This window comes from Variovorax sp. Root411 (assembly GCF_001425205.1).
GTDB lineage: Bacteria > Pseudomonadota > Gammaproteobacteria > Burkholderiales > Burkholderiaceae_C > Variovorax.
Window position 1 is genome coordinate 94,822 of sequence record NZ_LMDW01000020.1, and the last position, 105,806, is coordinate 200,627.

At 67.8% G+C, this 105,806-nt stretch carries 109 protein-coding genes (1 of these 109 running past the window's edge); 47 read left to right on the forward strand and 62 right to left on the reverse strand.

Features of this window, described 5'->3' with window-relative positions; all coding sequences use genetic code 11:
* Together ASC92_RS24935 and ASC92_RS24940 are read right to left on the reverse strand one after the other, a co-directional pair.
* Positions 1-838, reverse strand: the 5' portion of a protein-coding gene (locus ASC92_RS24935; protein WP_056521146.1) for an FAD binding domain-containing protein. Its footprint begins 146 nt before the window's first position; 838 of the gene's 984 nt are visible here — the first part of the coding sequence; it begins with the start codon at positions 836-838; its stop codon lies beyond the left edge, outside the window.
* Positions 835-1,521, reverse strand: a complete 687-nt coding sequence (locus ASC92_RS24940; RefSeq protein WP_082519710.1) for a 2Fe-2S iron-sulfur cluster-binding protein — start codon at positions 1,519-1,521, stop codon at positions 835-837. The genes ASC92_RS24935 and ASC92_RS24940 overlap by 4 nt, the downstream gene beginning before the upstream one ends.
* Before the next feature lie 256 nt (positions 1,522-1,777).
* On the opposite strand from ASC92_RS24940, the gene ASC92_RS24945 reads away from it, so the two are divergent.
* Positions 1,778-2,068 (forward strand): hypothetical protein, encoded by a 291-nt coding sequence (locus ASC92_RS24945; RefSeq protein WP_056521149.1) that lies wholly within the window; start codon positions 1,778-1,780, stop codon positions 2,066-2,068.
* Positions 2,069-2,108: 40 nt separating this feature from the next.
* Here ASC92_RS24945 and ASC92_RS24950 read toward each other — a convergent pair whose 3' ends face one another.
* Positions 2,109-4,544 carry a catalase gene (locus ASC92_RS24950; RefSeq protein ID WP_056521151.1) on the reverse strand — a complete coding sequence of 812 codons (2,436 nt, stop codon included), beginning with the start codon at positions 4,542-4,544 and terminating at the stop codon, positions 2,109-2,111.
* A gap of 164 nt (positions 4,545-4,708) precedes the next feature.
* Positions 4,709-4,861, reverse strand: a complete 153-nt coding sequence (locus ASC92_RS29140; RefSeq protein WP_157609128.1) for a hypothetical protein — start codon at positions 4,859-4,861, stop codon at positions 4,709-4,711.
* A 255-nt stretch (positions 4,862-5,116) separates the two neighbouring features.
* Here ASC92_RS29140 and ASC92_RS24955 point away from each other — a divergent pair, with 255 nt between their 5' ends.
* Positions 5,117-5,779 carry a phosphoribosyltransferase gene (locus tag ASC92_RS24955; protein ID WP_056522116.1) on the forward strand — a complete coding sequence of 221 codons (663 nt, stop codon included), beginning with the start codon at positions 5,117-5,119 and terminating at the stop codon, positions 5,777-5,779.
* Positions 5,780-5,824: 45 nt separating this feature from the next.
* Here ASC92_RS24955 and ASC92_RS24960 read toward each other — a convergent pair whose 3' ends face one another.
* Positions 5,825-6,517, reverse strand: coding sequence for a L,D-transpeptidase (locus ASC92_RS24960; protein ID WP_235506001.1), 693 nt, complete (start codon positions 6,515-6,517; stop codon positions 5,825-5,827).
* Between the two features lie 7 nt (positions 6,518-6,524).
* Here ASC92_RS24960 and ASC92_RS28760 point away from each other — a divergent pair, with 7 nt between their 5' ends.
* From ASC92_RS28760 to ASC92_RS24980, 5 genes are all read left to right on the forward strand, one after another.
* On the forward strand, positions 6,525-6,689 hold the full coding sequence (locus ASC92_RS28760; RefSeq protein WP_162245743.1) for a hypothetical protein: 165 nt from the start codon (positions 6,525-6,527) through the stop codon (positions 6,687-6,689).
* Positions 6,690-7,079: 390 nt separating this feature from the next.
* On the forward strand, positions 7,080-7,415 hold the full coding sequence (locus ASC92_RS24965; RefSeq protein WP_056521153.1) for a hypothetical protein: 336 nt from the start codon (positions 7,080-7,082) through the stop codon (positions 7,413-7,415).
* Between the two features lie 71 nt (positions 7,416-7,486).
* Positions 7,487-7,924, forward strand: coding sequence for an Hsp20/alpha crystallin family protein (locus ASC92_RS24970; RefSeq protein ID WP_056521156.1), 438 nt, complete (start codon positions 7,487-7,489; stop codon positions 7,922-7,924).
* 50 nt (positions 7,925-7,974) lie between these two features.
* Positions 7,975-8,382: an Hsp20/alpha crystallin family protein gene (locus ASC92_RS24975; protein ID WP_056522122.1), complete on the forward strand. Its 408-nt coding sequence runs from the start codon at positions 7,975-7,977 to the stop codon at positions 8,380-8,382.
* 139 nt (positions 8,383-8,521) lie between these two features.
* Positions 8,522-12,661: a CheR family methyltransferase gene (locus tag ASC92_RS24980; protein WP_056521159.1), complete on the forward strand. Its 4,140-nt coding sequence runs from the start codon at positions 8,522-8,524 to the stop codon at positions 12,659-12,661.
* Positions 12,662-12,686: 25 nt separating this feature from the next.
* On the opposite strand, the gene ASC92_RS24985 is transcribed toward ASC92_RS24980, so the two are convergent.
* The gene (locus tag ASC92_RS24985; protein ID WP_056521162.1) at positions 12,687-13,136 is read right to left on the reverse strand and encodes a low affinity iron permease family protein; all 450 of its coding nucleotides are present in this window, start codon (positions 13,134-13,136) and stop codon (positions 12,687-12,689) included.
* A 247-nt stretch (positions 13,137-13,383) separates the two neighbouring features.
* Here ASC92_RS24985 and ASC92_RS24990 point away from each other — a divergent pair, with 247 nt between their 5' ends.
* The 3 genes from ASC92_RS24990 to ASC92_RS25000 all read left to right on the forward strand — a co-directional run bounded on the left by ASC92_RS24990 (position 13,384) and on the right by ASC92_RS25000 (position 15,347).
* Positions 13,384-13,776, forward strand: a complete 393-nt coding sequence (locus ASC92_RS24990) for a hypothetical protein (RefSeq protein ID WP_056521166.1) — start codon at positions 13,384-13,386, stop codon at positions 13,774-13,776.
* 93 nt (positions 13,777-13,869) lie between these two features.
* Positions 13,870-15,000 (forward strand): glycosyltransferase family protein, encoded by a 1,131-nt coding sequence (locus ASC92_RS24995; protein ID WP_056521169.1) that lies wholly within the window; start codon positions 13,870-13,872, stop codon positions 14,998-15,000.
* Between the two features lie 89 nt (positions 15,001-15,089).
* Positions 15,090-15,347: a hypothetical protein gene (locus tag ASC92_RS25000; RefSeq protein ID WP_056521170.1), complete on the forward strand. Its 258-nt coding sequence runs from the start codon at positions 15,090-15,092 to the stop codon at positions 15,345-15,347.
* Between the two features lie 27 nt (positions 15,348-15,374).
* Here the strand turns inward: ASC92_RS25000 and ASC92_RS25005 are convergent, their stop codons facing one another.
* Together ASC92_RS25005 and rpoN are read right to left on the reverse strand one after the other, a co-directional pair.
* Positions 15,375-15,614, reverse strand: coding sequence for a hypothetical protein (locus tag ASC92_RS25005; protein WP_056521174.1), 240 nt, complete (start codon positions 15,612-15,614; stop codon positions 15,375-15,377).
* A gap of 30 nt (positions 15,615-15,644) precedes the next feature.
* Complete coding sequence (gene rpoN, locus ASC92_RS25010) at positions 15,645-17,024, reverse strand: RNA polymerase factor sigma-54 (protein WP_056521177.1); 1,380 nt, start codon at positions 17,022-17,024, stop codon at positions 15,645-15,647.
* A 225-nt stretch (positions 17,025-17,249) separates the two neighbouring features.
* On the opposite strand from rpoN, the gene ASC92_RS25015 reads away from it, so the two are divergent.
* The gene (locus ASC92_RS25015) at positions 17,250-17,612 is read left to right on the forward strand and encodes a histidine kinase dimerization/phospho-acceptor domain-containing protein (RefSeq protein ID WP_056521180.1); all 363 of its coding nucleotides are present in this window, start codon (positions 17,250-17,252) and stop codon (positions 17,610-17,612) included.
* Positions 17,613-17,723: 111 nt separating this feature from the next.
* Entirely contained in the window at positions 17,724-19,148 is a 1,425-nt protein-coding gene (locus ASC92_RS25020) for a sigma-54-dependent transcriptional regulator (RefSeq protein ID WP_056521184.1), read from the forward strand.
* On the opposite strand, the gene ASC92_RS28765 is transcribed toward ASC92_RS25020, so the two are convergent.
* Positions 19,102-19,317 carry a hypothetical protein gene (locus tag ASC92_RS28765; protein WP_157609130.1) on the reverse strand — a complete coding sequence of 72 codons (216 nt, stop codon included), beginning with the start codon at positions 19,315-19,317 and terminating at the stop codon, positions 19,102-19,104. The two genes, ASC92_RS25020 and ASC92_RS28765, sit on opposite strands and share 47 nt — an antisense overlap.
* 85 nt (positions 19,318-19,402) lie before the next feature.
* Here ASC92_RS28765 and ASC92_RS25025 point away from each other — a divergent pair, with 85 nt between their 5' ends.
* From ASC92_RS25025 to ASC92_RS25035, 3 genes are read left to right on the forward strand one after another with little or no spacing between them, the layout of a single operon-like run.
* Entirely contained in the window at positions 19,403-23,665 is a 4,263-nt protein-coding gene (locus ASC92_RS25025) for a CheR family methyltransferase (protein ID WP_056521187.1), read from the forward strand.
* Between the two features lie 49 nt (positions 23,666-23,714).
* Entirely contained in the window at positions 23,715-24,731 is a 1,017-nt protein-coding gene (locus tag ASC92_RS25030; RefSeq protein WP_056521190.1) for a chemotaxis protein CheB, read from the forward strand.
* A 1-nt stretch (position 24,732) separates the two neighbouring features.
* Positions 24,733-25,248 carry a CinA family protein gene (locus ASC92_RS25035; RefSeq protein WP_056521192.1) on the forward strand — a complete coding sequence of 172 codons (516 nt, stop codon included), beginning with the start codon at positions 24,733-24,735 and terminating at the stop codon, positions 25,246-25,248.
* Positions 25,249-25,275: 27 nt separating this feature from the next.
* Here ASC92_RS25035 and ASC92_RS25040 read toward each other — a convergent pair whose 3' ends face one another.
* Complete coding sequence (locus tag ASC92_RS25040) at positions 25,276-25,851, reverse strand: response regulator transcription factor (RefSeq protein WP_056521195.1); 576 nt, start codon at positions 25,849-25,851, stop codon at positions 25,276-25,278.
* Between ASC92_RS25040 and ASC92_RS28770 the strand changes: the two genes are divergently transcribed.
* Both ASC92_RS28770 and ASC92_RS25045 read left to right on the forward strand, forming a co-directional pair.
* Positions 25,850-26,110 (forward strand): hypothetical protein, encoded by a 261-nt coding sequence (locus ASC92_RS28770; protein ID WP_157609131.1) that lies wholly within the window; start codon positions 25,850-25,852, stop codon positions 26,108-26,110. The genes ASC92_RS25040 and ASC92_RS28770 overlap by 2 nt on opposite strands.
* A complete protein-coding gene (locus ASC92_RS25045; protein ID WP_056521198.1) occupies positions 26,107-26,619 on the forward strand; it encodes a ferritin-like domain-containing protein in 513 nt (170 codons plus the stop codon). Before ASC92_RS28770 ends, ASC92_RS25045 begins: the two co-directional genes overlap by 4 nt.
* A 19-nt stretch (positions 26,620-26,638) precedes the next feature.
* On the opposite strand, the gene ASC92_RS25050 is transcribed toward ASC92_RS25045, so the two are convergent.
* Complete coding sequence (locus ASC92_RS25050) at positions 26,639-27,511, reverse strand: glucose 1-dehydrogenase (RefSeq protein ID WP_056521201.1); 873 nt, start codon at positions 27,509-27,511, stop codon at positions 26,639-26,641.
* Between the two features lie 335 nt (positions 27,512-27,846).
* On the opposite strand from ASC92_RS25050, the gene ASC92_RS25055 reads away from it, so the two are divergent.
* From ASC92_RS25055 to ASC92_RS25065, 3 genes are all read left to right on the forward strand, one after another.
* Positions 27,847-28,185, forward strand: coding sequence for a four-helix bundle copper-binding protein (locus tag ASC92_RS25055; protein ID WP_056521204.1), 339 nt, complete (start codon positions 27,847-27,849; stop codon positions 28,183-28,185).
* 43 nt (positions 28,186-28,228) lie between these two features.
* On the forward strand, positions 28,229-29,113 hold the full coding sequence (locus ASC92_RS25060; RefSeq protein ID WP_056521206.1) for a DUF72 domain-containing protein: 885 nt from the start codon (positions 28,229-28,231) through the stop codon (positions 29,111-29,113).
* 95 nt (positions 29,114-29,208) lie between these two features.
* Positions 29,209-29,598, forward strand: coding sequence for a DUF6766 family protein (locus tag ASC92_RS25065; protein ID WP_056521208.1), 390 nt, complete (start codon positions 29,209-29,211; stop codon positions 29,596-29,598).
* Positions 29,599-29,641: 43 nt separating this feature from the next.
* Here ASC92_RS25065 and ASC92_RS25070 read toward each other — a convergent pair whose 3' ends face one another.
* The 8 genes from ASC92_RS25070 to ASC92_RS28310 form a co-directional block, all read right to left on the reverse strand.
* Positions 29,642-32,083, reverse strand: a complete 2,442-nt coding sequence (locus ASC92_RS25070; protein ID WP_082519712.1) for a membrane-bound PQQ-dependent dehydrogenase, glucose/quinate/shikimate family — start codon at positions 32,081-32,083, stop codon at positions 29,642-29,644.
* A 121-nt stretch (positions 32,084-32,204) separates the two neighbouring features.
* Positions 32,205-32,438: a hypothetical protein gene (locus tag ASC92_RS25075; RefSeq protein WP_056521211.1), complete on the reverse strand. Its 234-nt coding sequence runs from the start codon at positions 32,436-32,438 to the stop codon at positions 32,205-32,207.
* A 69-nt stretch (positions 32,439-32,507) separates the two neighbouring features.
* A complete protein-coding gene (locus tag ASC92_RS25080; protein ID WP_162245744.1) occupies positions 32,508-33,038 on the reverse strand; it encodes a DUF4142 domain-containing protein in 531 nt (176 codons plus the stop codon).
* A 170-nt stretch (positions 33,039-33,208) separates the two neighbouring features.
* Positions 33,209-33,502 (reverse strand): hypothetical protein, encoded by a 294-nt coding sequence (locus tag ASC92_RS25085; RefSeq protein WP_056521220.1) that lies wholly within the window; start codon positions 33,500-33,502, stop codon positions 33,209-33,211.
* Between the two features lie 108 nt (positions 33,503-33,610).
* Positions 33,611-34,249: a UdgX family uracil-DNA binding protein gene (locus tag ASC92_RS25090; RefSeq protein WP_235506002.1), complete on the reverse strand. Its 639-nt coding sequence runs from the start codon at positions 34,247-34,249 to the stop codon at positions 33,611-33,613.
* Between the two features lie 13 nt (positions 34,250-34,262).
* A complete protein-coding gene (locus ASC92_RS25095; RefSeq protein WP_056522131.1) occupies positions 34,263-34,613 on the reverse strand; it encodes a PRC-barrel domain-containing protein in 351 nt (116 codons plus the stop codon).
* 155 nt (positions 34,614-34,768) lie between these two features.
* Positions 34,769-34,993: a hypothetical protein gene (locus ASC92_RS25100; protein ID WP_056522134.1), complete on the reverse strand. Its 225-nt coding sequence runs from the start codon at positions 34,991-34,993 to the stop codon at positions 34,769-34,771.
* Positions 34,994-35,220: 227 nt separating this feature from the next.
* The gene (locus tag ASC92_RS28310; protein WP_414820430.1) at positions 35,221-35,541 is read right to left on the reverse strand and encodes a hypothetical protein; all 321 of its coding nucleotides are present in this window, start codon (positions 35,539-35,541) and stop codon (positions 35,221-35,223) included.
* A 410-nt stretch (positions 35,542-35,951) separates the two neighbouring features.
* Between ASC92_RS28310 and ASC92_RS25105 the strand changes: the two genes are divergently transcribed.
* Entirely contained in the window at positions 35,952-36,197 is a 246-nt protein-coding gene (locus tag ASC92_RS25105) for a hypothetical protein (RefSeq protein WP_056522137.1), read from the forward strand.
* A 21-nt stretch (positions 36,198-36,218) separates the two neighbouring features.
* Here the strand turns inward: ASC92_RS25105 and ASC92_RS25110 are convergent, their stop codons facing one another.
* Positions 36,219-37,952 (reverse strand): cytochrome c biogenesis protein DipZ, encoded by a 1,734-nt coding sequence (locus ASC92_RS25110; protein ID WP_056521222.1) that lies wholly within the window; start codon positions 37,950-37,952, stop codon positions 36,219-36,221.
* A gap of 150 nt (positions 37,953-38,102) precedes the next feature.
* Positions 38,103-39,476, reverse strand: a complete 1,374-nt coding sequence (locus ASC92_RS25115) for an ATP-binding protein (protein ID WP_056521225.1) — start codon at positions 39,474-39,476, stop codon at positions 38,103-38,105.
* A 175-nt stretch (positions 39,477-39,651) separates the two neighbouring features.
* On the opposite strand from ASC92_RS25115, the gene ASC92_RS25120 reads away from it, so the two are divergent.
* Positions 39,652-40,392 carry a response regulator gene (locus ASC92_RS25120; RefSeq protein WP_056521228.1) on the forward strand — a complete coding sequence of 247 codons (741 nt, stop codon included), beginning with the start codon at positions 39,652-39,654 and terminating at the stop codon, positions 40,390-40,392.
* 427 nt (positions 40,393-40,819) lie between these two features.
* Here the strand turns inward: ASC92_RS25120 and ASC92_RS25125 are convergent, their stop codons facing one another.
* The 6 genes from ASC92_RS25125 to ASC92_RS25150 all read right to left on the reverse strand — a co-directional run bounded on the left by ASC92_RS25125 (position 40,820) and on the right by ASC92_RS25150 (position 46,500).
* Positions 40,820-41,383: a thioredoxin family protein gene (locus ASC92_RS25125; protein ID WP_056521230.1), complete on the reverse strand. Its 564-nt coding sequence runs from the start codon at positions 41,381-41,383 to the stop codon at positions 40,820-40,822.
* Between the two features lie 152 nt (positions 41,384-41,535).
* Positions 41,536-42,498 carry a tripartite tricarboxylate transporter substrate binding protein gene (locus ASC92_RS25130; protein ID WP_056521232.1) on the reverse strand — a complete coding sequence of 321 codons (963 nt, stop codon included), beginning with the start codon at positions 42,496-42,498 and terminating at the stop codon, positions 41,536-41,538.
* 23 nt (positions 42,499-42,521) lie between these two features.
* A complete protein-coding gene (locus tag ASC92_RS25135; RefSeq protein ID WP_056521237.1) occupies positions 42,522-43,397 on the reverse strand; it encodes an amidohydrolase family protein in 876 nt (291 codons plus the stop codon).
* A gap of 4 nt (positions 43,398-43,401) precedes the next feature.
* Positions 43,402-44,595 carry a CoA transferase gene (locus tag ASC92_RS25140; RefSeq protein WP_056521240.1) on the reverse strand — a complete coding sequence of 398 codons (1,194 nt, stop codon included), beginning with the start codon at positions 44,593-44,595 and terminating at the stop codon, positions 43,402-43,404.
* Between the two features lie 26 nt (positions 44,596-44,621).
* Positions 44,622-45,596 carry a tripartite tricarboxylate transporter substrate binding protein gene (locus tag ASC92_RS25145; protein ID WP_056521241.1) on the reverse strand — a complete coding sequence of 325 codons (975 nt, stop codon included), beginning with the start codon at positions 45,594-45,596 and terminating at the stop codon, positions 44,622-44,624.
* Between the two features lie 34 nt (positions 45,597-45,630).
* On the reverse strand, positions 45,631-46,500 hold the full coding sequence (locus ASC92_RS25150) for an HpcH/HpaI aldolase/citrate lyase family protein (RefSeq protein ID WP_056521245.1): 870 nt from the start codon (positions 46,498-46,500) through the stop codon (positions 45,631-45,633).
* A gap of 75 nt (positions 46,501-46,575) precedes the next feature.
* On the opposite strand from ASC92_RS25150, the gene ASC92_RS25155 reads away from it, so the two are divergent.
* Positions 46,576-47,487 carry a LysR substrate-binding domain-containing protein gene (locus ASC92_RS25155; protein WP_056521248.1) on the forward strand — a complete coding sequence of 304 codons (912 nt, stop codon included), beginning with the start codon at positions 46,576-46,578 and terminating at the stop codon, positions 47,485-47,487.
* Here ASC92_RS25155 and ASC92_RS25160 read toward each other — a convergent pair.
* The 9 genes from ASC92_RS25160 to ASC92_RS25200 form a co-directional block, all read right to left on the reverse strand.
* On the reverse strand, positions 47,484-48,173 hold the full coding sequence (locus tag ASC92_RS25160; RefSeq protein WP_200936032.1) for a substrate-binding domain-containing protein: 690 nt from the start codon (positions 48,171-48,173) through the stop codon (positions 47,484-47,486). The genes ASC92_RS25155 and ASC92_RS25160 overlap by 4 nt on opposite strands.
* 2 nt (positions 48,174-48,175) lie before the next feature.
* A complete protein-coding gene (locus ASC92_RS25165) occupies positions 48,176-49,066 on the reverse strand; it encodes a DUF1932 domain-containing protein (protein ID WP_056521251.1) in 891 nt (296 codons plus the stop codon).
* A 16-nt stretch (positions 49,067-49,082) separates the two neighbouring features.
* Positions 49,083-49,910 (reverse strand): metal-dependent hydrolase, encoded by an 828-nt coding sequence (locus ASC92_RS25170; protein ID WP_056521254.1) that lies wholly within the window; start codon positions 49,908-49,910, stop codon positions 49,083-49,085.
* 19 nt (positions 49,911-49,929) lie between these two features.
* Positions 49,930-50,925 (reverse strand): Bug family tripartite tricarboxylate transporter substrate binding protein, encoded by a 996-nt coding sequence (locus tag ASC92_RS25175; protein WP_056521257.1) that lies wholly within the window; start codon positions 50,923-50,925, stop codon positions 49,930-49,932.
* Positions 50,926-50,930: 5 nt separating this feature from the next.
* Positions 50,931-51,914: a Bug family tripartite tricarboxylate transporter substrate binding protein gene (locus ASC92_RS25180; RefSeq protein WP_056522142.1), complete on the reverse strand. Its 984-nt coding sequence runs from the start codon at positions 51,912-51,914 to the stop codon at positions 50,931-50,933.
* A 32-nt stretch (positions 51,915-51,946) separates the two neighbouring features.
* Positions 51,947-53,251 carry a gallate dioxygenase gene (locus tag ASC92_RS25185; protein WP_056521260.1) on the reverse strand — a complete coding sequence of 435 codons (1,305 nt, stop codon included), beginning with the start codon at positions 53,249-53,251 and terminating at the stop codon, positions 51,947-51,949.
* Positions 53,252-53,316: 65 nt separating this feature from the next.
* On the reverse strand, positions 53,317-54,672 hold the full coding sequence (locus ASC92_RS25190; RefSeq protein WP_056521262.1) for an MFS transporter: 1,356 nt from the start codon (positions 54,670-54,672) through the stop codon (positions 53,317-53,319).
* A 35-nt stretch (positions 54,673-54,707) separates the two neighbouring features.
* Positions 54,708-55,409, reverse strand: a complete 702-nt coding sequence (gene ligK, locus ASC92_RS25195) for a 4-carboxy-4-hydroxy-2-oxoadipate aldolase/oxaloacetate decarboxylase (RefSeq protein WP_056521265.1) — start codon at positions 55,407-55,409, stop codon at positions 54,708-54,710.
* Between the two features lie 2 nt (positions 55,410-55,411).
* Entirely contained in the window at positions 55,412-56,440 is a 1,029-nt protein-coding gene (locus tag ASC92_RS25200) for an amidohydrolase family protein (RefSeq protein ID WP_056521269.1), read from the reverse strand.
* A 167-nt stretch (positions 56,441-56,607) separates the two neighbouring features.
* Here ASC92_RS25200 and ASC92_RS25205 point away from each other — a divergent pair, with 167 nt between their 5' ends.
* Complete coding sequence (locus tag ASC92_RS25205; RefSeq protein WP_235506003.1) at positions 56,608-57,900, forward strand: LysR family transcriptional regulator; 1,293 nt, start codon at positions 56,608-56,610, stop codon at positions 57,898-57,900.
* On the opposite strand, the gene ASC92_RS28315 is transcribed toward ASC92_RS25205, so the two are convergent.
* From ASC92_RS28315 to ASC92_RS25220, 4 genes are read right to left on the reverse strand one after another with little or no spacing between them, the layout of a single operon-like run.
* Complete coding sequence (locus ASC92_RS28315; protein ID WP_082519716.1) at positions 57,833-58,444, reverse strand: hypothetical protein; 612 nt, start codon at positions 58,442-58,444, stop codon at positions 57,833-57,835. The genes ASC92_RS25205 and ASC92_RS28315 overlap by 68 nt on opposite strands.
* Before the next feature lie 34 nt (positions 58,445-58,478).
* On the reverse strand, positions 58,479-59,255 hold the full coding sequence (locus ASC92_RS25210; RefSeq protein WP_056521274.1) for a DUF899 domain-containing protein: 777 nt from the start codon (positions 59,253-59,255) through the stop codon (positions 58,479-58,481).
* Between the two features lies 1 nt (position 59,256).
* Entirely contained in the window at positions 59,257-59,937 is a 681-nt protein-coding gene (locus ASC92_RS25215; protein WP_056521277.1) for a DUF6923 family protein, read from the reverse strand.
* Positions 59,938-59,980: 43 nt separating this feature from the next.
* A complete protein-coding gene (locus tag ASC92_RS25220) occupies positions 59,981-61,201 on the reverse strand; it encodes a hypothetical protein (protein WP_056521279.1) in 1,221 nt (406 codons plus the stop codon).
* 121 nt (positions 61,202-61,322) lie between these two features.
* Here ASC92_RS25220 and ASC92_RS25225 point away from each other — a divergent pair, with 121 nt between their 5' ends.
* On the forward strand, positions 61,323-62,135 hold the full coding sequence (locus ASC92_RS25225) for a class I SAM-dependent methyltransferase (protein WP_056521282.1): 813 nt from the start codon (positions 61,323-61,325) through the stop codon (positions 62,133-62,135).
* 38 nt (positions 62,136-62,173) lie between these two features.
* Here the strand turns inward: ASC92_RS25225 and ASC92_RS25230 are convergent, their stop codons facing one another.
* Positions 62,174-62,959 carry an SDR family NAD(P)-dependent oxidoreductase gene (locus tag ASC92_RS25230; RefSeq protein ID WP_056521286.1) on the reverse strand — a complete coding sequence of 262 codons (786 nt, stop codon included), beginning with the start codon at positions 62,957-62,959 and terminating at the stop codon, positions 62,174-62,176.
* A 134-nt stretch (positions 62,960-63,093) separates the two neighbouring features.
* Here ASC92_RS25230 and ASC92_RS25235 point away from each other — a divergent pair, with 134 nt between their 5' ends.
* From ASC92_RS25235 to ASC92_RS25255, 5 genes are all read left to right on the forward strand, one after another.
* Positions 63,094-63,762 carry a TetR/AcrR family transcriptional regulator gene (locus ASC92_RS25235; protein WP_056521289.1) on the forward strand — a complete coding sequence of 223 codons (669 nt, stop codon included), beginning with the start codon at positions 63,094-63,096 and terminating at the stop codon, positions 63,760-63,762.
* A gap of 116 nt (positions 63,763-63,878) precedes the next feature.
* Complete coding sequence (locus ASC92_RS25240) at positions 63,879-65,678, forward strand: FAD-dependent oxidoreductase (RefSeq protein ID WP_056521292.1); 1,800 nt, start codon at positions 63,879-63,881, stop codon at positions 65,676-65,678.
* A complete protein-coding gene (locus ASC92_RS25245; protein WP_056521295.1) occupies positions 65,675-67,516 on the forward strand; it encodes a 2-oxoacid:acceptor oxidoreductase subunit alpha in 1,842 nt (613 codons plus the stop codon). The genes ASC92_RS25240 and ASC92_RS25245 overlap by 4 nt, the downstream gene beginning before the upstream one ends.
* Entirely contained in the window at positions 67,513-68,568 is a 1,056-nt protein-coding gene (locus ASC92_RS25250; RefSeq protein ID WP_056521298.1) for a 2-oxoacid:ferredoxin oxidoreductase subunit beta, read from the forward strand. Before ASC92_RS25245 ends, ASC92_RS25250 begins: the two co-directional genes overlap by 4 nt.
* 45 nt (positions 68,569-68,613) lie before the next feature.
* Positions 68,614-69,051, forward strand: coding sequence for a CBS domain-containing protein (locus tag ASC92_RS25255; protein WP_056521300.1), 438 nt, complete (start codon positions 68,614-68,616; stop codon positions 69,049-69,051).
* Here the strand turns inward: ASC92_RS25255 and fusA are convergent.
* From fusA to ASC92_RS25280, 5 genes are all read right to left on the reverse strand, one after another.
* Positions 69,048-71,108: an elongation factor G gene (fusA, locus tag ASC92_RS25260; RefSeq protein ID WP_056521303.1), complete on the reverse strand. Its 2,061-nt coding sequence runs from the start codon at positions 71,106-71,108 to the stop codon at positions 69,048-69,050. The genes ASC92_RS25255 and fusA overlap by 4 nt on opposite strands.
* Positions 71,109-71,231: 123 nt before the next feature.
* Positions 71,232-72,065, reverse strand: coding sequence for an alpha/beta hydrolase (locus tag ASC92_RS25265; protein WP_056521305.1), 834 nt, complete (start codon positions 72,063-72,065; stop codon positions 71,232-71,234).
* A 10-nt stretch (positions 72,066-72,075) separates the two neighbouring features.
* Positions 72,076-72,921: a 3-deoxy-8-phosphooctulonate synthase gene (kdsA, locus tag ASC92_RS25270; protein ID WP_056521308.1), complete on the reverse strand. Its 846-nt coding sequence runs from the start codon at positions 72,919-72,921 to the stop codon at positions 72,076-72,078.
* Positions 72,922-72,986: 65 nt separating this feature from the next.
* Positions 72,987-73,943, reverse strand: coding sequence for a S1C family serine protease (locus ASC92_RS25275; protein WP_056521311.1), 957 nt, complete (start codon positions 73,941-73,943; stop codon positions 72,987-72,989).
* Between the two features lie 66 nt (positions 73,944-74,009).
* The gene (locus ASC92_RS25280) at positions 74,010-75,686 is read right to left on the reverse strand and encodes an alpha/beta hydrolase family protein (protein ID WP_235506004.1); all 1,677 of its coding nucleotides are present in this window, start codon (positions 75,684-75,686) and stop codon (positions 74,010-74,012) included.
* Positions 75,687-75,891: 205 nt separating this feature from the next.
* Here ASC92_RS25280 and ASC92_RS25285 point away from each other — a divergent pair, with 205 nt between their 5' ends.
* Positions 75,892-76,158 carry a hypothetical protein gene (locus ASC92_RS25285; RefSeq protein ID WP_056521314.1) on the forward strand — a complete coding sequence of 89 codons (267 nt, stop codon included), beginning with the start codon at positions 75,892-75,894 and terminating at the stop codon, positions 76,156-76,158.
* 29 nt (positions 76,159-76,187) lie between these two features.
* Here ASC92_RS25285 and ASC92_RS25290 read toward each other — a convergent pair whose 3' ends face one another.
* From ASC92_RS25290 to ASC92_RS25315, 6 genes are all read right to left on the reverse strand, one after another.
* A complete protein-coding gene (locus ASC92_RS25290; RefSeq protein WP_200936033.1) occupies positions 76,188-76,394 on the reverse strand; it encodes a hypothetical protein in 207 nt (68 codons plus the stop codon).
* 79 nt (positions 76,395-76,473) lie between these two features.
* A complete protein-coding gene (locus ASC92_RS25295) occupies positions 76,474-77,808 on the reverse strand; it encodes a four-carbon acid sugar kinase family protein (RefSeq protein ID WP_056521321.1) in 1,335 nt (444 codons plus the stop codon).
* Positions 77,805-79,073 carry a ribulose-bisphosphate carboxylase large subunit family protein gene (locus tag ASC92_RS25300; protein ID WP_056522148.1) on the reverse strand — a complete coding sequence of 423 codons (1,269 nt, stop codon included), beginning with the start codon at positions 79,071-79,073 and terminating at the stop codon, positions 77,805-77,807. The genes ASC92_RS25295 and ASC92_RS25300 overlap by 4 nt, the downstream gene beginning before the upstream one ends.
* Positions 79,074-79,078: 5 nt before the next feature.
* Positions 79,079-79,618, reverse strand: a complete 540-nt coding sequence (locus tag ASC92_RS25305) for a VOC family protein (RefSeq protein ID WP_056521324.1) — start codon at positions 79,616-79,618, stop codon at positions 79,079-79,081.
* A gap of 40 nt (positions 79,619-79,658) precedes the next feature.
* Complete coding sequence (locus tag ASC92_RS25310; RefSeq protein ID WP_056521327.1) at positions 79,659-81,554, reverse strand: TRAP transporter large permease subunit; 1,896 nt, start codon at positions 81,552-81,554, stop codon at positions 79,659-79,661.
* A gap of 6 nt (positions 81,555-81,560) precedes the next feature.
* On the reverse strand, positions 81,561-82,580 hold the full coding sequence (locus tag ASC92_RS25315) for a TRAP transporter substrate-binding protein (RefSeq protein WP_056521330.1): 1,020 nt from the start codon (positions 82,578-82,580) through the stop codon (positions 81,561-81,563).
* 125 nt (positions 82,581-82,705) lie between these two features.
* Between ASC92_RS25315 and ASC92_RS25320 the strand changes: the two genes are divergently transcribed.
* Positions 82,706-83,761, forward strand: a complete 1,056-nt coding sequence (locus tag ASC92_RS25320) for a LacI family DNA-binding transcriptional regulator (protein ID WP_056521333.1) — start codon at positions 82,706-82,708, stop codon at positions 83,759-83,761.
* On the opposite strand, the gene ASC92_RS29570 is transcribed toward ASC92_RS25320, so the two are convergent.
* Together ASC92_RS29570 and alkB are read right to left on the reverse strand one after the other, a co-directional pair.
* Positions 83,742-83,864: a hypothetical protein gene (locus tag ASC92_RS29570; protein WP_268810482.1), complete on the reverse strand. Its 123-nt coding sequence runs from the start codon at positions 83,862-83,864 to the stop codon at positions 83,742-83,744. The two genes, ASC92_RS25320 and ASC92_RS29570, sit on opposite strands and share 20 nt — an antisense overlap.
* A gap of 5 nt (positions 83,865-83,869) precedes the next feature.
* Entirely contained in the window at positions 83,870-84,553 is a 684-nt protein-coding gene (alkB, locus tag ASC92_RS25325; RefSeq protein ID WP_056521336.1) for a DNA oxidative demethylase AlkB, read from the reverse strand.
* 222 nt (positions 84,554-84,775) lie between these two features.
* Between alkB and ASC92_RS25330 the strand changes: the two genes are divergently transcribed.
* Both ASC92_RS25330 and ASC92_RS25335 read left to right on the forward strand, forming a co-directional pair.
* Positions 84,776-84,946 (forward strand): hypothetical protein, encoded by a 171-nt coding sequence (locus ASC92_RS25330; RefSeq protein ID WP_007833077.1) that lies wholly within the window; start codon positions 84,776-84,778, stop codon positions 84,944-84,946.
* Positions 84,947-85,038: 92 nt separating this feature from the next.
* Complete coding sequence (locus ASC92_RS25335) at positions 85,039-86,667, forward strand: phospholipase D family protein (protein ID WP_056521339.1); 1,629 nt, start codon at positions 85,039-85,041, stop codon at positions 86,665-86,667.
* 96 nt (positions 86,668-86,763) lie between these two features.
* On the opposite strand, the gene ASC92_RS25340 is transcribed toward ASC92_RS25335, so the two are convergent.
* The 4 genes from ASC92_RS25340 to ASC92_RS25355 all read right to left on the reverse strand — a co-directional run bounded on the left by ASC92_RS25340 (position 86,764) and on the right by ASC92_RS25355 (position 89,193).
* Positions 86,764-87,270 carry a murein hydrolase activator EnvC family protein gene (locus tag ASC92_RS25340; RefSeq protein ID WP_056521342.1) on the reverse strand — a complete coding sequence of 169 codons (507 nt, stop codon included), beginning with the start codon at positions 87,268-87,270 and terminating at the stop codon, positions 86,764-86,766.
* A 155-nt stretch (positions 87,271-87,425) separates the two neighbouring features.
* Entirely contained in the window at positions 87,426-87,908 is a 483-nt protein-coding gene (locus ASC92_RS25345) for a CreA family protein (protein WP_056522150.1), read from the reverse strand.
* A gap of 14 nt (positions 87,909-87,922) precedes the next feature.
* The gene (locus ASC92_RS25350) at positions 87,923-88,474 is read right to left on the reverse strand and encodes an NUDIX hydrolase (protein ID WP_056521345.1); all 552 of its coding nucleotides are present in this window, start codon (positions 88,472-88,474) and stop codon (positions 87,923-87,925) included.
* Positions 88,475-88,491: 17 nt separating this feature from the next.
* Positions 88,492-89,193: a fumarylacetoacetate hydrolase family protein gene (locus tag ASC92_RS25355; RefSeq protein WP_056521348.1), complete on the reverse strand. Its 702-nt coding sequence runs from the start codon at positions 89,191-89,193 to the stop codon at positions 88,492-88,494.
* A gap of 140 nt (positions 89,194-89,333) precedes the next feature.
* Here ASC92_RS25355 and maiA point away from each other — a divergent pair, with 140 nt between their 5' ends.
* Together maiA and pgeF are read left to right on the forward strand one after the other, a co-directional pair.
* Positions 89,334-89,972 (forward strand): maleylacetoacetate isomerase, encoded by a 639-nt coding sequence (gene maiA / locus ASC92_RS25360; protein ID WP_056521352.1) that lies wholly within the window; start codon positions 89,334-89,336, stop codon positions 89,970-89,972.
* Between the two features lie 5 nt (positions 89,973-89,977).
* Positions 89,978-90,739 carry a peptidoglycan editing factor PgeF gene (gene pgeF / locus ASC92_RS25365; protein WP_056521355.1) on the forward strand — a complete coding sequence of 254 codons (762 nt, stop codon included), beginning with the start codon at positions 89,978-89,980 and terminating at the stop codon, positions 90,737-90,739.
* On the opposite strand, the gene ASC92_RS28320 is transcribed toward pgeF, so the two are convergent.
* Positions 90,671-90,994 (reverse strand): hypothetical protein, encoded by a 324-nt coding sequence (locus ASC92_RS28320; RefSeq protein WP_082519717.1) that lies wholly within the window; start codon positions 90,992-90,994, stop codon positions 90,671-90,673. The two genes, pgeF and ASC92_RS28320, sit on opposite strands and share 69 nt — an antisense overlap.
* Positions 90,995-91,107: 113 nt before the next feature.
* Between ASC92_RS28320 and phaC the strand changes: the two genes are divergently transcribed.
* Positions 91,108-92,859 (forward strand): class I poly(R)-hydroxyalkanoic acid synthase, encoded by a 1,752-nt coding sequence (gene phaC, locus ASC92_RS25370; protein ID WP_056522153.1) that lies wholly within the window; start codon positions 91,108-91,110, stop codon positions 92,857-92,859.
* A gap of 43 nt (positions 92,860-92,902) precedes the next feature.
* On the forward strand, positions 92,903-94,081 hold the full coding sequence (locus ASC92_RS25375) for an acetyl-CoA C-acetyltransferase (RefSeq protein ID WP_056521358.1): 1,179 nt from the start codon (positions 92,903-92,905) through the stop codon (positions 94,079-94,081).
* Between the two features lie 31 nt (positions 94,082-94,112).
* Here ASC92_RS25375 and ASC92_RS25380 read toward each other — a convergent pair whose 3' ends face one another.
* Positions 94,113-94,745, reverse strand: a complete 633-nt coding sequence (locus ASC92_RS25380) for a glutathione S-transferase family protein (RefSeq protein ID WP_056521360.1) — start codon at positions 94,743-94,745, stop codon at positions 94,113-94,115.
* 31 nt (positions 94,746-94,776) lie between these two features.
* On the opposite strand from ASC92_RS25380, the gene yghU reads away from it, so the two are divergent.
* On the forward strand, positions 94,777-95,658 hold the full coding sequence (gene yghU, locus ASC92_RS25385; RefSeq protein WP_056521362.1) for a glutathione-dependent disulfide-bond oxidoreductase: 882 nt from the start codon (positions 94,777-94,779) through the stop codon (positions 95,656-95,658).
* The gene (locus ASC92_RS25390; RefSeq protein WP_056521365.1) at positions 95,655-96,245 is read left to right on the forward strand and encodes an NADPH-dependent FMN reductase; all 591 of its coding nucleotides are present in this window, start codon (positions 95,655-95,657) and stop codon (positions 96,243-96,245) included. Before yghU ends, ASC92_RS25390 begins: the two co-directional genes overlap by 4 nt.
* A gap of 439 nt (positions 96,246-96,684) precedes the next feature.
* Here ASC92_RS25390 and ASC92_RS25395 read toward each other — a convergent pair whose 3' ends face one another.
* On the reverse strand, positions 96,685-97,596 hold the full coding sequence (locus ASC92_RS25395) for a LysR substrate-binding domain-containing protein (RefSeq protein ID WP_056521367.1): 912 nt from the start codon (positions 97,594-97,596) through the stop codon (positions 96,685-96,687).
* A 111-nt stretch (positions 97,597-97,707) separates the two neighbouring features.
* On the opposite strand from ASC92_RS25395, the gene ASC92_RS25400 reads away from it, so the two are divergent.
* From ASC92_RS25400 to ASC92_RS25420, 5 genes are read left to right on the forward strand one after another with little or no spacing between them, the layout of a single operon-like run.
* On the forward strand, positions 97,708-98,688 hold the full coding sequence (locus ASC92_RS25400; protein WP_056521370.1) for a tripartite tricarboxylate transporter substrate binding protein: 981 nt from the start codon (positions 97,708-97,710) through the stop codon (positions 98,686-98,688).
* 10 nt (positions 98,689-98,698) lie between these two features.
* Positions 98,699-99,595, forward strand: a complete 897-nt coding sequence (locus ASC92_RS25405; protein WP_056521373.1) for an FAS1-like dehydratase domain-containing protein — start codon at positions 98,699-98,701, stop codon at positions 99,593-99,595.
* Between the two features lie 15 nt (positions 99,596-99,610).
* Positions 99,611-100,792, forward strand: a complete 1,182-nt coding sequence (locus tag ASC92_RS25410) for a CaiB/BaiF CoA transferase family protein (protein ID WP_056521376.1) — start codon at positions 99,611-99,613, stop codon at positions 100,790-100,792.
* The gene (locus ASC92_RS25415) at positions 100,789-101,637 is read left to right on the forward strand and encodes an HpcH/HpaI aldolase/citrate lyase family protein (RefSeq protein ID WP_056521380.1); all 849 of its coding nucleotides are present in this window, start codon (positions 100,789-100,791) and stop codon (positions 101,635-101,637) included. Before ASC92_RS25410 ends, ASC92_RS25415 begins: the two co-directional genes overlap by 4 nt.
* 29 nt (positions 101,638-101,666) lie before the next feature.
* Entirely contained in the window at positions 101,667-102,671 is a 1,005-nt protein-coding gene (locus tag ASC92_RS25420; RefSeq protein ID WP_056521382.1) for a tripartite tricarboxylate transporter substrate-binding protein, read from the forward strand.
* Positions 102,672-102,683: 12 nt separating this feature from the next.
* Here the strand turns inward: ASC92_RS25420 and ASC92_RS25425 are convergent, their stop codons facing one another.
* On the reverse strand, positions 102,684-103,205 hold the full coding sequence (locus ASC92_RS25425) for a CinA family protein (RefSeq protein WP_056521386.1): 522 nt from the start codon (positions 103,203-103,205) through the stop codon (positions 102,684-102,686).
* Between the two features lie 275 nt (positions 103,206-103,480).
* On the opposite strand from ASC92_RS25425, the gene phbB reads away from it, so the two are divergent.
* The gene (phbB, locus tag ASC92_RS25430; RefSeq protein WP_056521388.1) at positions 103,481-104,218 is read left to right on the forward strand and encodes an acetoacetyl-CoA reductase; all 738 of its coding nucleotides are present in this window, start codon (positions 103,481-103,483) and stop codon (positions 104,216-104,218) included.
* Between the two features lie 128 nt (positions 104,219-104,346).
* Positions 104,347-105,684 (forward strand): dicarboxylate/amino acid:cation symporter, encoded by a 1,338-nt coding sequence (locus tag ASC92_RS25435; RefSeq protein WP_056521390.1) that lies wholly within the window; start codon positions 104,347-104,349, stop codon positions 105,682-105,684.
* Positions 105,685-105,806 lie beyond the last annotated feature (122 nt).

A 105,806-nucleotide genomic window follows, 5' to 3' on the forward strand; every position in this document is an offset into this window, starting at 1 on the left:
TCGCCAGCCGCGCCTCGGCCGCCTCCACGCGCCACGGCTTGTGCGCCAGCCCGCCGAAAGCCATGCGCGCCGAGCGGATGCGCCCACCGCCGGCATCGACGATGGCCGCCACCGACACCAGCGCAAAAGCGTACGAAGCCCGGTCGCGCACCTTGCGGTACACCTGCTGGCCGGGCACCGGCGGCGGCAGCGTGACGCCGGTGATCATTTCGCCGGGCTGAAGGTCGGTTTCGAGCTGGGGCGTGCTGCCGGGCAGGCGATGGAAGTCGGCGATGGGAATCACGCGGCGCGTGCCGCCCGGCATCACCGTTTCCACCGCCGCGTCGAGCACCCGCATGGCCACCGCCATGTCCGACGGGTGCGTGGCAATGCACTGGTCGCTCGCCCCGATCACCGCATGCATGCGGTTGTAGCCCTGCAGCGCGGAGCAGCCCGAGCCGGGCTGGCGCTTGTTGCAGGGGCGGGCGGTGTCGTAGAAGTAATAGCAGCGCGTGCGCTGCAGCAGGTTGCCGCCGGTGGTGGCCTTGTTGCGCAACTGGCCCGAAGCCCCGGCCAGCAGCGCGCGGCTGAGCACCGCATAGTTCTTGCGCACGCGCGCGTCGGCGGCCAGGTCGGCATTGCGCACCATCGCGCCGATGCGCAGGCCGCCGTCGGTGGTGGGCTCGATGGCGTCCAGCCCCAGGCGGTTGATGTCGACGAGGTGCACCGGCGTCTCCACCTGCAGCTTCATCAGGTCGAGCAGGTTGGTGCCGCCCGCGATCATGCGCGCCCCGGGGCGTGCGGCGGCCGAGGCCGCTGCTTCAGGTGACGCAGCCCGCTCATAGGTGAAGGCTTTCATGGGCGCGACTCCGGCCCCGACACGTCCTTGATGGCCGCCACGATGTTGGGGTATGCGCTGCAGCGGCAGAGGTTGCCGCTCATGCGCTCGCGGATCTCCGCGTCGGTGAGCGCCACGCGCGCACCCAGGTCGCGCGTGACGTGGCTCGGCATGCCGGCCTTCGCCTCGGCCAGCATGCCAGCGGCCGAGCAGATCTGTCCGGGCGTGCAGTACCCGCACTGGAAGCCGTCGCGGTCGAGAAAGGCCTGCTGCAGCGGATGCAGCGTCTCGCCCTGCGCCAGGCCTTCGATGGTCGTGACCGACTGGCCGTCGTGCATCACGGCCAGCGTGAGGCATGCGTTGGTGCGCCGGCCTTCGACGAGCACCGTGCAGGCGCCGCACTGGCCGTGGTCGCAGCCTTTCTTGGAACCCGTCATGCGCAGGTTTTCGCGCAGCGCGTCGAGCAGGGTGGTGCGCGTGTCGACTTCCAGCCGATGCAGTTGCCCGTTGATCTGGAACTGCATCTGCATGCGCTGGGGTGGCAGGTCGGACGGGGCGGCGGTCGATGCGGAGCCGGTTTGCGCATCGGCCGTCGCGAGGCAGCCACCGGCGCCGAGGAGGGCCGCGCCCGATTGGAAAGCGGCGCGGCGGGTCAGGCGTCCGACGCCGTCTCCCACGTCGTCCGTGCGATGTTCGAATTTCATGTGGGGGTCTCCGACCGGATGAGGATCGGGACGAATCCTAGGAAGGGCGCCTGGTTGCGCGGTGGCGCCTGCGCGCTGTCGTCGTGTAGGCACTGGCCGACGAAAGGACGATGCCGACCGCCGCGCCGTCGTACGAAAGTGCACTCGGTTTCTTACAGCGGACTGCGATGCCTCCTACGGCCGCGCGATGGGAGCGCACTAGATTGGTTTCGCATGCGGGTTCGGATGAACAGCGAGAAAATCACCAGGAGACGACATGAAGACACTTCGGATTTCGACGCAGCGGCGCGCGCAGCTCTCGAGCGAGAACCTGCTCGCCGTCAATTCACGGGACCAGGAGATTCTTCACGGCCTGAGCTTCGACGAGTCGCAGTTCCTGATCGACTGCGGCGAGGAACCCATCGCCGATGCGGCGGACCGCGAACGGTGCGGCGATCTCATCCACCGGCACGAACGCGCGCGCCTGCGGATCGCCACCGCCGACGATGAAAGCAGCGCGAGCGAGGCAGGCCCCGCCGCGCGCACCCGGGATTCATTCATGCTGTGAGCTGCGGGCCCGCCACGGCGCCCGTCCTGCCGGTCCTTCCTCAAACCCGCGGCGGATCGCTGTCGCGCACCGGGTGGCGGTGCTTGCCGACCGCGGCGATGAAATCGACCGCCACGGCCTTCGCATGGGCGGCGTCCGCCAGCAGCAGGCCGGGGTCTTCGGAGCCATCGGGCAGCGTCAGCGGAATGCCCGCCTCGCTCAGCAGGGCCTGCGACGCGCCGAGCGCAAGAATGGTCTTGCAGTGCCGGTACTGGTCCTTGATGAATTCCATCGTGTGGCCGTCCGCGGCCAGCGCCTGCGCGGCCGCCTCGCCGTCGGGCAGCACCAGCGCGTCGAACAGGAAGCCGGGCGAGTTCTCCATGGAGGCGTCGGGCTCCAGCATGGCCGCACCGCCGGCCTTGACGCTTCCGAGCCGCGGCGCCACCAGCCGCGGCACGGCGCCGGCCTGGAGAAGGGCCGCCTGCAGCGCGACTACGGAGCCCGCCTCCACGCCATCGGCCACGAGGATCGCGATCTTGCGCGAGCGAATGCCGCCGTCGCCGGGCCGCGCCATCAGCGACAAGGCGGGCGACGCCTCGACTTCGGGCGCCGCCGGTGTCTGCAGCGCGAGCGGCAGCGGCGCCGGCATCTTCATGCCCAGGCCCTTCGCGACCTTGCTCGCGAGGTCGGCCGATGCGTTCACCAGGCCCGCGACCACGCGTTCGCGAACCGCGGGCACCGTCACCTTGGAGAGCTCGAAGCGGAATGCCGCGGCGATGTGGGCCTGCTCCACCGGCGTCTGGCTCTCGTAGAAGAGCCTCGCCTGCGTGTAGTGGTCCGCGAACTTCTCGGGCTTGCCGCGCACCTTGTCGCTCGACGCCTGCACATCGATGCGGCGCGCGACGCTCTGGAACCCTTGCGCGGCGCCGGCCTGGAACGGGCAGCCGCCGCCGAGCGAGTTGGGCTCGTAGGCCGTGCGGCCGCGGTGGATCGCCTGCCGGTGCATGCCGTCGCGCTGGTTGTTGTGGACCTGCGCGATCGGTGCGTTGATGGGCAGCTCGTGGAAGTTCGGCCCGCCCAGGCGCGAGATCTGCGTGTCCACGTACGAGTGGATGCGCCCGGCCAGCAGCGGGTCGTTGGTGAAGTCGATACCCGGCACGATGTGCGCGGCGCAGAAGGCGGCCTGCTCGGTTTCCGCAAAGAAGTTGTCGGGGTTGCGGTTCAGCACCATCCGCCCCACGACCTGCACCGGAACCAACTCCTCCGGCACGATCTTCGTGGCGTCGAGCACGTCGAAGCTGAAGCCCGCGGCCTGCTCCTCGGTGAAGATCTGCAGGCCCAGTTCCCACTCGGGGTACTCGCCCGCATCGATCGCCTCCCACAGGTCGCGGCGGTGAAAGTCGGGGTCCGCGCCAGAGATCTTCACCGCCTCGTCCCACACGAGCGAGTGCGTGCCCAGCTTCGGCTGCCAGTGGAACTTCACGAAGACCGACTCGCCCGCGTCGTTGACCAGGCGGAAGGTGTGCACGCCGAAGCCCTGCATCATGCGATAGCTGCGCGGAATGGCGCGGTCGCTCATCTGCCACATGAGCATGTGCGTCGATTCGGGCATCAGGCCCACGAAGTCCCAGAAGGTGTCGTGCGCCGACGCGGCTTGCGGCATCTGGTGATGGGGCTCTGGCTTGACCGCGTGAACGAGGTCCGGAAACTTGATGGCGTCCTGTATGAAGAACACGGGCATGTTGTTGCCCACGAGGTCCCAGTTGCCCTCGTCGGTATAGAACTTGACGGCGAAGCCGCGCACGTCGCGCGCCGTGTCCTTGGAGCCGCGCTCGCCGGCCACGGTCGAGAAGCGCACGAACACCGGCGTGATCTTTCCGGCCTCCTTGAAGGGGGCCGCCTTGGTGTACTTGGCGAGGGGCTCGTAGCACTCGAAGAAGCCATGCGCGCCGGAGCCGCGCGCATGCACGATGCGCTCCGGAATGCGCTCGTGGTCGAAGTGCGTGATCTTCTCGCGCAGGATGAAGTCTTCGAGTAGCGCCGGGCCGCGCAGGCCGGCCTTCAGGGAGTTCTGGTTGTCGGCGATCGACACGCCCTGGTTGGTCGTCAGCACCTGTCCGGCCGAGTCGATGCGCACACGGTCCAGCGAACCGATGGTCGCGTTCGTTCCTTCGGGCGCCACGCCGCCGACCTTGGCCGACGTGCTGCTCTCGCTGGGCGTGCTGGCCAACGGCAGGCGCGACGCGGGCTTGGCCTGCGCGCCGCGAGGCGGCGACATTGCGCCGTCCATGCCGTGCTCGCGCGGCTTGTTCTCGTTGAAGGGCATGGCGGCGGCCAGCGCCTGGGCCTGGGCCGCTCGCTGCGAGGGAATGTCGTCCGCCGCGGCCGGTCCCGGGTGGGCGGGGCCGCTGTCGGTGTTGCGGGATGCGGCCTTGGTGCCGTTGAGCTGGGCGTCGCTGGCCTTGGGCGTTCTGGAAGGCGTGTTTCGGTTCGGCATCGGGGCTCCATGAGGTGGTTGCGGGCGAGGGGAAGGGCAACTTAAGGAGCGCAGCGGGCCGCGGCTGTAGGAGGTCGCCGCGCAACGGGCAAGCCTGAGCCGTCATTGCGGGAGCCTGGCTCAACAGGGCCCGCGCTCGTGCTCCCGCCGCGGCATCTGGTTCTTCAGTGCTGGCGCTTGAAGTACTGCACTTCGCGCTCGTGCTGCCGGGCCTGCCCCTGCGAAGCGAAGGTGCCCAGGTTGCGACGCTTGCCGGTCTTGGGATCGATCTTGCGGGAATACAGGCGGTATTCGCCCGAAGCGAGTTTGCGGATCATGGCGGGGTTCCTTTTCACTTGGGAGGACTTCAATCAATCTGCGCTGCCGGTGCCGTTCGTCTGTCGGACGGTTTCATGTCGATCTGAGGGGCCGCGGCGTCGCACGACGAGGGTTGCAGTTCCTACATTCGCTGCCTGAACGCTCCCACAGCCGAGACTCGCCGGAAGGTCGAAACCTGAACTCGCCGAGGTCTGTCTCCATTGCGGAAAGGAACGAACCATGAAAACGACGTGGAAGCCCGCGGCGTGAACGCCATGTTCCAGAACCGCGTCGACGCAGGCCGCCAGCTCGCGGAGTTGCTCGGCCAGTACCGCGATGCGCCCGATGCCCTCGTTCTTGCGCTGCCGCGCGGCGGCGTGCCGGTCGGGGCAGAGGTTGCGCGCGCCCTGCATCTCCCGCTCGACGTCATGGTGGTGCGCAAACTGGGCTTTCCCGGCCATGAGGAATATGCGGCCGGGGCGATTGCCGCGAACGGCGTTCGCGTGACCGGTGAACCCGGGGTGGATCTCTCTTTTGTCCTTGAACGCGAGCAGCAGGAACTGGCGCGCCGCGAACACGCCTACCGGGGCGGCAGAGCAGCTCGCGACCTGAACGGGATGACCGTCATCCTCGTAGACGACGGCCTCGCAACCGGCCTGTCGATGCGCGCCGCCATCATCGCCGCGCGTTCACTCGGTGCGGCCCGGGTCGTTGCGGCGGTGCCCGTTGGCGAAGCCACGGCATGCCAGGCGCTGGCGCGCCCCGCGAAGGCGAGCGAGTTTGCCAGCCGCAGCCGCCGCGAGCGCACGGGCTCGCGCGCGGACGAAGTGGTCTGCATGCGCATGCCCGACCCCTTCCATGCCGTGGGTGCGTGGTATGGCGTATTCGATCCGCCCAGCGACGACGAGGTGTGCAAGACCCTGGCTTCATGGAGTTGAGCGGAGACCTTCAACCCAACGGGTTCAATCCCGCGCGGTCGGCGCTCACGGTTTTCCGTTCGGGTCCATGAACGGGAAGCGCCGTTCGGTGGATGCCGTTTCCGGAAGCACGTACACGAGCCCCGCCCGATTGCCGAGCACCGGCTTCACCTGCTCGTTGTAGAAGCGTGCCGGCACATTGATGCACCCGTAGGAGATCCGGTTGTCCTCGATGCTTGGCGAGGCGAGGCGTTCCAGTCGCCGCTCCGACTTGTTGGACGTGCGCACGCGATGCATCGAGACGGCAGCGTCGTAGTCGATCCAGACCACGTCTTCCCCCGATGCGTTCACGCCGGGTTCGGTGACGAAGCGGCCCGCCGGCGTGGTTCGCTCCTCGGGCCGTATGTCCTTGATCGGGCGGGTGCCGATGCCCGGGACCGAATCGTCGCCCTTCGCGGAGCCCAGGAGCACGGGCGACGACGCGCGCAGGCGGCCGTCGCTGTCGAACATGAACAACCGCGCGCTCCTCTTGTCGACGACGCCGAAGGGGGCTGCGCGGTTGTCGCCGGAGGCCACTGCTGCAAGTGCCACCTGCTGCGCGGCGGCCTCCGGCTTTCCTGCCGCGGAGGCAGGCAGCGCCATTGCCGCGCACGCGGCGGCCAGCAACAGGAAGAAGGCCCGCGATGCGGCGGCCGGGCGCGGCGGCGGTCTGTCTTGCGCCAGGCTGCCGGTCAGGCGTCGAGCGCCGGGGCGTCCCACTGCCTAGTTGCGGTCGGCGCGCGCCGACCGCATGGGCGGGTTGCTGTTCGATGCAGCCATGCTGCTGGTGTCGGTGCTGCTGCTCGGAGGCGGGGAAGAGGTGGTTGCACCGGTGCTGGGCTGGGGCGTGGTGCCCGTCGTGCCCATGGCGCCGCCCGCAGGGCTTTGCTGACCGGCGGCGGTCGCCGGGTTTGCGGGTGCTGTGGTGGGCGGAGTGCCCTGTGCAAAGGCCGAGCCGGCCAACGCAAGGGTTGCTGTAGCCAGAAGCGAAGAGAGGCGTGTCATGGAGGATCTCCTGAAGTTGAAGGTTGTCGCGAAGGTGCTTGGTGCCAGGTGTCGGTTGCAACGCCGGAATCCCCCGGCCGCTGTGCTGACGCGACGAAAGCTAGGCCAAGCCGGGCCGCAACGGGTCAGCGCGCTGCGACGCACCATGTAGGAATCGGCGAAAACGCCGGCGCGCGAATCCGGAGATTGCCTGGTCGATTTCCCCTCTTGAAATCCTCGCGCGCCAACCTATGTTGATTTCCGTTGGAACCTGGTCAAACCGAAAAGGAGGCTTGAAATGACCATGAACCTGCTGAGGCAAATTGCCGCTTCCCGCCTGCCCGTGTCCTTCTACCGGGCCGAGGACATCGACGGGGTCAGGCTGCTGCGGGCCGCGGGCCTTGTCGTGGCCCTGGTACCGTCGCCCTCCGACCCCGTCGCGCTGTCGGGCACGCCGTCCGCCGCCCAGGTGCTTGCCGTCACCCGGAAGGGGCGGGAAGAACTGGCGAGGTTCGACTATCCCGAGGCCCGCCCGCCCCGCTGGCGTTTCCGGATGCCGCGAATCAGGACGCTGGCGCGCGCCAGTCCGGCGGCATCGCCCCCGGCGCACCGCGAATCCGGCAGGCCCCACTAGCCCCGAAGCCGGGCGCATGCCGCGGCCCGGCACCTCTTTCTTGTCGTTCAACTTCTTACGGAGGTTTCGCCATGTATCGATCCCTGTTTCCCCGCGACATCTTTGCGGAGATGGACCGCCTGCAACGCGATGTGCAGCAGGCTTTCGACCTGTCTCCCTCCATCCGCGGCGTCGCCCACAACGGTTTCCCGGCCTTGAACGTGGGCAGCACCCCGCAGGCGCTGGAGATCTACGCGTTTGCGCCCGGCGTGGACCCTTCCACGATCGAGGTCAACCTGGAGCGCGGCCTGCTGACCATCTCCGGCGAGCGCAAGAGCGCGCTGCCCGAGGCCGGCGGCAAGATCGCGGTGCACATCAACGAGCGGTTCGAGGGCGCGTTCCGCCGCGTCATGACGCTGCCCGAGGACGCCGACCCCGAGGCCGTGAATGCCCGGCTGCGCGACGGCGTGCTGCACATCACCGTGCAGCGGCGCGCATCCGCGCAGCCGCGCCGCATCGCGATCCAGTAGCAGCGACGCGCATGAAAACCCAGATGAACCCGAACGAAAGGAGCCACACCATGAACAGCAATCTCCAGGCCTCGTCCGGCACCGAAGCGGGCGAACTCGCGCAGAAGGATTCCTCGCGCTATGCCGAAGCCGCGCTGACGCCGCCCGTCGACGTGATCGAGGACACCGGCGGCATCACGCTCTACGCCGACCTGCCCGGCGTGAGCCGCGACAAGCTGAACCTCCACGTGGAGGCCGCAACGCTGACCATCGAGGCCGAGTCCAGCCTGGCCACGCCCGAGGGCCTCAAGTCCAGCCATACGGAGGTGGGCCTCGCGAGGTTCCGGCGGGTGTTCACCCTGAGCAAGGAACTGGACACCCAGAACGTCACCGCCGAGCTGGCGCAGGGCGTGCTGCGGCTGCGGATTCCCAAGGCAGCGCACGCGCAAGCCAGGCGCATCGAGGTGCAGGTGGCCTGAAGGGGCCGGGCGCGCAAAGGCGTGGCGGCCGCCCCGCCTTTGCGCGCCGTCCATCCGAAGGGATTGTTCGCAGGGCAGTTATCGGACTTGGGGGCAAAATCGATCACCTCCGAATGCCGCATATGTCCAGCGAGCCCGAATGTCCGAATCCCAAGCGCCCGACGCCCCCCCGTCTCCCACCGAGCCCGCGCCACTGACGCCCAGTTCGCTGAGCTTCCCGGTCATTGGCCTCGCCGGATCGGCCGGCGGACTCGAAGCGCTGATGCGCTTCTTCGAGCACATGCCCGAGCGGCCCGGCATGGCCTTCGTGGTGATCCTGCATCTGTCGCCCGACCACGAGAGCAGCGCCGCCGAGATCCTGCAGCGGACCACGGACATGCCTGTGAACCAGGCGGCTGGCACCATGCCGATCGAGGTCGATCACATCTACGTGATTCCGCCCGGTGTCGCGCTGACGATGAACGACGGCACGCTGCAGGTGACCCCGGGCGAGCGGCCCACCGGGCGGGCGATGGCGGCGGACGTCTTCTTCCGCACGCTGGCGCAGGTCCATCTCGAGCGCGCGGTCAGCATCGTCCTGTCGGGCACCGGCAGCGACGGCGCGATCGGACTCACGCGAATCAAGGAGCACGGGGGCCTGACCATGGCCCAGTCGCCGGAGGACGCGACGCACGAGGGAATGCCGCTGGCCGCCATTGCCACCGGCATGGTCGACTTCGTGCTTCCGGTGGCCGACATGGGCGAGCGGCTGGTCGACGTGTGGCGCAACGCGCGCCGCATCCACCTGCCCGAGGTGTCCGAAGCGGGCGCCTTCGTGCCGGAGCCGGAAAACTCCGCCTCGTCGCTGCTCGCCGAGAAGGCGCTGCAGGAGGTCATGGCGCTGTTGAGGACCTACACGCGCCACGATTTCCGCCACTACAAGCGCGCCACGGTGCTGCGCCGCATCGAGCGCCGGCTGCAGGTGAACCGGCTGGCCGACCTGCCGGCCTACCGCGACTTTCTGCGGGAGCACCAGGAGGAGGCCACGCCGCTGCTGCAGGACATGCTGATCAGCGTGACCAACTTCTTCCGGGACCGCGACTCCTTCGATGCCTTGTCCCAGGCGGTCATCGGGCCGCTGGTGGAGCGCAAGCAGCCGGGCGAGCAGGTGCGGGCATGGGTGGCGGGCTGCGCGACAGGCGAGGAGGCGTATTCGCTCAGCATCCTGCTACGCGAGCAGGCCGACCGGCTGTCCAGGCCGCTGGACCTCCAGGTCTTCGCGACCGACATCGACGAGCGCGCCATTGCCACCGCCCGCAAGGGTGTCTATGCGCAAGGCATTGCGGAAGACATCGCGCCGGGGCGGCTGCGGCAATACTTCGTGAAGGACCACGACCAGTACCGCGTGTCGACGTCGGTGCGCGAGCCGGTGCTCTTCGCGCTGCACAACCTGCTGCGCGATCCGCCGTTCTCGAGGCTCGACGTGATCTGCTGCCGCAACCTGCTGATCTATCTCGACCGCGCCGCGCAGGCGCACGTGCTCGAGATGTTCCGCATCGCGCTCAAGCCGGGCGGCTTCCTGTTTCTCGGCACCTCGGAGTCGACCGACGCGGTCGGGAACCTGTTCACCGCCGTCGACAAGCGGCACCGCATCTACCAGGTCAACCCCGAGCTTCCGCCCGGACGGCACATGCCACTGATCAGCGAGGCGCCGCCCCCGTTCATGGTGGGCTCGATCTCGCAGGGGATGCGTGCGCCCAAGCGCAACGGCGGCGAACGCCCCGGCCTCGCGGAACTGCACCAGCGCGCGCTGGAGCAGTTCTCGCCACCCAGCGTGCTGATCGACGGCGAACACAACGTGCTTCACCTGTCCAACGGCGTCGGGCGCTTCCTCGAGCGGGCGAGCGGCGAACCCTCGGACAACCTGCTGAACAACGTGCGCCCGGACATCCGCCTCGAACTGCGCACCGCGCTGTTCAAGTCCGCGCAGTCGGCGCGCAGCGTCGAGGCGCGCCTCGTCCTGCAGCAGGAAGACGGACGGCATGTGTTCCTGAACATCACCGTGCGGCCGGTGCTGCAGGAGCAGGGCACGCAGCTCACGCTGGTGGTCTTCGACGAGATCGAGGAAAGCACGCAGCCGGACGATGGCGAGCCTCCCGACACCGGACGCGAACTACTGATCGGCCAGCTCGAGGAAGAAATCAGGCAGCTCAAGCTCCACCTGCAGGACACCATCGAGAGCTCCGAGACCTCGAACGAAGAGCTGAAGGCCTCGAACGAGGAGCTGCAGGCCATCAACGAGGAATTGCGCTCCGCCAGCGAGGAACTGGAGACGAGCAAGGAAGAGCTCCAGTCGATGAACGAGGAGCTGGTGACCGTCAACTTCGAGCTCAAGGTCAAGGTCGAGGAGAGGGAGCACATCAACGACGACCTGCAGAACCTGGTTGCCTCGTCCGAGATCGCCACCGTGTTCGTGGACCGGAGCATGCACATCAAGCGCTACACGCCGCATGCGAGCAATCTCTTCAACCTGATTCCCTCGGACATCGGGCGCTCGCTGTTCGACATCACGACGCGGCTCGACTACCTGGAGCTGGCAGAAGACACGGCATCGGCCTTCAGGGAGCTGCGCACCAGCGAACGCCATGTGACGAGCGTCGACGGGCGGCATTTCCTCGCGCGCATCCTTCCCTACCGGACGGCAGAGGACAAGATCGAGGGCGCGATCCTCAACTTCTTCGACATCACCGAATTGCGGGCAGCGGAAGAGCGTGCACGCGCAGGCGAGGAGCGGCTGCGACGGGCGGCCGCGACGACGCGCGATTTTGCGATCATCACCGCCGACGCGCGAGGCCTCGTGACCAGCTGGAACCTCGGTGCCGAGCGCATCTTCGGCTACAGCGAAGCGGAAATGATCGGCAGTCCGATCGCGACCATCTTCACGCCCGAAGACCGGGCGCATGGCATCCCCGAGACGGAAATGAGCCGTGCGGCGGAATCGGGGCGCGCCGAGGACGAGCGCTGGCACCAGCGCAAGGACGGCACGCGCTTCTTCTGCAGCGGCGTGATGACGCCCATGGATGCCAGCGCGGGAGGCGGCTTCGCCAAGATCGCGCGGGACATGACCGGCACCAAGCAGAACGAGCTTGCGCAGGACCATCTCCTCGTCAAGGAAAAGAAGGCCAACCTGAGCGCCCAGCTGGCCAACGAACTGAAGGACAAGTTCCTCGCGGTGATGTCGCACGAGCTGAAGCAGCCGCTGAACCTGATCCAAATGAACGCCGAACTGCTGCTGCACCTGCCGGTCGCCGCGAAAGACGCCAAGGTGCGGCGCGTGAGCGAAACCATCAAGCGCGCCGTCGGCAGCCAGGCCCGCATCATCAACGACCTGCTGGACCTCTCGCGCATTCGCACCGGCAAGCTGCGGCTGAACCGGGTGCGGGTCGACCTCGGCGAACTCGTGCAGATCGCGGCGAATGCCGCCGTCAGGGATGGGGCCGAGAAAAAGCTCACGCTGGAAACGCATTGCGACACGGGCATTCAGTGCCACGGCGACAGGGTGCGCGTGGAGCAGATCGTGTGGAACCTGCTGAGCAATGCCGTCAAGTTCACGCCTGCGGAGGGGCGCATCTCCGTTCGCGTGGAAGCCGACGGCCAGTTCGCCAGGCTCACCGTGGCGGATACCGGCTGCGGCATCTCTGACGAGTTCCTGCCGCATGTGTTCGGCATGTTCAACCAGGCCGGCGGCGATATGGCACCGCCCAATGGCGGGCTCGGCATTGGCCTGGCCCTGGTGCAGGAACTCGCGCATGCCCACAAGGGGCGGGTCAAGGCTTTCTCCGCCGGCATCGGGCAGGGGAGTGAGTTCACCGTGTGGCTTCCGCTCGAAGGCAACGGCGCCGAGCAGGCTCCCGCGCAGGCAGCGGCCGAGTTCAATCTCAAGGGGTGGCGCGTGCTGGCGGTCGACGACTACGCCGACGCGCTGATTCCGTTCGCGGAGATCCTGCGGCTCGAGGGCGCGACCGTCGACATCGCGGAGAGTGCGAGGGAAGCGCTGGAACTGCTCGACAAGAAGACCTACGACCTGCTCGTGTCCGACCTCGGGATGCCGGGGATGGACGGCTTCCAGCTCATCGCGGAAGTGCGCCGTCGGCCTGCGACGCGCGAGCTGCGCTCGATTGCGATGTCCGGGCTCGGGCGGCGCGCGGAGGTGCGCCGTGCGCTCGAGGCGGGCTTCAATGCCCACCTGCCGAAGCCCGCTTCGATCGACGAGCTGAAGGCGGTGGTCGGCAAGCTGTAGCTGCCGGCCGCGGCGCTGCGCACTTTCAGGATCCGCCCGAACCAAGCTTGGGGTCTTGCATTCCGGGCGCTTCCTTGTGGCCGCGCCGGCGGCGTTCGGCGAGCATCCGCTCGAGCGTGGCCTGGCTCTCCTTCGCGGCCGCCTCGCACCGCCCGTGCAGTTCGGCCAGTTCCTTGTCCGTGAGTTTTTCGATGCCCATGAACTCATCCTGGGCATCGGACGAGCGGATGAGTTCGTCGAGCTTGGTCTGCAGCGCAGCGCCGTCGCGGTTCTGGGTGTTCTGGATCAGGAACACCATCAGGAAGGTGACGATCGTCGTGCCGGTATTGATGACCAGCTGCCAAGTCTCCGAGAAGTCGAACAGGGGCCCCGTGGCGGCCCAGACGAGCACCGCGGCAACGCAGACCAGGAAGGTCGCCGGGCTTCCCGCGATGCGGGCGATGTGGTTGGAGAACGAAGCGAACAGTCGGTCCATGGGGCATTCCTCCTGCGCCCCGATGCTGATTGCGCCGGCGCGCCTGAGCGTCGTCCGTAAGCGATGGGCGGCGAGTTCCTGAATCCCGTCTTCACGTCGGCGCACGCGTCTTTTGAAGTAGGTCGATTCTTTCCTGCGCACCCGCGTTGCACCTGCAATCGGGCAGGCGTGGATGCATCAACCTCGGTGCAACCGTCGAGCCGCAACCCCGAGCCGACACGCGCCGAACCAATCGAGGAGTTTCCCCATGAGCACCCCCACTTCCAACAGCACCCGGAACGACGCCGGCGGTGACGGCGCGGACGACAGTCGCGCCTTCCGCTTTCCCACGTCGGACCATCACCCCGCTCAACCCCTGGAGTCCGGCAGCACGCCCGCCGCCCGGGCCGTGACCGCAATACCGGAAGAGCAGGCGATCGACCATGGCATCGAAGAGTCGTTTCCCGCGAGCGATCCGGTGTCGGTGAGCGTGTCGAAGTCGATGCCGGTGTCGGCCGCACCCGCTCCCACCCGCGCCAGTGCGCCGCGCACACCGGCTCGCACGGAGATGCAGGGTTTGGCCGCAGGCATCGTTTTTGCCGGAGGAGCCTTGGCACTGGCCGCCGCGGCGGGTTATCTCGCTGCACGGCGCAGGCACTGAGGCCAGGTTTCGCCGACCCGCTGCGCCTGGCATCGGGTCGCGGCGCCGGAGGGGAGCCGCCTTGCCGTTCGACGAGAAAACCGAGGAGATTTCATGCGTTTCGTGATGTTCTGCCATTCGCTCGTGTCCGACTGGAACCATGGCAATGCCCATTTCCTGCGCGGCATCTGCAGCGAGCTTGTCGCGCGCGGCCATGAGGTGGCCGTGTACGAGCCCCGGCGCGGCTGGAGCCGTGCCAACCTCGAGGCCGAGCACGGGCGCTCGCCCTTGGACGGCTTCGCGCGCGCCTACCCCGAGCTGCAAAGCACGCCGTACGACCGCGCGACGCTCGACCTCGACACCGTGCTCGACGGCGCCGACGTCGTCCTCGTGCACGAGTGGAACGAGCCCGCGCTGGTGCGCCGCATCGGCCTGCACCGGCGCGACGGCGGCAGCTACCGCCTGCTGTTCCACGACACGCACCACCGCTCGGTGACGGACGAAAAATCCATGGCTGCCTACGACCTCACGCACTACGACGGCGTGCTCGCCTTCGGCGACGTGGTTCGCGACCGGTACCGCCGCAAGGGCTGGGCGCGGCAAGCGTGGACCTGGCACGAAGCCGCGGACGTGCGGCATTTTCATCCGTGTCCCGAAGTGGCGCAGAGCGGCGGCCTCGTGTGGATCGGCAACTGGGGCGATGGCGAGCGCGCGGCCGAACTCGACGAATTCCTGCTCGAGCCGGTGCGCAGCCTCGGCCTGAAGGCCAGCGTGCACGGCGTGCGCTACTCCGATCACGCGCTCGATCGCCTGAGCGCGGCCGGCGCCGAGTACGGCGGCTGGCTCGCCAACTACAAGTTGCCCCTTGTGTTCGCACGCCACCGGGTCACGGTGCACGTGCCGCGCCGGGCTTTTGTGGAAGCACTGCCTGGCATTCCCACCATCCGCATGTTCGAGGCATTGGCCTGCGGCATTCCGCTGATCAGCGCGCCCTGGCACGACACCGAGGAGTTGTTCGCCCCGGGCGATTTTCTCGTTGCGAACGACGGGGCTGCGATGCGCGGCCACCTGCGCGACGTGCTCGAAGACCGCGAGCTCGCCCGTTCGCTGGCGCAGCAGGGTCTTGCCACGGTGCGCGCCCGCCACACCTGCGCGCACCGCGTGGACGAACTGCTCGCCATCCTCGCGGAACTCGATCAGGTGTCTGCCGAGCCTTTCGTTTCCCCCGGAAGGCTCGTTGCATAAGAACGGGGCGAACAGCGGGTGATGGTCCAGCCAGCGGGCACGGCGCTTGCCGGGGTGGGCGTGTTCAATCCTTTCCAGGCGAGCCTCGAATGAAAAGAAACCTGCCGCGTCCCGGCCCCGCTGCCGAGTGCTACGAGTTGCTGCACCTCCTGTCACGCCGGCCCATGCCGGTGGTCTATTCGGCGCCCGAAGACATCCACAAGATCCTGGCGCTGCGCAGCGCCTCGCTGCTGGAGGCGCTGACCGACCCCAGCGTGACCCTGCGTAGCGGCGAACGGCGGATTCCTCGCGCCATCGTGACGGGCCTCACTGCCGAAGGCCGTGCCGTCTGCATGTCCCACAGATAGCCGTCCGGCACGCGCGTTCTTCGCGCTTCATTGCGGCGGCAGCGCGGCGCCGTCATCGTCACCCGGAGCGAGCGCCCGCCGGCCCTCCGGCGTGAGCGAAAGGAAGCGGCCCACCTCGACACCATCGCCATGGCCGTTGTTGCGCAGCGTGAAGGCGGCGACCATGCCAGCGGCGCGCAGCACCAGCAGATTGTCGATGTCGTCGGGACGGGTGAGGTCGAGCGGGGAGCGCAGCTTCGACAGTTTGCGCAGGAATTCGATGGACATGGGAGGCCTGCTACTGATTTCAGGGCGGCGTCACGCGGCAGCCCGCCGTTCGCCCTGCACGCGGCGCCGCTCCACGGGGTCGATGTTCATGCCCTGGCGATACTTGGTGACGGTGCGGCGGGCGATGCAGAAACCCTGCTGCGTCAGCTGCCGCGCCAAGTCCACGTCGCTCAGCGGCGCAGCCGGCCGCTCGACGGAAATCAGTTCGCGGATCAGTTCCTGCAACGCCACGGGCGCGCTCGCGCCACCCGTCGCATGGGTCAGGCCGCGCGAAAAGAAATGCTGCAGCTCGAACACGCCGCAGGGCGTGGCCATGTACTTGTTGTGCACGCTGCGCGAAATGGTGGAGGGATGCACGCCAACCTCGTCGGCGATCTCGCGCAGGCCGAGCGGCTTCATCGCGAGCGGCCCGTGCTCCAGGAACATCGTCTGGCGCGCAACGATCGCGCGGGCCACGCCGAGAATGGTGGAGGCCCGCTGCACCGCATTGCCGACGGCCCAGCGCGCATGCTCCAGGCAATCCTTCAGCGCGGCGCCGGCCTGCTTGCGATGCTGTTCGAACAGTTCGACGTACGCCGTGTTGACGCTCACGCGCGGCATGGCGCTGGCATTGAGCGAGGTCTTCCATGCGCCGCGCACCTTCTTCACGGTCACGTCGGGCATCACCACGCGGGTGGCGGCGTCGCCGTGCTGCCAGCCAGGTCGCGGGTTCAACTGGCGAATGGCGGCGACGGCGCGGGCCACGTCGGCGGGCGAGGCTTCCGTCGCGCTGGAGAGCCGCGCTACGTCGCCGCTCGCGAGCAGATCGATGTGGCGTTCGACGATGCGCCGCGCGAGCTGCCGCATGCCGGCATCCGCGATGGCGTCGAGTTGCAGGCCGATGCACTCCTGCACGCTGCGCGCCGCGACGCCCGCGGGGTCCAGTGCCTGGACCCGCTTCAGCGCAATGCGCAGCTCCGCTTCGGCACTGTGTTCGCCGAGCGCGGCGCCGAGTTCCGCCAGCGAGATGCGCAGGTAGCCATCGTCGTCCAGCGCCTCGACCAGCGCCGCGGCAAAGGCCGCTTCGCGCTGCGACAGCCGCAGCACGCCGAGCTGGCCGTGCAGATGGGCGTGCAGCGATTCGGGCAATGCCACGCGCTGCATGAAGTCGAGGCTGTCGTCGTGGGACAGGTGCTGCGCGCCGCTGGCGGGCGCGGCCGTGATCCGCTCGAACGCGGACCCGGCGAGGCCCTCTGCATCGGCCGCCGGTGGATCTTCGACTTCGAGGAAGGGGTTCAGGTCGGCGGTTTCGCGCAGCGCCTGCGCGTACTCCTGGGCCGACATCTGGAGCAGACGCACGGCATGCTGGAGCCGGGGCGAGAACACCGCCGCCTGCACGTGGCGCGGCTGCAAGGAAATCGAATGGTTCATGGCGTGGGCGGCGCGGCGGGTTGAACGAGACGGTCGGTTTTTCCCCGGTCGGGGAGTCGCATGCGCAACGGTCGTGCCAGCTCAGTCTGCATCGACTTGGTTTGAAAATTGAAAATCAAAGTACTCATAAATGATTCGCCTCTCATGGAGGCGGGAAGCCTTGCCGCAAATCTTGCAGTCGGCCTGGGGCAGACAGCGGGCGGTCATTGCTCGAAACTCGGAGGCATGAAAAACCGGTCGAACGAAATCGGCGCGCGGCAGCGTCCCGGATGGGGCGCGCTGTGCGCGGGGGCCGCGTTGCTGGGCATGGCGTTGTGGAGCCGGCGGGCGGTGCGCTCGCGCAATGCGGCGCGCGCGGCGCTCGCATCGAAGCAGGCCTTGCACGCGCAGCTGCTGTTGCGGGTCCGATCGCTCGACCATGACCTGCGCAGCCCGGTCGGGGCGATGGCCGTGGCCCTCGAGCTGCTGCGAACCGCGGACGACGCGCGGACGCATGCCGAGGCGGCCGATGTGCTGGAACGGCAGATCGCGCGTATGACTACGCTGACAGAGCGAGTGCACGAACTCGCACAGGGCTTGGCCGACTGAGCCGTCCGTCGCGCAGCGATTCCGGGGCATCATGAAAAAGCGGGGGGAGGCACTTCGCGGTTGCACAAGACTGGCCACAGCACAAGAGCGTCAGAAGACGAGGAAAAGAAATTGAGCCACGCATTGGTTGTTGAAGACGACGAGGATTCCGCGCAGGTGATCGCTGCGATGGTGGCTCGCGAGGGGCACACCGTGATGTGCGCCCACTCCATCGCTTCGGCACGCCGGCTCGTGGCGATGCAGCGGCCCGAACTGCTGCTGCTCGACCTGCACCTGCCGGACGGCAGCGGCTTCGACCTCATTGCGGAACCCGGGCTCGCCAGGGACTGCATCCTGATCCTCATGACCGGGCAGGCCAGCCTGGAAACCTCGATCAAGGCGCTGCGGCTCGGCGCGGCCGACTACCTCGTCAAGCCCATCAACCCGCAGCACCTGAAAGGCCTGCTGTCGCGCCTGATCCCGCCCGCGCAACTGCGTGCTGAAATCGACGAGGTGCAGGAGCTCTGGCGCGAGACCGGCCGCTTCGGCCACATCATCGGCAGGTCCCAGGCGATGCAGCGGGTGTACCGGCAGGTGTCGCGCGTGGCGGGCACCGCCGTCACCGTGTTCGTCCACGGCGAAAGCGGCACCGGCAAGGAACTGGTCGCGCGCGCCGTGCACGACCTGAGCCGCCGCCGCGACCAGCCGTTCCTGGCGGTGAACTGCGGCGCGCTGTCGCCGCACCTGATCGAGAGCGAGATCTTCGGCCACGAGCGTGGCAGCTTCACCGGCGCGGAACGCCAACACCAGGGTTTCTTCGAGCGCGCGCACGGTGGCACGCTGTTCCTCGACGAGGTCACCGAGATGCCGCTCGAGTTGCAGGTGAAGCTGCTGCGCGTGCTGGAGAGCGGCACCTTCATGCGCGTGGGTTCGACGCAGGTGCAGCAGACCGACGTGCGCATCATCGCGGCCACCAACCGCGACGCGCAGGCTGCCGTGGCGCGCGGCCTGCTCCGGGAAGACCTGCTCTACCGCCTGAACGTATTTCCCATTGCGCTGCCGCCGCTGCGCGAGCGTGGTGACGACGTGGCGCTGATCGCCGACAGCTTCCTGCAGGAACAGTCGCGCCAGGAAGGCGGCGCGAAGCGCTTCAGCCCGGCGGCACTCGCGCGGCTGGCTGCGCACCGCTGGCCCGGCAACGTGCGCGAGCTTCGCAACGTGGTGCAGCGCGCCTGGGTCATGGCCTCGGGCGACGCGATCGACGAGGAATGGCTGCCGGCCGCGGCCGTCGATGCGCAGGTGCATGGCGGCGGCGCGATGCAGGCGCCTGCGCCATCGGCCGAGCGCCGCAACGGTGGCCCGCCGCACGCGCGGCTGCAACAGGAGCCGGCGGACAACCACATCGTCGTACAGGTGGGCAGCCAGTTGGCTGACGTCGAGCGCCGCCTGATTCTGGCCACCTATGAACTCTGCGGGCGCCACAAGGAACGCACCGCGGCGCTGCTGGGCATCAGCATGAAGACCCTCTACAACCGCCTGAAGGAGTATCGGCAATGAGGCTGTGCTCCTGCTGCTGCGCGCCGCGGCATCGGGCGCGGTAGCGCTGCTTCCAGTCGTGCAGGCGCCGCCGATAGAGTTCGGCGCCCGCGGGATCGAATTCCGTCCCCCGAAAGTTCGCCGGATCTTCGAGGGGATGGTGCGAGAAGTAATTGGGTTCGTTGTTCATGCGTCTCTCCGGTGGGGCGCACGGTGCGTCCGGCAAGCTGCGTGCCAGCCGCATGCGGGTTGCCTTCGCACGACAGGAGAACGCATTGAATGACCTGACCCCCGACCACTTCGAGGAGGCCCTGGGCGACGAGATCGACGACGCCGTGCCGTCGCGCGGCTACCGCATGCTGCCCGTGGTCGGGCTCGGCGGGTCGGCCGGCGGCATGGAGGCATTGGCCGCGTTCTTCGAAACCACGCCCGCCGACACCGGCGTGGCGTTCGTGGTCGTGCTGCAGATGGCAGCGGCGAACGAAGGCGCGCTGGCCCAGGTGCTGCAGCGCAGTACCCGGATGCGCGTCGTGCCGGTATCGGAGCGCGAGCGCATCGAGGCCGACACGGTGTACGTGATTGCGCCGGGCAAGGCGTTGCGCACGCGCGGCGCGATGCTCGAGGCGGCCGACATCCCGCACGATCGCGGCCGGCATGTGGCGGTCGACTATTTCTTCCGCGCGCTGGCCGACACGCACGGTCCCCATGCAGTGGCCGTGGTGCTGTCGGGCGTGGATGGCGGCGGCGCCATCGGGGTCAAGCGCATCAAGGAGCGCGGCGGCCTGACCATCGCGCAGGAGCCGCAGGAAGCGCAGCACAACGGCATGGCCCGGTCGGCAATTGCCACCGGCATGATCGATTGGGTGCTGCCCGTGCGCGAGATCGGCCGGCGCATCGACGCTTACCTGCGCATCGAGGCACAGTTGCAGCTGCCCCCGGAAGGCTCGCCCGCAAACACGGTGCACGACGGTGAGGATGCGGATGAATCCGCCTTGCGCGAGGTGCTGTCCTTCGTTCGCAGCCACACGGGCCGCGATTTCGGTGACTACAAGCGCGCCACCGTGCTGCGCCGCATCGGGCGGCGCATGCAGGTCAACGGGGTGAGCGACCTCGCGGCGTATCTCGATTGCCTGCGCACCCGTCCGGGCGAGGCCGGCGCACTGCTGCAGGACATGCTGATCAGCGTGACCAACTTCTTCCGCGACACGGAGTGCTTTCGCGCGCTGGAAGACATGGTGCACGAGCTGTTTCGCAACAAGACGGCTTCGGACACCGTGCGCGTGTGGGTGGTGGCCTGCGCCACCGGCGAGGAGGCGTACTCGCTGGCCATGCTGCTGAGCGAACATGCACGCACGCTCGAAAGCCCGCCGTCCATCCAGATCTTCGCCACCGACCTCGACGAAGATGCGATCCGTGCCGGGCGCCAAGGCCTCTATCCCATGGCCGTGGAGGCCGACGTTTCAGACGAGCGCCTGAGCCGGTTCTTCATGCGGGAGCCGCGCGGCTACCGCGTGCGCCGCGAGGTGCGCGAGACGGTGCTCTTCGCCGTGCACGACGTGCTGAAAGACTCGCCGTTCTCGCGCATCGACCTGGTCACCTGCCGCAACCTGCTGATCTATCTCAACCGCGACGCACAGGCCAGGGTGTTCGACACGCTCCATTTCGCGCTCGTGCCCGGCGGCCGGCTGTTCCTCGGTGCCTCGGAGGCGGTGGCAGACGACAGCCCGCTGTTCTCGGACATCGACAAGAAGCACCGCATCTATGCGAAACGCTCCATCGCGCGTGCGGAGCTGCCGATGCCGGCGGGGCGCAGCAGCAGCGCTGCGATCGCCATGGAGATGAAGCGGTCGCCGCCCGTGATCTCGGCCGGCGCATATGCCCAGGCCCAGCGGCAGCCCGTGCAGCCGCTGCAGGCAGACGGCCGGCCGATGACCTTCGCCGAACTGCACCTGAAGCTGCTCGACCGCCTGGCCCCGCCGACGATCCTGCTCGATGCGGAGTACGAGATGCTGCACATCTCGCCGGCGGCAACGCAATTCCTGCACTTCTCGGGCGGCGAGCCTTCGCGCAACGTGCTGCGCGCCATCCTGCCCGATCTGAGGGCGGAACTGCAGACGGCGCTCTACCACGTCGCCGGGAAGCGCGAGCCCGTGACGTTGGCGCCGGTGCCGGTGCGGCTGGACGACGCCGAAGTGGAGGTTTCGCTCGGCGTGCAACCCGTGCAGGAACTCGGCGGCGGCCTGCTGGTGACGCTGCGGCATGAAGCCGCCCCTGCACGCGAACAAGGCCCGGCGGTCGCGCGCGTGGGTGCGGAGCCGCTGTCCCAGCACCTGGAACGCGAAGTGACGCGCCTGAAGGCGCAACTGCGCGAAACGGTGGAGCAATACGAAACCTCCGCCGAGGAACTCAAGGCCAGCAACGAGGAGTTGCACGCCATGAACGAGGAACTCCATTCGGCCACGGAGCAACTCGAAACGAGCCGGGAGGAGCTGCAGTCGCTCAACGAGGAGCTCACCACCGTCAACCACCAGCTCAAGAGCAAGGTGGAGGACCTGGGCCACGCGAGCAGCGACATGATGAACCTGATGGACGCCATGGCCATCGCCACGGTGTTCCTCGATCGCGGCTTCAGGGTGACGCGCTTCACGCCCAGCGCGGTTTCCGTGTTCAAGCTGATCGCCTCCGACGTGGGGCGTCCGCTGTCGGACCTGACCACGCCGCTGGACTATCCGCAACTCATGCAGGATGCGCGCGGCGTGCTCGAAACCCTGCAGCCTACCGAGCGCCTGGTCGGCGACGCGAACGGCCGCTGGTACCTGGCGCGGGCCAGGCCGTACCGCACCATCGAGGATCGCATCGCCGGGGTGGTGCTGACCTTCGTGGACGTCACCGAGCGCAAGGAGGCGCAGGAGTCGCTGCGGCAGTCGCAGGAGCGCTTCCGGCTGGTGCTGGAAAACGCGGTCGACTTCGCGATCTTCTCCGTGGACATGGAGCGCAAGGTCAAGAGCTGGAACACCGGCGCGCAGCGGCTGCTGGGCTACACCGAAGCGGAGATCCTGGGGCAGGCGGCCGATCTCATCTTCACCGAAGAAGACCGCGCCGGCGGCGCGCCGCAGGAAGAGTTCCGCACCGCGCTGTCGGCCGGGCGCGCCTCCGACGACCGGCTGCACCAGCGCAAGGACGGCTCGCGCTTCTGGGCCAGCGGAGCGCTCATGCCCATGCACAACGGCGAAGGCGAGGTGATCGGCATGGTGAAGGTGCTGCGCGACCAGAGCGAGCAGCGCGCGGCCCAGGAAGAGGTGGAGCAAAGCCGCGCCGAACTGCTCGATGCGCTGCGCGCCAACGAATCCGCGCGCAAGGCGCTGGAAGCCGCCGACGTGGCGAAGGACCGCTTCCTGGCCGTGCTCTCGCACGAGCTGCGCAACCCGCTCGCCTCCATCAGCGGCGCGGCCGAACTGCTCGCGCCCGATGCCATTGCCGCGCCGGACCAGGCGCGCGCATCGCGGGTGATCCAGCGCCAGGCCGCGGCCATGAAGGTGCTGCTGGGCGACCTGCTCGACGTGTCGAGCCTGCGGCGCGGCAGGCTGGTGCTGCGCCGGGAACGCGTTTCGGCGCAGGACATTGCCGACGCCGCCGTGGAGGCTACGCTCCCGCTGGTGGAGCACGGCGGGCATTCGCTCGAACTGCGCATTGCCGCCAACGAGATCGCGATCGACGCCGATCCCATCCGCCTTGCCCAGGTGGTGTCCAACCTGCTGTCGAACGCGGCCAAGTACACGCCCGAGCGTGGCGCCATCGTGCTCGACGTGCGTGCCGCCGGCGGCGACGCGGTCTTCGAGGTGACGGACAACGGCATCGGCATGGAACCGCACATGGTGGAGGCCATGTTCGAGATGTTCGCGCAGAGCGCGCATGGGCGTGAGCGCGCGGCTGGCGGGCTGGGCATCGGCCTGGCATTGGTGCGCAGCATCGTGGAGCTGCACGGCGGCACCGTGACCGGAAGCAGCGAGGGAAGAGGGCGGGGCAGCAGGTTCACCGTTCGCATACCGCTGGCCGGCGCGCAGGCCAGCGCACAGGCCGGCAAAGCCCCCGTGGCGCCGCAGCACACCGGCGCGGCGCCGGCCGACGGCGCGCCCCGGGTGCTGCTGGCGGACGACAACGCCGATGCGCTCTGGGGAATGGCGCGGATGCTGGCGCTCTCGGGCTTCACGGTGCAAACCGCCAGCAATGGCGCCGAGGCGCTGACCCTCGCGGAGCACTTCCAGCCCGATGCCGCCGTGCTCGACATCGGCATGCCCGACATGGACGGCCACGAGGTGGCGCGCCGGATCCGGGCGGCCGCATGGGGCCGGGGCATGTTCCTCGTGGCTGCAACCGGCTGGGGCCAGCCCGAGGACAAGCGAACCGCCATGGAGGCGGGCTTCGACGAGCACCTCGTCAAGCCCGTGGCCGCGGCCGACGTGCAGCGCCTGCTGCGCAAGAGGGGGCACGCACGCAACAACAACCGCGACGGCCAGCAAGGCCGAGGCGCGGAGTAGCGCAGCGGCAGGCACGTGCCTTGCCGTTGTAAAAACTCGGTAACGAAGCATGCCAAAACCGCCTCCAACCTCCGATCCGCCCAGCGTCTTCATCGGCGCCTCGTCCGGCGGTGTCTACGCCATGCTGGGCCTCGTCGCGGCGCTGCCCGCTGGCTTTCCGGCACCGATCTTTTTCGTCCAGCACATCGGCGCGCGGCACAGCGACCTGCCCGAGCTGCTGGACCAGCGCGGCCCCAACCGCGCCATCGAGGGGCGCGACGGCGAGGTGCCGGTCGCGGGCACGATCTACGTGGCGCCGTCCGACCGGCACATGATGCTCGAGGGCGGCGTGATCCGCCTGAGCCGCGGCCCGAAGGAACACCATGCACGCCCCGCCATCGATCCGCTTTTTCGTTCCGCCGCACTTTCCTGCGGCCCGGCCGCCATCGGTGTCGTGCTCACGGGTGGGCTGGACGACGGCAGCGCCGGCCTTCGCGCCGTCAAGGACTGCGGAGGCATCGCCGTGGTGCAGGACCCGGCCGAGGCTTTCGAGCCGAGCATGCCCCGCGCCGCGATGGCCGTGGTGGAACCGGACCACGTGGTTGCGCTGTCCGAACTGCCCGGGCTGCTCCTTCGGTTGGTGCAGCAGCGCACCGCGGCTGCATCGATCGCGCCGCCTGTGGAACTGCGCCGCGAATACGCCGTGGGCGTGGGAGAAAACGCCGTGGAAAACCTGAAATCCATTGCCGAGCCGTCTCTTTTCAGTTGCCCCGACTGCGGCGGGGTGCTGTTCGAGCTGAACGACAAGCGCCCGCTGCGCTACCGTTGCCACACCGGCCATGCCTTCAGCCTGCGCAGCCTTGCCGCCACGCACGAGCAGGTCGCCGATGGCGCCCTGTGGACCGGCCTTCGCGCGCTGCAAGAGAAGGAAGCGATCCTGCGCCGCCTTGCCCAGATGCATGGCGCAGGCAAGCCGGCCGCCGCCAGCGACTGCCTGCGCGAGGCGGAAGAGCTCGCGCAGGTGGTCGAGGCGCTGCGCAAGCTCACGCTGGCAACGCCGGGGCCTGCCAGCTTCGATGCCGCCTGACATGAACCCGACCCAGCCCCAGCCCCAGGCACGCGGCGAACACGAGGCGACCGTGGCCTATCTGAAGGAACATGCCTTGGTGGTCGTCACTGCGGAATCGTGCACCGCGGGCCTCATCGCTTCGCGGCTCGCGGCCACGCCGGGCGCGGGGCAGGTGCTCGAATCGGCATTCGTGGTGTACGACCCGAAGGCCAAGCGCCGTTCGCTCGGCGTGCCGCAGCAGGTGCTCGAGCAGAACAATCTCACGAGCGAGCCTGTCGCTCTGGCCATGGCCCGCGGCGCGCTGGAGCGCAGCGACGCGGGTCTCGCCATTGCCAACACCGGCGTGGCCGACGACTCCGATCCGGAGATCGCGCCCGGCACACAGTGTTTTGCCTGGGTCTTCCGCGAGGGCGGAAGCAGGCGCGAGTTCACCGAGACACGCGTTTTCGAAGGCGATCGCAACACCGTCCGCGAGGCCAGCGCCGACTATGCGCTGAGCCGCGTCGCCCACTACCACCGGGAGTTCGGAGGCTGAGCGAACGGCCCTCCGCTCGCAGCCGGTTCAGGCCTGTGCCAGCGTCGCCCGCAGGGCTGCGGATTCGAAGGCGCGCGTGAGCACCGCGTCGAAGCCGGCCACGCCCTCGCCATGCTGCTGCCGGTCCGGCAGGTGTGCGCTCCACACGGCGACCATGCGCCCCTCGAAGCCGGCGCTGCGTGCGCGATGGCCCAGCCCCAGTCCCTTGCCCTTCGAGGTCCGCACGTCGATCACCGCGGCTTCGTGCTCGCGCGGCAGTAGCGCGCGCAGGCCCTCTTCGCTGCTGGCGGCGAAGTCGACCCTGCATCCTTGCGCCGCGAGCATGCCGCCCAGGGTGGCCAGCAGGTGCGCGTCATCGGAAACCGCGAGCACGCGATGCGAAGGCCCTGCCCGCTGCGCATGGGCGATCAGCTCGCCAATACGGCAAGAGAGCTGGTGCGCCTGGCGCTGCACGACCATACCGGCTTCTCGCGCAAGTTCGTGCGGCGGCTCGATGCGGGCCAGCACCTCGCTGGCCGATGCGATTGCCGCGAGCGCATTGCGCACCTCATGAACGCAGTGGTCGATGTCGGTGGAAGGCGCGTGCGCGGGGTCTTGATTCATGGCGGATCCAAACCTGCAAACAGGGATCGTTCCCCGGCACGCAGCGTGCCCGCCGCAACTGCACGCCCGCGGGCCGGCCGCATCGGTGGCCGGCGATCCTTGCTGCAAGATTTTCCGCCTCGGAGAAGGCTTACAGCCGCCGTCGGGTGTAGACGACATGGCTGACGCGTGGGCAGAAGACGATGAAGCTTCATTCATTCGTTTTTTCTTTTTCAACCCGCCGGCGCCGCACACCGGCATTCACTGGAGCGATTCATGACAAGCTACACCAACGCAACCCCCGCCGGGACCTCCGATTCCACGGCGCGTGTCATTCCCAACGACGAGGTCGTGGACGTGCTCGACGATCTCCTGGAGAACACCCGCGACGGCGAGTACGGCTTCCGTGCCTGCGCAGAGGAGGTCAACTCGGAACAACTGAAGCGGGTGTTCCAGGAGCGGGCCAGCCAATGCGCCACGGCTGCTTCGGAACTGGGGGGACTCATCCGGCAGTTGGGCGGCGAAGTCGACGACGGCGGTAGTGTCTCCGGCGCAATGCATCGGGGCTGGGTGCATGTAAAGGGAAAGATCGGCGCGGACAGCCCGTTTTCCATGCTGGAGGAATGCGAGCGCGGCGAAGACGCGGCAGTCGCGCGCTACCGCAAGGCGCTGAAGGCGGAACTTCCGGCCGAAGTGCGTGCCGTGGTGCAACGCCAGGCCGAAGGGGCCCAGCGCAACCACGACCAGATCAAGTCGCTGCGCGACCAGATGCGCGCTGCCAAGGCCTGAGCCGGAGGCGCACCTCGGCTCAGATGAAGGGCACGCCACCCGTCACCGGAATGGTGGCGCCCGAGATGTAGCTTGCCTGGTCCGAGGCGAGAAGCACATACACCGCCTGGAGTTCGGCCGGCTGGCCGGGGCGCTTCATCGGCGTCTGGCTGCCGAACTCCTTGACCCTGTCGGGCGGCAGCGTCGAGGGAATGAGCGGCGTCCAGAACGGACCGGGCGCCACGCAGTTCACCCGGATGCCCTTTTCGGCGAGCAACTGCGCCATGCCGCCGGACATGTTCTGGATCGCGCCCTTCGTGGCCGCATACGCCACGAGCGTCGCGTTGGGCTTGTCGGCATTGACGGAGGCCGTGCTGATGATCGAACTGCCCGGCTTCATGTGCGCGGCCGCCGCCTTGCAGAGGAAGAAGTTGGCGTAGACGTTGGTGCGGAAGGTCCGGTCGAACTCATCCTCGGAAATTTCGTCCAGCGACTTGTGGCTCATCTGGAAGGCGGCGTTGTTCACCAGCACGTCGAGTTTGCCGAAGCGCTCGATGGCGGTGTCCACCAGCCGCCGGCAGTGCGCTTCCTCGCGAATGTCGCCTGCCACGCACACGCAACTGCGGCCGGCGCGCTCGATCCATTGCGCAGTGGCGTGGGCGTCGTCCTCTTCTTCGGCAAGATAGGAGATGAGCACGTCGGCCCCCTCGCGCGCAAAGGCGATCGCCACGGCGCGCCCGATGCCGCTGTCGCCACCGGTGACCAGCGCGGACTTGCCCTGCAGCTTGCCGCTCCCGGTGTACGAATGCTCGCCGGAATCGGGCGGCGGTTCCATGCGGGACTGCAGGCCGGGCGGCTGTTGCTGTCGGGTGGAAAACGGCGGGCGTGGCGCCGCTTTGCGTGGGTCGGTCATGGGGGTTCCTTTCGAGGTGAAAGGAGTGTTTTTCATCTGCTCGCGTTGCAAGGGTGTAGGAGCGCTCCGCTTCTTCGGCGCAGGCGAAAGAGCCCGCAAACGGCAAAGCCGCAGGTCTGGTTTTCGACAGCAGCCGACCGCGACGTCCGCATCTGTCCGACATGGCGCACGCTGGCGGGGCCGACCCTTGGCTCCGCCTGGACGACCGGCGCTCGCGATAGCCGATTTTCGGAAGTGCACCCGAAAGCGTGCCGACCGATGCACCCCGGGGTCCGGGCCCCCCACCTGTTGCACGCTGCAACGAACCTCTTGCCGGAATGGAAAGGACTTCTTCGATGACCCAGGATCTCTTCGATCGGTGCATTGCCGCGTGCAATGCGTGCGCCACTGCATGCGGGCGCTGCGCGGCGGCATGCCTGCGCGAACAGGACGTGAAGTCGATGGCCGCCTGCATCGCGCTCGACGCCGACTGCGAGGCCATGTGCAGGCTCGCGGCATCCCTGATGGCCCATGGCAGCGTGCATGCGCGCGCCGCCTGCCGGCTGTGCGCCGACGTGTGCAGTGCGTGCGGCGACGAATGTGCCAGACATGACCACGATCACTGCCAGGCCTGCGCGACGGCGTGCAGGGATTGCGCGCAGGAATGCCGCGCCATGGCGGTCGGCGCGCCCTGAGGATGCGGCGGCGGCCGCACGGCCCAGTGAGGACGCAAGCGCCATGCATGGAGAAACACGCATCGGAATATCCGGCTGGAGGTACGCGCCCTGGCGGCGCAAGTTCTACCCGGAGGGGCTTGCACAGCGCAAGGAGCTCGAATTCGCGTCGAGGAAGGTGTCCACCATCGAGATCAACGGCTCCTTCTATTCGTTGCAGCGGCCCGAGTCGTACGAGGCGTGGCACGAGCAGACGCCGGACGGCTTTCTCTTCGCGGTGAAAGGCTCGCGCTACATCACGCACATGCTGCGGCTCGAGAACGCGGAGATCGCCCTGGCGAACTTCTTCGCATCGGGCGTGCTTGCGCTGGGCGCCAAGCTGGGGCCGGTGTTGTGGCAGCTGCCGCCGCGCCTGGCCTACGACCCGGCGCGCATCGATGCCTTCCTGTCGGTGCTGCCGCGTGATGTGCGCTCGGCGCTGGGGCTGGCGCAGTTGCACGATGAGCGCGTCGATGGGCGCAGCTTCCTGGGGGCGCCTGGCAGGCTTCGCATCAGGCACGCGATCGAAGTGCGGCATCCGAGCTTCGCCACGCCCGATTTCGTGGCGATGCTGCGCCGCCACGAGGTCGCTCTCGTGGTGGCCGACACGGCGGGTCGGTGGCCGCTGATCGAGGACATCACGGCCGATTTCGTCTACGTGCGGCTGCACGGCGACAAGGAGCTCTATGCGAGTGGCTACAGCGATGAAGCGCTCGACAACTGGGCCGCGCGCATCGATGCATGGCGCCACGGCCGGCAACTGGCGGGAGCGAAGCTGGCCTCGCCGCGTCCAGCGCGCCGCGGTGCGCGCGACGTGTTCTGCTATTTCGACAACGACACCAAAGTGCACGCCCCGCACGATGCCATCCGGCTCGCACGGCGCCTGGGCGCCGGCGTGTCCGGGGCGTAGGACGGGCGCATCAGCAGCTTCAGGCGCAAGCCTTCACGGGCGGTCTTTCGGCCGCTCGATAAATCCGCCACTCAACAAAAACGGAAGGATGAAGCGTGAAGAAATCCATCTGGAAGCTGTACGGGTACGGCTGGGTCACTCTGGGATTTTTCCTGGTCTCCCTGCTCGGGCATTGGGTGTTCGGCTGGTTCACCTACGTGGACGAACAGACGCAGTTCGGCCACCCCATCGAGTTTTCCGGCTATGCGATGCAGATGGGCCGGGACACGCTGGAGAACTGGCAGTCGGAGTTTCTGCAGCTGCTCTGGCAGATCGGCGGACTGGCTTTTCTCCTGTACGTCGGCTCGCCGCAATCGAAGGAAGGCGATGAGCGGGTGGAGGCGAAGATCGATGCCATCCTGGCCGCCGTCGACCCGAAGAATGCGGACAAGGTGATCGGCGAAATCGACCGGGAATATGCACGGCAGCAAGCTGATCGGCCGTAGGCGTCAGCGAGCGAGTGCGCGCGAGCAGGAGCTTCGGCGCTCGTCAGCGACGGGGCAGCGCGTAGGCGATCACGTGGTCGCCGGTTCGCGTGCCCAGCGAGCCATGCCCGCCCGCGACCACGACGACATACTGGCGCCCATCTGCTCCCGCGTAGGTCATCGGCGTGGCCTGTCCTCCGGCGGGAAGGCGGCTGCGCCAGATCTCGGCGCCGTTGGCCACATCGTAGGCGCGCACGTAGTAGTCGAGCGTGCCCGAGAGAAAGGCCACGCCGCCCGCGGTCACGATCGGCCCGCCAAGGTTGGGAACGCCCATAGCGAAGGGCAGGGGCACGGGTGAGCTGTCGCGGACCGTGCCGTTCTTGTGCTTCCAGAGCACCTTGCCGCTGCGCAGGTCTGCCGCGGCCACATGGCCCCAGGGCGGTGCCTGGCAGGGCAGGCCGAGCGGCGAGGTGAAGGCGCTGAGCTTCACCGCGAAGGGCGCGCCGAAGTTCTCGTTGAGCGCGGGCAGGCTGTCGTTGGGACGCTTAGAGCCCTGGACATACAGCGAGGTATCGTCGGCGCGCGGCACCAGCCTCGACACGAACGCGAGCGAGGTCGGCGTGACGAACGAAATCTGCCGCTGCGGATCGACCGCGACGCTCCCCCAGTTGAAGACGCCGAAGTTCCCCGGATAGATCAGCGAGCCCTGCAGCGATGGAGGCGTGAAACGGCCCTCGTAGCGCAGGCGATGGAAGGCGATGCGGCAGCCGAGCTGGTCGAAGATGGTGGCGCCCCACATGCGCGCTGACGTGAGTGCCGGCGGGTTGAAGGACAGGCCCGACACGGGTTGGGTCAGCGCGGTGTAGTCGCCGCTTGCCGCGCCCTGGGGCGCGGGCCGCTCGGCGACGGGCAGCAGGGGCTTGCCGCTGCGCCGGTCGAGCACGAAGAGTTCGCCCTGCTTGGTGGGTTGCACCAGCGCGGGCACGAGCTCGCCTCCGAGTTGCAGGTCGATGAGGCTCGGCTGCGCGGGAACGTCGTAATCCCACAGGTCGTGATGCACGGTCTGGAAGTGCCAGCGCACCCGGCCGGTGGCGAGATCGAGGGCGACCACCGAGGACGAATACCGCTCCGCGCCCTCCGTGCGCTTGCCGCCCCACTGGTCGGGCGGCTGGTTGCCGGTGGGCACGTAGACCATGCCGAGGTTCTCGTCCACGCTCGAGATCGACCAGCTGTTCGGCGAGTTGGGCGTGTAGGTGCGGCCCGGCCCGATGGGCGCCGTGTCGTCCGGGTTGCCGGAGTCCCAGTTCCACACGAGCGCGCCGGTGTCGATGTCGAATGCGCGGATCACGCCCGACGTTTCCTTGGTCGACACGTTGTCGAGCACGGTGCCTCCGACGATGAGCAGCGAGCGCGTCACCACCACGGGCGAGGTCGAATAGTACGAACCCGGCTTCACGTTGGGCATGTTCGCCCACAGGTCGATCTGGCCGCTTCCGTTGCCGAAGCCCGTGCAGGGCTGGCCGTTGTCGGGGTTCAGCGCAAGCACGCGCCCGTCGGCGGTCGGCATGAAAAGCTTTGCCTTGCAGCCGTCAGCGCTTTCGGGCGGGGAGGATCGTGCGGCCTGGTACGACAGCCCGCGGCATGTCAGGTGCTGCAGCGCCAGCGGCCGTTCGACACGCGGCGTGTAGCGCCAGAGCTGCCGGCCCGTGGTTGCGTCGAGTGCCACCACCGACTGATGCGGCGTGCAGAGGAACAGGCGCTCGCCGATCTTCAATGGCGTGACCTCGAAGGTGGTTTCTTCCGGATCGCCGGGCTGCCCGCGCACGTCGCCGGTGCGGAAGTGCCAGGCTTCCTCGAGTTGTCCGGCGTTGGCCGGCGTGATCTGGTCGAGTGCCGAATAGCGCTGCCCCATGCCGGTTCCGCCATAGGCGCTCCAGTCTTCCTTGGCGGGCGCTGCGGCGGCTGGCATGGCACCGGGTGCCGCTGCAGCGGCCGCAGCGATGCTGCCCTCGATGCGGCCGGGCTCGCGCGTCCAGGAGACCACTGCGGCGACCATGAAGAGCCCGAGCACTGCGCCGAGCGCCATGCGCGCCACTGGCACGCCGACGGGATTGCGCAGCGCCAGCGCGCGGGCGACCCACGGCGTGAGCAGCAGCAAGCCGAGCACGAAGAACACGTCGCCGCGTGCCGCCATCGGCCACCAGTCGAAGCCGACCTCCCACAGCGACCACGCGAGCGTGCCGGCGACGACCAGCGCGTACATCCACAGCCCGGCGCCGCCACCTCGAAGCAACAGCAAGGCGGCGATGAGGAGCCCCACACCTGCCGCGGCATAGAACCACGAACCGCCCAGCGCGGCGAGCCATCCGCCGCCCAGCGCGAGGGCAAGCCCCGTCAGTGCCGCAACAGCAGCCGCGGCGTACAGGAGCCACGAAGTGCGACGCCTGCGCGCGGCACGGCCCTCTGCCGCCGGTGCAACGGGGGATGTCCTGGACTCGAGGGTCATGGTGGGTTCTCCAAGCGCAAGCGGTGCAACCTAGGCCATCGAGGGCGGGCCGCGCGTAGGCCGGCTTCCACATCTGACCGACAGACATGCACCACGGGAATGCAGATTCGCGCTGGAGACTTCAGCCGGCAAGGTGTTCGCTATGCACCCAGGCAAGCGCGCGGGCCTTCAGATGTGTGGCGAGCTGCTGCTTCCCCTTGAAGACGCCCGAAGACATCAGCACTCCCTTTGTCGAGCCGTCGCACCTGATTTCCACGATGCCCGACAGATTCCCTTCGCTCGAGGTGCGAACCACGAAGAACTCGAACTCCCACGGAGCCTTGTAGTAGCGACCGATGCACAACTTGCTGTCCATATTGCAACCGATGATTCCTTGAGTGCAGCAAGCTCGGGCAAGCGGCATTCCCGAGGGGAACGGTGCTCATCAAGCGGCGTACTGCAGCTGTTTCTGGACGATGGGAAGCAACCTGACAGCCAGTGCCTTCAACTCCGGGTCCTGCGCCGACGACTGGATTTTTTGCAGCAGCTCGACGGTGGCCTTGTGCTGGCCGAATCCGGACTGCGACATGTATTGCCGGTCGAAGGCAAGGCCCTTCAGTGTCTTGAGTTCTGCTAACGCGGCCGTATACCTTGCGCCGGGCGCTGCAGGCAGCTGAATGTTCTTCTCCCTTGCAAATTGCTCGGTTTCCTTCATGGCCTGGGTGTGGTTGTCGACCATGGCTCGCGCGAACTGCCGGATCTGATCGCTCTGCGCTCTTTCGAGGGCGAGTTGGCCGGCATCGATCTCCGCCAGGTTGGCTTCGGCGACGTCCCGAAGCATGGCCTGGTCAGCCGGAGCCAGCTTGCTGCCGATGGGCGCCTGGGTGTCGCTCGAAGAGTCGGACGCGACCAGGATTCGATAGTCTTCCGGGCGCGTTGCCATCGAGGGTGCCAGCAGCGCAACCAGCATCGCCATGGCGGCGAGGGTGCCTGGAAAATGGATGAGGGTTCTATGTTGCCGTATGTGCATGCGGGTCTCCTGCAACACTTGGACTGAACCATCCTAGGACGGCCTCACGGGTGCGCAACCACGTCACCTCCCCGTACGGATGTAGGCTGTTTCCCCCAACAGCCGCTGTCGACGATTCAGAATTCGCCCTGCCTGCCGGTGCGGTCGTGAATCCAGCGCATGGCCTGCTGCTCGCCATGGCGCAGCGCCTCGGCCTCGCTGGCGTAGGCCACGTTCTCCGTGTCGGGCGGAAGCCTGATGTCCTTTTCGCCTGAATTCTCCGAGTTGCAGAACACGACGGGCTCGTAGAGTCCGCCGTCGATCTGCCGGGTGCCGCAGGAAACGAGCCATCCGCGGTACGCGAAGGTGAGAAGCCGGTCGTCAATGCCCGGGGCAGATGCGCCCGGAGAGTCCGGAATGCTGGCGGTCATGGAAGTCCTCTGGAGTCGAAGCTTGGCAAGCATCAATCTGCAGGGTCCGTGCGCCGCGTGTGTGAGAAACGGCCCCTGCTTGATGTCAGCCGCACGCGGGCATGTTGCTCATGGCGTCGCTTCCTCCTTGGCCTTCTCCTTGCGGGGCAGGGCCACTCTCAGGTCTTTCAGCCATGCCTTCCAGTCGTCGTCGCGCTGCTGGGGGTCGCCGCGCAGCAATGCGGAAGGATGCAAGGTGACGAGCACGGGCCGTCCCGATGGGTCGTCGTGCCAGCGGCCGCGTTCCTTCATTACCGCGACCTGCCGTCCGAGAAGCGCGCGCGCTGCCGTGGCGCCCAGGGCGATCAGGGCCGGCGGACGGACGAGATCGATCTCGTCTTGCAGCCAGTGATGGCAGGCCTCGGCCTCGCGTTGTGCCGGCGTCTTGTGCATGCGCCGCTTGCCGCGCAGCTCGTACTTGAAGTGCTTGACCGCATTGGTCACATAGAGCTCTTCGCGCGTCCAGCCCAGTTCGCCAAGGGCACGGTCGAAGAGCTTCCCGGCCGGCCCCACGAAGGGCCGGCCCTGCACGTCCTCCTTGTCGCCAGGCTGCTCGCCGACCACCATGATGGCCGGGCGGATGCGGCCTTCGCCGCAGACGGCCTGCGTGGCTGGCGCACCGAGGGGGCATTCGCGGCACCGGTCGGTCGCATTCTTCAGGTCGAGCAGCGCCTCCCGGGTGCGTGCGATTGAAAGCTGCGCGGACACCCCCGATCGCCCGTCAGAAGCCGTAGTACTTGTTGATGGTCGCGCTGTACCGGTCGTCGTAGTCCGGCACCTGGTCGTCGGTATAACGCGGTGCGCCGTCGAGCACGGCCTTGTCGAGGGGCACCACGTAGCCGTCCTGCGAAGTGTCGTACTTGAGCATGTTCCAGGGAATCGGATAGCGGTCGGTGCCGATACCGAGGAAACCGCCGAACTCGAGGACCGCATAGCGCACCTGGCCGGTGAGCTTGTCGATCATGAGGTCGTCGATCGAGCCTAGCTTGTCGCCCGACGTGTTGTAGACACTCGTTCCCTCGACGCGATCCGACGAGATCACGGTGGCAGTGGAAGTGGAAGTGACAGCCATGAATATCTCCTTGACGGTGCTGCTGGGAAGCGCCGGCATTTGCTTGCAGAGCCCAGAGACGCGGTGTGGCCCTGCGTGGGAGATGCGCGGATCGGTTGCGGCAGCGTCGCGCTGTAGGAAAGTTCCGAATCGCGACGGCCGAGTGTGCGCGGCGATTACTCGGGCGCTGCCGTTGCCTGGGGTTCCTGCTGCGGCGTTTGCTGCGCCTGTTGCTGGCCTTGCGATGCGTCGGCCGGAGCGGCCCGTTCGCGCTCGCCATGGCTCCTGAGCGCGATGCCTTTGAGGAGATGCCGGGGCAGGTGGTGTGTCTTGGCGAACTGCGCCAGCATCTCGCTGCGCGCTGGCTCGCATACCGGTAGAAACATGTGCAATGAGCTCATGGTGTCGTCCCGCAGTGCCAGGAAAGGGGGGCGGCCCGCATCGGCAGGGCGCGGAGCCTCGGGTTCGAGGGTGACCTCTGGCATTGGTCGCTGGGCATTATGAGCGCCTGAATTCCGCGGCGCATAGGCAGCCTGTATCGGCCCCTCTGGCGTAGATGGCTTCGGTGCGGCGGGACAGGGGGCCGGGGCACGGGCACGAAGCGGCCAGCGCCCCGGCATTGCGACGTTCAGCAGGCCTTGCCGTGGGCTACGTGAGCGCCCTTGGCCTTCGCGTCGGCCTCCGACATGTACGAGCCGTGCTTCGTCTTGCCGAAGTACTTGTCGTTCGCGCAGTGATAGACCTTGCCGTTGACCCAGACCTGGCCTGCGGCCGGTGCTGCTGCCGTGGTGGTCGTTGCGGGTTTGGCCGCGGGCGCTGCGGGTGTCGTGGCTGGCGCTGCTGCTGGTGCCGTTTTTGCAGCGGGGGCAGGACTCGTCGTTGCTGCTGCAGCCGGTGGCTGTTGTGCAAAGACCGAGGCGGTGAAGACAGTTCCGGCGGCCAACAGGATCAGGGCTTTTTTCAAGATTGCACCTCAAGAGTCACACGAAAACACGTGCATGTGGCTGTCAACGTCCTCGCCGCATGTCGGTTGACCCCTCGGCCATTCCGTCAGAGGCGAAATGCTCCAGGCAAGGGCGTACTTCACGATTGTTAAAACTGGGCTTGCTCAGCCTGCAGAGATGACGACACGGGCAAAAAAAAGCTCGCACGAAGGCGAGCTGAAGGACCCCGTTTAGCATTGGGGTCGGAGGGAGGACCCGCCGGAGGGGCGGGCAAGCCGATGATCGCGACCAATCTGGGAGACATCGAGGATGGGGGCGTCGGAGATCCATCCGATGCCGACTTTGAAGTATCTCGAATACCAAGGAACTATTTCCTTTGGGGCGTAACACCCCCGCACCTATCCTCGGCGCCCACATGAACGTCACACAACAACTACAGCTTCTCGTCAAACTGCCCGATGGCTGGTCGAGCCGCATCGATATCCAGCGGACCACGGACGGCCGCTATGCCGGCGTTGCCGAGCTGAGCCTTCGCGGGCTCAAGCGGGGAGTGCTCATATTCATGCAGCAGCCCACGCTGGAAGCCGCAGTGGAGCGCGTGCGGCTTCGCACCAGCCAGTTCGCGAGGGCGCGGCTTTCCTTGCCGAATGCCCGGTCGTAGAGCTTCTCGACCGAAGAATTCCTAGCCGAAGGTGAACACGTAGGCCTGCGCGCCGGCATCGAGGAATTCGATCTCGAACAGGCGCTCCCTGTCGTTCGCCGCCTGGCGCACCAGCTGGTACAGCCGCTGCCCGTCGATGGTGCCATTGCCCTGCGCATCGGTATCGGCACCATGGTCCGCGAGCGGAGGCTTGCCGTCGACCAGCACCCTGAAGCGCACCGGCTTGCCATCGGCCGACGGGCCGAGCACGAGGTGCAGGTCGCGTGCATGGAAGCGGTAGGCGATGCGCCCGTTGGCGCGGGCCAGCACCGCGCGTTCGCTCTCCACCGTCCATTCGCCAGCCAGCGCCCATTGGTTGGTGCGCAGTGATGGCGCAGCCGCGGAATAGACGTGCGCATGGTCGTTCGCGATGCCGCCGGGCGAAGCGAAGTTGCGCGCGCGCTCGTAGCCCAGGTAGGTCTCGCCCGACAGGGCCGGCGATTCGGCCGGCGCGGCCTGCGTGCCCTGACCTTGCGGCGAGACCAGGTCGGCTGGTACGGCGGGCCGCCCCGCTTCCGCCAGCAACTGCTGGATGACCTGCTCCGCCTTCGCATACTGGCCCTCGCCGAACTGGTGATGCCGGATGCGTCCCTGCGCATCGACGACGTAGAACGCCGGCCAGTACTGGTTGCCGAAGGCGCGCCAGAGCGCGTAGTCGCTGTCGATGACCACGGGGAAACCGATGCCCAGCTCCTTCGTCGCGCGGCGCACGTTGGCGGGCAGCTTCTCGAACGCGAACTCCGGCGCATGCACGCCGACGACCACCAGCCCCGCGTCCTTGTACTTCTCGGCCCAGGCACGAACGTAGGGCAGGGTGCGCAGGCAGTTGATGCACGAGTAGGTCCAGAAGTCGACCAGCACCACCTTGCCGCGCAGGCTCTCGGCGGTCAGCGGGGTGGAGTTCAGCCATTCGGTGGCGCCCGCGAGCGAAGGAAGGCCGCCTTCGTCAGGCAGCGCCGGTGCGCGAGGTTGCGACAACGGCACGGGGATTGGCATTGGCATGTCGATCTTCTCCACAAGTGCTTTCTCCAAGGCCGAAGTGGTGCCGACCGACAGGCGGCTGAGCAGCCCGGTGTCCAGTCCCAGCGCAATGGCGCCGACACCCGCGAGCACGGCCACGCCGGCCGCGCGCCGCACCCATTCGCCGGTGCGCAGCGAGCCCTTCATCGCCAAGAACAGCCGCCCGCCGAAGAGCAGCGCGGCCGCCAGCGAGGTGCATGCACCGGCCGCGTAGGCCAGCAACAGCAGCGAGGTTCCGATGCTTGCGCCGTTGAGCGCCGCGCCCGTCAGGATCAGCCCGAGGATCGGCCCCGCGCAGGGAGCCCACAGCAGCCCTGTGCCGACCCCCAGCAGCAGCGGCGAGAACACCGACGCCTTTGTTTCCGGCGCAGGCCCTGCCAGCCTCAAGCCGAGTGCCACCAGCGGCCGGCTCAACCGGTCGGCCACCGACGGAAACAGCAGCGTCACGCCGAACACCGCGAGCATCGCAATCGCGGCATAGCGCCCGTACTGGTTGAGCGCCACGACCCAGCCGCCGCCCACGGCCGCGAGCGTGGCAATGGCCGAGAACGCCAGCGCCATCCCTAGCAGCATGGGCAGGCCGTGCGAGCGGAACGGCCGGTCGGCGCGCGCGAACACGAAGGGGAGCACGGGCAGGATGCACGGGCTCAGGATGGTGAGCACGCCACCCAGGTAGGCAACGATAAGGAGCAGCATGATCGGATTCCGGTCGGTGAGTGTTGTCGATGAAGGGCTGAAATGGAAAGTCGAGAGCGAGCGGAGCCCTTCACGGTCTCGCCATGCGAATCGCTCTTCTCTTTCTTCTTCGCTCGGGGGTGCAGCGGCGGCTGCTGCCGCGCAGCCGGCTCAGTCCGGTGGCGCGGCCGCGTTGGTGTTCATGGTCAGCCGGGCTTCCAGCCCGCCTTCGTCCCGGTTGCGCAATGTGAGCTCCGCGCCCATCGCCGTCGCCAGCTGCTGTGCGATGGCCAGGCCCAGCCCGGTGCCGCCGGTGTTGCGGTTGCGCGAGCCCTCGACGCGGTAGAAGGGCTTGAGCACGTTCTCCAGCTGGTCGGCCGGAATGCCGGGGCCGTTGTCGACCACGGCCAGCGTCAGCCGGATGCCGGTGTCTGCATGCACCTGCAGCCGCACGTCGGTGCCGAACTTCAGCGCGTTGTCGATCAGGTTCGTCAGGATGCGCCGCAGCGCGTTCGGCCGCGTCACCATGGGCTCGCCCACGCGGCCCTCGAGCAGCACCTTCTCGCCCGAGTCCTCGTAGTCGGCCACCATGCTCTCGAACAGCGCGTCGGCGTCGATGCGGCGCGGCGGCTCGGTGGCGCCGTGCAGCGTGCGCGCGTAGGTCACGCCTTCGCGCACCAGGGTGTGCATGGCGTCGAGGTCCTGGCGGAACTTGTCGCGGTCATGGCCGTCGTCCATCAGGTCGGTGCGCAGCCGCATGCGGGTGATGGGCGTCTGCAGGTCGTGCGAGATGGCCGCGAGTATTTCCACCCGCTCGGCCATGTAGCCGGCGATGCGCTTCTGCATCGCGTTGAAGGCGCGCGCCGCGTGCTTCACCTCGGTCGGCCCCTCTTCGGCCAGTTGCTGGCCCTTCAGGTCGGGCCCCAGCTCGTCGGCCGCGTCTGCCAGCTGCGCCAGCGGCCGCGTGACCAGCCGCACCGCGTACCAGGCGCACACCGCCAGCACCAGCAACTGCGCCCACAGCAGCCACATCACCCAACTCGACACCGGCATGCCCACGCGCCGCGCATGCACCACCACCGAGGAGCCGTCCGACAGCCGCACCTGGATCTGCAGGCCCTGCGGCGGGTTGCTCACCTGCCCGATCTTCACGATCTCGAAGGGGCGCATCGCGTCGGCGATTGCGGTCGCGAACTGCTGCGACGACGGCGTGTCGGGCGCCTTGCCCTGCGCGTTCCCGCCGAGCACGAAGCGGTAGTTGCGCCGCTCCAGCCGCGCCAGCCAGCCCTCGCGTTCGGCGGCCGGCAGCCGGTCGAGGATGGCGACCGAGCTGGCGATGTCGCGCTCGATGCCGATCATCATCAGCTCGCGCATCGCGATGTCGCGCTCGTAGCCGATGGCCATGAAGGTCAGCAGTTGCGCGATGGCCAGCCCGACGACGATGATCAGCGTCACGCGCGAGAACAGCGAGCGCGGCAGCAGCCGGCGCAGGCCGGAGGGCGTGGCCGGGACGAGCGGCGCGGGGAGGCTTGCGGATGTAGGCATGGGCTGGTTTATAGACCCCGGGCAGCCTTGGGGATCGTCTCTTTGTATTGCAGTGTGTTGGGCGGCGCCGCGAGACATACAACATTACCTGCCGGCCCGGCAAACCCCTTGTCCTGCGCCGCGGCCGGGCTACATTGCGGCTTCCGCATTCCGCACATCGCCCACCCACAAGGCCATGACCCCCAAGACCTCCGACCACATCCTCATCGTCGACGACGACCGGGAAATCCGCGAACTGCTCACCACCTACCTTGTGAAGAACGGCCTGCGCGTGGCCGCGGTGCCAACGGGGCGGCACATGCGTGCGGCGCTGGAAGAGTCGGGCCCTTTCGACCTGATCATCCTCGACCTGATGCTGCCGGGCGAAGACGGGCTCACGCTGTGCCGCGACCTGCGCACGGGCAAGTACAAGGCCACGCCCATCCTGATGCTCACCGCCCGCAGCGAGGAGGCCGACCGCATCCTCGGGCTGGAGATGGGCGCCGACGACTACCTTGCCAAGCCATTCTCCGCGCGGGAGCTGCTGGCGCGCATCCGCTCGGTGCTGCGCCGCACGCGCATGCTGCCGCCGAACATGCGCTCCACCGAGTCGGCCTCGAAGCTGGCCTTCGGCGACTGGCAGGTCGACACCACCGCGCGCCACCTGATCGACGACAGCGGCGTGATGGTGGCGCTCAGCGGCGCGGAGTACCGGCTGCTGATGGTGTTTCTCGATCATCCCCAGAAGGTGCTGAGCCGCGACCAGCTGCTGAGCCTCACCCAGGGCCGCGAGGCGGAGCTCTTCGAGCGTTCGATCGACCTGCTCGTGAGCCGGCTGCGCCAGCGTCTGCGCGATGGTGCGCGCGAGCCTCGCTACATCAAGACTGTGCGCAGCGAGGGCTACGTCTTTTCGTCGGCGGTCGAGGCGCTCGACTGACGCCTGTGCGGGCGAGGCTGCTGCGGCTGCCGGGCGGGGATGCATTGGCAGTTCACCGGGTTGCGGATTTCTTGCGAGATGCCGCCTGCGAGGAAGAGGAGGGCGAACCAGAGCTTGTTCATTTCTCTTGTCTGTATTGTTTTTCGGTTGCTGATGTTTGGGGGCGTGCGAATGGCACCGGGTGCTCCCCTCCGCGAATGTCCCCCGGCCTGCGGCCTCCTCCTTTATTTGGCTGCGGGGAGCACCCGGTGCCATTCGCACGTGAGCGCAGCGCTTGTGCCGGCCGATCGACCGCCGCGTCCTTCGATCACGACGATGGGGTGCCTTGCGCAGCGAAATAAAGGAGGAGGCCGCAGGCCGGGGGACATTCGCGGAGCAAGGCACCCCATCGTCGTGATCGCACCCCGAACCGAACAAATGCGTCGTCTCAAGTCCCCGAAGGCTCGGCCAGCAGCGCCTGAATCTTCTTCTCGGTAGTGCCGTAGCTGCCTTCGCCAAAGTGCGAATAGACGATCTTCCCCTGCTTGTCGATCAGGTACACGGCCGGCCAGTACTGGTTCCGGAAGGCCTTCCAGGTGCCGTAGCTGTTGTCCTGCGCCACGGCATGCTTGATCTGCAGGCGCTCGATGGCATCCTTCACGTTCTTCGTCGATTTCTCGTACGCGAACTCCGGCGTGTGAACGCCCACGACGACCAGGCCCTTGTCCTTGTACTTCTCGTTCCACTCCTTCACGTAGGGCAGGTGGTTGAGGCAGTTGATGCAGGTGTAGGTCCAGAAGTCGACCAGCACCACCTTGCCGCGCAACTCGCTCAGCTTCAGCGGCGGCGAGTTGTGCCAGGTGTCGATGTTCTGGAACTCCGGCGCGGGCACGGCCTCGCCGGCCGGAACATCGCCGCCCATCGGCGAGGGCGCGGCAAAGGTCAGCGTGAGGGCTGCCGCAGAGGCCGCGATGGTGACGGCAAAGAAGAGGGCGGGAGAGCGAAAGCGCATGGCGGTTCCTTCGGAAGAGTGACGGGCGTTCGTCTGTGAACGGAGCCGATTCTTCGCCGGGCCACCCCGCCGCGGAGCGAAATGCGTATGCCTCTGTATCCGCGGGACGAACCCCACACACTACGTTTCACATCCCGCGCGGACGTGCGTGGTCAATCGACCCTGATGTTGCGCGAGCGGACCAGCGCACTCACCCTGGTCGTCTCGTCCTGCACGAACTTCGCGAACGCCTCGGGCGTGGTGCCCGCGGGTTCCAGGCCCAGCTGCAGCAGCTTCTGCCGCACGGCCGGATCGGCGACCGCCGCCTGCACCGCCTTGCCGAGCTTCTGCACGATGTCGACCGGTGTCCCCTTGGGCAGGAACACGCCGTTCCACTCGACCACGTTGTAGCCCGGCAGGCCCGACTCGGCCAGCGTCGGCACGTCGGGCAGCCCCGGCACGCGCTTGATGGAGCTCACGCCCAGCGCGCGCAGCTTGCCGCTCTTCACGTAGCCCAGCGTCGAGGCCACGTTGCCGAAGTAGGCCGACACCTGTTCGCCCATCACGTCGGTGAGTGCCGGCGCGCCGCCCTTGTAGGGCACGTGCATCAGGCCGATCTTCGCCTGCTCGTTCAATGCCTCGCCGGCCAGGTGCGAGCCGGTGCCGCCGCCCGCCGACGCGAAGCTCAGCTTGCCGGGGTTCTTGCGTGCGTAGTCGATGAACTCCGGCACCGTCTTGTAGGGCGCGGTCGCCGGCACCACGAGGATCTGCGGCGCCGTGGCCACCAGCGACACGGGAATGAAGTCCTTCGCCGCGTCGAAGGGCAGCTTGCGCAGCGAGGGGTTCACCGAGAACGCCGATGCGTCGTACAGCACGGTGTAGCCGTCGGCCGCCGCCTTGGCCACGTTGTCGGCGCCGATCACGCCGCCCGCGCCCGGCTTGTTGTCGATCACGATCTGCTGGCCCAGCGCAGTGCTCATCTGCTGCGCGACGATGCGCGCGGTGTTGTCGGCACCGCCGCCCGCGGCATACGGCACCACCATGCGGATCGGCTTGTCGGGCCAGGCGGCCCAGCCCAGCAGTGGAGCGGCGCAGGCGGCCAGCGCCGCGACGGATTTCAGGAGTCGCTTGTTCATGTCGATGTCTCGGGTCTTGTGGTTCAGGAAAAGTCGTAGAGCCGCGCCGGGTTGTCGACCAGCACGCGCCGGCGCTGCACTTCGTCGGGCACCCACTGGCTCAGCAGGTCAAAGAGCTGCGCGTCGTCGGGCTTGGCGGTGCGCTCCGTGGGATGCGGCCAGTCGCTGCCCCACACCACGCGTTCGGGCGCCTGCATCACCCACGCCCGCGCGAGCGCGACGGTGTCCGCATAGCCGCTTTGCGCGCCGACCCGTGAGTCGAGGTACGCGCCGGACAGCTTGATCCAGGTGCGGCCGTTGTCGAGCAGCCGGTGCACCACGTCGAACGCGGGATGCGCCTGCGCATCGGGCTGCGGCATGCGCGCGAGATGGTCGAAGACGACGGTGCAAGGCAACCGCGCGACCAGCGCCGCGTGTTCCGCGATCTGGCCGGCGCTCCAATGCAGCTGCACATGCCAGCCGAGCGCATGCACCCGGTGCGCCAGCGGCTCGACCATGCCGAAGTCCGTCGCTGCATTCGTCGGCGTGTAGAGCGTGAAGCGGATGCCGCGGATGCCGCCCGCGTGCAGCCGTTCGAGTTCGGCGTCGCTCACATCGGGCCGTACTACCGCCACGCCGCGTGTGTGCTGCGCGCCCAGTTCGCGGATGGCCGCCAGCGTCACGCTGTTGTCGGTGCCGTGCACGCGCGGCTGCACGACCACCGTGCGCTGCGTGCCGATGCGCCGCTGCAGCAGGCGGTAATCGTCGGCGGTGGCATGGTCGAGCATGGCGTCGGGCGATCCGTGCAGCGCGAAGCGGCGGTCGAACACGTGCATGTGCGCGTCGCAGGCGTCTTCGGGCGCTGCATCGGTGGGTTCGCGTGTGCCGCTGCTGTGCGGCACCACGAGATCGGCGCGCATGGGCTCAGTCGCCCGTGTGGCTGGCGGCCGCTTTCGGGGCCAGCACGTGCTGCGTGTGCTGGCCCAGCGTGGGCGCCGCGAAGGGTTCGGGGCCGGGCGTGCGGCCGAACTTCACGGGACGGGTGAAGCCGCGGTACGAGCCCAGCGTAGGGTGCGCGAAGTTCGCGACCATGTCCTCGGCCAGCACCTGTTCGTCGTCGAACATGTCTTCCACCGTGCGGGCCGCGGCGCAGGGCACGTCCTCGCCGAACAGTTCTTCCCATTCGAGCGCGGTGCGTTCGGCCAGCGCGGCGCGAAGCTTCGGAACGATCTCCGCGAAATGCTGCGCGCGCTTGCGCACCGAGTCGTAGCGCTCGTCGCCGGCCAGCTCCTGCAGCCCGACCCTGGCGCACAGCGCCTGCCAGAAATGCGGCGTGTTGGCCGAGATGTAGATGTGCCCTTCGCGGGTCGGATGGATGCCTGTGATGCCGCCCGAACGCATGTCGCGCCCCACGTCCTTCGGCTCGCCCTCGGCCCACACCATGCGCGCCGACTGCATCGTGAGTGCGGAGCGCAGCAGCGACACGCCGACGAACTGGCCTTCGCCGCTCTTCTCGCGCTCGTACAACGCCGAGGCCACGCCCGCGGCGACCAGCGCGGCCGCGTAGTAGTCGACCACCGAGCCGTAGATGATCTCGGGCGGCTCGCCGCGCTTGCCCTGCAGCGTGCACATGCCGGTCATGGTCTGCAGCACCTGGTCGTAGCCGGCCTTCTCGCGCAGCGGCCCCGTCTCGCCGTAGCCCGTCACGGCGCAGTAGATGAGGCGCGGGTTCACGGCCCTCAGCTGGTCGTAGGCAATGCCCAGCCGCGGCGGCACGCTGGGGCGGAAGTTGTGCACCAACACGTCGGCCGTGCGCACCAGCGCCATCAGCGCGGCAAGGTCCTGGGGGTTCTTGAGGTCGAGCACCACGCCCAGCTTGCTGCGGTTGACGCCGACGAACGCGCGGCTCTCGGCCTCCAGCGACGACGGGTACTTGCGCAGGTTGTCGCCGGTGGGCGGCTCGATCTTGATGACCTCCGCGCCCTGGTCGGCCAGCAGCGAGCAGCCGTAGGGGCCTGCGATGTAGGCGCTCAGGTCGAGCACGCGCAGGCCGCTCAACGGCCCGGCGGGGCCTTGGCGGACGGGCAGGGACGCGTCGTCTGGGACGGTGGTGCTCATGGGCTTTTCTTTCTTTCTTTCTTTCCTCAATCGGCGGTGATGTTCTGCTGCTTCGCCAGATTCTTCCAGCGCTCCACGTCCTCGGCGATGACGGTGCCGAACTGCGCCGGCGTGAGCGGGGTGGCGATGGCGCCTTCGCGCAGGAAGTTGGCGGTGATCTCGGGCCTTGCCAGGATCTGGTTGACGGCTCCGTTCAGCTTCGCGACCACGTCGGTCGGCGTGCCCGCCGGTGCCAGCAGGCCCCACCAGAGTTCGAACTCGTAGCCGGGCACGGCCGTGGCCATCGGCGTGAGATCGGGGGCGATGGGGCTGGGCTTCAGGCTCGTGATGCCGACGGCGCGCAGCTTGCCGGCGCGCACCATCGGCAGCAGCGACGGGCCGCTGGAAATCAGCAGCTGCGTCTGGTTGCCGACGAGATCCGTCACGGCCGGGCCCATGCCCTTGTAGGGGATGTGCGCGATCTGCAGGTCGCCCACCTTGGCCTTGAGCAGCTCGGTGCCGAACTGGTTCACGCTGCCGGAGCCCGACGAGGCGTAGTTGTACTGGCCCGGCTTCGCCTTGATGGCGCCGATCAGCTCGGCCGGTGTCTTCGCGGGAAACTCGTTGTTGACCGCGACGATGAACGGGCCCTTGGCAAACATGGCCACGGGCGCGAGGCCCTTCACCGGATCGAAGGGCAGCTTCGACTGCACGGCCGCGTTGGTCGTCATGCTGGAGGACACGGCCACCAGCGTGTAGCCGTCCGGCGCCGCCTTGGCCACTTGACCCGTGCCGGTGTTGCCGCTGGCGCCGGGGCGGTTGTCGATGATCACGGGTTGCTTGAGCGCATCGCCGAGCTCCTTGGCGACCTGGCGCGCGAAGGTGTCGTTCGAGCCGCCAGCCGGGTAGGGCACGACGATCGTGATGGCCTTGGCGGGGTAGGTGGCCTGTGCGAACGCGGTGCCGGTGAATGCGACGGCCGAGGCCACCGCGAGCGGACGAAGGAATGAAGGGATACGCATTTTTTTGTCTCCGGTTCTTTTTGAATAGGGAAGCTCAGCCGGGCAGCAGCCCCAGGCTGCGTGCGCTCTCGACGATGGCGCGCGCGCGGATCACGAAGGGGATGTCGATCATCTTTCCGTCCACCATGTAGGCGCCGACGCCCTTGGCATCGGCCTCTCGCGCCGCCTCGACCACCTTGCGGGCGTGCGCGATTTCTTCGTCGGTCGGCCGGAACACTTCGTTGGCGATGGCGATCTGGCTCGGGTGGATGCAGGTCTTGCCGAGAAAGCCGAGGTCGCGCGCGAGCATCGCCTCGGCACGAAAGCCCTCGGCGTCGCGGATGTCGGCGAAGGCGCTGTCGTAGGCATACAAGCCCGCTTCGCCGGCCGCGATGCGCACCGTGAACATTGCCTGCCGGATCGCGGAGGGCTCGCGCCGCGCGATGCCCAGCGGCTCGAAGAGGTCGCCCAGCCCCAGCTGCAACCCCGCCACGCGCGGATGCGCCAGTGCGAGCTCGGCGGCCGTGCGCAGGGCAGCGGGTGTCTCGATGTTCAGCAGCAGGCCGATGGGCGCGTGCGCACCGTTGGCCCGCTCCGCGCGCTCGATGGCCTCGGCCGCCGTGCGCACATGTGCCGGGCTCTGCGGCTTGGGCAGGTTGATCAGGTGCACGCCGGCCTGCGCCACCGCTGCCACGTCGCGCTCGAAGTGCGGCGTGTCCATGGCATTGATGCGAACGATCAGCGTCTTTTGCGACGCGGCCACATCGGCGCCGGCCAGCAGCTGGCGCACGGTTTCGCGCGCTTCGTCCTTGCGCGGCTCGGACACCGCGTCTTCTAGGTCGAGGCAGATGGCATCCGCCGCACTGGCCAGTGCCTTGGCGAACAGCTCTGGGCGGGTGCCGGGAACGAAGAGTTTGCTTCTCATGGATGCAGTGTCCGCAGTTCATGAGAGAAGAAAAACAGCCGTTCCCTGTGATCACATCGTAGAAAATCTATCTTCATGGAAACGGCCTACCTGCAAAGCTTTCTTCTGGTGGTGGAATCGGGCTCGATGTCGGAGGCCGCTCGCCGGCTCGACCTGACGCCCGGCGCGGTGGCGCAGCAGATCCGCGCGCTCGAGCGAGAACTCGCCGCACCGCTACTCGCGCGCGCCGGCCGCACGGTGCAGCCGACCGAGGCGGGGCACCGGCTGGTGCAGCGGGCCCGCACGCTGCTGCGCGATGTGAGCGACATCAAGGCGATGCTCGGCAGCGAAGCGGCCAGCGGCGAGCTGGTCATCGGCACCATCAACACGGCCATCCACAGCCTGCTGCCAGACATCCTCGCGCGCTTCGTGAAGACGCATCCGGGTGTCAAGGTGTTCCTGCAGTCGGGCACCACCGCCACGCTCTACAAGGCGATGCAGCAGGGCGAGCTCGATGCGGCCGTGTGCCTGTACCCGTCGTTCGCGCTCGCGAAGACCTTCGACTGGGCGCTGCTGCGCGAGGAGCCGCTGGTGCTGCTCGCGCCCAGCCGCCTCGCGCGGCGCGACCCGCACGAGCTGCTGCGCACCTCGCCGCTCATCCGCTACGACCGCAATCTCGGCGGCGGCAAGCAGGCCGACCGCTACCTGCGCGCGGCGGACATCGTTCCGCAGGAGCGCTTCGAGCTCAGTTCACTGCTGGCCATCGCGATGATGGTCGACCGCGGCCTCGGCGTGTCGATCGTGCCTGACATCGCCTCGCCGCTGCTCGACGGGCAGCGCGTCGCCAAGATCGCGCTGCCGCTGCCTTCCGAGACGCGGCGCTTCGGCATCCTGTGGTCGAGGGCTTCACCACGGCTGAAGCTGATCCACGGCTTTGTCGAGAGCGCAGGGCTGGTCACGGCGGGAAAGGTCAATGGCAACGGCTCGCGCAAGCCGGCTGGCCGCTAGGCCGGCTCCATGCCATGCCGGCGCTTGGCTTCCTCGGTGGCCGCCGAAGCGAAGTAGGCGAGCAGCGCATTGGCCGCATCCGGCTTCGATGCATTCCTCACCGGCGCCGCGCTGAAGACCGTGGTGATCTGGATCGCTGGCGGCAGCGGCCCCAGCAGCGCGATACCTTCGACGCCGATCAGTTCGCTGAACTGCTGGAAGCCCAGCGAGGCTTCTCCCCGCGCGATCAGGGAGCCCACGGGCACGCCTGGCGGCGCCTGCACCAGCCGGCCTTTGATGGCGTCCGCGATGCCCCAGCGCTCGAACAGCGCGGCCAGCGCCACGCCGCTGGGGCCGGTCGAGCAGGCGATGACGGCGGCGTCCAGCACGGCACGCCGCACCGCTTCTTCCGTAGAGATGTCGACCCGCGCCGCGTTCGCGGCGACGGCCACGGCAACGCCGGAGCGCACTACGTCCGTCTTGCGCGATGCGTCCAGCTTGCCGGCCGCGCACAGCTTGTCGATGGCGTCCGAGGCGAGAACCACCACGTCGAATGGCTCGCCGGCCGAAACGCGCCGTACGGCATCCACGCCGCCCACCGCTTCGATGGAAACCGGCACGCCGCTCGCGCGCGTGTACGCCGCGGCAAGTTCCAGCAGCAGGCCTTTCGTGGCCATGGAGCAGATGCCCTTGATGGAATCCGGCATGGTCACTCGCGCCCGATGAGCCGGTCCGAGTAGGCCTGCCAGTCGCTCGAGGCGTCGAGCCCGTCGAACAGGCCCTCGCGCGCCATCGCGGCGACCCAGTCCTGCTTCGCCGCGATGGCGGCCGTCATCAGCGGATCGAAGCCGGCCTCGCGCACGGTCTGCGCCGCCTCGCGCATTTCCTCGGCGCGGCGCTTGCCGTGCTGCACCACGCGGCTGAAGAAATAGGCGCCTTGTCTGTCCCAGTCGATCTGCGGAAAGGTTTCCTTCAGCGTGGGCAGCACGTGCTCCTCCACGCCGTAGCGCCTTGCGGTGGTGTAGCTTTCGATGACCAGCGCCTCCAACCCCTTGATCATGATGCTGCGGCTCATCTTGATCGCGGAGGCGACGCCGAGCCGGTCGCTGACCACGCGGACGTCCATGCCCCAGCCGCCCAATGTCCCGGCCAGCGCTTCGGCCTGCGGGCCGCCCAGCAGCATCGGCACGCGGATGCCGTAGGGCGGAACCGAGGTCATGACACCGGCCTCGACATAGGCCACGCCCGCGGCCTCCAGCGCCGCCGCGGCGCGCTGCTTGGTGCCGGGCGATGCGGAGTTGAGATCGAGGAAGCGGGCGCCTGAGCGCGCGTGGCCTGCGGCTTCCACGGCCACGGCGAGCGTGTTGGAGGCGGTGACCGCCGAGACGAGCAGGCCGGCGTGGCTGCAGAGCTCCTGCATGCCGCTCGCCACGCGCATCCCTTCGTCTTGCGCCGCCGCGCGCGTAGCCGCGCCCGCGGCGGGATCGGCGAAGCGCTTGTCCCACACCCAGACGGCATCCACGCCGTTCTGCGTACGCAGGCCGCGCCCGAAGATGCCGCCTACTTCGCCATAACCGATGAGGCCCAGTGTCGTTCCCATGGTGCTGCGTGTCCTTTCAGAAGATGGCCTTCTCGCCGGGCTTCAGCGCCAGCACGCGCGTGCGGCTGTCGCCGAGCGCGCGGATGTATTCCTCCGGCGTGCCCTTGCCGAGCGGGTTGGCGCCATAGTGCATCGGAATCACCGTGCGCGGCCTGAGCCATTCGCGCGTGGCGTAGGCTGCGTCCGCCGGGCCCATCGTGAAGTGGCCGCCGATGGGCATCAGCACGAGGTCGGGCTTGTAGTAGTCGGCGATGAACTTCATGTCGGCGAACAGGCCCGTGTCGCCCATGTGGTAGATGCGGAAGCCGTTCTCCACCTCGATGATGTAGCCCACCGGCTCGCCACCGGGGTGCACCTCGTCCTTGCCGGTGGCGGGGTTCTTCCAGACGATGATCGATGAATGCTCGGCGTGCACCGCCGTCACCTTGATGCCCGGCGCGGGGTTGATCGTTCCGCTCTTGTTGAAGCGCGGCACCAGGTTGGGCGGCAGGATGCCCAGCACCCCCACCGTCTGGTTCATGTCGCCGGGCGCGTACATCGGCACCTGGTTGAGCAGCGCCAGCGCCGGCGCATCCGCGAAGTGGTCGAGGTGGCCGTGCGTGACCAGCAGCACGTCGACCTTGCCCAGGGCCTCGAGGTTCTTGTACGCCGGGGGCGTCAGCGGGTTTTGCTTGAGCCAGGGGTCGGTCACGATCACCTTGCCGCCCGGCGTGGTGATGCGGAATGCCGACTGGCCGAGCCAGAGCACTTCCGTCTTGCCGCCCGCGGGTTGCGGCGGCTGCGCGCACGCGGGGAGCAGTGCCGCAACGGCCAGTGCGAGCAGCAGGCGAACGAGCGATTTCATGGCGTGTGTCTCCGCAATGTCAGTCGACGGTGATGTGGGCGCTCTTGATCACGCGCTCCCATCGCTTCATTTCGCTCGCGATCAGTTGGCCGAAGGCCTGCGGCGTGGTGGGCGTGGGCTCGGCGCCCTCAGCGGCCAGCCGCGCATGCACGTCCGCCGAGTTGAGCGACTGGTTGATCTGCCGGTTGAGCATGGCGACGATGTCCGCCGGCGTCCCGGCCGGCGCGACCACGCCGTACCACTGGTCGGCCTCGAAATCCTTGGTGCCGGGCACGCCGCTTTCGGCCACCGTGGGCACGTCGGGCAGCAGCGCGATGCGCTTCGGGCTCGACACCGCCAGCGCGCGCAGCCTGCCGGACTTGATGTGCGGCAGCAGCGCGGGTGCACCGGTGAAGAGCAGCTGCAGCTGCCCTGCGAGCAGGTCGGTGACGGCTGGCGCCGTGCCCCTGTATGGCACGTGCAGGAATGACGCGCCGGTCTGCAGCTTGAGGTACTCCGTCGCGATGTGCGCGGCGCTGCCGTTGCCGCCGGAGCCGAAGGCCAGCTGGCCCGGACGCGCCTTGGCCAGCGCGACCAGCTCGGCCAGCGTGCGCGCCGCAACGGAGGCATGCACCACCAGCACGTTCGGCACGCGAGCCACCCAGGCCACGGGGGCGAAGCTGCGCACGGGGTCGTAGTCGAGCTTGGGGTACAGCGAGGGGTTGATGGCCAGCGTGCCGATGTGCCCCATCAGCAGCGTGTAGCCGTCGGCGGGCGACTTCGCGACTTTGTCCGCGCCGATGGAGCCGCCGGCGCCTGGGAGGTTGTCGACCACCACGGGCTGGTGCCAGGCGCGGCCCAGCTCGAGGCCGATGGCCCGGCCGAGCACGTCGGTGGAGCCTCCGGGCGTGAAGGGAATGACCATGCGGATCGGCTTGGCCGGATAGCCCTGGGCCAGGGCAGTGCGGCTCGCCGGCAGCAGAGCGCTGGCGACCGCAGTCAGGCAGGCCTGGCGACGGGTGATGGCTGTGGTCATGGCGCTCAGTCGGGCTTGATGTTGGCTTCGCGGATCAGCTTGCCGTAGCGCGCCACGTCGGCCTTGAGCAGCTTCTCGAACTGAGCCGTCGGCCCCGGCAAAGGAGCGCCGCCCGCTGCGGCGAGCTGGTTGCGCACCTCGGGCGAGTCGATGGCCTTCTGCACCGCGTCGTGCAGCTTCTCCACCACGGGCTTGGGCAGCCCGGCCGGCCCGACGAGGCCGTACCAGACGCTGGCTTCGAAACCCGGGTAGCCCGACTCGGCGACGGTCGGCACGCCCGGCAGCACGGCCGAGCGTTCGGCGCTCATCACCGCCAGCACGCGCAGCTTGCCGGACTTGGCCAGCGGCAGCGCTTCGAGCGCATTGACCGCAACCACCTCCACGTGGCCACCGAGCACGTCGGTGAGCGCCTGCGCGCCGCCCTTGTAGGGCACGTGCCGCAGCTGCAGGCCGGCCGTGTGCTGGAAAAGTTCCATCGCGAGATGCGGCGTCGAGCCGTTGCCAGGCGTGGCAACCGTCACGCTGCCCGGTTTTGCCTTGGCTGCCGCGACGAGGTCAGGCAGGGTCTTGATCGCAGACTCCTCGCGCACCGTGAACACAACGGGCACGCGGCCGACCGAAGCCACCGGCGTCAGCTCGCGTTCCAGGTCGTAGGGCGCGGGCTGAAACAGCGACGGGTTCACCGCCAGCGCATTGGCGGCCAGCAGCAGGGTGTAGCCATCGGGCGGGCTCGTGATGACGGACTTGACCGCGATGTTCGTGGCTGCGCCGGGCTTGTTTTCGACGATGACCGGCTGGCCGAGGATGGCCGACATCCGCAGGCCGACCGAGCGCGCGATGGCGTCGACCGCGCCGCCGGCGCTGTAGCCCACGAGGATCTTCACGGGTTTGGACGGAAAGGCGTCGACCGCGCGGGCAACGCCTAGCTGGCCGAACGCCGCCAGTGCGGCCATGCCGAGGGCGAGGCGTCGGGAAAGCAGGGTTTTCATGTTCGTTGTCTCCGGAATGGAAAGGGGGCGGCTCAGCGCGGCTGCGGTGCGGCGGCGCTGTCCCATGCCTGCGGCGCGGCGTCCTTGCCGGCCACCGAATACAGGGCGCCGGGCGCATTGCGGGTCTGCTGGAAGTCTTCCAGCGACTGGCCGCGCATCGCGGCGTAGATGTGCAGGTTCGACACGCCCACCACCGCGCCCAGCTTCTCCAGCATGAAGAAGATCACGCCGTACTGGATCAGGCCGCGCCAGTCGCGGTGGCGCACGAGGTCGCGCTCTCTGTCCGTCAGGCCGGCGGCCTCGAACGCGGCCTCCTCGTCGGCAAGAAAGGCGGCGCGGTGCGCGGGGCGCGTCATGCCGTGCAGGAACTTGTTGAGGCGGTAGGCGCGCACGCTGGTCTCGAGCGTGAACGGGTAGGTGCCGCGCAGCGCTTCCACGCCGGCCAGTTCTTCCGCGATGCGGCGGCGGTGCCGCTCGACTTCCCCGGCCACGGGCGGGCTCGCGAGGTTCTCGTAGATGGCGGTGGCGATGCCCGTCATCGAGGGCAGGTAGTAGCTCTGGTGCGTCTTGCGCACATTGGACGACAGGGCGCCGCGCATCACCAGCCACATGATGACTTCGGCGCCTTCCATGCCGCCGAGCGTTGCCAGTTCGGCCTGCGTCATCTCGGTCAGCCGCACCGGGTCGTTCTCGATCAGGTCGAGGAACTGCGCGTCCCAGGCGGAGTTGTTGAAGCCCGCGCGCTCGCCGTGCACCTGGTGCGAAAGGCCGCCGGTGGCGACGATCGCCACCCTGATGTCGTCCGGATAGCTCTCGATCGCGCGCCGCAGCGCCTGGCCGAGCTTGTAGCAGCGCCGCGCCGACGGCACGGGCGACTGCAGCACGCCCACCTGCAGCGGGATCACCGGCACAGGCCATGCCGGCTTGTGCGGGCACAGCAGCGACATCGGCGAGAACACGCCATGGTCCAGCGCGCGGTCCTGGAAGAAAGACATGTCGAACTCGTCGGCCACCAGCGAGCGGCCGATGTGCCGCGCCAGTGTCGGATGGCCCGCCAGCGGCGGCAGGTCGCGTGCGCCGCCGCCTTCGTCGGCCACCTCGTGCCGCTCGCCCACGCCCAGCGAGAAGGCCGAGTAGTGGTCGAAAAAGAACGAGCTGACGTGGTCGTTGTAGATGAAGAAGAGCACGTCGGGCTTCTTCTCGGCCAGCCATTGCTGCACCGGCGCGAAGGCCTCGAAGATGGGCGCCCAGACCGGGTCCTGCTGCTTTTTCTTGTCGAAGGCGAAGCCGATGGTGGGGGTGTGGGAACAGGCGACGGCGCCGATGATCTGGGCCATGAATTAGCTCCTGCGCTCAGTGCGGCGCGATGACGGAAGGGGTGGGGAAAAAATTCGGCATGGCTTCAGGTGCGCGCCAGTCGGGGGCTGCCCGCGGAGCCGTCGTCGGCCTGCGCGGCCCGGGCCTTGAGCACTGCGGCCGCAGCCAGCAGCGCCGGCACGGCCAGCAGCGACACGATGGCGCCGAAGCCCCATCCCATCGTCAGCAGCACGCCGCCGAACATCGAACCGACGATGCTGCCGAAGCGTCCCATGCCCAGCATCCAGCTGACGCCGGTGGCGCGCGCCATCGTGGGGTAGCAGCCGGGCGCGAAGGCGTTGAGCCCCGTCTGCGCGCCGCTCATGAAGAAGCCGGCCAGCGCCACCAGCAGCGCGAGCGACGCCGACAGCGCGCCCGACGTGCCGAGACACAGGATGCAGACGGCGCCCGCCGCATAGGCGGCGGCGATGACGCGCGTCGGCGCGGTGCGATCCATGGTCCAGCCCACGAGGATGGCGCCCACCGTGCCGCCGATTTGGAACATGGCGGTCACCGTCGCGGCGGTCTCGATGGGAAGGCCTGCGTCCTTGATCAGCGTGGGCAGCCATCCGGTCAGCAGGTAGATCACCAGCAGGCCCATGAAGTAGGTCGTCCACAGGGCGAGCGTCATCAGCCCGTAGCCGCGCGAGAACAGCACACCGATCGGCTTCTTCGCCGCCACCGGCGGCTCGGCCGCGACGAAGGTGGTCCCAGCCGGGAACACGGTGCGGCAGATGCGGCCCAGCACGGCGGCAATGCGCTCGGCCGGCTGCCTGCGGACCACCATGAAGCGGGCCGACTCGGGCAGCAGGGCCAGCAGCAGCGGCACCAGCACCAGCGGCAGCGCGCCGCCCAGCAACAGCACCGAGCGCCAGCCGAAATGTGGAATGAGCCACGCCGCGGCGAAGCCCACCACGCCCGAACCCAGGTTGAAGCCGGTGAACATCACGGCGATCAGCAGCGAGCGCGAACGCTGCGGCACGTACTCCGACAGCAGCGTCGTCGTGTTGGGCATTGCCGCGCCGAGGCCCAGGCCGGTGAGGAAGCGAAGCGCCGCCATCTGAGGCAGGTTCTGCGCGAACGCGGTGGCGACGGTGAAGATGCCGAACAGGAAGACCGAGGCCGTCAGCACCGTCTTGCGGCCCAGCCGGTCCGACGCGGGGCCGGCGACCAGCGCGCCGAACACGAGCCCGAAGGGCGCGGCGCTCATCACGAGGCCGAAGGCGGCGCGCGACACGCCCCATTCCTGCAGGATGGAAGGCGCGAGGAATCCGATGATCGCGACGTCCATGCCGTCGGCCGCGACCACCAGGAAGCAAAGCACTAGCAGCAGCCACTGCATGGCGCTCATGGAGCGGGCGTCGATGAAGGCCTTGACGTCGACCTGAGCCGGATTGTTCATTGTTGTCTCTCGTTGTTTCGAACAGGGCGGCCGGTCTAGTCCACGTAGCGCAGGCCGGCCTTGGCGAGCAGCTCGCGCATGGCGTACATGTCCAGGCCCAGCTCGCCGGCCGCGAAGCGCGCGCGCTTGCCGGCCTCGTTGGCCTCGCGCGCCTCGGCGGCATCGGCCACGCGTGCGGCCAGCTGCGCGGGCACGACCACCACGCCGTCGATGTCGGCCAGCACCACGTCGCCCGGCTGCACCAGCGCGCCGGCACACACCACCGGCACGTTCACCGAACCCGGCGTGGCCTTGATCGTTCCCTTCGAATGGATGGCGCGGCTGAACACGGGGAAGTCCATGGCGATGAGGTCGCGCACGTCACGCACGCCGCCGTCGATCACCAGGCCCTTGCAGCCGCGCGCCTTGAACGAGGTCGCGAGCAGGTCGCCGAAGAAGCCGTCGGTGCTGTCGGCGGTGCAGGCTGCGACCACCACGTCGCCGGGCTGTATCTGCTCGGCCGCGACGTGCAGCATCCAGTTGTCGCCGGGCTGCAGCAGCACGGTGATAGCGGTGCCGCACATGCGGGCTTCGGGGTGGATGGGGCGGATGCGCGGCGCCATCAGGCCAAGACGGCCCAGCGCCTCATGCACCGTGGACACGCCGAAGCGCGACAGCTTCTCGACGGCAGCCGCATCGGCACGCACGACGCGACGGTGAACGACGCCGAGTTCTTGAAGGACGGGAGTGGTCGACATGTTCAGAGTCCTTTTTGCTTGAGTGCGCGGTCAAGGCGCGGGTACACGCGGCGCGCGTTGCCTTCGTAGATCTGGTGGCGCGCCTTGTCGTCGAGCAGCGGCGTGGCATCGATGTAGCGGCGCGTGTCGTCGTAGGGGAAGCCGGTCTCGGGGTCGATGCCGCGCACCGCGCCGATCATTTCGCTCGCGAAGAGCACGTTGTCGACCGGGATCACGCGCGTCAGCAGGTCGATGCCCGGCTGGTGGTACACGCAGGTGTCGAAGAAGATGTTGTTCAGCAGGTGGTCCTTGAGCAGCGGCTTCTTCATTTCCTGCGCCAGGCCGCGGAAGCGCCCCCAGTGGTAGGGCACCGCGCCGCCGCCGTGCGGAATGACGAAGCGCAGCGTTGGAAAGTCGGTGAGCAGGTCCGAGGTGAGGCACTGCATGAAGGCCGTGGTGTCGGCGTTCAGGTAGTGCGCGCCAGTGGTGTGGAAGCAGGCGTTGCAGCTGGTGCTCACGTGCACCATCGCGGGAATGTCGAGCTCGACCATCTTTTCGTAGATGGGGTACCAGTGCCGGTCGGACAGCGGCGGGCTGGTCCAGTGGCCGCCCGAGGGGTCGGGGTTGAGGTTGATGCCGACAAAGCCGTACTCGTGCACGCATCGTTCGATCTCGGGGATGCAGCTGGCCGGGTCGACGCCCGGCGACTGCGGCAGCATGGCCGCGCCGATGAAGTGATCGGGGAACAGCTGGCTCACACGGAAGCACAGCTCGTTACAGATAGCGGCCCAGGTGGACGAGACCTCGAAGTCGCCGATGTGGTGCGCCATGAAGCTCGCGCGCGGGCTGAAGATGGTCAGGTCGCTGCCGCGCTCCTTCATCAGCCGCAGCTGGTTGCTCTCGATGGACTCGCGCAGCTCGTCGTCGCCGATCTTCAGCTCCGAGACCTTGGGCATTGCCGATGGGTCGGCAATGCCGGCGATCTGCCGGTTGCGCCAGGCTTCGAGGGCCTTGGGCGCGGTCGTGTAGTGGCCGTGACAGTCGATGATCATTCGCAACGCTCCGGAAGGTATGCAGGGGGTGCTTCAGGCATGGAAGAAGTCTGTGCCGCGGCGGCCCTGCGTGGCGTGAGTTAGCGTTGCTTTGCCATCATTCTTTTTTATCGAATAGGGTTAACCCTTGAATATGAAAATGCGCAGCTGAGAGGGGAATGCCGTCCGTGAACCGAAAACCCGCACATCACAAAGTTATTGAGCACACCGACAGCGTGGCGCTCGGCATCAACCTGCGCCATCTGCGCGCGTTCTCGGCCGTGGCGTCGGCCGGGAGCATTGCCGCGGCCGCCGAAGCGCTGTTTCGCGTGGCGTCGGCGGTGACGCGCTCGATCCTCGACCTGGAGGCCGCGCTCGGCAGGCCGCTGTTCGACCGGCGCTCGCGGGGCATGGCGCTCAACGCCTATGGCGAGCTGGTGCTGGTGCGTGCGCTTCGTATCGAGCGCGAGTTCGAGGAGGCGCGAACGCAGCTGGTGGCACGCGGCGGCATCGATGGCGCCGCCGACGTCCATTCGCTCTTCACCTCGATCCTGAACGGCAGGCGTCTCGCCGTGATCGCGAGCCTCGCGGAAAAGCGCAACATGCCCGCTGTCGCGCGCGAGTTCGGCATCACGCAGCCGGCCATCAGCAGCGCGCTGAAAGACCTGGAAAGCGGGCTCGGCGTCGCGCTGTACAACAGGAATGCGCGCGGCCTGTCGGCAACGCCGGCGGGCGAGATCGTGGCCTTCTATTTCAAGCGCGTGCTGTCGGAGCTGCGGCACATCGGGCCCGACATCGCGGCCAGCGAAGGCACCCTGCAGGGCAACATCACGGTGGGCGCGCTGCCGCTCGGGCGCACGCAGATCCTGCCGCTGGCGATCGCGTCATTGCTCGCGCGCCATCCGCGCCTGCATGTCTCCACCGTCGAGAGCCCGTACGATGCGCTGGCCGCGTCGCTGCGCAGCGGCGACATCGACTTCATCCTCGGCGCGCTGCGCAGCTCGGCCGAAGCGAAGGACCTGCAGCAGGAGCCGTTGTTCAAAGACCGCATCTCGGTGATCGCGCGCGCCGGCCATCCGCTCGCGCGGGCGAAGCGCATCGACTTCAGGATGCTGCGCGAGGCGAGCTGGACGCTCTCGCGCCATGGCTCGCCGTCGCGCGAGCTGCTGGAGCGCTTCTTCTCCGATGCGCGGCAGGCGCCGCCGCTGCCGGCGGTGGAAACGGGCGACCTCGCCGTGCTGCGCGGGCTGCTGCTCGAAAGCGACATGCTGACCGCGATCTCCGCGCATCAGCTTCGCTACGAGATCCGCGACGGCAGCCTCGTGGTGCTCGATTTTCCGCTCGAGGAAACCCGACGCCAGATCGGCCTGACGCAGCGCATGGGCGCGTTCCCTTCGCCCGGCGCGCGGGCGCTCATGGATGAGATCGGCAAGGTGGTGGCGGGGTCGCCGGATTTCCGCCTGCCGAAGGGGCGGAAGTAGCGCGGGCGGCCCTGAAGCCAAGGCAAACACCAATGGCGATCACACCGGTGACTGCGAGCATCGCCGCGGTGTGAACGCCGACGGCCGCCAGCGCCAGCAGCAGCGAGCCCGACGCGGTGATCTCCCGGGCAGCCGGTGCGCCGCTCATGCACAGCGGGATCAGCGCCGGCACCAGCATCAATCCCGCGCCGTGCGCGGTGGACATCATGAAAGACCAGAGCGCCAGCCCGGCATTCCCGGCCGCTGCCCGCGCATGCCTTGCATTGCGGCGCCGCAGGTGATACACCGCGACGGCGACAAGAAGCCCGCCCGCCAGCGCCTGCAGCATCACGCCGTCCATCGACAGGCCAAGTGCCACCGCGGCGGCGACGAGCGCGACCGATGCGGCGTGCCCGATGGCGATCGGCAGCAGGGCTCGCAGCGCCTGCCTCCGGTCGCGCGACCGCACGCCCCAGGCGGCGGCGAACATCCAGCCGGTGGTGGGATTCAGCCCGTGAAGGGCGCCGACTCCCGCGACCGCCAGCCATGGCCAGAGGCTTGCCATGATGTTGTCTCCACGCGCCCGGGCCGCTCGCGCTTCAGCTGTGCTCCGAGCAGCACGACCCGGCAGCCTTCGCGTCGGGCTGCGGTTCGTACAGATCGTGGTGGCGCACCCATTCCATCTTGTAGGGCACGTCGCGCTCGCCGCGGCCCTCCGGCACGAGGTCCATCAGGTTGTACGCGCCCATCATCACTTCCACGCCGCGGCCGAAGGTCGAGTAGGTGTGGAACACCTCGCCTGCGTCGTCCTTGTAGAACACGCTGACGCCGGGCGCTTCCTCCTGAGGGAAGGGCTGCATGCCGTAGTTGTAGTAGACCTCGCCGCCGGCGCGGTCCTCGGGCGTGAAGCTGACGTGGAAGTCCCGGTTGAAGTCGCTGCTGTTCGACGACACCCAGTTGAACCGCCAGCCCATGCGCTCGCGAAAGCGCGCGATCTCGGCCAGCGGTGCGCGCGAGATGGCGACCAGCGTGATGTCGCGGTGCGCCAGGTGCACGTTCATGCCGTCGGTGTGGTCCGCCATGAAGGAGCAGCTCTGGCAGCCTTGCTCCAAGCCTGGGCCGAACATGAAGTGCTGCACCAGCAACTGGCGCTGGCCTTCGAAAAGCTCGGCGAGCGTGCGCTTGCCGTTGGGCGTGTCGAAGACGTAGTTCTTCTCGACGTGCTCCCACGGCAGCGCGCGGCGCTCGCGGGCGATCTGGTCGCGCAGGTGCGTCAGCTCCTTCTCGCGCGCAAGCAATGCCTTGCGCTTGGTGAGCCATTTTTCGCTGGACACGACGGGATGGTTCGCGATGCCCGGTTCGGTCGTGGTGATCATGTCAGTGCTCCGTGGGGTTGTGTGGACGGCGCACGGCGCGGACCTTTCCACTCTTGCCGCCGCCGGCATAGAAGAGGTCGGCCCCATCGGACTCGAGCCCGCTGACGCCGGCGCCGCGCGGCATCTCCAGCCGCTCGAGCACCGCGCCACTTTGCGGGTCGATCCGGCGGATGTCGCTTTCTTCCGCCTCCCAGGTGCCGTGCCACAGTTCGCCGTCGACCCAGGTCACGCCGGTGACGAAGCGGTTCGATTCGATGGTGCGCACGACCGCGCCGGTTTCGGGGTCGACCTGGTGGATCTTGCGGTCGCGGTATTGCCCCACCCACAGGCTGCCCTCGGCCCAGGTGAGCCCCGAGTCGTAGCCGTGGCCGGGCGTGGGAATCGACGCCAACACCTTGCCGGTGGCGGGGTCGATCTTGTCGATGCGCGACTCGGCGATCTGGTAGAGGTATGTGCCGTCGAAGGCGGTGCCGGCGTCGCAGGCGACGTCGAGCGTGCGCGTGGTCGCGCCAGTGGCGGGGTCGAAGGCCACCAGTTTGGCGCCGGTGGCGGCCCAGACGTACCGACCGTCGTGGGTCACGCCGGCGACGTCGTTGGAATCGGTGAAGGGGCCGTACTCGCGCACGATCTCGGCCGGCCGCACCGTGGCCTGGGTTGTGTCCTTGCTCTTCCTGCTGGTCATTGTTGGCTCCTGTAGCGCCGTGGATCGGCGCCTGGAGACAACTCTATTCAAACGGCAGCGCAGCGGGGAGTAACAAGATCGTCGTGAATCCCGCCAGCGGCGGCGACAGCCAGCGGCGCGCCCGCGTCTGGCCGATGGAGCGCACCCGTCCTTCGGCCTCCAGCTCGGCGAGGGCGCGCTGCACCGTGCGCTGGCTGGCCCCGAGCGCCAGCGCCAGTGCCGAGGTCGACCACGCCGCACCGTCGGACAGCAGCGCCACCAGCGAGGCCTGGTCTCCGTCGATGGGCGGTGCCAGCAGCGCGACCGCGCGCTCGCCATGCGGCTTGAGCACGAAGCCGCGCGGCGTGGCCTCGATGCTCGCCAGCGTGGTGACGAGCGCGCGCAGGCGGCCGATCTCGACCCGCAGCCGCGCGCGATGCGTTTCGTCGGGCCGGTGGGTGCGAAACGCGGATGCGATCAAGGCTTCGCGGTCGACGTCCGCGGGCCATGCTTCTGCCAGCGCGCGCGCCAGCGTGAACAGAATCGGCCGACGGGCCAGCGGCAGCCATGCGTCGCCAGCGCCCAGGCCTCGGCGACAGGCGTCGACCACCAGCGCGTTCGAGGCGAGGAGGGCGGCCACTTCGTCGAGGCGCAGCGCCTGCTCCCCACCCGCGAAGAGGCGCCGCGCGGCGGGTCGCTCGAAGGCCGCACGCGCTTCCGCCACCTCGGCCAGCAGTGCGGGCACGCGCGCGCGGCCGGCCGCTTCGTGCGCGCGGGCGAGTGCGGCCTGGGCCGGGCCGATGCGCAGCGAGCGCAGCGCCAGTTCGGCCGAGCTGAGTTCGGCCACCGCCACCAGCGCTGGCGGCAGGCCGCGCACATCGAGGTGCATCAGTGCGGCGGCGGCTTCGTCGAGGCGGCCGAGCAGCAGGAGCCGGCGTGCCGCGATCAGCCGCGCCTGCAATGCATTGGCGCGATCGTCGTGCGCCTCCAGCGTGGCCGCCGCCGCCGTCAGCGGGCGTGGGGAGCCGCCGAGGTCGCGCATGGCCAGCGCGACTTCGGCCTCGGCGACGATGCATCGCGCGCGCGACAGCTCTTCATGGGCACCGAAGTCGCGCGCGGCGCGCCGCAGCAACTCGCGCGCGCGAGGGTGTTCCCCGAGCTGCGCCATGGCGATGCCGCGCAGGGCCAGCGCCGGCGGATCGTCGCGCAGGGCGACCCGCTTGAGGGCGCCGAGTGCATCGCCGGCGGCAAGGGCGCGGGCGGAGGCGGCGATGAGGGAGTCCATGGCGACAGGTTACCTTGAGGGGGAGTCCGCAGGACGGCGCCGTTGACGAGGCCGGCGGGCGCGGCCACCATGGCGGATCGTCGCGGGTGGCCCCACCAGGCGGCGGACTCAAGGAGATCCCATGGCTGAGAGCGACAAGGTGTTCGCGGGTTCGATCCCGAAGTTCTACGACACGCTGATGGTCCCCATGATCTTCGAGGCCTATGCCGCCGACATGGCGCAGCGTGTCGCTGCCTCCTCGCCCGGCTCGGTGCTTGAAACGGCCGCCGGCAGCGGCGTGGTCACGCGTGCGCTTGCGCCACAACTGCGCGCCGACGCACGCTACGTGGTGACCGACCTCAACCAGCCCATGCTCGACTATGCCGCCGCGCGCCAGGGGCCCGACGGCCGCATCGAATGGCGGCAGGCGGATGCGCTCGGCCTGCCGTTCGAAGATGCCTCGTTCGATGTCGTTTGCTGCCAGTTCGGCGCGATGTTCTTCCCCAGCCGGGTCGCCGGCTACGCCGAGGCGCGTCGCGTGCTGAGGCCAGGCGGGCGCTTCGTCTTCAGTGTCTGGGACCGCATCGAAGAGAACGCCTTTGCCGACGACGTCACCAACGCCGTTGCCGCGATGTTTCCGAACGACCCTCCGCGATTCCTTGCCCGCACGCCGCACGGCTATCACGATGTCGCACTGATACGCGAGGATGTGAGCCGCGCAGGGTTTACCGACATCGAGATCGAGACGCGCGAGGAGGTGAGTCGCGCGCCCTCGGCACGCGAGGTCGCCACCGCCTATTGCCAGGGAACGCCGCTGCGCAACGAAATCGAGGCGCGCGACGCCAGCTTGCTTCAGCTCGCGACGGACCGCGCCACTCAGGCGATCGCCAGCCGCCATGGCGAAGGCCCGGTGGCCGGCAAGATACAGGCGCACGTGATCGTTGCGAAGGGATAGCGGAGGTCCGGGCGCAAGGCTGTTGCAAGCCCGAGCGGTCAGCCGTTCATGATGCGCGCAAAGATGGCCTGGTGCAGCCATCTCGGTGTTGCCCAGACCATGGCTGCGGCAGCCTTGTTGTTGAAGCCTGGAACAACACTCATGCGGCCCGCATGCAGCGCACGAATCCCCGCCCGCACGACCGGTTCCGGCTTCATCATCAGAAGCTTCAGCGCAAACGTGATCTTCTGCTTGGCGGCCTGTGCGAATCCGGTGTCCGACATGCCCGGGCACAGCGAAGTCACGGTCACCCCGTCACGCTTGAACTCGCGGTGCAACGCATCGCCAAGGCGCAGCACGTAGGCCTTGGCCGCGCCGTACACCGCCATGTTCTCCACGCCGTAATACGCCAGCAGGCTGGCGACGAGCAGTATCTTTCCACGGCCTCGCCCGCGCATGTCCTGGCCGAAGAGCCTGGTCATGGCGGTAAGGCTCGCGATGTCGAGCTGCACCATGTCCAGCGCGCCATCCATCGGCGTATCGAGGAACGGCCCCTGCAGGCCGTGGCCGGCGTTGTTGATCAGGATATCGACTGCGATTGCGCGATCGCGAAGGCGCGCGTGCAACCCGGTGACTGCGGCCACGTCCGACAGGTTGACCTGCTCCACCACGACTTTGACGCCGTATTTCCGGTGCAGCGACTCGGCCAATGCCTGGAGCCGGTCGAGCCGGCGTGCAACCAGAACCAGCGGGTGTCCCTTTGCCGCATATTGCCTTGCGAACTCTTCGCCAAAACCGCTGGAGGCGCCGGTGATGAGAACCCATGAGTCGTCGTTGGTAGCCATGATGTTTGCCTTTTGAAATCACAGTGAAGCTGATGCGATGGTCGGCATCGTTGCTTTCTGGCAAGATTGGAGACCAATGGTCTTCAATATAACAGACCAATGGTCTTTTGATGAAGGTATTGCTGAATCACCCCATGAACTCACCGACCTCCTACGTGCGCGCTCGCTCTGCCGAGCAGAAGGAAGAGCGCCGCCGTCACCTGCTGGCCACCGCCCGGGAGATGCTGCGCCAGAGCCCCACCGTCCTCGATCTGGGGATCAACGAACTCGCGCGCCAGGCGCAGATGACCAAATCGAACGTCTACCGGTACTTCGAAAGCAGCGAGGCGGTGCTGATGGATGTGCTCGTCGAGGAATTCGTGGGGTGGCATGCCGAACTCGGCGTGGAACTGGCTCGTGGCGGCAAGAGGAGTTCGACCATCGAACACATCGCCCGCGCCTTCTCCTCATCCATTGCCGCTCGGCCGCTGCTCTGCCGGCTGACCAGCATCCTGCCGTCGATCCTCGAGCGCAACGTATCGTTCGAACGCATGGTCGAATTCAAGCGCAACCTGCTCGCAGTGCGGCAACAGACGGCGCAGGATTTTCATGCCCGCCTGCCCACCGTGCCGGTGCAGGCCTTCGAACGTCTGGTCCGGCACGCGCTGCCGCTGATCATCGGGCTATGGCCCCTGAGCAACCCGGCGGAGGTTTCGGCGCAGGTGATCGAGCAACCCGGCCTCGAGAGCCTGCGCTACGACTTCGGGCAAGACCTCGAACACGCATTGCTGGTATTGATGCGGGGATTGGCCACTAAGGCATAGCCCGGCGCGCTGCGGGAATCCACCAAGGCCGTGCGCCCGCCAGTGCGGCGCATACTGGCGGCAGAGCCGCACGCCGGCCCCTCCGGGGTCCAGGGAGGCTTGCCAGGAGACACGCATTGCAGCGCACCAACATTGCAGATCCGGCCTACTTCCACAAGGTCGTCGATTGCCAGTACGCCTGTCCGGCGCACACCCCCGTCCCTGAATACATCCGCATGGTCGCGCAGCGCCGCTACGGCGACGCCTACATGATCAACTGGGTCTCCAACGTCTTTCCCGGCATCCTGGGGCGCACCTGCGACCGGCCCTGCGAACCGGCTTGCCGGCGCGGGCGGGTGGAAGAAGGCAACACGAAGGCGCCCGAGCCGGTGGCGATCTGCCGGCTCAAGCGCGTGGCGGCCGACATGAAAGACGACGTGCGCGCGCGCATGCCGAAGCCCGGACCGAAGAACGGCAAGCGCGTCGCCTGCGTCGGTGCGGGGCCGGCCTCGCTCACCGTGGCGCGCGACCTTGCGCCGTTGGGCTACGAAGTGACGGTGTTCGACGGCGAGGCCAAGGCCGGTGGTTTCATCCGCACGCAAATTCCGCGCTTTCGCCTGCCGGAGTCGGTGATCGATGAAGAGACGGGCTACATCCTCGACCTGGGCGTCGACTTCCGCAGCGGCGAGCGCATCGATTCGATGAAGGCATTGCTGGCGCAGGGGTGGGACGCGATCTTCGTCGGCTGCGGCGCACCGCGCGGGCGCGACCTGGACGTTCCCGGACGCCGGGAGGCAGCGGCCGGCATCCACATCGGCATCGACTGGCTGAACTCCGTGTCCTTCGGCCACGTCAGCAGCATCGGCCGGCGCGTGATCGTGCTGGGCGGCGGCAACACCGCGATGGACTGCTGCCGGTCGGCGCGCCGCCTGGGCGGGACCGACGTGAAGGTCATCGTGCGCAGCGGCTTCGACGAAATGAAGGCCTCGCCCTGGGAGAAGGAAGATGCCCAGCACGAAGGCATTCCGATCATCGACTTCCATGTGCCCAAGGCCTTCGTGCACGAGGAGGGCAGGCTGCTGGGCATGCGTTTCGAAATCGTCCGGGCCGAATACGACGGCCAGGGCCGCCGCACGCTGGTGCCGACGGGCGCGCCGGACGCGTACTTCGAATGCGACGAGGTGCTGGTCGCGGTGGGCCAGGAAAACGCCTTTCCGTGGATCGAGCGCGACAGCGGCATCGGCTTCGACAAGTCGGGCCTGCCGGTGCTCGAGAAGAGCAGCTTCCAGTCGACGGTGCCCCACGTGTTCTTCGGTGGCGATGCGGCCTTGGGGCCCAGGAACATCATCACGGCCGTGGCCCACGGGCATGAGGCGGCAGTGTCGATCGACAAGCTGCTGCGCGCCGAACCGGTCTATGTCCGGCCCGCGCCCATGACCAACCTGGTGTCGCAGAAGATGGGCATCCACGAGTGGAGCTACGGCAACGACACCTCCAACGACCTGCGCTACAAGGTGCCGTGGGCCAAGGCCGAGACGGCGCTGGCCAGCATCCGCGTGGAGGTCGAGCTTGGCTTCGACGCCGCCACCGCCTTCAAGGAGGCCGAGCGCTGCCTGAACTGCGATGTGCAGACCGTGTTCACCGAGACCGCCTGCATCGAATGCGATGCCTGCGTGGACATCTGCCCGATGGACTGCATCAACTTCATCGACAACGGCGACGAAGCCGAACTGCGGCCCCGGCTCAAGGCGCCGGCGCTGAACCTGGCGCAAGACCTGTACGTCTCCGGCGGGCTCAAGACGGGCCGCGTGATGGTCAAGGACGAAGACGTCTGCCTGCACTGCGGCCTGTGCGCCGAGCGCTGTCCCACCGGCGCGTGGGACATGCAGAAGTTTCTGCTGAAGATGACGCCGGCAGGGCAGGGGGTCACCGCATGAAGCAGATCGAAGCGGTCAACGACTTCGTCATCAAGTTCGCCAACGTCAACGGCTCGGGTTCGGCCTCGGCCAACGAGCTGTTCGCCAAGGCCATCCTGCGCATGGGCGTGCCGGTGAGCCCGCGCAACATCTTCCCGAGCAACATCCAGGGCCTGCCGACCTGGTACGAGGTGCGGGTGACCGAGCAGGGCCATCTTGGGCGGCGCGGCGGCACCGACATGATGGTGGCGATGAACCCGCAGACCTGGGACGCCGACGTGGCCGAACTGGAGCCCGGCGGCTATCTTTTCTACGACAGCACGCGGCCGCTCCCGCCATCGAAGTTCCGCGACGACATCCGCGTCATCGGCATGCCGCTGACGGAGATCTGCAATGCGGTCTACCAGGACCCGCGCCAGCGCCAGCTGTTCAAGAACATCGTCTATGTGGGCGCGCTGGCGATCCTGCTCGGCATCGAGCCGGAAGTGGTCGAGAAGCTGTTCGGCGAGCAGTACAAGGGCAAGGAAAAATTGTTGGCCTCCAACGTGCAGGCACTGCACCTGGGCTGCGACTTCGCGAGGGAGAACCTGCGCGAGCCCGTGGGGCTTCAGGTGCGGCGCGCCGACGGGGTGGGCGACCGGATCTTCGTGGACGGCAACAGCGCCGCGGCGCTGGGCTGCGTGTATGGCGGGGCCACGGTCGCTGCCTGGTATCCGATCACGCCGTCGTCTTCGGTGGCCGAGGCCTTCCAGAAGTACTGCGCGAAATTCCGCGTGGACCCGGCCACCGGCCAGCACCGCTTCGCCATCGTGCAGGCAGAAGACGAACTGGCCTCGATCGGCATGGTGGTCGGCGCCGGCTGGAATGGCGCACGGGCCTTCACGGCGACTTCGGGGCCGGGCATTTCGCTGATGGCCGAGTTCATCGGGCTGGCCTACTTCGCCGAGATCCCGATCACGCTGATCAACGTGCAGCGCGGCGGCCCTTCCACCGGCATGCCGACGCGCACGCAGCAGGCCGACATCCTGTCCTGCGCCTATGCCTCGCACGGCGACACCAAGCACGTGCTGCTGTTCCCCGAAGACCCGCACGAATGCTTCGAGCAAGCGGCGGCGGCGCTGGACCTGGCGGACCGGCTGCAGACGCCGGTGTTCCTGATGACCGACCTGGACATCGGCATGAATCAGCGCCTGTGCGAGCCCTTCGCCTGGGACGACAGCAAGGCCTACGACCGCGGCAAGGTCATGAGCGCCGAGGAGCTCGAGGCGGGCCGCGACTTCGGCCGCTACAAGGACGTGGACGGCGACGGCATTCCGTGGCGCACGCTGCCGGGCACGCATCCGACCAAGGGCAGCTACTTCACGCGCGGCACGACACGCGACGCCTACGCCCGGTATTCGGAGCGCGGGCCCGACTACATCTACAACATGGAGCGGCTGCTGAAGAAGTTCGCGACCGCGGCCACGCTGGTGCCGCAGCCGGTGCTGCGGCCTGCCGCCGAAAAGACCGCGCTGGGCGTGATCTATTTCGGCTCGACCAGCCCGTCGATGCACGAGGCGCTGCAGGCGCTGGAAGAGCGCGGCATCCACCTCGATGCACTGCGGCTGCGCGCCTTCCCCTTCCCGGACAACGTGGTGCAGTTCCTGGCGCAGCATGACAAGGTGTTCGTGGTCGAGCAGAACCGCGACGCGCAGATGCGCAGCCTGCTGGTCAACGAACTGGACACCGACCCGGCCCGGCTCGTGCGCGTGCTGCATTTCGACGGCACGCCGATCACCGCCCGCTTCATCGTGCAGGCGATCAGCTCGCATGTGCGCACGCATGCATCCGGCAGCACCGGCACGAAGGAACTTGCATGACCTATCTCGCGAAGCCCCGACTGCGCCATCCGACGCTGACCACCAACAAGGTCGGCTACACGCGGCGCGACTACGAGGGCAAGATCTCCACGCTGTGCGCCGGCTGCGGCCACGACTCGATCTCCGCCGCCATCATCGAGGCCTGCTGGGAGCTGGACATCGAACCGCATCGCGTGGCCAAGCTCTCGGGCATCGGCTGCAGCTCCAAGACGCCGGACTATTTCCTTGGCGCATCGCATGGCTTCAACACCGTGCACGGCCGCATGCCCAGTGTGCTGACCGGCGCCAACCTCGCCAACCGCGACCTGCTGTACCTGGGTGTTTCGGGCGACGGGGATTCGGCTTCCATTGGCCTCGGACAGTTCGCCCACGCCATGCGGCGAGGCGTGCGCATGGCCTACATCGTGGAGAACAACGGCGTCTACGGCCTGACCAAGGGCCAGTTCTCGGCCACGGCCGACCAGGGTTCCAGGAGCAAGAAGGGCGTCGTCAACAGCGACAGCCCGGTGGATCTGGTCGCCATGGCGCTGCAACTGGGAGCCAGCTACGTGGGGCGGGGCTTTTCGGGTAACAAGGCGCAACTTGTGCCACTCATCAAGGGCGCGATCAGCCACGGCGGGTCTGCCTTCATCGACGTGATCAGCCCCTGCGTGGCCTTCAACAACCACCCCGGCAGCACCAAGAGCTACGACTACGTGCGCGAGCACAACGAGGCGGTGAGCCGCATCGACTTCATCAGCGGGCGGGAGGAAATCACCGTCGACATGGGGGCGGGCGAAGTGGTGGACGTGCGCCAGCACGACGGCACGCTGCTGCGCCTGCGCAGCCTGCACCCCGACTACAACCCCGGCGACCGCTATGCCGCGATGGCCTACATGCAACGGCACCAGGAGATGGGCGAAGTGGTCACCGGACTGCTCTATGTCGATCCGCTGGCCACCGACTTGCACACGGCGCTCAACACCAGCGACCGGCCACTCAACGCGCTGGGGCCGGCCCAGCTGTGCCCCGGCGCCGGGGCGCTGGCACGGCTCAACGACTCCTTGCGCTGAGCGATAGCCGGCGGCACCATTCACGCTACTTCCGGAGGGCGCACCATGGCCGAGCGCACCGTTTTCCAATCCATCTCGCGCACACATGTGGTCAGCCTGGGCCCGCACGCCAGCGTGCGCGACGCTGCCTGCGTGATGACGCGGGCCAATTGCGGCAGCGTTCTCGTCATGGAGCTGCCGGACAGGTTGCTGGGCATCCTCACCGAGCGCGACCTGATGACCCGGGTGCTTGCGCGCGGGCTCGACCCCGATCGCACCGCGGTGCGCGAGGTCATGACGCCCAACCCCATCTGCATACCGCCCGAAACGCTCGTGTCCGACGCGGTGGTGCTCATGCTCGAACGGGGCTTTCGCCATCTGCCGCTGGTTGCGGGAGCGAAGGTGCTCGGCGTGTTCTCGGTGCGCGATGCGCTGCCGCGCGAGCTCGGCACGGCCGTCAGCCTGAGCGAGTTTCGCGAGCAGGTGAACGACGCCCTGGGCTAAGCCTCGTCGCGCACCTGGAACTGGCCCATCAGCGCCTGTTGCGTTGTCGGCGGCACGGCTTCGTAGTGCGACAGCGCGATGGTGTAGCGGCCCTGGCCGCTGGTCATCGCATTGAGCCGCGACTGATAGCTGGCGAGTTCGGCCATCGGCACCTGCCCGCGAACGACCACGGTGCCGATTCCCATGGCCGAGGTACCGGTGACCAGGCCGCGCCGCGACGACAGGTCGCTTGTGACGTCGCCCACGGAATGCTCGGACACGACGATCTCGATCTGCACGATCGGCTCCAGCACGACGGGCCTGGCCTCGCGCACCGCTGCCATGAAGGCCTTGCGGCCTGCGGTCGCGAAGGCGATGTCCTTGCTGTCGACGCTGTGGTGCTTGCCGTCGTACACCACCACCCGCACGTCGACCACCGGGTAGCCGGCGATCACGCCGCCCAGCAGCACCTCGCGCACGCCTTTCTCGACTGCGGGGATGAATTGGCTCGGTATCGCGCCGCCCCTGACCTCGTCATCGAACTGGAAGCCGGCGCCGCGCGCCAGCGGCTCGATGCGCAAAAAGACTTCGCCGAACTGGCCGGAGCCGCCGGTCTGCTTCTTGTGGCGGTGATGGCCCATGGCCGGCGCGGCCACCGTCTCGCGATAGGCGATGCGCGGTGGCCGCGTCCGCACCTCGAAGCGGTACACCTCGCGCAGGCGCTCGAGCACCATGCGCAGGTGAAGCTCGCCGAGGCCGTAGAGGATCGTTTCGTTGGTGGCGGCCACGTGCTCGATGCGCAGGCAAGGGTCTTCGGCCGAGAGCTTGCCCAGGATCTCCCAGGTGCGCTGCTCGTCGCCATGGCGTGCGGGCTCCACGGCCAGTCCGTGCACCGGCACCGGAAACGCGAGCGGCGCGAGATGAACGTGGTCGTCCTCGCTCGCGTCGTGCAGCACGGCATCGAAGTGGATTTCCTCGATCTTCGCCACCGCCACGATGTCGCCCGGCACGGCGCGCGACACCTCCACGTGGTCCTTGCCCTGCAGCATGAACAGATGGCCCACCTTGAACGGCTTGCGGCTGTCGCCGATGTAGAGCTGGCTGTCGCGCGTCAGCGTGCCCTGGTGCACGCGGAAGATGCCCATCTTGCCGACATAGGGGTCGTTCGTGACCTTGAACACATGCGCCAGCACGTGCAGCGTCGGGTCGGGCTTGGCCTCCATGGGCTGGGCCTCTGCGCCCTCGCCAACGATGAAGTCCGGCGGGTTGGCTTCGGTCGGATCGGGCAGGAGCTTGACGATCAGGTCCAGCAGCTCGGCCACGCCGGCGCCGCTGCGCGACGAGACGAAGCACACCGGGATCAGGTGGCCTTCGCGCAGCGCCTGCTCGAGCGGCGCGTGCAGCTCGGCCGGATCCACGTCGCCCTCCTCGAGGTAACGGTCGACGAAGGCCGCGTCGACCTCGACCACCTGCTCCACCAGCGCGCGGTGCGCTGCTTCGACCGGGCCGAAGTCGGACTGCCCGAAGCGGTTGAAGAAGCAGTCCACCACCTGCTTGCCGACCCCGTCGGGCAGGTTCAGCGGCAGGCATTCGCGGCCGAAGGTCGCCTGGATGTCGGCCAACAGGCCCGCCAGCGAGACGCCCTGCGAGTCGATCTTGTTGACGATGATCATGCGGGCGAGGTGGCGCGAGGCCGCGTACTCCATCATGCGCACCGTCATCGGCTCGATGCCGGTAGCGGCATTGATGACCACCGCCGCCGTCTCGACCGCCTCCAGTGCCGGCAGGCTCTGGCCAAGGAAGTCGGGGCCGCCGGGCGTGTCGATGAAGTGGATGCGCGTGCCGGCATGCGTGAGGTGCATCACCGATGCGTTGAGCGAGTGCAGCATGCGGCGCTCCAGCGGGTCGTAGTCGCTGACGGTGCTGCCGCGCTCGATGCTGCCGCGCGCCATGATGGCGCCCGCCTTGTGCAGCAGGGCCTCGGAGAGGGAAGTCTTGCCGGCTGCGGCGGCACCGACGAGCGCCAGCGTTCGCACTGCTTCCATTTCGGCCGTGGGGCCGTTCGATCGGCTTGGCATGGCGTGGACTCCTTCACGTCCGCAAGGCCGGCCCGGCGGCCCGCAAGGGCTCGAGTGCTGCGCGTGGACGCCAGGCCAGCGTACGGGATTGACCGTGTCAACGCAAGCCGGGTTTGACGAAAGCTACGCCGCCTTCGGCTCCGGAAGAATCGCCGTCAACGCAAAGTCGATGAGATGAAGCCAGGTCGCTTCGAGCCCCATGATGCTGTGATGGTTCGACCCCGGAATCGTCTGCACGCAGATCGGCGTGGGCCATGCGGCGATGAGTTTCTGCGAGCGCTCGGGCACGACCACGTCGTCGTGCTCCGCCAGCAGCACCTGGGTTTTCGCGGCAACCTCCTTGGAATGCTCCAGCGAGTTGAACTGGTGCCGCAGCAACAGCGACAGCGGCACGAGCGGGAACCGCTTCTTCGCTATCTCCAGCATCGAGTCGTAGGGCGTCACCAACTGCAGGCTCTCGAAGTCCTGCAGCGCCACGAGCTGGATGGCAACGCCAGTTCCCAGGCTTCGGCCGACGACGTGCAGGCGCGCCTGCGGAAAGGCGCGGCGCAGGTGGTTGGCGAACTGGGCCGCGTCCTCGACGGAGGCGATCTCGGAAGGATGGCCCTGCGAGTCGGCCACGCCGCGGTAGTTGATCGCGGCGAAGCCGAAGCCCGCAGGCAGCCAGTGCAGCATCTGCGCGGTGGCGCGCACGTCCTCGCCGCGGCCGGCGAAATAGACGAACAGGTCCTGCAGCGTGTCTTCACCCTGGGGGTGGTAGACATACCCGCGGACCATCCCGCCCGGCACGGTGTGGGAGTAGGTGGAGAAGTCGTCCGACAGGTGGACGACGGGGAGCTTGCGGGCGTTGAACAGGATGTGCCCCTGGCGCGTCGCGAGGAGGGTCCAGTACGCCGCGATGCCGCCAATGGCGGCGGCCGAAGCCGACAGGGCAATGCGGGAGACTTTGGATGACAAGGTTGGCTCTTCAGATATTCAGGGGCGCGAACGACTTGACCAGATCGTCCAGCGCCTTGATCTGCGCCAGGAACGGTTCGAGCTTGTCCAGCGGCAGCGCGCTCGGGCCGTCGCACTTGGCTTGCGCCGGGTCCGGGTGGGCTTCGAGGAAAAGGCCGGCCAGGCCGACCGCCATGCCGGCGCGCGCCAGGTCGGCCACCTGTTCGCGGCGGCCGCCCGATGCGGCGGCGCCGGCTTCGCGCTGCTGCAGCGCATGGGTCACGTCGAAGATGATGGGCAGGTTCTGCGTGACCTTCTTCATGACGCCGAAGCCCAGCATGTCGACCACGAGGTTGTCGTAGCCGAAGCAGGTGCCGCGGTCGCACAGGATGAGCTTGTCGTTGCCGGCTTCCTTGAACTTCTCGACGATGTTGAGCATCTGCGACGGGCTGAGGAACTGCGGCTTCTTGATGTTGATGACGCGGCCGGTCCTGGCCAGCGCCACCACCAGGTCGGTCTGGCGCGCGAGGAAGGCGGGCAACTGGAGCACGTCGACCACTTCGGCAACGGGGGCTGCCTGCGCGATCTCGTGCACGTCGGTCAGCACGGGGACGCCGAAAGTGTCTTTCACGGCCTGCAGGATCTTCAGGCCCTCGTCCAGGCCGGGGCCGCGGTAGGAGTGGATGGAAGAGCGGTTGGCCTTGTCGAAGCTGCCCTTGAAGACGTACGGAATGCCCAGCTTCTGTGTGACGCGCACGTACTCCTCGGCGGAGCGCAGCGCCAGGTCCTTCGATTCGAGAACGTTGACGCCGCCGAAGAGAACGAAGGGGGCGTCGTTGCCGGCGTTGACTTGAGGGGTGATGGTGACGGTGGACAAGGTTTTCTCCTGGACGGGGGCTTCACTGCAGGCGCCTATTGTCGTTGCGCCGGCCGGTCTTCATTTCAGCCTGCCGGCGACACCGTCATGTAGAGCGGCGTCAGCGTGCCGGCGACCGGCCGCAGCAGCTTGAGCAGCAGCGGCCGCCCGTACCCTTCGCCCGCCAGCCGCTTGAGCAGGTCGGACAGCTGGGCAAGCGGTATCCCGTCGCACCCGACGAGGATGTCGCCGCTGCGCAGCCCGTCGCGCGCAGCGGCCGAGCCTGCCACCACCTCGACCACGCGCACGCCGGTGGCCACGGGCCATTCGTTCTCGCGCACCCAGCGCCTGGGTAGCGCCACCGCCGCGCATTGCACGCCCAGCTTGCCGCGGCGCACCGCGCCATGGCGCATCAGCTCGCCGGCCACCCAGCGCGCGGTGTCGATGGCCACCGCGAAGCTCAGGCCCTGCGCCGACGGGATCACCGCCGTGTTCACGCCGATCACCTGCGCCGCGCTGTCGAGCAGCGGACCGCCGGAGTTGCCGGGGTTGAGGGCCACGTCGGTCTGGATCACGTCCTCGATCATCCGGCCGCCGCGCGCCGGCAGGCTGCGCCCCAGCGCACTCACGATGCCCGCGGTCACGGTGAAGTCGAAGCCCAGCGGGTTCCCGACCGCCACGGCCAGCTGGCCGGGTTGCAGGGTCGCCGAGCTGCCCAGCGGCAGGAAGGCCTCGGGGTGCGACTCGATGCGCAGCACCGCGACGTCGGTCGAGGCGTCCAGCCCGACCAGGCGCGCGATGCTTTCGGTGCCGTCGGCGAACGCGGCGCGCAACTCGCTCGCGCCCTCGACCACGTGGGCGTTGGTGAGCGAGAAGCCGTCGGGCGTGAACAGGAAGCCCGAGCCGCTGCCGTGGGAGGCTGCGTTGCCGCGCTGAGCGGCCTTGCGGACCTTGATGTGCGCGACCGCCGCACTGGCGGTGTGTGCCACCCGCGTGACGGTGGCCGAGTAGGAGTCAAGAATGAATTCGTCGCGCGCGCCCATGGAGCACCTCTTTTCAGTCGCCTGGATCCCAGAGGAGGTGGCGGCGTGCCGGAGGATTTCAACCGCTCAAGGCGCCTTGGGCCGCGACGACGGCTCCCACGAGTCTGGCGTGGTCGCGACCAGCGACTTGAAGTCCTTCCACGGCCGAGCGCCCGCGATGGTGCGCCCGCCGACGATCACCGCCTTCGCGAACACCACCATGCGCTCGCGCAGATAGGCCTGGTCGGAGGCGGGCCAGGTCTCTATCGAATGCGGCCCGCGCGCCAGCACGATCTCTTTCACCCCACGGATGCGGTTGTAGGCGGCCACCGTGCCTTCGAGCGTTTCCGCGCGGTCCCACAGGCCCTTGCCGAAGAAGGCCGCCGGCCAGCGGTCCATGCTCGCGAGCGTGGACGAGTTTGGATAGAACACGATGTGGTGCTCGGCCGCCATGCCGCCCAGGAACAGGTTGCGGTCGGCCAGGTCGGGCGAATCGCCCACGTAGCCCGCGCCGCTGGCGAACGACGACAGCAATATCGCGCCGCGGATGTTCCGCAGGTTCTTGGGCGGCGTGCAGTTGGGCTCGGGCATGTCGAAGCTGCACTGCGCCACGTAGTTGCGGGTCATGGCCCAGGCGGTGGACATCGAGCCGCGCGAATAGCCGCCGAGCACCAGCGGAATCTCGCTCGACGCCATGCCCGCCAGCAGCCGGCGCCGGGTGGCCTCGCCCTCGAGCACCTCGCCCTTGGGCGTGAGGATGCGCAGGCCGCGGCCGCTGTCCAGCGCGGCGAGCGCGCGGAACACGTCCTCGCCTTGCTCCAGCGTGTTGGTGTCGCTGAAGCCGCCCGACAGCCCTTCGCCGCGCCGGTCGTAGGCCAGCACGTCGAAACCGGCCTGGTTGAGCGCGTACAGGTTCTCGCGCCACCAGCGCTGGCCCATGGTCTCCGTGGTCGCGTTGGGGAAGTTGACGGGTACGGTCTTGCCCGTCTTCTCGTCGATGCGGTACGAAGCTTCGTCCGGATGCTGGATGGCCGTGAGCTGTCCGCCGCCGCCCGGCGCCATGATGGCCAGCGCGCGCACCTTCTTGCCCTTGCCGTCATCGACGCCGGTGCCTTCGATGTACCAGCCGCGCAGCTTGATGTCGCCAGTCATCTTGAGGTCGATGCGCTCGAAGGTGTCGCGCGGCGCGGTGAATTCGACGACGTAGGTGCGGGCGTCGGCCTCGGCAATGCCCTCGCGGTACGGTGCCTTGGCGAAGAAGGCGGGCCGGCGGATTTGTTTCAGGTCGACCTGGCCGTCCGGATCGATCTTGCCGGAAGGGTCGACCACGCCGGTCGAGCGCGTGGCACGCTCCTTGTTGGGCGGCAGCCAGCGCTGCATCTGGGCGTCGATACGCTTGAAGCAGGCCGGGTCTTCCTTGCAGGCGCGCCAGCGGGCCTTGAGCTTGTCGTCGGTGAATTCGCCGATGTGATAGTCGCCGCCCGCGTAGCCGGCGGGCGCACGGTTGGCCGTCGTCAGCACCGGCACGCAGACCTTGGTGCCTGTGCTGTTTTTCTGGCCTTGCGGCAGCAGGTAGCCGCCCATCATGGCGTTGCGGTCGGCACCGACCCAGGCGGTGCAATCGGTGGGCGGCGGCGTGCTGGCAGTGGCCTGGCGCTGGGCCTCGCTGGTGCCGGTGCACGCGCCCAGCAGGAGCGAGGCGGCGAGGGCGGATGCAGCGGCGGCGTATCGAGGTGCAGGGCGCATGATCGTGGGGTTCATCATCGAATCAGGTGCTCCGTGAGCGGAGAAATCTGGAGGCCCGATCTTCGCTGCATCGACGCGCTGCAACGGAGGCCGGAACTGTTTCCGGATGCAAGCGCGATCCTTGTTGCGTGTAGGAAATGTCCTGCACGAATATGCGCTAATTTCCACTCTTCACCGTCGTGCATGCGCGTCCAATCGCCGCCGCTTCACAAGGAGACATCAGATGAACTTTGAAGGCATCTATTGCTTCGACACGGCGAGCGTGCGATTTGCCTTCTACCCCGAAGGCCCTGGCGGCCCGCGTGTCGTCGCGCAGATTTCAGAGGAAACCCTGCACGACGAATTCGGCGCACGCGAAATCGGCGATCGCCTGCTGGAAACATGCAGGCGGTATTTCCACGTCATCGAGCCCGTGGCGATCGCCCGCTACCAGGCGGGCCAGCACGGCGCCATCACGCTCACGGTCGACGACTTCGCATTGCACGCCTGAGCCCAGGGCTTGAAGGCACAGTGCGCGACTCATCCGCCGCCGGCAGGCGCGCGGTGCCGGATCTCGCTTTGCAGCGCGCGCTGGCCGGCCGAGAGCGCCAATTCATAACTTTCCGCAGCGTCGAAGGCCTTGCGCAGCACGCGCGGGTGCGCGCCGGCATCGTCGGTTTCGAGCAATTGCCAGACAAAGGCGCCCGGCAGGGGCTCCGCGATGGTGAGTTCGATGGGATGTGTCATGGGTTGCAACATGGCGGGGCGAGGGGGACTTGTCTGTAGGCCGTTGGCGACGGCTGTTGCGCAACTTGCAGGCTTTGCTTCAGGCAACGCCGCCATGCACCAGCCGCTCGAACACATCCTCCGTTCCCATCTGCCCGCCTTTCAGCATGATCTCCATGCCGTCGAGCTTCGCGTCGTCGCTGTGGACCCTGCACAGCGACGCGCCCGCGCCCATGTCGGCGACATAGGACAGGCCCCACGCGTCGAGCGCCTGCACACCGTGGCTGGAGGTGTCCCCGCCGGCAATACCGATGCGTTTCAGAGGCGTTGTAGCCAACACTCTTGAAAGCAGATCGCCACCAGCGCGTGCAAGGGCCTGTGCATCCAGTCCGTCGCCTGGCGGCATGGAGTCAGGCGTGCGGGTGCAGGCCAGTACGTTGCGCCCGCGCGTGAGGCCTTGGGTGATCGCGTCGGCGTGAGTTGCCAGGGCGGCCGTGTCGCGCTGCGCCAGCTTGGCTGCATCGAGCCACACGATGTCGAAAGACGACGCCGCCGCCACTTGCCGCGCGGTCACCGGCGACAAGCTGCCGGCCAGCACGAACACGGGGCCTTGCGCGGGTGTCACGCCCGCTTGCCCGAGCGCTGCATCACCGCGTGCCTCGCGCGACGCAGGCATGGCCATTGCCAGCGCGTCCACCACGCTGCTCGGACCGACTGCGAGCAAGGTCGAATTCTGCGCATGCGCCCACAGCACATCGCCGATGGCTGCAAGTTGCGATGCATCCGCCACGTCGAACAGCACGGCGTCGGCGAGGGGCGGCGAGTGCAGTGCCTGCCGCAGCATGGGGTCGAGCGCGCCGCTGCCGTGCGATGCCGCCGTGAACGGCATGGAGCGCACATCCGCCAGCCCTTGCTTCGAGAGGTGCACGCGCAGATCGGCCTCGTCCATCGGCGTCACCGGGTGCCGGCTCATCGTCGGATGCCGGTCGATGCGAAACACCTCGCCGCCGCTTCCCGCCGCCGCGAACAGGTTGCCGAACAGGCAATAGCGGCCCAGGTTGGGCTGCCCGCCGACGATGGCTGTCCACGGCTGCTGGACGGCAGCGCGCAGCACGTGCACCGCCGCGCCGATCGAGCCGATGTGCGGCGCGCTGTCGAAGGTCGAACAGGTCTTGTAGTGCAGCACGCGCGCGCCGAGCGAGCGGAACAATGCCGCCACCGGGCGCAGCTCCGCCTGCATTTCCTCGGGCGACATTGCACGCGCCGCGCCCGCGATGCCAAGCACGTCCAACGAGCCCGCACGTTCGAGCCGCGCCGCATCGGGCGTCTTCAGGAACAGCAGCGCACGCAGCCCCGCGCGCGCTGCGGTGCCGAGGGTGTCCGTCGCGCCGGTGAAATCGTCGCCGTAGTAGACGACTGCCGGAGACGGCCTCATGGCTTGCCGAAGAAGGCGAGGGCGCGTGCCAGCTCGGGCTGGTCCTTCGCGGCATCCGTCAGAGACGCGCCCGCGCGCGCGGCAGACCAGGCCTGCCGGATGCTCGTGACGCCCGCGGCGGCGCCGTCGGGGTGCGCGAGGATGCCGCCGCCGGCCATGAAGAGCAGGTCGTCGCTGTCGATGGCCCGCCACGTCGCAGGCACGGTGCCGGCCCACTGGCCAGACGAGAACGCCGGCATCACGCGGTCGTCCGCCGCATCGGTCAGCGGGGTGAAGCAGTCCTGTGCCGATTCGATGACTTCGCTATCGGGTTGCGAGAACTTGCCTTGCAGCCCATGCACGTGCATGTGGTCCACGCCCGCCAGCCGCCACAGCGTTTGATAGGCCTGGAACGAAATACCCAGCAGCGGGTGCCGCGACAGCGCGCCGTATCCGTTTCGGTGCCCGTGCAGCGCCAGCCCCGTGTGCCGCCGCAGCGTCTGGATGCCCGAATGCCCGCACCAGTTCAGGCTCGCCATCACGCACGAGCCGCCTTCGCGCTCGACGAGGTCGGCATGCCGCTTCATCGCATCGGTCTCGTCGGTGATGTTGAACGCCACCATCACGTGCCTGCCGGTGCGCTCCCGGTGCGCGCGCACGACGGCCATCACGGCCGGCACGCGCTCGGCCAGCGGGGCGTGCGTGGGGTCGGCGCAGACCTCGTCGTCCTTGATGAAGTCGACGCCCGCGGCACAGAGGCGGCCGACGAGTTCGGCGGTCTCCGCGGCCGAGAGCCCGACGTTCGGCTTGATGATGGTGCCGACCAGCGCGCCGCTGGCCACGCCGGTCGCGCGGCGCGTGCCGGCAATGCCCACGCGCGGCATCTCGAACTGCGCGCGGTACGCAGCAGGCACCTGCAGCGATTCGAGCCGCAGCCCTGTCACCTCGCCCAGGTCGTACAGATTGCCCGACACGGTCGCCGCCAGCGTTGGCAGGTTCGCGCCGATGTTCGCCACCGGAAACGCGATGTCGACATGCGCGCGGCGCCACGGTCCCTTTGTGCCCTTGCGTTCGAGCAGCGCATTGGGCAGCGAAGGCGCGCCGGCCGGTTCGAGCTCGGTGATCGCCTCGACCGTCGCCCGCGCCCGCTCGCGCAGCGCATCGGTTTCGCCTTCCACGCGCGTGAAGGTGCCGCACGATTGCTCGCCCGCCATCACCTCGGCCACGGCGGCCAGGTCGTGCGGCGTCTCGATCAGGTACCGCGCGCGGATGCGTTCAGACGCCATCGCGCTCACAGCTTGCTCAGGTCGGGAAAGGGCCGCACCGGCTCGCTGCCGTCCCAGCCTTCCGACGCGCTGCGGATCAGGTCGAACATCCTGCCTTTCGGCCCTGCCACTTCAGACAGCTCGATGACGGTGCCCGGGTGGTATTCGGTGTCGAAGTAGATGAAGCGCCCGCGCTCGCCCACCTCGCCACTCATCACGGGCTTGAAGCCCTGCGCGGTGAGGCGTGTGAGGTCGGCGTCGTAGTCGGCGGTCCAGTAGGCGACGTGCTGCAGCCCGGTGCGGCCGGCCTGGAGGAAATCGCGGTACATCGAGGGCACGTCGTTGCGCGTCTGGATCAGCTCGACCTGCACGTAGCCCGAGTTGGCCAGCGCCACCGAGTTGTGCGGTTCGTGCGCCTCGCCGTTGTAGCGGTAGTTCTTGATGGGCACCTTGGGGTTGTAGAACCAGGGGCCCACGCCGAGCTTGGTGCTCCAGTAGGCCATGGCGGCTTCGATGTCGTGCACGACATAGCCCAGTTGGCGGATCTCGCCGAGGAATCGACTCATTGCGGTTGGCTCCGTGGATGTTGTGAGTGTGTTGTTGTGTTCAGAATTTCAGGAACCCGGTCGAGAACCACGGGAACGCGGCCACGATCACCAGGCCGACCAGCATCGCGGCGATGTAGCCCCAGATGTGCTTGATGCCTTCATCGGGGTTGACCTTGCTCACGGCGCACGCGCCGTAGTAGCCCACGCCGAAGGGCGGCGCGAACAGGCCGATGCCCATCGCGAAGATGACGACCATGGCGTAGTGCACCTCGTGTACGCCCGCGGCCTTGGCAATGGGAAACAGCAACGGCCCGAACAGCACGATGGCCGGAATGCCCTCGAGCACGCTGCCCAGCACGATGAAGGCGACGATCGATACCGCCAGGAAGCCGTAGGCACCGCCGGGCAGCGTGCCCATGACGCGCGCCAGGTCTTGCGAGAAGCCCGACTGCGTGAGGCCCCAGGCCATGGCGGTGGCACAGCCGACGATGAAGATGATGGCGCCCGAGAGCGACGCGGTGTCCACCAGCATCGGCTTGATCCGCTTCCAGTCGAACTGCCGGTACACGACCAGGCCGACGATGGCCGAGTAGACGATGCCGATGGTCGACACCTCGGTGGCGGTGGCCACGCCCTCGACCACGGCGGCGCGGATCACGAAGGGCAGCAGCACCGCGGGCAGCGCGACCATCAGCAGCTTGCCGATCTCGCGCTTGCTGTAGCGCTGCACGCCGCTCAGGTCTTCGCGCCGGTAGCGCCACCACACGACCGCGCACAGGGCGGCGCCCAGCACCACGGCCGGCAGCAGGCCGCCGGTGAACAGCGCGGCAATCGAGATGCCGGTGACCGAGCCGATGGTGATGAGCACGATCGACGGCGGAATGGTCTCGGTCTGCGCGCCGGTGGCCGACAGCAGCGCAACGAGGTCGCCGGGCTTGGCGCCGCGCTTGACCATCTCGGGGAACAGCACAGGCGCAATGGCCGCCATGTCGGCGATCTTCGAGCCCGAGATGCCCGACACCAGGTACATCGCGCCGATCAGCACGTACGAGAGGCCGCCGCGCACGTGGCCCAGCAGGCTCGCCAGGAACTGGATCATGGCGCGCGCCATGCCGGTCATCTCAATCAGCGCACCCAGGAAGATGAAGAGCGGCACCGCGAGCAGGATCAGGTGCGACATGCCTTCATCGAGCCGCCCGACCATCACCAGCAGCGGCGTGCGCGTGGTGAGCGCGAGGTAGCCGAAGGTGACCAGCGCGAAAGAGAACGCAATGGGCACGCCCGACAGCACCGTGGCCGCCACGATGACCACGAAGAAGATCACGAGGTTGAACTTGCCGAGCGTGGCGAACAGCGGCGCCGCAAGCCAGAAGGCGCCGACCAGCGCGGCCATGCCGAGCAACGCGACCGCGATCTGCCGGCCCGTGCACACACGCAAGAGACGCAGCAGCGCCATCGCCAGCATGATGCCGACGCCGGCCGGAATGGCCGCGGCGCGCCACGCGTTGCTGATTTCCAGCGCGGGGGTGACGATGAACGACTCCTCGTGCGCGTAGTCGATCGACGGCCAGATGATGAGCACCAGGAACGCGACCGATGCGGCGATGGCGAAGGCGTCGAGCATGGCGCGGGTGTGCGGCTGCACCTTCTGCACCAGCGCGGTCATGCGCATGTGCTCGCCGCGCCGCAGCGCCACCACGGCGCCGAGCATCGACAGCCACAGGAAGAGGATGGACGCGAGTTCGTCCGACCACACCAACGGCGCATGGAACACGTAGCGCGACACCACGCCGGCGAACAGCACGCAGATCTCGGCCAGCACCAGCAGCGCGGCCACGGCTTCGACAGCGCCGCCTATCAACCGGTCGGCGCGCGAGGCGATGCCGCTCAGCGGGTTGGCCGATGCGCCGGCGCCTGCGAAAGAGGCGGCCTCGAAAGTCGATTCATGCACCATGGGTGATCAGGCCAGCTTGCCGACGGCGCCTTCGAGCAGCGCCCAGGCCTCGGGGCCGAAGCGGCCCTTCCATTCGCCGTAGAAGCCGGACTCGCGCAGCTTGGCGCGGAAGCTGTCGGCGGTCGGGCGGTTGATGGTCAGGCCCTTGGCCTGCAGATCGCCGACGACCGATTCGTTGAGCTTCCTGATGTCTTCGCGCTGCTGCATGCCGGCGTCGTTGATGGCGCGCGCCACGATGGTCTTCAGGTCGTCGGGCAGGGCGTCCCAGGCGCGGCCATTGGCAACGAACCAGTAGCCGTCCCAGATGTGGTTGGTGAGCGAGCAGAACTTCTGCACCTCGAACAGCTTGGCCACCTGGATGATGGGCAGCGGGTTTTCCTGCGCGTCGACGATCTTCGTCTGCAGCGCGGAATACACCTCGCTGAACTGCAGGCTGGCTGGGGCGGCGCCCAGGCCCTTGAACATCGAGATCGACAGCGGGCTGACGGGCACGCGGATCTTCAGGCCGTCCATGTCCTTGGCGTTCGTGACCGCGGCCTTGCTGCTGGTGGTCTGGCGAAAGCCGTTGTCCCACATCTTCTCGAAGGCGTAGAGGCGCGACTTGGCGATGGCGCCGCGCACATGCGCACCGAGCTTGCCGTCCATCGCGCCCCACACCTGGTTGTAGTCGCTGAACGCGAAGCCCACCGCGTTGATGGCGGCCACCGGCACCAGCGTGGCAATGACGAGCGCCGAGGGCGTGAAGAACTCGATGCCGCCCGCTCGCACCTGGGCCAGCATGTCGGTGTCGCCGCCGAGCTGGTTGTTCGGAAAGATCTTGATCTCGACCCGGCCTTTTGTTTCCTTGGCGATGCGGTCGGCCGCCTCCTGCGCACGGATGTTCAGCGGGTGGCTCAGTGGCAGGTTGTTGCCGTACTTGTACGAGAACTCCGCGGCCCGTGCGATGCGCGGCACGGCCGACACGATGCCGGCGGCGGGGAGGGCGGAAAGCGTGCGCAGGGCACTGCGGCGGGTCAGTGATGTCATGTCTTTTGTCTCCAGGATCTTCGGAATGCGGTTGATGCAATCTGATGCATCAGTGGATTCAGGCCACAGCGAAGATAAAAGCATGCATCATCCGGGTCAAACTTGATCTTGATGGTTTTTGATGTATGCCGGATGACCCTTCACCTCCCTCCGATGCGCGGCGCGCGCGCGTGGTGGACATCGCACGCGCGGCGCAGGTGTCGACCGCCACCGTCGACCGCGTGCTCAACCGGCGGCCCGGCGTGCGCGATGCCACGGTGCAGCGCGTGCTCAAGGCCGCGGGCGAGCTCGACTACCTGCCGGGGCCCGAGCTGTACGCGGCGCTCACACCGCCGCCGCTGCGGCTGGTGTTCTTGCTGCCGGCGGGCACCAACCGCTTCATCCGCATGCTGGGCGACATGGTGGGCTATTCGCAGGAGCACTGGGCGCCTTTCAACGTGCAGTGCCGCACGGTGTTCATCGAGAGCTTCAATCCGCACGAACTGGCGCAGGCGCTGCGGCGCCACGGGCAACGCTGCGACGGCATCGCGATGATGGCGCTGGAGCACCCGGCGGTGCGCGAGGCCGTGGCCGCGCTGGCGGCGCGCGGGCTGCCCGTGGTCACGCTGATTTCGGACCTGTCGAACTCGGAGCGCGCGGCCTTCGTGGGGCTGGACAACCGTGCGGCCGGGCGCACGGCGGGCTACCTCATCGGGCGCTTCATCGGCGCGCGCACGGCCAAGGTCGCGCTCATTGCAGGCAGCCTGAGCTACAAGGCGCACGAGGAGCGCGAGGCCGGCTTCCTGCACGTCATCGAAGAGATGTTTCCGCGGCTCGAAGTGGTCGGCCTGCGCGAAGGGCAGGACGACGCCGACAAGAACCACCGCCAGACGCGCGCGCTACTGGAGCAGCACCCCGACATGGGCGGCATCTACAACATCGGTGGTGCGTCCGACGGCGTGGCGCGTGCGCTGAAGGAGGCGGGGCGCGAGCAGAAGGTGGTCTTCATCGGCCACGGGCTCACGCCCGACACGCGCGCGCTGCTGATCGACGGCAGCATGGACGCGGTGATCACGCAGAGCCCGCACACCACGCTGATGAACTGCGTGCGCATCTTCACCAACCTGCGCGACAAGCGCGAAGCGCTGAGCGGCGTGGAGACGACGCGCAGCCAGGTGATCTTCAGGGAAAACCTGCCGTAGTTTTTTTCAGGACTCTGCCCGCCGCGAAGTGCCACAGCGCGGCGTAAAGCTGGCGGATGGCGTTGCCGAGATCGGTTTTCTTCGTCTTGTTGCTCGCCTGCATGCGTGTCACCCCGCCTTGCGGAATGTGAGGTTGACGCGGATCGCGCCCAGCAGCGCATGCGGTTCGTCCTTCAGCGGCAGCACGCCGTGGTAGCGCAGCCGGTCTTCGCCACCCCAGACCACCACGTCGCCGTGCACCAGCGGAATGCGCGCCGCCTTGTCGCCGCGCGCGTGGCCGCCGAACAGGAACACGGCGGGCATGCCGAGCGACACCGAGACGATGGGGGCGCCGTAGTCGCGCTCGTCCTTGTCCTGGTGCAGCGACAGGCGTGCGCCGGGCGCGTAGCGGTTGACCAGGCAGGCGTCGGGTTCGAAGCCGTCGAAGCCGGCCGCCGAGGCCGCCTCGCCTGCCAGCCGCGTGAATGACTCGGGCATGGCGGGCCACGGCTTGCCGGTGTCGGGATCGGTGGCGCTGTAGCGGTAGCCGCGCCGGTCGCTGGTCCAGCCCAGCGCGCCGCAGTTGGTCAGCGCGACGGACATGGTGAAGCCGCCCGGCGTGACGAGGTGGCGGAACGAGGCGCGTTCCGCCAGCCCTTCGATGGCCGGCAGGAGCGCGTCGACGAAGGGAAGGGCGAAGCCGGGCAGCACGAAGGCCCCGGGCCCGAGTCGTTCGCGCCCCTCGCGCGGCGGGTCGTCGAACAGCGCGAGGGTGGCAGGCCTGCCCGCTCCGGAATTCGTCTTTGTGTTCATGCCCCTCGATCTTTGCTGAAAAGCCGAGGCATGTGCCGGTCCCCCATATTCGAGGGATGCTGTTCGAGAGTGCTGCCTTTAGTCTCCGCGTGTCGGATGTTTGTAGTGCTTAGGGTTTCAATTCTTGGCACTGCGTTGCTAAAGGGGTAGGGTGTATTCATCATGGCCAGCGCTCGAGTCGCTCTCAGCGTTCCAGAAGGCTGGACGGGTTGGATCGAGCTCATGCGCACGCCGAGCGGTACCTATGCCGGCATCTGCGAGTTGAGCCTGGGCGGAATTCCGCGCTGTGCCTTGGTGATCACCCAGCAGCTGTCGTGGGATGCCGCGGTAGAGCGGGCCACGCTCCGGGCGGATCACTTCGTCAGGCAATGGGAGCCGACGCGCGGGCACTGAACCGAACGCGATCGGCGGCGCAGCACGTTGGGCAGGCGCGTGGTAGAAACCGCGAGCTTTTCGATCCACGCTCCAACCCACCTCTCGTTTTCATGTCGAATTTCCCCTGTCGGGCTGCCGACGAACCATGCGCGCGGTGGCTCGCCTGGCTGCTGCTCGGCATCATTGCGCTGTGCATGGCCGGCTGCGCCGGACTGCCTGCCGACGTGCAGCGCAAACCCTCCGTGGCGATCAGCGATGGCGCGGACACCGCCCTGGGCCGCCTCGTGCAGGCTGCCGCCCCGCCCGGCGAGCCGCTCAGCGGGTTCAGGCTGCTGCCGATGCCGCAGTTTTCGCTGCACGCGCGCATCGAGCTCGCACGCCGCGCGCAGCGCTCCATCGACGTGCAGTACTACCTCGTGCAGAACGACGAGACCGGCCGCTACCTGCTGCGCGCCCTGCGCGACGCGGCCGACCGCGGCGTGCGCGTGCGGCTGCTGGTGGACGACCTCTACACGGCCGGCGCCGACCCGCTCTTCGCCAGCTTCGCCTCGCATCCGAACGTCGAGGTGCGGTTCTTCAACCCGTTCCCCGCGGGGCGCGGCCGCTTCGGCACGCGCTGGGCCTGGTCGATACTGGACTTCGACCGCGTGCACCGCCGCATGCACAACAAGCTCTATGTGGTGGACAACGTCATCGGCGTCATGGGTGGGCGCAACATGGCCAACGAGTACTTCCTGCGCGACGGGGGCTCGAACTTCATCGACATCGACACGCTGGTGGCCGGCGCGGTGGTGCCCAGGCTGTCGTCGCTGTTCGACATGTACTGGAGCAGCCCGTACGTCTACCCCATCGAATCGCTGGTGCCCGCCACGGGCGAAACGCCGCAGCAGTTGCGCGAGCGCTTCGACAAACTGACCACCGGCCCCGAGCAGCTGCACCCCGAGGAGCCCGCCTCCACCGACCTGCTGGGCAACAACCCGCTGGCCAAGGACCTGGACGCGGGCGCGCTCAAGCTGGTCTGGGCGCGCGCCGAGGCCTACGCCGACGCACCGGCCAAGGCGCTCGCGCCGACCGAAGAGGCGCGCGGCCTGCCCGCCGACGAATCGAAGGACAGCGTGCTCTACAACGTGCGCCGCTACCTGCGCGGCGCCGAGAACGAGATCATGCAGACCACGCCCTACTTGATCCCGGGCCGCGGCGGCATGGAAACGATCCGCCTCGTGCGCGGCAACGGCGTGGGCTACAGCATCGTCACCAACTCGCTGGCCGCCACCGATGAGTCGCTGGTGCACATCGGCTACCGCCGCTACCGCGCGGAGATGCTGCGCCTGGGCGTGGAACTGTACGAACTGAGCCCCAAGCGGGTGGAGCAGACCAGGCGCTTCGGCATGTACGGCTCGGCCAGTGGCCGGCTGCACGGCAAGTCAGCGGTGATCGACCGCAAGATCGTGTTCATCGGCTCGATGAACTTCGATCCGCGTTCGATGCTGCACAACACCGAGGTCGGCATCTTCATCTTCAGCCCGCAGATCGCGCAGCAACTCACCAGCCTGATCGGCTTCATCCGGCTGGACGGCGCCTACCAGCTGCAGCTGGGGCCGACGGGCGGCATCGAGTGGGTGAGCCCGGCCACGGGAGACGCGGCCGACACCATCCTGCACCAGGAGCCCGAAACGGACTTCTGGTCGCGCTGGAAGCTGGAGCTGCTGGCGCCGCTGGTGCCTGAGAGCCTGCTTTAGCCGGCGGGCCGCGGCATCGACGTGACCGGCACGACTGCGCCCTGAAAGCAAAAAAGCCCCGCGAGGGGCTTTTTCATGGGCGCCGGGTGCCGCCTGTCATTGCTGAAGCAATCCGTTGAGGTAAGGCTCGGGGTTCACGGCGGTGCCGTTCTTGCGGATCTCGAAGCGCAGCTTCACGCGGTCGGTGTTGCTCCTGCCCATCTCGCCGATCTTCTCGCCCTGGCGCACCACCTGGTTCTCTTTCACCAGGATGGTCTGCAGGTGCGCGTAGGCGGTGAGGTAGGTTTCGTTGTGCTTGACGATGATCATGTTGCCGTAGGCCGGCAGTTCGCCGCCCACGTACACCACGCGGCCGTCGGCCGAGGCGACGATCGGGTCGCCCAGGTTGCCGGCGATGTCGAGGCCCTTGTTTCGCACGCCGTCGAAGCGCGCCAGGGTCGCGCCGGTGGCGGGGCGCACGAACATCGCGGCCGGTTTCTGCACGGGCGGTGTGGCCGTGGGGCCGGGCCGCGGGACGTTGAGGCTGGTGGTGGTGCAGGCCGCGAGGCTGGCGGCAACCAGTGCCAGGGCGGCGATACGGGAAACAAAAGTCTGAAGATGCATGGCGCTGTGTTGGAACGGGTTCGTTGCGGAGGGTTCCGGCGATCTGGCTCGCCGTGGCCCGCGGAGGGAGGCCACGCGGGCGATGCTAGCAAACTGCCGTAATGGTGCCCCGCGAAAGAGCAACCGGCTGTGAAGGGGCCATCGGCCCCGGGGCCCTACTTGAGCGGGATCGGCGTGCCGCGGTCGATGGGCACCGCCGTCACGCTGTTCTTGGGCGAACCGTCGATCAGCAGGTCGGAGTAGGTCAGGTAGACCAGCGTGTTGCGCTTCGGGTCGACCATGCGCACCACGCGCAAGCGCTTGAACAGGATCGACAGCCGCTCGCTGTAGACCTCCTCGCGCTTGGGCAGCGGCTGCGTGATGCTCACCGGACCGACCTGGCGGCAGGCGATGGAGGCCTCGGCCTTGTCCTCGGCCACGCCGAAGGCGCCGGCCAGCCCGCCGGTCTTGGCGCGCGAGACGTAGCAGGTCACGCCGCTGACCTTGGGGTCGTCGTAGGCCTCGATCACGATCTTGTGGTCCGGGCCGATGAGCTTGAAGGCGGTGTCGACGTCGCCCACCGTTTCCGCGTGCGCCGTCGCGCCCAGGATGACCCCGAGGCCGAGCGCGGCGCGAAGCAGGGTGGAGCGAAGTGTCATGGCGGTGTGAAGGTTCAAACGATGTCGATCGTGTGGACGCGGTCGAAGCTGCCGCGGCGCCGGTCCTCGAAATAGTGCTCGAGCGTCTCGCGCACGGTGCGAAAGGCAATCTCGTCCCAGGGAATCTCTTCCTCGGCGAACAGCCTGGCCTCGATGGTCTCGTGGCCCGGGTCGAACCTGTCGTCAAGCAACCGAGCCCGGTAGAACAGGTGCACCTGGCCCACGCGCACCACGCTGATGACGGAGAACAAGCCCTCCATCACATAGTTGGCGCCGGCCTCTTCGTCGGTCTCGCGGGCCGCGCCCTGGGCGGTGGTTTCCTCGAGCTCCATGAAGCCGGCCGGCAGCGTCCACTTGCCCCAGCGCGGTTCGATGTTGCGCTTGCACAGCAACACCTTGTCGCCCAGGACCGGGATGGTGCCGACCACGTTCAGCGGGTTCTCGTAGTGGATGGTGTGGCAGGCCGGGCAGACGGCGCGCTGCTTGGTGTCGCCGTCGTCCGGCACGCGGTAGACCACCGCGGTGCCGCAGTTCTTGCAATGCTTGATGGGGACGCGCAGGAGCATGGAACCGGCTGCCGTCTTCAGGCGACCTTGACGGTCAGCTTGGGCAGGCCCGCGACTTCGCCCACGAGTGTGTCGCCGGCCACCACCGCGGCCACGCCTTCGGGCGTGCCCGTGAAGATCAGGTCGCCGGGCTGCAGCTCCCACGCGGCCGACAGGTGCTCGATGGTTTCGGCCACGTTCCAGATCAGCTTGCCCACGTTGCTGCGCTGGCGGTCGGTGCCGTTCACCTGCAGGGAGATCTCGGCCTTTTCCACATTGCCGGCCTGTGCCACGGGCACGATCGGGCCGATGGGCGCGCTCTGCTCGAAGCTCTTGCCGATGTCCCAGGGGCGGCCCTGTTTCTTCATGTCGTTCTGCAGGTCGCGGCGCGTCATGTCGAGGCCGACGGCGTAGCCGTAGATGTGCCTGTGCGCATCGGCCGCCAGGATGTTCTTGCCACCCGTGCCGATGGCGACGACCAGTTCGATCTCGTGGTGCAGGTTCTTCGTGAGCGAGGGGTAGGCCATGGTGCCGGTCTGGCCCGCGTCGACCACCACCAGCGCATCGGCCGGCTTCATGAAGAAGAAGGGCGGCTCGCGGCCGGTGAAGCCCATTTCCTTGGCGTGATCTTCGTAGTTGCGGCCCACGCAGTAGATGCGGTGCACCGGGAAGCGGGCGGGCTGGCCGGCCACCGGCACCGAAACGGTGGCGGGCGGGGCGAAGATGAACTCGGAAGCCATTGCGACGTGTCCTTTTTCAGCGAAACCTAAGCGGGAGACCGGCAGTGTGCCAGAGGCGGGAGGTCCACAATGGAAGGCGGCCAGGACGGCGCGCTGAATGGCCATAGCGCGCCGTAACGGAGCGTTATGCTCGGGAAATCATGAAGCTGCACAACTACTTCCGTTCCTCCTCCTCGTTCCGCGTGCGCATTGCCCTCAACCTGAAGGGCCTCGATTTCGAGTACGTCCCCGTGCATATCGCGCGCGGCGACCACCGCACCGGCCCCTACTCCGCCATCTCGGCCGACATGCTGGTGCCCCTGCTCGAGGACGAGGGCGAGCGCTTCTCGCAATCGATGGCCATCATCGAATACCTCGACGAAGTGCACCCCGAGCCGGCGCTGCTGCCGACCGATCCGGTGGGCCGCGCCCACGTGCGCGCGCTCTCGCAGTCGATCGCCTGCGAGATCCATCCGCTCAACAACTTGCGCGTGCTCAAGTACCTCGTGAAAGACCTCAAGCTTGACGACGCGGCCAAGAACGCCTGGTACCGCCACTGGGTGCGCGACGGCATGCTGGCCTTCGAACGCCAGCTCGCGCAGCACCCCGCCGGCATCTATTGCTGGGGCAACACGCCCACCATGGCCGACTGCTGCCTGGTGCCGCAGATCTTCAACGGCCGCCGCTTCGACTGCGACTTCAGCGGCCTGCCGCGCACCATGGCCGCCTTCGAGGCCTGCATGGAGCTCGACGCCTTCCAGCGCGCGCAGCCCTCGCAGGCGCCCGACGCGGAAGCCTGAGCCGTATGAACGAGCGCTGGCTCGTGCCCGACTGGCCCGCGCCGCCGAACGTGCGGGCCGTGTGCACCACGCGTGAAGGCGGGGTTTCGCAGGGGCGCTACGAGAGCCTGAACCTCGGCGACCACGTGGGCGACGAGCCCGCGCATGTGGCGCAGAACCGGAACCGCTTGCGCGCGGCCATCGGCGCGGGGCCGGTCTTCCTGCAGCAGGTGCACGGCACGGGCGTCGTCTCGCTCGATGCTGCACAGGATGCTGCGGTGCGCGACGGCACCATTGGCGATGCCTGCACCGCCACTGCCGACGGCCTGGCCTGCACGATCATGGTTGCCGACTGCCTGCCCGTGCTCTTCACCGACGAAGCCGGCCACCGCGTGGCAGCCGCGCATGCCGGCTGGCGCGGGCTCGCGGGCGGTGTACTCGAACAGACCGCGAAGGCCTTCGAGGCCGATGGTGCGGCGCGCGTCATCGCCTGGCTGGGCCCGTGCATCGGGCCCAGGGCCTTCGAGGTCGGCCCCGAGGTCAGGGCGGCCTTCGAGGCGCACGCGCCCGAAGCGGCGTCCTGCTTCAGGCCCGCGGCTGCCACCGGGAAATGGCTGGCCGACCTGCCCGCACTGGCGCGCCAGCGGCTGCGTGCGGTGGGTATCGAGGCCGTCCATGGCAACGACGGCAGCGACGGCTGGTGCACCGTCGCCAATCCCTCAAGGTTCTTTTCGCACCGGCGGGACAGCGTCAGCGGCCGCTTCGCCGTCCTGGTCTGGAAGGCCTGAACCTGCGACCGGCGGCGCCGCTTTTTCGGTTGCGGCGCGCCGGGCGGCTTCTTGTGCCTCGGCCTCGCGCTGCCTCATCGCGCGGCGGCGACCGGGAGTGCCCATCAGGTAAACCACCAGTGCCACCGGCGCCAATCCGTACAAAAGAAATGTGAAGATGGCGCCCAGCACCGTGCCCGTGGTGTTGGTGGCCTCGGCCACCGCCATCATCAGGGCGACATACAACCAACCGATGACGATCAGATGGATAAACACAAGTAGTTTCAGTTGGTAAGCAAGGAAGCGGCGTTGTGAGGGCCCCGTGAAATGCAGGATACTCAAAACACGCAAGCCATCCGTTTCGACTCAGGCGAGGACCAGGAGACATGATGAAGCAACAAGCCACGGGGGCCGATGCGTTCGCGCCCTTCCAGCAGGCAATGACCGAGGGATGGACCCAGGCGCTGGAAGCTTTCCGGCAGTCCGCCGCGCAAGGGGCTTCGGCCTTCAACGGCGGCGGCACGCCGCTATGGCAATTGCCGCAGGCCGCGAAGATGCCCGAGCTGCCCAAATTCTCCATCGACCCCGAAAAGCTCCAGTCCATCCAGCAGCAGTACATGGCGGAAGCGACCGAACTCTGGCGTCAGGGCTTCGGCGCCAAGCCCGAAGGCGACAAGCGCTTCGCCGCCGACGCCTGGGGCAGCAACCCGCTGTCGGCCTTCTCGGCGGCCGTGTACCTGCTCAATGGCCGCACCATGCTCGGCATGGCCGAGGCCATCGACGCCGACGAAAAGACCAAGGCGCGCCTGCGCTTTGCGGTCGAGCAGTGGATGGCGGCCTCGTCGCCCAGCAACTCGCTGGCCTTCAATGCCGAAGCGCAGAAGAAGGCCATCGACACGCAAGGCGAGAGCATCGCCAAGGGCATCCAGAACCTGCTGCACGACATGAAGCAGGGCCACGTCAGCATGACCGACGAGAGCGCCTTCGAAGTGGGGCGCAACGTGGCCACCACCGAGGGCGCCGTGGTGTTCGAGAACGAGTATTTCCAGCTGCTCGAATACAAGCCGCTCACCGCCAAGGTGTACGAGCGGCCCTTTTTGCTGGTGCCACCGTGCATCAACAAGTTCTACATCCTCGACCTGCAGCCCGAGAACTCGCTCATTCGCTATGCGAACGAGCAGGGCCACCGCGTGTTCGTGGTGAGCTGGCGCAACCCCGACGAGTCGATGGCCCAGGCCACCTGGGACGACTACATCGAGAACGCCGCCATCAAGGCGATCCACACGGTGCAGGAGATCAGCGGTAGCAAGCAGATCAACACGCTGGGCTTCTGCGTGGGCGGCACTATCCTGAGCACCGCGCTGGCCGTGCTCGCGGCGCGCGGCGAGAAGCCGGCCGCATCGGTCACGCTGCTGACCACCTTCCTCGACTTCAGCGACACCGGCATCCTCGACATCTTCGTGGACGAGCAGATGGTGGCGTACCGCGAAATGCAGCTCGGAAAGGGCGGACTGCTGCCGGGCGGCGACCTGGCCTCGACCTTCAGCTTCCTGCGGCCCAACGACCTCGTGTGGAACTACGTGGTCGGCAACTACCTGAAGGGCGAAACCCCGCCGCCTTTCGACCTGCTGTACTGGAACAGCGACGCGACCAACCTGCCGGGCCCGTTCTATGCCTGGTACCTGCGCAACACGTACCACGAGAACAAGCTGGCCAAGCCGAATGCGCTCACGGTGTGCGGGCAGAAGGTCGACCTCGGCAACATCGACATCCCGGCCTACATCTACGGCTCGCGCGAAGACCACATCGTGCCCATCGGCGGCGCATATGCCTCCACGCAGCTGTTGCCGGGCAAGAAGCGCTTCGTCATGGGCGCCTCGGGCCACATCGCAGGCGTGATCAACCCGCCCGCCAAGAAAAAGCGCAGCCACTGGATCCGCGACGACGGCAAGTTCCCGAAGACGCAGGCCGAATGGCTTGCCGGCGCGCAGGAGCATCCCGGCAGCTGGTGGACCGACTGGGCACAATGGCTCAAGGGCCACGCAGGCAAGCAGATCCCCGCGCCCAAGGCGTACGGCAACGGCAAGGCTTACAAGGCCATCGAGCCGGCACCGGGACGCTACGTCAAGGCTCGCGCCTGATCCCTCTCACCTCGAATTTCAGATCACTTCAACGGAGAACCTCATGGAAGACATCGTCATCGTTTCGGCTGCACGCACGGCGGTCGGCAAGTTCGGCGGCTCGCTCGCCGGCATCCCCGCCACCGAGCTGGGCGCCCTCGTGATCAAGGAAGTGATTGCCCGCGCGAACCTCACGGCCGAGCAGGTCGGCGAGGCCATCATGGGCCAGGTGCTGGCGGCCGGTGCCGGCCAGAATCCCGCGCGCCAGGCATGGCTCAAGAGCGGCGGCGCCAAGGTAACCCCGGCGCTCACCATCAACGCCGTGTGCGGCTCGGGCCTGAAGGCCGTGATGCTGGCGGCGCAGGCCGTGGCCACGGGCGACAGCGAGATCGTCATCGCCGGCGGCCAGGAAAACATGAGCGCAGCGCCCCACGTGCTGCCCAACTCGCGTAACGGCCAGCGCATGGGCGACTGGAAGCTGGTCGACACCATGATCGTGGACGGCCTCTGGGACGTCTACAACCAGTACCACATGGGCATCACGGCCGAGAACGTGGCCAAGAAGTACGAAATCAGCCGCGCCGCGCAGGACGAGCTGGCGCTGGGCAGCCAGACCAAGGCCGCCGCCGCGCAGGATGCCGGCAAGTTCAAGGACGAGATCGTCGGCGTGAGCATTCCGCAGAAGAAGGGCGACCCCGTCGTCTTCGACAAGGACGAGTTCATCAATCGCAAGACCAACGCCGAGGGCCTGGCCGGCCTGCGTCCCGCCTTCGACAAGGCCGGCGGCGTGACCGCGGGCAATGCCTCGGGCCTGAATGACGGCGCCGCCGCCGTGATGGTGATGACGGCCAAGAAGGCCGCCGCGCTCGGCCTGAAGCCGCTGGGCCGCATCGCCAGCTACGCCACCGCCGGCCTCGATCCGGCCATCATGGGCATGGGCCCGGTGCCCGCGTCGACCAAGGCGCTGCAGCGCGCCGGCTGGAAGGCCGCCGACCTCGACCTGCTCGAGATCAACGAAGCCTTCGCCGCGCAGGCCTGCGCCGTGAACCGCGAAATGGGCTGGGACGTGAACAAGGTGAACGTCAACGGCGGCGCCATCGCCATCGGCCATCCCATCGGCGCGTCGGGCTGCCGCATCCTGGTGACGCTGCTGCACGAAATGCAGCGCCAGAACGCCAAGAAGGGCATTGCCTCGCTGTGCATCGGCGGCGGCATGGGCGTGGCGCTGACCATCGAGCGCTGATCCACAGCGCCCGGCGCGCCGTCGTTGCCGCTCAGCGCGACATCGACGGGCGCTGCGCCATCGCAGCGCGCCAGCGCAGCAGCTCGGGGTGCTGTTCCCCGGGCTTGACCCGCACCACGCGGGCAAAGTCCACCGCCACCACGGCGGTGATGTCGGCCACGCTGAACTGGTCGGCGGCGATGAAGTCGCGGCCGATCAACCGTTCGTTCAGCGTCTCGAAGAAATGCTGCACCCGCGCCAGCCCGCGCTGCGCCAGCTCGGGGATCTGCGCGTAGTTCACCGGTCCGGACAGCGCCCGGCCGGCCATGGCCGGCGACCTGTTGCGCAGCGTCTCGGCAATGGCCAGCAGGCCTTCGAACTCGATGCGCCAGTTCCAGCTGGCAATCTCGGCCTTTTCCTGCGGCGTGCGGCCCGTCAGCGGCGGCTCGGGGTAGCGGGCCTCCAGCCAGGCCGCGATGGCGGCGTTGTCGGTCAGCAGGTCGCCTTCCCCGGTGCGCAGCGCCGGCACCGTGCATTGCGGGTTGATCTCGCGGTAGGCCGCGCCCAATTGCTCACCATGTGCCAGGTCGACCTGCACCGTCTCATGGGCAATGCCCTTTTCGGCAAGCAGGATGCGGGCGCGCCGCGGACTCGGCGCGGTGGCGCAGTCGTAGAAAATGATCATCGTCTGTCCAACTCCCTTTGGAACTCATCGCATGAATGGCACGACAGCCTACACGCCGCCCACCGTCTGGTCCTGGAACAAGGAAAGCTGCGGCCGCTTCGCGAACATCAATCGCCCGATCGCGGGGGCCACCCACGAGAAAGACCTGCCAGTGGGGCGGCATCCGCTGCAACTCTATTCGATGGCGACGCCCAACGGCGTGAAAGTCACGGTGATGCTGGAAGAACTGCTGGCGCTGGGTCACACCGGCGCCGAGTACGACGCCTGGCTGATCCGCATCAACGAAGGCGACCAGTTCGGCAGCGGTTTCGTGGCGGCGAACCCGAACTCCAAGATCCCCGCGCTGATGGACCGCAGCGGCGCTACGCCGATCCGCGTGTTCGAGTCCGGCGCGATCCTGCAGTACCTGGCCGAGAAGTTCGGCAATGCCTTCCTGCCGACGGAGCGGGCGGCTCGCGCCGAGTGCCTGTCATGGCTGTTCTGGCAGATGGGCAGCGCGCCGTACCTGGGCGGCGGCTTCGGGCATTTCTATGCCTATGCGCCCACGAAGATCGAATACGCGATCGACCGCTTCGCCATGGAGACCAAGCGCCAGCTCGACGTGCTCGACCGCCGGCTGGCCGAGAGCCGCTATCTGGCGGGCAATGAGTACACCATCGCCGACATGGCCGTCTGGCCCTGGTACGGCACGCTCGCCAAGGGGCAGTTGTACGAGGCGGGCGAGTTCCTCCAGGTTGGCGAGTACAAGAACGTGCTGCGCTGGACCGACGAGGTTGCGCAGCGCCCGGCGGTGCAGCGCGGCCGCATGGTCAATCGGGCCTGGGGCCAGCCTTGGAGCCAGCTGCACGAGCGCCACGACGCCAGCGACTTCGGGACCCGCACCCAGGACAAGCTCGAAACGGAACAGCGATGAGCGACAGGATCCTGGTCTTCTACGGTTCGTACCGTTCCGACCGCATGGGCGTTCGCCTGGCGGACTACGTCGTGGCCGGCCTTCGGGCGCGGGGTGACGATGCGGAGCTGGTGGATGCGAAGGTGGTCGACCTGCCCATGCTCGACCGCATGTACAAGGAGTACCCCAAGGGCACCGCGCCGGCAGCGATGGAAGCGTTGGCCGAAAAGATCCGCGCGGCCGACGCCTTCGTCTTCGTCACCGGGGAATACAACTGGGGCCCGCAGCCGGGCCTGAAGAACCTGACCGACCACTTCCTCGAAGAGTGGTTCTGGCGGCCCGCGGCCATCGCGAGCTATTCGGCGGGGCGCTTCTCGGGCGTGCGCTCGGGCACGGTGTGGCATTCGATCCTTTCGGAGATGGGCATGGTCGTCGTGTCGAGCACGCTCGCGGTCGGCCCGATCTCGCAGGCGCTGGATGCGGCCGGCAAGCCGACGGGGTCCGCAGGCGAATCGCTCGAACGCTCGTTCGGCCGCTTCGCGGACGACCTGGCGTGGTGGACCGAAGCGGCGCGGGCGCAGCGCGAGCGCAAGGCGCCGCCGTACTGAGCGGCAGGCCCGGCGAAAGCACTTTGTTCACCGCCCATTTTTTGGGCAAAGTGATTAATTCCTTTGTAAAACAACAGCTTACGAGCCTTTTACAAGGCTCCTCATGAGTTATCCCCAAAGTTGTGCACTGAAAATGGGGACGACATTGGCTTTTCGTAATTCGGGTGTAAGTCGCTGATCCGACGAGACTTTCTGCCCTTCGGAAATTGAGCGAAAGTTCTCTTCATCGTCGTTTTCAGGGCCATCGGGACCGTTTTGCCCGCCCAAGTTGTTCACCGCCCAAATTTTGAGCAAACTAAGGAATACCCTTGTAAAACAAAGACTTAAATCTGTTTTACAAGGCTCCTCCTGAGTTACCCCCAAAGTTGTCCACGGAAAATGGGGATGGGCTCGGCTTGTTCGGCGATCGCCTGCAAATCCCGGGTTTTGCGGCGCCGACTCAGTCCTCTTCAGCCAGTTGTTCGGCGTAGTGCCGGCATAAGGTTTCGACCAGCGCCTGCGCATAGACCGGCAGCGCCACCCGGTCCCGCACCAGCAGATACCGCTCGCGCACGCACCACGCATCGCTGAGGTCGATCAGCGCGAGCTGCATGCTTTCCTGGTTGCGGCGCGCCGCCGACTCCGGCACCACGCCAATGCCCACCCCGCTGCCGATCATCCGGCACATCGCGTCGAAGCTGCCGAGCTGGATGCGCAGCTTCTGCCGCTTGCCGAGGTTGTCGGTGATCTGCGCGAGGAAGGTCTGCAGCGTGCTGCCCTGCTGCATGCCGATGGCGTCCTCGTCGAGCGTCTCGGCGAAGGCGATCCTGCGGCGCTTCGCGAAGCGGTGCCTGCGTGAGGTGACGAGCACCAGCCGGTCGGTGCTGAAGTGGATCGCCTCCAGCCCGAGCGTGTCGACGCGGCCCGCGACGATGCCGATGTCGGCGCGGCCGTCGAGCACGCCGCGCGGAATCTGAGCATTCGGTTTCTCCTGAAGGTCGACGTTGATGCGCGGGTTGCGCGCAAGGAAGCCGGGCAGGATCTCGGGCAGGAAATCGGTCACTGCCGTGGTGTTGGCGAACACGCGCAGATGGCCGCGCAGCCCACCGCCGTATTCGAGCAGGTCGGCGCGCAGCTGCTCCGTTTGATGCAGCACGAGGCGAGCGTGATGCAGAAAGGCTTCGCCCGGCGGCAGCAGCCGCACGCCGCGGGCCTCTCGCTGCAGCAGCTGAAGGCCGGCCTGCGTTTCCAGCGCCTTGATGCGTGCGCTGGCGGCGGCCAGCGACAGGTGCTGGCGCTCGGCGGCCCGCGTGAGGTTGCCGAGTTCGGCCGTGGCCACGAACAGCCGCAGGTCGGTGAGGTCGAAAAGCATGGGGCGATGTTATGCGCCGAGCCTTCGGAAATGCAGAAGGCTGGGTTCCGAAATCGCAGATTGCGCGCGAGGGGAGGGCGAACGACCATGCGGCCTATGGAGACACCACACATGAGATTCCGCATACGCGCGCTGCTGTCGCTGGCTGCTGCAGCGCTTCTGATCCCGACGGGCCCGGCGGGCGCCCAGTCTTACCCCTCGCGCCCCATCACCTTGGTCGTGCCGCAGGCCGCCGGCGGCACCAACGACATCGTCGGGCGCCTCGTGGGCCAGAAGCTCGGCGAGGTGATGAACAACGCCAGCGTGGTGGTCGACAACCGTCCCGGTGCGGGCGGCAACATCGGTACGCAGCTGGTCGCCAAGGGGCCGAAGGACGGCTACACGCTGCTCATGACCATCAGCAGCAGCCAGGCGATCAACCCGGCGCTGTACAGGAACCCGGGCTTCGACCCGGTGAAGGACTTCAAGCCCGTCGGCCTGATCGGCGCGGTGCCCAACGTGCTGCTGGTCAACCCGACGTTCCCGGCGAAGGATTTCGCGGAGTTCCTGAAGCTCGCGCGGCAGAAGGGCGCCAACTACCAGTACGCCTCGGCCGGCAATGGCACGCTCAACCACCTGCTCGGCGAAATGCTCAACAGCATGGCCGGCATTTCGCTGCAGCATGTGCCGTACAAGGGCGTGGCGCCCGCGCTCAACGATGTGTTGGGCGGGCAACTGCCCATCGTGTTCGCGAGCCTGCCTTCGGCGCTTTCGCACATCAAGGCCGGCAAGCTGCGCGCGCTGGCCGTGAGCGGCGACAAGCGCTCCGCCGTGCTGCCCGACGTGCCCACCATCGCCGAGGCAGTGCCCGGCTACAACGGCACGCTGTGGATCGGCCTGTTCGCACCCGCGGGCGTGCCGGCCGACGTGCTGGCGACATTGCAGGACGCTACGCGCAAGGCGCTCGCCTCGAAGGACCTGCGCGACAAGCTCGAACAACAGGGCGTCGAGATCGCGGCGCCGACTTCTCCCGAGCAGTTCGCGGCGCTGCTGCAGGGCGATCTCGCCAAGTGGGCGCGCATCGTCAAGGCCTCCGGCGCCGCGGTCGACTGAAGGAAGACCCATGAGCAACGACAACCACCCGGCGCCTTCCATGATCGACAGCGAGGCGCTGGCCGGGCTGCAAGCCTGGCAGGGCCGCAGCGAAACGCTGGCCGACGACATCACTGCCGCACCCGTGCGCGCGCTCTCCGCGACGCTCGACCGCGACGACGCGCTGCCGGTTGCCGGCACGCGCCTGCCCGAGCTGTGGCACTGGCTCTACTTCCTGCCGCACCATCGCCAGTCCGAGATCGGCGACGACGGCCATGCGAAGCGCGGCGGTTTCCTGCCGCCCGTGCCGCTGCCGCGCCGCATGTGGGCCGGCGGGCGGCTCAATTGGGAGGCGGGCAATCCGCTGCAGGTCGGCGACAAGGCGCAGCGCACTTCGACCATCGCCTCAGTCACGCACAAGGCGGGCCGCACCGGCGAACTGGTGTTCGTGCTCGTGCGCCATGAGGTGCGCAACGAGCGCGGCCTCGCGTTGACCGAGGAGCACGACATCGTCTACCGCGCCGCCGCGCAGCCGGGCGAAGCGGGCCCGCCGCCCACGCCCGCCCCGAAAGACGCCGCCTTCAGCCGCGACATCGCGCCCGACGACGTGCTGCTGTTCCGCTACTCCGCGCTCACCTTCAACGGCCACCGCATCCACTACGACCGCCGCTACGTGACGCAGGTCGAGGGCTATCCGGGCCTGATCGTGCACGGCCCGCTGATCGCGACGCTGCTGGTCGACCTGTTGCGCCGCAACGTGCCGGGCGCGCAGCTCGCGCGCTTCGAATTCCGCGCCGTGCGCCCGACCTTCGACATCGCGCCGTTCCGCGTGCACGGCAGGCCGAGCGCCGATGGAAAGACATTCAGCCTCTGGGGCGAGGACGCCGACGGCTGGCTCACGATGCAGGCCACGGCCGTGCTGGCCTGACAGGAGAAGGAACACATGACAAGACCCCTGGACGGCATCACCGTCATCTCGCTTGAACACGCGATTGCCGCACCGTTCTGCACCCGCCAGCTGGCCGACCTCGGCGCCCGGGTCATCAAGGTGGAGCGCCCCGAGGTGGGCGACTTCGCGCGGGCCTACGACGCCCGCGTGGCCGGCGAGGCCTCGCACTTCGTATGGGTGAACCGCTCGAAGGAAAGCCTCACGCTCGACCTCAAGCAGCCCGCCGCGCTCGCGGTGCTGCAGGAGCTGCTGGCCGATGCCGACGTGCTGGTGCAGAACCTCGCACCTGGTGCCGCTGCGCGCATGGGGCTCGGCGCCGAGGCGCTGCAGGCGAAGCATCCGCGGCTCATCGTCTGCGACATCTCGGGCTATGGCGAAGACGGCCCGTACCGCGACAAGAAGGCCTACGACCTGCTGATCCAGAGCGAAGCCGGCTTCCTGTCGGTCACGGGCACGCCCGACGATCCGTGCAAGTCGGGAAACTCCATCGCCGACATCGCGGCGGGCATGTATGCGTACACCGGCATCCTCGCGGCGCTGCTGCAGCGCGGCAAGACCGGCAAGGGCTCGCACATCGACGTGTCGATGCTCGAATCGCTCGCCGAGTGGATGGGTTATCCGATGTACTACGCGTACGAAGGCGCAGCGCCGCCGCCGCGCAGTGCCGCATCGCACGCGACCATCTATCCCTATGGCCCGTTCCCCGCCGGCGATGGCGGCACGGTGATGCTGGGCCTGCAGAACGAACGCGAATGGCGCACTTTCTGCGAGAAGGTGCTGCTGCAGACGGGGCTCGCGGCCGATGCGCGCTTCGATAGCAATGCGCGGCGCAACGACAACCGCGAAGCCCTGCGCGCGATCATTGTGGAGACCTTCGGCACGCTGAGCACGGCACAGGTGCTGGAGCGGCTCGACGCGGCGCAGATCGCCAACGCTCGCATGAACGACATGGCCGGGCTCTGGGCTCATCCGCAGTTGCAGGCACGCGAGCGCTGGCGGCAGGTGGGCTCGCCGGCCGGAGACATCCCGGCCTTGCTGCCGGCTGGCCGGCAGAGCGCGTTCGACTACCGCATGGACCCGATCCCGGCGGTGGGCGAGCACTCCGACGCCATCCTGCGTAGCCTCGGCCGCAGCGAAGCGGACATTGCAGCGCTGCGCGAGGCGGGGGCGGTGTGAGCGCGCAGCTCGCGCTGGCGCGCGCCTTTCTCTTCGTGCCGGCCGACCGGCCCGAGCGCCATGCGCGCGCGCTGGCCACCGGCGCGGGAGGCGTGATCGTCGATCTCGAAGACGCGGTGGCGCCCGAGCGCAAGGTCGCGGCGCGCGAGTCGCTCGCCGCCTCGTTCGCCAAGCTGCCCGAGATCGACCGGCAACGCCTGCTGGTGCGCATCAATGCCGCCGGTACGCCGTGTCACGACGACGACTGTGCGCAGATGGGCGTACTTGTGGCGCAAGGCTTGATTGCCGGCGTCGTGCTGCCCAAGGCGGAGCGCGCGGCTCATCTGTCCAGGATTGCGGAAGCCACCGGCCCGAAGGGCATGCTGGTGCCGTTGATCGAGTCGGCTGAAGGCCTGGCTGCGGTCGATGAGCTCGCCGCTGGCCCGCAGGTGCTGCGCCTGGCTTTCGGCAACCTGGATTTCCAGGCCGACCTCGGCCTGGCTTGCGATGCGGACGAAGCCGAACTCGTTTCGGTGCGCCTCGCGCTGCTGCTGGCTTCGCGCCGTGCCGGACTGCCTGCGCCCATCGACGGCGTGACGCCCGACTGGCGCGATGCATCGAGGCTGGCTGCCGACGCCGCGCGCGCCCGGCGCGGCGGCTTCGGCGCCAAGCTGTGCATTCACCCCGACCAGGTCGCGCAAGTGCAGGCCGCGCTCGGCCCGAGCGCCGACGAAGTGGCATGGGCCCGCCGCGTGATCGATGCCGTGCGCGCAGCCAGCGGCGGAGTCGTCAGCCTCGACGGCCGCATGGTCGACGCGCCCGTGGTGCGCCTGGCCGAACGCCTGCTCGCGCTCGAACACCCGTAAATAAATAACCCCCAGAAGGAGACAACGAAGTGACAGCAACGAAGACCTGGAAACTCAAGGCCCTGATCGCGGCCTCGGCGAGCGCGTGCCTGCTTGCCTTGCAATCACCGGCAGCCGCGCAGGCTGCGTGGCCCGACAAGCCCGTCACCCTGGTCGTGCCGTACTCGGCCGGCGGCCCGACCGACGTGGTGGCGCGCATGCTGGCCATTCCCATGGGCAAGTCGCTGGGCCAGACCGTGATCGTCGAGAACACGGTGGGCGCGGGCGGGACCATCGCGCCCACGCGGGTGGCCAAGGCGGCGCCCAACGGCTACACCATCCTGATCCACCACATGGGCATGGCCACCGCGCCCGCGCTGTACAAGAAGCTCAACTACGACCCCTTGAAGGACTTCGAGTACATCGGCCAGGTGATGGACGTGCCGATGACGCTGCTGTCGCGCAAGGACTTCCCCGCCAACAACTACCAGGAGCTGCTGGCTTACGTGAAGGCCCACAAGGACAAGGTGACACTGGCCAATGCGGGCGTGGGCGCGGTGTCGCAGCTGTGCGGCCTGCTGTTCATGAACCAGATCGGCGTGCAGCTGACCACCGTGCCCTACAAGGGTGCGGGCCCGGCGCTCAACGACCTCATGGGCGGGCAGGTCGACCTGCTGTGCGACCAGACCACGCAGACCGCGCCGGTCATCAAGGACGGCAACCGCGTGAAGGTGTTCGGCGTGACCACGCCCAAGCGGCTGTCGAGCATGCCCACCATTCCCACGCTCGACGAACAGGGGCTCAAGGGCTTCGAAGTGAAGGTGTGGCACGGCATCTACGCGCCCAAGGGCACGCCGCCCGCGGTGCTCGAGAAGCTCAACGTCGCCCTGCGCGCAGCGCTGCAGGACGACATGGTCAAGCACCGCCTGGCCGAACTCAGCTCGGAGATCGTGCCGCTGGACAAGCAGACGCCGGAAGGCCTGCGCACGCACCTCGCGGCGGAGATCGAGAAATGGGGCAAGGTGATCCGCGCCGCGGGCGTGCAAGCGGATTGAGGATTGAATCTCTCAGGCGGGCGGTGCCTCCGGCTGCGCCCGCAGCGTCTCGTCGAAAAGCGCGAGCAGGTGGCGCGCGAACACCTCCATGTTCCTCGGCCGGTCCGGGTCGCCGGTCTCGATGGTCCGGCTTGCCGTGACCGCACCAACCACGGCGACGCACACGTGCCCCGGCGCATCGCCATAAGGACTGCCCGACGGGCCGGCCGCACCGCTTTCGGCGATGCCCCAGGTCGTGTGGTGGGTGTCGCGCACCCGGCCTGCAACGAGCCGGGCGTAGGGCTCGGTTTCGCCGCGCATGCCGGCCATGTCTTCCGCGGTCAGGCCCAGCAGCGCGCGGCCGGCGCGCCGCGAATAGACGACCGCGCCGCCGCGGAAGTACGCCGACGCGCCGGGAATGGCGAGCAGGGCAGCAGACACCAGGCCGCCGGCCGAAGACTCGACGACAGACACCGTCTGGCCCCGCGCGCGCAGCGTTTCGCCGACGCGCGCGGCCAGGACGGGCAGGGGGGCGGGCAGGGGAACGGCGCTCATGGCGTCTTGAAGGGCGGCCCGACGAAGTCGAGTTCCTCGACCTCGGGGAAGACGATGATCCCGAAATTCATACTTTCGACTCCTTGGTAGTAAGGCTGGCGATGACGCTTGCACAAGAGCGTACAGATGCGAGGATAGAGCCCGGGCACGAAGGCCGCTTCGTGACAGCTGGTTGCAAGCTTGGCTCAGTGTTTTCCTCAGAGGACCACGGCTTGAAACTCGCTAGAGTGAAGGCGGCCGTTCAGGCTTTTGCTATGTACATAAAGGAAAATCTCATGAGCAAGAAAGTTGCATATGTCACCGGGGGCATGGGTGGCATCGGAACAGCCATCTGCCAGCGTCTGCACAAGGACGGGTTCACCGTGGTCGCCGGATGCGGCCCCACGCGCGACCACGCCAAGTGGCTGGCCGAACAGAAAGCCGAGGGCTTCGAGTTCCATGCGTCGGTCGGCAATGTCGGCGACTGGCAATCCACCGTCGAGGCCTTTTCCGCCGCCAAGGCGGCGCACGGCCCCATCGACGTGCTGGTCAACAACGCCGGCATCACGCGGGACCGCATGTTCCTGAAGATGACGCCCGAAGACTGGAGCGCGGTGATCGAGACCAACCTCAACAGCATGTTCAACGTCACCAAGCAGGTGGTGGGCGACATGGTCGAAAAGGGCTGGGGCCGCATCATCAACATCAGCTCGGTCAACGGCGCCAAGGGCCAGGCCGGCCAGACCAACTATTCGGCGGCCAAGGCCGGCATGCACGGCTTCACCATGGCGCTGGCGCAGGAACTGGCCAACAAGGGCGTGACGGTCAACACCGTGAGCCCGGGCTACATCGGCACCGAAATGGTCAAGGCCATCCGACAGGAAGTGCTCGACAAGATCGTTGCCACCATCCCGGTCAAGCGCCTGGGCGAACCGAGCGAAATCGCCTCGATCATCGCGTGGCTCGCCACCGACGAGGGCGGCTACAGCACGGGGGCCGACTTCTCGGTCAACGGCGGCCTGCACATGCATTGAGCATGCTGACCTGTACCTGATCGACAAGACCCGCTTCGGCGGGTTTTTTCATTTCATCCATACGGGTTCCACGGATAGAAAGCGGCCAATACACGTCCTACAGTTTCCAAACCCTCCGGAGGCAAGCCATGGAAAGCACAACAAGCACACCCGCCAGAAAGCTCCCGATCTACCGTTCCCTTTACGTGCAGGTGATCACCGCGGTGGTCATCGGCGTGCTGCTCGGCCATTTCTATCCGGCGGCCGGCGAGGCGATGAAGCCGCTGGGCGACGGCTTCATCAAGCTGATCAAGATGATCATCGCGCCGATCATCTTCTGCACGGTGGTGGTCGGCATCGCCGGCATGGAGGACATGAAGAAGGTCGGCAACGGCCTCGCACTGCTGTACTTCGAGGTGGTCAGCTCCATTGCGCTGCTGGTCGGCCTGGTGCTGGTGAACCTGCTCAAGCCCGGCGCCGGCATGAACATCGACCCGGCCACGCTCGACACCAAGGCCATCGCCTCGTACACCGGCCCGGGCAAGATGACCGGCACGGTCGACTTCGTCCTGAACATCATTCCGAGCACGCTGGTCGATGCCTTCGCCAAGGGCGAAATCCTGCAGGTGCTGCTGATCGCGGTGATGTTCGGCTTTGCGCTGCACCGCTTCGGCGGCCGCGGCACGCTGGTGTTCGACGTGATCGAGAAGGGCTCGCATGTGCTCTTCGGCATCGTCAACTACATCATGAAGCTCGCGCCCATCGGCGCCTTCGGCGCGATGGCGTTCACCATCGGCAAGTACGGCCTGGGCAGCCTGTTCTCGCTAGGCAAGCTGATGGGCACCTTCTACCTGACCTGCCTGCTGTTCATCTTCGTGGTGCTGGGGCTCATTGCGCGGTTCCACGGCTTCAGCATCTGGAAGTTCATCAAGTACATCAAGGAAGAGCTGCTGATCGTGCTGGGCACGTCGTCGAGCGAATCGGTGCTGCCGCGCATGATGGAGAAGATGGAGAACCTGGGCGCGAACAAGACCTGCGTCGGCCTTGTCATTCCCACCGGCTACTCGTTCAACCTCGACGGCACCTCGATCTACCTGACAATGGCGGCCGTGTTCATCGCGCAGGCTACCAACACGCCGATGACGTTCACGCAGGAGATCACGCTGCTGGCCGTGCTGCTGCTCACCTCGAAGGGCGCGGCGGGTGTCACGGGCAGCGGCTTCATCGTGCTGGCGGCCACGCTGTCGGCGGTGGGCCATGTGCCGGTGGCGGGCCTTGCGCTGATCCTGGGCATCGACCGCTTCATGTCGGAAGCCCGCGCGCTGACCAACCTGATCGGCAACGGCGTCGCGACCATCGTGGTCGCCAAGTGGACGAACGAACTCGACGAGACGCGGCTGCAGGCCGGGCTCAACAACGAGAACTGGATCGAGGCGCAGGAACCCGAGGTGCTCGACGCGGCGCGCAGCAGCAAGATGGCTGGGTGAGGCTGAACTTCTTGCGAGCGTGATTCAGGGCGCGATCCCGCCGACGCGGTGACCTTTTTCGCGAATGTCCCCCGCTTCGCTCCTCCTTTATTTCGCGAAAAAGGCCCCCGCATCGGCGTGAT

Coding starts and splice junctions, on each gene's coding strand:
- ASC92_RS25000 (WP_056521170.1), top strand. CDS start 15,090: ATGAAAAGAAACCTGCCGCGTCCCGGCCCCGCTGCCGAGTGCTACGAG.
- ASC92_RS28315 (WP_082519716.1), bottom strand. CDS start 58,444: ATGGCAAGCCTCTGGCCATGGCTGGCGGTCGCGGGAGTCGGCGCCCTT.
- ASC92_RS25285 (WP_056521314.1), top strand. CDS start 75,892: ATGAACTTTGAAGGCATCTATTGCTTCGACACGGCGAGCGTGCGATTT.
- ASC92_RS25345 (WP_056522150.1), bottom strand. CDS start 87,908: ATGACACTTCGCTCCACCCTGCTTCGCGCCGCGCTCGGCCTCGGGGTC.
- ASC92_RS24975 (WP_056522122.1), top strand. CDS start 7,975: ATGAACAGCAATCTCCAGGCCTCGTCCGGCACCGAAGCGGGCGAACTC.
- alkB (WP_056521336.1), bottom strand. CDS start 84,553: ATGAACACAAAGACGAATTCCGGAGCGGGCAGGCCTGCCACCCTCGCG.
- ASC92_RS29570 (WP_268810482.1), bottom strand. CDS start 83,864: ATGCAGGCGAGCAACAAGACGAAGAAAACCGATCTCGGCAACGCCATC.
- ASC92_RS25145 (WP_056521241.1), bottom strand. CDS start 45,596: ATGCGTATCCCTTCATTCCTTCGTCCGCTCGCGGTGGCCTCGGCCGTC.
- ASC92_RS25280 (WP_235506004.1), bottom strand. CDS start 75,686: ATGATGAACCCCACGATCATGCGCCCTGCACCTCGATACGCCGCCGCT.
- ASC92_RS24945 (WP_056521149.1), top strand. CDS start 1,778: ATGAAGACACTTCGGATTTCGACGCAGCGGCGCGCGCAGCTCTCGAGC.
- ASC92_RS25120 (WP_056521228.1), top strand. CDS start 39,652: ATGACCCCCAAGACCTCCGACCACATCCTCATCGTCGACGACGACCGG.
- ASC92_RS25340 (WP_056521342.1), bottom strand. CDS start 87,270: ATGCATCTTCAGACTTTTGTTTCCCGTATCGCCGCCCTGGCACTGGTT.
- ASC92_RS25075 (WP_056521211.1), bottom strand. CDS start 32,438: ATGGACAGCAAGTTGTGCATCGGTCGCTACTACAAGGCTCCGTGGGAG.
- ASC92_RS25425 (WP_056521386.1), bottom strand. CDS start 103,205: ATGAGCGCCGTTCCCCTGCCCGCCCCCCTGCCCGTCCTGGCCGCGCGC.
- ASC92_RS24980 (WP_056521159.1), top strand. CDS start 8,522: ATGTCCGAATCCCAAGCGCCCGACGCCCCCCCGTCTCCCACCGAGCCC.
- ASC92_RS25250 (WP_056521298.1), top strand. CDS start 67,513: ATGACCTATCTCGCGAAGCCCCGACTGCGCCATCCGACGCTGACCACC.
- ASC92_RS25035 (WP_056521192.1), top strand. CDS start 24,733: ATGAACCCGACCCAGCCCCAGCCCCAGGCACGCGGCGAACACGAGGCG.
- ASC92_RS24965 (WP_056521153.1), top strand. CDS start 7,080: ATGACCATGAACCTGCTGAGGCAAATTGCCGCTTCCCGCCTGCCCGTG.
- ASC92_RS25040 (WP_056521195.1), bottom strand. CDS start 25,851: ATGAATCAAGACCCCGCGCACGCGCCTTCCACCGACATCGACCACTGC.
- ASC92_RS24970 (WP_056521156.1), top strand. CDS start 7,487: ATGTATCGATCCCTGTTTCCCCGCGACATCTTTGCGGAGATGGACCGC.
- ASC92_RS25055 (WP_056521204.1), top strand. CDS start 27,847: ATGACCCAGGATCTCTTCGATCGGTGCATTGCCGCGTGCAATGCGTGC.
- ASC92_RS24955 (WP_056522116.1), top strand. CDS start 5,117: ATGTTCCAGAACCGCGTCGACGCAGGCCGCCAGCTCGCGGAGTTGCTC.
- ASC92_RS25315 (WP_056521330.1), bottom strand. CDS start 82,580: ATGACATCACTGACCCGCCGCAGTGCCCTGCGCACGCTTTCCGCCCTC.
- ASC92_RS25295 (WP_056521321.1), bottom strand. CDS start 77,808: ATGAGGCCGTCTCCGGCAGTCGTCTACTACGGCGACGATTTCACCGGC.
- ASC92_RS25400 (WP_056521370.1), top strand. CDS start 97,708: ATGAGATTCCGCATACGCGCGCTGCTGTCGCTGGCTGCTGCAGCGCTT.
- ASC92_RS25180 (WP_056522142.1), bottom strand. CDS start 51,914: ATGAAAACCCTGCTTTCCCGACGCCTCGCCCTCGGCATGGCCGCACTG.
- ASC92_RS25350 (WP_056521345.1), bottom strand. CDS start 88,474: ATGCTCCTGCGCGTCCCCATCAAGCATTGCAAGAACTGCGGCACCGCG.
- ASC92_RS25115 (WP_056521225.1), bottom strand. CDS start 39,476: ATGCCTACATCCGCAAGCCTCCCCGCGCCGCTCGTCCCGGCCACGCCC.
- ASC92_RS28770 (WP_157609131.1), top strand. CDS start 25,850: ATGGCGGATCCAAACCTGCAAACAGGGATCGTTCCCCGGCACGCAGCG.
- ASC92_RS25320 (WP_056521333.1), top strand. CDS start 82,706: ATGCCGGATGACCCTTCACCTCCCTCCGATGCGCGGCGCGCGCGCGTG.
- ASC92_RS25215 (WP_056521277.1), bottom strand. CDS start 59,937: ATGACCAGCAGGAAGAGCAAGGACACAACCCAGGCCACGGTGCGGCCG.
- ASC92_RS24990 (WP_056521166.1), top strand. CDS start 13,384: ATGAGCACCCCCACTTCCAACAGCACCCGGAACGACGCCGGCGGTGAC.
- pgeF (WP_056521355.1), top strand. CDS start 89,978: ATGAACGAGCGCTGGCTCGTGCCCGACTGGCCCGCGCCGCCGAACGTG.
- ASC92_RS25140 (WP_056521240.1), bottom strand. CDS start 44,595: ATGAGCACCACCGTCCCAGACGACGCGTCCCTGCCCGTCCGCCAAGGC.
- ASC92_RS25100 (WP_056522134.1), bottom strand. CDS start 34,993: ATGAGCTCATTGCACATGTTTCTACCGGTATGCGAGCCAGCGCGCAGC.
- ASC92_RS29140 (WP_157609128.1), bottom strand. CDS start 4,861: ATGATCCGCAAACTCGCTTCGGGCGAATACCGCCTGTATTCCCGCAAG.
- ASC92_RS25375 (WP_056521358.1), top strand. CDS start 92,903: ATGGAAGACATCGTCATCGTTTCGGCTGCACGCACGGCGGTCGGCAAG.
- ASC92_RS25015 (WP_056521180.1), top strand. CDS start 17,250: ATGAAAAACCGGTCGAACGAAATCGGCGCGCGGCAGCGTCCCGGATGG.
- ASC92_RS25200 (WP_056521269.1), bottom strand. CDS start 56,440: ATGATCATCGACTGTCACGGCCACTACACGACCGCGCCCAAGGCCCTC.
- ASC92_RS25330 (WP_007833077.1), top strand. CDS start 84,776: ATGCGCACGCCGAGCGGTACCTATGCCGGCATCTGCGAGTTGAGCCTG.
- ASC92_RS25130 (WP_056521232.1), bottom strand. CDS start 42,498: ATGAACAAGCGACTCCTGAAATCCGTCGCGGCGCTGGCCGCCTGCGCC.
- ASC92_RS25050 (WP_056521201.1), bottom strand. CDS start 27,511: ATGACCGACCCACGCAAAGCGGCGCCACGCCCGCCGTTTTCCACCCGA.
- ASC92_RS25355 (WP_056521348.1), bottom strand. CDS start 89,193: ATGGCTTCCGAGTTCATCTTCGCCCCGCCCGCCACCGTTTCGGTGCCG.
- ASC92_RS25070 (WP_082519712.1), bottom strand. CDS start 32,083: ATGACCCTCGAGTCCAGGACATCCCCCGTTGCACCGGCGGCAGAGGGC.
- ASC92_RS25125 (WP_056521230.1), bottom strand. CDS start 41,383: ATGCGCTTTCGCTCTCCCGCCCTCTTCTTTGCCGTCACCATCGCGGCC.
- ligK (WP_056521265.1), bottom strand. CDS start 55,409: ATGTCGACCACTCCCGTCCTTCAAGAACTCGGCGTCGTTCACCGTCGC.
- ASC92_RS25045 (WP_056521198.1), top strand. CDS start 26,107: ATGACAAGCTACACCAACGCAACCCCCGCCGGGACCTCCGATTCCACG.
- ASC92_RS25405 (WP_056521373.1), top strand. CDS start 98,699: ATGAGCAACGACAACCACCCGGCGCCTTCCATGATCGACAGCGAGGCG.
- ASC92_RS25110 (WP_056521222.1), bottom strand. CDS start 37,952: ATGCTGCTCCTTATCGTTGCCTACCTGGGTGGCGTGCTCACCATCCTG.
- phbB (WP_056521388.1), top strand. CDS start 103,481: ATGAGCAAGAAAGTTGCATATGTCACCGGGGGCATGGGTGGCATCGGA.
- ASC92_RS25190 (WP_056521262.1), bottom strand. CDS start 54,672: ATGAACAATCCGGCTCAGGTCGACGTCAAGGCCTTCATCGACGCCCGC.
- ASC92_RS25395 (WP_056521367.1), bottom strand. CDS start 97,596: ATGCTTTTCGACCTCACCGACCTGCGGCTGTTCGTGGCCACGGCCGAA.
- rpoN (WP_056521177.1), bottom strand. CDS start 17,024: ATGAACCATTCGATTTCCTTGCAGCCGCGCCACGTGCAGGCGGCGGTG.
- ASC92_RS25235 (WP_056521289.1), top strand. CDS start 63,094: ATGAACTCACCGACCTCCTACGTGCGCGCTCGCTCTGCCGAGCAGAAG.
- ASC92_RS25225 (WP_056521282.1), top strand. CDS start 61,323: ATGGCTGAGAGCGACAAGGTGTTCGCGGGTTCGATCCCGAAGTTCTAC.
- ASC92_RS24995 (WP_056521169.1), top strand. CDS start 13,870: ATGCGTTTCGTGATGTTCTGCCATTCGCTCGTGTCCGACTGGAACCAT.
- ASC92_RS25435 (WP_056521390.1), top strand. CDS start 104,347: ATGGAAAGCACAACAAGCACACCCGCCAGAAAGCTCCCGATCTACCGT.
- ASC92_RS25150 (WP_056521245.1), bottom strand. CDS start 46,500: ATGAGAAGCAAACTCTTCGTTCCCGGCACCCGCCCAGAGCTGTTCGCC.
- ASC92_RS25005 (WP_056521174.1), bottom strand. CDS start 15,614: ATGTCCATCGAATTCCTGCGCAAACTGTCGAAGCTGCGCTCCCCGCTC.
- ASC92_RS25160 (WP_200936032.1), bottom strand. CDS start 48,173: ATGCCGGATTCCATCAAGGGCATCTGCTCCATGGCCACGAAAGGCCTG.
- fusA (WP_056521303.1), bottom strand. CDS start 71,108: ATGCCAAGCCGATCGAACGGCCCCACGGCCGAAATGGAAGCAGTGCGA.
- ASC92_RS25275 (WP_056521311.1), bottom strand. CDS start 73,943: ATGGGCGCGCGCGACGAATTCATTCTTGACTCCTACTCGGCCACCGTC.
- ASC92_RS24950 (WP_056521151.1), bottom strand. CDS start 4,544: ATGCCGAACCGAAACACGCCTTCCAGAACGCCCAAGGCCAGCGACGCC.
- ASC92_RS24985 (WP_056521162.1), bottom strand. CDS start 13,136: ATGGACCGACTGTTCGCTTCGTTCTCCAACCACATCGCCCGCATCGCG.
- ASC92_RS25105 (WP_056522137.1), top strand. CDS start 35,952: ATGAACGTCACACAACAACTACAGCTTCTCGTCAAACTGCCCGATGGC.
- maiA (WP_056521352.1), top strand. CDS start 89,334: ATGAAGCTGCACAACTACTTCCGTTCCTCCTCCTCGTTCCGCGTGCGC.
- ASC92_RS25210 (WP_056521274.1), bottom strand. CDS start 59,255: ATGATCACCACGACCGAACCGGGCATCGCGAACCATCCCGTCGTGTCC.
- ASC92_RS25175 (WP_056521257.1), bottom strand. CDS start 50,925: ATGACCACAGCCATCACCCGTCGCCAGGCCTGCCTGACTGCGGTCGCC.
- ASC92_RS25310 (WP_056521327.1), bottom strand. CDS start 81,554: ATGGTGCATGAATCGACTTTCGAGGCCGCCTCTTTCGCAGGCGCCGGC.
- ASC92_RS25060 (WP_056521206.1), top strand. CDS start 28,229: ATGCATGGAGAAACACGCATCGGAATATCCGGCTGGAGGTACGCGCCC.
- ASC92_RS25170 (WP_056521254.1), bottom strand. CDS start 49,910: ATGAAATCGCTCGTTCGCCTGCTGCTCGCACTGGCCGTTGCGGCACTG.
- yghU (WP_056521362.1), top strand. CDS start 94,777: ATGAATGGCACGACAGCCTACACGCCGCCCACCGTCTGGTCCTGGAAC.
- ASC92_RS25335 (WP_056521339.1), top strand. CDS start 85,039: ATGTCGAATTTCCCCTGTCGGGCTGCCGACGAACCATGCGCGCGGTGG.
- ASC92_RS25155 (WP_056521248.1), top strand. CDS start 46,576: ATGGAAACGGCCTACCTGCAAAGCTTTCTTCTGGTGGTGGAATCGGGC.
- ASC92_RS25185 (WP_056521260.1), bottom strand. CDS start 53,251: ATGGCCCAGATCATCGGCGCCGTCGCCTGTTCCCACACCCCCACCATC.
- ASC92_RS25085 (WP_056521220.1), bottom strand. CDS start 33,502: ATGACCGCCAGCATTCCGGACTCTCCGGGCGCATCTGCCCCGGGCATT.
- ASC92_RS25095 (WP_056522131.1), bottom strand. CDS start 34,613: ATGGCTGTCACTTCCACTTCCACTGCCACCGTGATCTCGTCGGATCGC.
- ASC92_RS25380 (WP_056521360.1), bottom strand. CDS start 94,745: ATGATCATTTTCTACGACTGCGCCACCGCGCCGAGTCCGCGGCGCGCC.
- ASC92_RS25390 (WP_056521365.1), top strand. CDS start 95,655: ATGAGCGACAGGATCCTGGTCTTCTACGGTTCGTACCGTTCCGACCGC.
- ASC92_RS28765 (WP_157609130.1), bottom strand. CDS start 19,317: ATGAACAACGAACCCAATTACTTCTCGCACCATCCCCTCGAAGATCCG.
- phaC (WP_056522153.1), top strand. CDS start 91,108: ATGAAGCAACAAGCCACGGGGGCCGATGCGTTCGCGCCCTTCCAGCAG.
- ASC92_RS25230 (WP_056521286.1), bottom strand. CDS start 62,959: ATGGCTACCAACGACGACTCATGGGTTCTCATCACCGGCGCCTCCAGC.
- ASC92_RS25080 (WP_162245744.1), bottom strand. CDS start 33,038: ATGGCGATGCTGGTTGCGCTGCTGGCACCCTCGATGGCAACGCGCCCG.
- ASC92_RS25135 (WP_056521237.1), bottom strand. CDS start 43,397: ATGCGCGCCGATCTCGTGGTGCCGCACAGCAGCGGCACACGCGAACCC.
- ASC92_RS25410 (WP_056521376.1), top strand. CDS start 99,611: ATGACAAGACCCCTGGACGGCATCACCGTCATCTCGCTTGAACACGCG.
- ASC92_RS24940 (WP_082519710.1), bottom strand. CDS start 1,521: ATGAAATTCGAACATCGCACGGACGACGTGGGAGACGGCGTCGGACGC.
- ASC92_RS25220 (WP_056521279.1), bottom strand. CDS start 61,201: ATGGACTCCCTCATCGCCGCCTCCGCCCGCGCCCTTGCCGCCGGCGAT.
- ASC92_RS25245 (WP_056521295.1), top strand. CDS start 65,675: ATGAAGCAGATCGAAGCGGTCAACGACTTCGTCATCAAGTTCGCCAAC.
- ASC92_RS25300 (WP_056522148.1), bottom strand. CDS start 79,073: ATGGCGTCTGAACGCATCCGCGCGCGGTACCTGATCGAGACGCCGCAC.
- ASC92_RS25290 (WP_200936033.1), bottom strand. CDS start 76,394: ATGACACATCCCATCGAACTCACCATCGCGGAGCCCCTGCCGGGCGCC.
- ASC92_RS25305 (WP_056521324.1), bottom strand. CDS start 79,618: ATGAGTCGATTCCTCGGCGAGATCCGCCAACTGGGCTATGTCGTGCAC.
- ASC92_RS25030 (WP_056521190.1), top strand. CDS start 23,715: ATGCCAAAACCGCCTCCAACCTCCGATCCGCCCAGCGTCTTCATCGGC.
- ASC92_RS25255 (WP_056521300.1), top strand. CDS start 68,614: ATGGCCGAGCGCACCGTTTTCCAATCCATCTCGCGCACACATGTGGTC.
- ASC92_RS25165 (WP_056521251.1), bottom strand. CDS start 49,066: ATGGGAACGACACTGGGCCTCATCGGTTATGGCGAAGTAGGCGGCATC.